The organism is Pseudomonas sp. ANT_J12, from assembly GCF_008370045.1.
Classification (GTDB): domain Bacteria; phylum Pseudomonadota; class Gammaproteobacteria; order Pseudomonadales; family Pseudomonadaceae; genus Aquipseudomonas.
This window is the reverse complement of the sequence record NZ_VOBN01000014.1, coordinates 1-115,343: the sequence shown is the minus strand read 5'-3', so window position 1 is coordinate 115,343 and position 115,343 is coordinate 1. Positions and strand designations below refer to the sequence as shown.

Below are 115,343 nucleotides of genomic sequence, written 5' to 3'. Positions count from 1 at the left end.
GCTAGGGCTGTAAATGTTCCTTGTCATGCTGCCTTCCCGATTTTTCTACCGGTAACTCTACCCTAATTCAGCGCTGAACCTTGCTGTTTGCTCCGAGAAAACGCAGGTGGTAGAGATTCTAGAAACCGTGCCAGCTGGAAGGTCGGGGATGCAATCAGGCTCATTCCAATATACGTCGTCCTGTCGATCAGGTCGCCAAAAGACGAGTCCATGAGTGGTCTTCCGGGCAACATAACTTCCTGATGGTCTCCTGAGGATATGGCTCGGGAACGTGTATTGGCCAGACGGTTACCGATGCCCAGCCCAACCTTAGCGATAACCTGCTGGTGAAGTTCCTGCGCAAACACATGCGGGTGACCGAGCAACTGCATGAAGGGCGCTTCTTTGTCCGTCAGGCGGACGCCAGCGGCAAGCCCGTGGTCTGGGCGACGCCGTTGTTCTTAGCCTTGGTGCTGATCGAGTCTGCCGACCTGGTGTTCGCCGTGGACAGTGTGCCGGCGATCTTCGCCATCACCCAAGACCCCTTCATCGTCTACACCTCGAACATCTTCGCCATCCTTGGCCTTCGTGCGTTGTATTTCGCCCTGGCGGCGATGATCCACCGCTTCGCCTATCTCAAGTACGCGCTGGCACTGGTGCTGGTGTTTATCGGTGGCAAGATTTTCCTGGTCGGCATCATCGGCAAGATTCCAGCAGTCATTTCCCTCAGCGTAACCCTAGCGCTTCTGCTGGGCGGTGTGCTGCTGTCGCTGTGGAAAACCCGCGACCAGGCCTCTGCTGGCTCGCATGAGTAAATCCCAAAAGGTGGCGGCTGGGGTTCGTTCCGTATTGCGCACCTGTCCACAGGTGATCGGATCGGCAGAGATCTTTGGGTTCGCAATGCCGAAAAGTCGCAGAACAACTTCGAGTATTGGAAGACCGGCATCTTCCGCTTCTGCGCCCAAGATCCAGATGTCGAAGGACTGGCCGCCAAAGTAGTTGCCGCTGGTGGCAAGCAGCGCATGCCCGTACGCGAGTATTTCCTGGCGAGAAGCCATACCGCATGGTCTATATGGAAGACCCTTTGGCCACATCCTGGAAATCTATAGCCACAACTACGAGCTGATCTATTCGGCTGGGACTTACAAGTTACGGTTAGCGGCCTGGGTTCAGAGGGCCTCAGTATCATCTCCTGTGCGACTCGATGAATTGCTACCGCAAAACTGGGCATCTATCAAAGAGGTGTGATTGCCGCTCGCTTACGCCGTAACCGTCCGCGAAACACACCTTCCCGACCTGGGCACTCAGGGCAATGATGCCAAATCAATCCAAAGCGGACACCTGAAATGCCCATACCGGCAAAGTCGCATTAGTTTTGGCTAAGGTCAGTGATCCCACCACGCGTCGCGGGGCGTGTTTGCCGGCGATAAAAGGCGTGAATAGCCCATGTCACCCCTACCAATAGCAACCCTGTCCCAAGCGCTTCCATAGGAGAGGGCCAGCGTTGGTTGATGAGCAGGCCCATCGTAGTTGCATAAATGGTTCCGCTGGCGATCAATTGCCCGCTGAGCGCCAGAGGTAGACGCCGAGTTGCAATTGACCATGCCCACGCACCTGCAAGGGTAGCCCCTAACCCCTGAATCAACCCACAGACTATTAGCGCCTGAGTACCTGCTAACCCGCTCGGATGGCTAGCGAAGTGGGACAGGTTTAAGTGCAGACCAACGGGGATGAAGGCCAGCATCTCGACGCTACACATGAAGATCAGCATGGCTGACCACAACATCGGGGACATGCTTGGGCGCTGAGCCAAAGCACTTTCATTTAACAATCCAAAACCAGTCCAAAATCCAATTGCCATTAACGATGCGAGCAGCCCAAGCAGTATCGAAGCTGTAGGGAGTACTGAAGTCGCACGGCTAAGATCAAACACGCTCAGATTGACCAAACCTATCCCCAAGGCCGCCACCACCAGCGGCCCGGCAATGGCGCGCCAGGGCACGCTGGAGCTTCGCATGTTGCCGGCAATCGCGAGCACAATCGGTACTGACCCCATCATCACAGGAGGGATCACCGGCCCAGCTGCCAAGACCGCAGTGGTGATCAGGAAGAAGTAGCCGATGTATCCCAAGAAGCCCAGCAGTGCGGCACAGGCCCAGTCACTCAGTCGCAATTGCCGCACTTCGCTACGGTAAACAAACAGCACAAGCAGGCTACCTAAACCGGCAAAGGCATAGCTCACCACAGCCAGATCAAAAAGGCTGTAATCGCCGACCAACCCCGGAAAGATGTAGAGCAGCGACCAGGAAAAAGTGGCGGCAATGGCCGCTAATAAGCCTAGGGTCATACGCTCTGCTCCTGCTGGCCCTGCTTCCGGATCCAGCAATGAGCTACGTGTCGGGCAGTGTCGAATACCCGCACGTCCTGGCCCATGGCGCCGCTTACAAAACTGCCCTCCAGTAAGATAAACAGCCCCTCAGCAACTACGTCAGGGTCACTTATACCGGCGCTCACGGCCAAGGCATTAAGATTGTCGCGTATCCCTTGCTTATGCCTGCTCACTGCTAAATGTACAGGGTGGCTAAAATGGGGGAATTCAGCCGCACTGTTGACGAACAGGCACCCGCGTTCGCTGTCTTGTAAAAGAAAGCGTTGATACAAATCGAAAAAAGCGAGCATGCCACTGACCGGGTCAGGATGCCCTGCCAAGGTGCGCGCTACCTCTTCACGCCAGCGTCGGTCACGCTCCTCAAGGCAAGCCACTATCAGCGCATCCTTGGAGGGGAAATGGCTGTAGAGCGTCATCTTGGTAACACCCGCCATCGCGGCGATGGCCATCACACCAGTTATGTATATACCTTGCGACAGAAACAGCTTCAGCGCTGAGTCAATCAAGCGTTCACGGGTATTGTCCAATTTAAGCACTCCGGCATAGGGACGGATCTAACTATACTGACCGGTAAGATTGAGGTGCATCCAAATACGACCTGAATCATGGCCGCTACGACACAGACCGCAGCATGCAAAAGCAGCAGTAAATCGCCGGATTTGGCCAGCCAGGACGTTCGTTACGCTAGCTAAACGCCCCCTGCACACGAGTGGTTAACGCATACGCTCTTGCCTCTGGTATGTGACGGGAATCGATCCACGGGTAAGGATGTGCATTTCTGGGGCTAGTTGTAGAGGTCGGCAAAGCGCCAATAACATCATCTTTGAAGCCGATTACGCTTGCAGCGACGTGTGAGGGCTTGCCTATTACACCGGATAAATTACCAAAGCTGGAACAAGCCCGTTTTCTGGCAATTTAGTACCACGATGCTATCTTTTAACGGCTTCCAACCGAAATGGAGTTCTATGAAATGGCTAGTCGTCTTCAAGAAACCGATCGCTTCGAAGCAATAGGTAAGTCTGGACGGCAGTACACGATTGTTGAATCAACGAGCCAGTCGTCACGAGACGCCATGATTGGCGATGAGTCAAAGTGGGTTAACGGATCATCATATTTGCGCGCGATAGATTTTGGGCCGGTCAGTCAAATCAGCGATTCCGAGTTTATAATTTTTCTCACCGGAGAAAAAGTTAAGAGGCTTAAATGAGCGCATTGCAATATTCCGATTACCAAGTCAAGTAAAACAAACCGAGCTTGTTAGTTCGCGGACTAAGTAGTAGCTAGAATTTTAAGGTCTACGGTAAGACCCAATTAATGCCACTGACGCTTTATTTCATGCCACTGCTCGTCTGACAGCCACTTATCTGCCAACGGAAAGAAAATATTTTCCTCCGAGTCCATATGATCGAAATATTTTTTGATAAAGTCATCGATAGTGTCAGCAATTACTCTCGTTTCCTGAGTTGTGTCCTCCAACATCTTCAGCTGTCCAGCAATGCGACCAAATGCTTGATGATCTCGCTCGATATCCTTGACCCGTTGGTGGATCGGTGCCTCAGTCCCTAGCAAAGCCAGCCGAATAAGTTCTTCATTTTCATGGTGGTGTCGTTCTGCATCACCATGCATGGCTTCCAGCATCTTGAACAAGAGCTTGCAGTCATCAGCACCATCGGATTCGGATTCATGCCTCATCTTCCTCAGCAACTCTTTGATCTGAGTGATTTTTATAGCCACCTCATGATGATATGACTGAAGTTCTTTCAACAAGACGTTCATATCAAAACCCCTTAACGACACCAAACCATCACGGCGAAATATTTCTTAACCCGCGACCTCCAAGGTAAACAAATTTTAAATCTCTATATTTATCAATACCTTGTTAACTGAGCTCACCAGCATGATTTAACATCGTTAGTATAGGCGAGCACAGAGCTCTCACCCCCTAAAATTTGCCGCCCTTTGAAAAAAAATTAAATATGAAATGAATAATCATATGTACCATTTTGATCTTTCGGATATTAGCCAGCGAATACGGAGGGAGAGAGCAGTGCCGCCCAAAAGGTAGATCCCGTGCCTTTTTTACGAAGCTTCCAATCGACTCATGTCCGGTCGTGCTCCCCATCGGAAACTGACAACGGTCGCTTGCGATGGAGGCTTATGGCCGCTAATGGTGAAGGGGGCTTTGAGAAGGCGTGAAGATGATATCGAGATTTGTTGTTGTCCCTGCAATTCGAACGTAAACGGGATCCATGCGGAACGGAACGCGTTTCTACTGCGAGCCCACGACTAGAGGTTTTAACCTCTATAACAATGGGGAGAAGCTGCGTCGGAAGACCACCTACCAGACTCGAGTTGAAGCTGATCTTGAGTGCGAGCGGCAGAACCTGTAGCAACTAAAGTCGTTTTTACAGTGGCAAGCTATGCCTTCTCACTAGGCATTTACCAATGCCTTATGATTATCCGGCGCTAAGCGTTGCGATAAAATCGTAGAACCTCGGGTGCTTTGAATCCCAGCAGGAGACGTACGCTTATCTGATTCACATTCTCAGCATTTAATGCTTCTGCGCCGTTGGCAACGCTCCGAGCAATAGCGCACCTCAGCCCAGCAGCGCGCCCATTTCTTGCGCCAGGCGAAAGGCAATCCGCAGACCGCAAAGGTTTTGACCAGGAGTTCACTCTTCTTCAAAACGACTCCCCGACATCCAGTTTGGCGAGCAGCTTCTGGCCACGATCCCACAGCGCCTGCTGCTTTGATTCAGTCATCTGATCGAGGTTTTTGTAGACCATGCCCATGCGCTGATTGCTGCGCAAAAGATCGCCGTGACGCATCACAAAATGCCAGTAAAGCGAATTGAAAGGGCAGGCGTCGTCCGTCGTGCTTTCAGTGACTTTGTACGCGCAGTTACGGCAGTAGTCGGACATGCGCTTTATATATTGGCCACTGGCGCAGTAAGGCTTGGAGCCCAGGTAACCGCCATCGGCGTGCATCACCATGCCCAATGTATTGGGCAGTTCGACCCAGTCGAACGCGTCCATGTAGATCGCCAGGTACCAGTCGCAAATCTGGCTTGGTGCGATGCCTGCCAGCAGCGCAAAGTTGCCGGTCACCATCAACCGTTGGATATGGTGGGCATAGGCATGTTTCAAACTTTGGCCGATTGCCTGGCCCATGCAGTTCATCTTGGTATCGCCTGTCCAATAGAACGGTGGAAGCGGTCTGCTGTTGCCAAACAGATTGCCGCCGGCGTAGTCGGGCATTTTCAGCCAGTAGACGCCGCGTACGTATTCACGCCAGCCAATGAGTTGGCGGATAAAGCCTTCGGCGGCGTTCAATGGAATCCTGTGCGACCAATACGCAGCCTCGACGTCGCTGCACAATTGACGCAGATCCAGCAGGCCAATATTCAGCGCGGCGCTGATCCGCGCATGGAACAGGAAAGGTTCATCACTGGCCATCGCATCCTGGTAGTCGCCGAAGGCTGCCAAACCCCAGTCGAGGAAGTAGTCCCACAGCGCTTGGGCATCGGCGTGGGTGACCGGGTAATCAAAAGTCTCGAGTGCGCCGTAGTGGCTGGAGAAGTTTTTTGCGATCAGCGCCAGCACGTCTTGGGTTATCGCATCGGCTGAAAAGCCCATGGGCGAGGGGGCTCTAAAGCCTTTGGGAAGTGCCTTTCGGTTTTCGGCATCAAAGTTCCAGGCGCCGCCGACCGGGCTGCCGTCGCCGTTGAGCAACAGGCCACTCTTGCGTCGCATCTCACGGTAGAAGAACTCCATGCGCAGCTGCTTTTTGCCTTCTGCCCAGGACGCAAATTCGAGTCGGGTGCAGAGAAAACGGCTATCGGTATGCCACTGGATCGCCAAGCCACAATTTTTCAGCGACTGCTCCAGGCGCCAGTCACCGCATTCTGTCAGGTGCAGCTCATCCGGTTGCAGCAGTGACTGCCAGCGCCGTAATTCGCCCGGCACCGATCCGCTATTTTGCGGGTCATCAAGCGTGACGTATTGCACGCGAATACCGCGCTGTTGCAATGCCTTGGCAAAATGGCGCATAGCACTGAAGATCAGCGTTATTTTTTGCGGGTGATGGGGCACATGGCTGGCTTCCTCCATCACTTCGACCAGTAATACCGTATCGCGCTCGCTATCCAGCTCCTTCAATGAGGCCAGTTCAAAAGATAACTGGTCACCCAAGACCAGGCATAGTCGGTGAGACTTGTTCATTCGACTGGATCCAACGGAATGAAACTCACCAGGGCGCAGTCAGTGAGAAAGGAATGCGTAACGACTCAATTGGCCCTTCACGTGAACCGCACATCTCGTCATGGACGCACTGCTGCACGAGCGCGCAGGGAAACGTAGGGACAAGCTGCAACAACTCACGTAGGTGATTGATGGAGCGAAGGTGCATAGGCTTCGCCGTATCGTCCAGCAGCGTGAACTGGCCATGATCCGTCCTGACTCGCGCTAGATAAAAACCGCCCTCCAGCGACAGCAACTCCAACTCGCAAACTTCGCCATTCGCGGCCCGTTCGGTCAACGCTTGCAGATTCAAAATTCACTCCCTGCCTACCAAGGTAGGCGTTCTCCGGTATAAGCAAAGAAATTGCCGCTGTCTGCAGGCGTCAAACGGTCAATCAGTGATAACAACTCATGGGCGGCAATACTTGCCGGCCTGGCTGCAGAGGCGCCACGAAAGGGTTGTGACAGGCCCGAAATGACGGTGCCGGGATGAAGAGTAAATAAGCGGGTCTGAGGGCGTGTCCGCGCTAGTTCGATCGCAGCCGTTTTAATCAACATGTTCAACGCTGCCTTGGAGGCGCGATAGGCATACCAGCCACCCAAAACGGTTGTCGCCGATACTGCCCACCTTGGCGGAGAGCACCGCCATCGCGCCACGAGGGTCAAGCAACGGTAGAAAGTGACGCAAAACCAGCGCAGGCCCGAGCGTATTGACTTGGAATATCGCCTGGAGCGCATCCGCTTCAATCGCGGAGTAACTTTTTTCAGGTTTGATGTCGTCGCGATGGAGCAGCCCGGCAGCATTCAAAATCAACTGGTATGGGGCCTCTTCAGCTAATTCGGCAGCCGCCCTGGGAATACTGTCGGGCTTTTCCAGATCCAGTCCTGGAACACTGTTGCGTCCCAGCTCACGAACAGCCGAGCATCGTGGATCTTCATTGAGCAACTCACAAAATGCCGTGCCGAGCGCTCCACTGGCGCCTATCACCAAGGCACGGTAGCCATCGCCAAGGGAGTTCATTTTGAAGGTTCTATTCATTTAGCCTCTCCCGCAGACAGTCGCGATTTTTGGCGCTAACCGAGTCGCCCTATCAATTGCAGGAACTCGTGACGCGTAGCGGACGAGTCGCGAAAGGCGCCTAGCATCACCGATGTGGTCATCACCGAGTTTTGCTTCTCCACGCCCCGCATCATCATGCACATGTGCTTTGCCTCAATAACCACAGCCACACCGGCGGCATCGGTCATGTGCTGAAGGGCGTCGGCAATTTGTTTGGTAAGGTTTTCCTGAATCTGTAAGCGACGGGCAAACATATCGACTACTCTTGCGACCTTGGACAGGCCTAATACCCTCCCTGTCGGGATGTACGCGACATGAGCTTTGCCGATGAAGGGCAGCAGGTGGTGCTCGCACAATGAATACAGTTCGATGTCGCGCACGATGACCATTTCGTCGTTTAGCGATTCGAACAGTGCGCCGTTGATAACTTCCTCCAGATTCATCGTGTAGCCGTTGCATAGGTACTGCATTGCTTTGGCTGCGCGTTCGGGCGTGTCCAGAAGACCTTCACGCTCTGGGTTCTCGCCTACGGCGACGAGAATTTCCCGGTAATGCTCGGCTATTGATGGGTTCATTTAGACTCCTCGCAGCCATGCTGCGCTTAATGTGGCGGCAATCCTTGGCAGTAGGGGAGTGCCTGCTGCTAACCAGAAAAAACGTTGTTCACCAGATCAGCTATGCCCCAGCTTCTTCGTCCGGCCATGACAAAGCCAAGCTTCCTAGGTCTGCTTTGTTTTCAAAGTGGGCCGCTCGTCAGGTGCAGGTTTTGACTCCGGCACCCCGCAACGGTCATCGACACAGCGACGACGACCATCAGGGTGTGGAAGCCAAGCCAAATGGGGGCGTAAGCGGCAGAAGAGGCGATAACCTAAAGCAAGCAGCGGTCGGATGGCACGCCATGTCAGTGGAGCTGCCCAAAATCCCAAGCCGGCGGCTCGCCAGCTCCACAAGGTGGCGTCCAGACCAGTTACCCAGCGGCCATCGGCGAAACGGGCGTGCAGCGAGGACTGCATTTGCTCGAATGTGAACCCCAGTGCCTTGGCGTCGAACTCACCGCTGCTGATGTCAATAAATAGCAGTCGACTCTCTGCCGCGTGTCGATTAAGGATCTTGATTTCGCGCGCACACAGCGGACATTGACCGTCAAAGTACAGCGTTAGTGGCCAATCCTTTTTATTGTACATTTCTAGCGGCCTTGTATAGGTTTTGTACAAGGTATGCTGAAAGAAAAGGACTGACAATAGGCCTGCCCTAAGCCACGCTGAAAAATGCGACCTTATGGGTAAGACGATCAGCAAGCTGCGCTAACTCCTGGCTGGCCGTTGCAACTTCACGAGAGCCAGTTGCCGATTGCACCGTTGAGCTATGGATGCGCGTGATATTTTGCGCAACGTCTTCGGCCACGGCGCTTTGTTGGATAGATGCGCTGGCGATTTGGGCATTCATGTGGTTTATGGCGCCGACTTGCTGGCTGATTTTAGCTAGCGCCGTCTGGGCGTTGCGGGTTTGCGCAACGGTGTGGCTTACCAGTTCGCAACTATTACGCATGGTTTGTGCAGCCGTTTCAGTACCGCTCTGCAGTGTGCCTATCATTTCTCGTATTTCCCGCGTCGACTCCTGGGTGCGATTAGCTAGAGAGCGCACTTCATCGGCCACAACCGCAAACCCTCTGCCATGCTCACCTGCTCGGGCCGCTTCGATGGCTGCGTTCAGCGCCAACAGGTTAGTTTGCGTGGCAATTGAATTGATTACCTCGATCACTATTTCAATCTCTTCGCTACGCTTGGACACCTGCTCTACCGTATTGGTGGTTTCAACCAGTGTGTTCGCTAACTGTTCTATAGCGAGTGTGGTGTCCGCAACGACGCAATTACCGCTTACAACTTCAGCATCGGCTAGACTCGTTGCGTCCGCTGCTTGAGATGCATAGCCCGAAACTTCATTGACCGTTGCCGCCATTTGCGTAATGGCAGTTGCCACCTGCTCGGCTTCGCGGGTCTGCAGGCTGATTTGATTGTTATTGGTGGACGATGTGGTCAACAGCAGCCTAGATGAATTGTTGACCTCTTGGGCCGCAATGCGTACTTCGCTAATGGTATCAGCCAAACGGCTGAGGGCAGTTTTCAGGACGCCCATAACGCTGTTCGGATAATCGGTAACAATCATTTGTTGCAAGTCACCTGCCGCCAACCGTTGGATCGCCTGGGCAACCTGAGTCGGCTCAGCACCCAGTGTTGACTTGACGAAGCGAATGATAGAGATAGCCAGGATGATGCTTAGCAGCAGCGCTATCCCGCTGGCCATGAGCATCAGGCCTCGAAACTCACTAGCGGTGGCTTGTACCGCACTGAGTTGGCTTTTGATCGAGGCTTCTTCGTAGTCAATCAGTGCATTCACGCGTTTCAACCACTCACTGTATTCACCGGAGGTTTGGCGCAGCAGCAAAGCCTGTGCACCTGAAATATCTCCGGCGCGACGCAAAGCAATTACCGACTTAGTGGAAACTAGAGTTTGCTTCTCAATGTCTTTAATCGCCAGTAACAGCTGTTGCTCCTGCGATGTTACCCCTGCAGTTGCGAATAGCTGATCCATTGGTATGGCTGAATCGGAGTAGGCCTGTTCTAGATTGATAACTTCATTGAGGTGGACGGTTAAGTCTTGATCACTATCCACCAACACTGCGTCCCGAATACTAATGGCTCGGTTGTGCACGCTTCCGCGAAAGTTAATAGCGTAGCGTTGAATTTTCGCCGCATTTTCGCTTACGTTTTCCAGGGTGGAGTCGATAAAACCCACACGTTGGATGCCCACGGCAGTGATTAGTATGAGCAACGACACAATTACGGCGAAGCCAAGGCCTATGCGCGAGGCTAGTGAGATTGAGTTTTTCATCGGCGGAGCTCTTAGATAGACCCTATACGGGCAAAACTTGCTGGTTACTTTTTGCTATCCATGCCAAGGGCTACTTGTGTGCCTCTACCACCCATTTGAAAGTGAAGACAGACTGGCGAGGCACGAGCGCGAGCAGCTGGTGATAGCTGACTGATGGCAGAATGGCACACATTGCATAAAACCTATACACGAATTTAATTTTGTATAGGTTTTATCGCTTTTCGCAAAGTCGAGCCACTGCTGGCAGTCGCAGTCTGGTTTCGCTGATGCACCAAGATGGCGAGCGGATCGGTTCGTAAAAGCTAGGTGGCCCGATGAGGGAACTGGGATTAGTCAGAGAGAGCCCGGGCTCGTATGCTTTGACGCGACGGTGAAACGACCAGACATTTCCGAAAATTTGTAGTCGTGACTTTCGTGTTCTAGCGCCTGATCATCTCAAGCAGCGTCATCAGTCACTTCGCGTCATGACTTACTGCAAGCAGTCTTCGACGACCAGGCAAAGCACAGCTGGCGCGGTTTTCCTATTAATTTTGGTTTCAAGAATCTGTTCATTGCATTGGAACGCTTTAAAAACCCGCTCACGAAGAACTAAAGGCTGGAAGGGTTCTAGGGTGCGGTCGGCTTGGTAAATACAGGCACTGAGCATGATCTCAAGGATGCGAAACTCCTCATATGCCGTCGCCTGCTTGCCCGAAAAGGAATGGGGCAATGACCTAATTCTACAAAGCGACTCATTACGCTGACCCCAGCTTCGGATCGCCATCAATATCTCGCCCAAGCGGGGCTTTTGGGCCTACAGTCTTGTAGTTTCGCTCACTGCAAGGAATACAAATGAACGTGTTGCCTTCAACCTCTCTGCCAAAGCACGTCAGCCTGCTGGGTTATGGCGGTCTGTTGCCGTTTATTTTTCTGGCGCTGCTGATCCCGTTCTCTCTCGACTATCGGCCGTTGTTTGCGATTGCGCTTGTTAACTATGGCGCAGTCATCCTGAGCTTCGTCGGCGCCTTACACTGGGGTTTCGCCATGACCGTGCAAGACATAAGCGCCGAGCAGGGCAGCGACCGGTTCCTCTGGAGTGTCATTCCTGCGCTTATTGCTTGGATTGCCACGTTACTGCCAATGCCATTGGGTTGCTTGCTGTTGGTCATCGGCTTAGTTGTCCACCTCCGGCAGGACAGGCAGCTGTTGCGGATTACTAGCTTGCCCGCCTGGTACCTGCCGATGCGATTACGGCTTACCCTAGTGGCGAGCGTCTGCTTGCTGCTTGCCGCGATCGTTGAGGCGCTTCATTCATGAAGCCTCGTGAGCCCGGCTCGTTGCCCGTGCCTGGCAGCCGCTTATCGCGGTTGATGCGTTTTGGCAGTTTGGCCTCGGGCGTCGCGGGCGGCATGCTAGCCGAAGGCGCTCGGCAGTGGGTTCAGGGCAAACGTCCGGCGCTCAGCGAACTGCTGTTGACGTCGGGCAATGTGCATCGGGTGGTCGAGCAACTGTCGCAACTGCGTGGCGCCGCCATGAAGGTTGGGCAGTTGTTATCGATGGATGCAGGTGATTTGTTGCCGCGCGAGTTCAGCGTAATCCTTTCTCGTCTGCGTTGCGACGCTCACCCTATGCCTATGAGCCAGTTGGTGGAAGTCCTCAACGAAAGCTGGGGCAAGGGGTGGGAAGGGCGCTTCGAACGGTTTTCCTTCACGCCATTGGCGGCAGCGTCCATCGGCCAGGTTCATGCTGCGAAAGATAAGGACGGCCAACGCCTGGCGATCAAGGTGCAATACCCTGGCGTGCGCGAGAGTATTTCCAGCGATGTGGATAACGTTGCTACCTTGCTGCGCATGTCCGGGATGCTGCCTAAGGGCATGGACATCGGCCCATTGCTCCAAGAGGCCAAGCGTCAGCTGCAGGATGAAGCGGACTACATGAAAGAAACCGAGCACTTACGACGCTTTGATCAACTGTTGGCCGACAGTCCTGACTTTCTGGTTCCTCGTGCGTATGCCCAGTTCAGCACGCCGAATATTTTGGTGATGTCCTTCGTTGACGGGGTAGCGGTGGAGTCACTAGAGCACGCCCCCCAAGCAGAGCGCGACCGGATCATCATGTTGCTATTCGGCCTGTTTCTGCGCGAGGTGTTCGAGTTCCAGTGCGTGCAGACCGATCCTAACTTTGCCAATTACCGTTATCAGCAAGGCTCCGGTCGGATGGTGTTGTTGGACTTCGGCGCCACGCGACTTTATGACCGCAACACTACCGAGGCTTATCGCCGCTTGCTGATTGCAGGCCTGCATGAAGACCGTGCCGCCATCACCAATGCCGCGCTGGACGTCGGCTACTTTCAGCCTGAAACGCTGCCCAAACACCGAGCGGTGCTCACTGATCTCATTACACAGGCCTGCGAGCCACTGAGGCATCAAGGTGCCTATGACTTTGCGACGTCTGACCTGGCCGTACGCCTACGTGATACCGGTTGGGAACTAGGTGCCGACCGCGACTTCTGGCACACGCCACCTGTGGATGTACTGTTTCTGCATCGCAAGGTGGCAGGTTTGTACCTGTTGGCCGCGAAGCTGAAGGCGCGGGTGAATGTCCGGAGGCTGTTCGAGCCTTTCGTGATTTGAGCACTTTATTGACGATAAATGCTCGCCTTGGTCACCGCTACCGCTTAATCAGGCCTTTACATAACGCCCGCTTGATCGAGGCAGCTCCCGCACCATGACTGACTGCTGGCGGCCTTCCGTGAGTGTGTCAAGGAAGCGCATAGCGCGCTGTCTCATTTCTCTTGGGCGTTACCAATCTGGTTGCTATCCCATGTTTCCGTGAGTTCCTTAGGGGCGCTAACTCTGCGAGTCGTGCGGTCATATTCGCGGTAGCCAATTACAGTGGCCTTGATGCAAAAATGCAAAGCCCCGAAGGTTCGCGTCTTCGGGGCTTCTATTTTCGCCTCCATCCCTTAATGATTGGCGAACGTGGTAGCGAGAATACCAGTGTTAAATTGGTGATTCACTACAGTGATGAGGTGATTTTTTTCAGTCGGCAGGACTCGGAAGGCCGAAGCCTTCTAACCTATATTGCTGACGAAAACTGGAGGACGATGCTTGGCTGAAGCCATGGAAGAGTGCGCACAAATATAATAATCCGGAAAATTGTAGGTACTTAAATGCCTGTAATTGACCAACAAACAATTTCTTCAAATACGCTCACTACCTTGTCGATCAGACAAGGTGAACCACACTGACCTGTATTTATTCATCTAAGTAGCATGACGAGCAATTGTCTCTCGTCATCTAGACAAAGACTACCTGCAATGTGGGCACCTGCTGCGGATTAACTGTGATTCTAGATAAGTTCCTATTTCGAAAATTTAGTTGACGCGATTAAAATTGTTTCTAAGCTTAAGGCTATAGTTTTTGGGGTTAGTAAGGCTAAATTCTGCGAGCCGGAAACGTTGAGCTAGAATTCGTCGTGTTGGGCTTTGTACTAGCTGAACTTAATAGGTCGCAAGTAAAATTCAAGAAATTCAAGTCTGCTAAGCTGCGAATGCTGAATTGAATCATGAGCACGTCAATGCTCTAAATTAACCACACATAGCGTTTCTTTAAAACTTAATGAGCTTTTAACAACTCGTTGAGGACACTTAAACTGAAATGCCGCTGCTGGGTGACGGCGAAAAATTGTTCAACTATCTCCGGGATTTCCAAATATAACTGTAGAGCACCAGTCCGCAGTTCATCCTGCACTACTACCGCTGGCAGTAGTGCTACGTCGCCGGAGTCGCGAGCAAGCAGGCGCAGCATGGCCATGTCGTCCACCTCTGCAAAGATGGTCGCGCGTACTTCGTGGCTATCGCAGTACAACTCAAATTGACTGCGAATGTCGCTGCTGCGGCCGGGCAAAATCAGGCGGACATGCTGAAGGTCACGGCGCAGGTCAAAAGGCGGCTGCCCTTCCCGGGGCGGGCCAACCAGGCAAACAGATTGGCGATCCAATAGTTGGCAACGCCAGGAGCGATGCGCATCCGAGCTGACCGGTGTGTTGGTGAGGACTACATCAAGCTTGTGTAACACCAGCCGCTCCAACAGCTCTCCCAAACTGCCCGACTCCAGGGTGATGTGAACATCGTTGCGGCCGAGGAATGGACGCAGTAGGTTCTCTTGAAAATTTCGGGAAAGGGTAGCAACTGCGCCGATGCGTAGCTGCTGATTGGCGCCTACGCATCAAAATCCGTCAACGGCCCTTGTCATCAGGGGTAAGTCCTTCGGTTGTCAGCAGGTCTTCCGCAGCGAGGCATTTACGGCAGGTCATTGCGACTGCCGCTTAGCGTCGGGTTAAAAATGGGGCAGCAACTCCGTGAAGCCGTCGACGTCCGCGAGGGGGGGCGGATTGATTTAGTTCAAGAGGAGACGGATGCGCCATTCCTCCTGATAGACAAAGCGATGGCCGTTGGAGAGGTGATTTCTGCCGGGTTCCAAAAATCTCAAGCTTTATAAAGGTGGTGCCATTTGGTTTTCAAATTTTTCCGCATCGAAGCCGGCAAGAACAAGATGGCAGGCCAGCTCATGCGCTTGCTCTGCCGATAGCACAATTTGGAAATCGCCCAGAGTGATCTCGACCCTTTTTTCAGATAGTTCGGCAACCATGACGTCATAGTATTTAGCCTTTACAGTTGACCTTCGCGAGTCTTTTGGCAGATTTTTGAAGCGCCCAACTGAAAATCGGAGATTATTGTCGTCTTTGAAAATTTCGAGCTCTTTCATATTTTTCCTAGCTTTTCTTTCCAGTGAAATAAATGGGATTTGACGGCGGCTCGCATGAGCTTCGCCGTTATTTACTAAACGGAAGGAAAGTCCGAAAGCTTTAGCGATTACTCAACTTTCTTTTGCCACCAATGATCTGACCTCTGAGCAGGCTAGCCAAGAGGCGGAAACGCCCGACTAGCTTTTGTTGGGCATTAGCCCGCGAGATTTCGAGTTTTTGATAGATTCAAAGACAGTGAAACTCAAACCATCTAACGAGTTCGCGGACTCCTCGAGCACCATGGACACTCCACTGCAATCACTGACTGAGTAAATGCCCTATTTTTTACTGGGTGCATGAAGGTGCGGGTAATGCCCAAACCGAGAGGTGACCCAGGTCATCGTGCAAGCGGAGCGCGCAGACCAGGACGGTCGAAGGGCATGAGGATGGAAGCCCGTAGGGCCAAGCCCTGTCGATAGACAGGGCTGGGTTTACGACAGCCATCCCCAAAGGGGCATGCCACAACAGCAAGGCTCAAAAGGTTATCGAGCCGCGCGCTGATCGTTAGTACGAGGAGCTACACCCATGGCGCAAAGATCATACGTTTTGCGCAACATCAGTTCGTCATCAGATGATACATGGGTGTGCGTAAAGACCGTCGACAAGAACCGCTTGCGTTCTCCGTTCCCTACTTCAGACCACCCCCTCGGCTGCCCTTGAACATCTGGTACAGCCAAGCGATCAAGGAAATACTCTTCAAGGCTACAGCCGTATCACTACCGGCAAATCATCCAATTTAACAGCGGCACAGCTCATCTCGAAAAAGTCACCGACGCCGGCAAGCGTAAGCTAATCGTGAGCCTCCGTTCGGGTTTCTCGCTGGCACCGAAGCGGAAGGATTTCAATGGGATCGATTTGGTAACGCTGGCGCTCATAGAGAGCGGTGGTACCTTCGATACCATGAAAGCGACCATGGCCGAGATTCTTCAACAAGACAACGCCGATCCAAGTCGCACTCTGATGATGCTCAATGCACAACCCCTCAGGAGTGTTGTCGATAACCGCGCTGGCTATCTATTGATGGATTCGCTGAAGCCAGACATCTTTGAACTGAACCTCCAGTCCCATGAGTTTCGTGCCGTCGTACGGCAAATGGGGACACAAAAGCGCCGCGTTTTGATGTTGGATGACAAGCTAAGAGAACGTCAGAACATCCGAGCCGCGGCTTTGGCTGAGCTACACAGCGAAGACGATCAGTTACAAAAGCTGAATAGAGACCGAATGGGTGACCTGAATGGTCAACGGGGTGTAGCGACTGCAGATGTGGCGGAGGAGGATACGCGAAATTCTCCCTTTCTCGAAGCATTGTCGATCGCAGACGAGGACGGGATCGCACTTCCTGAGCGAAAGACAAAAGGCATTTCCTACCTGATGTCCAAGGGGCTAATAGAAGAAGATGATGAGCTCTACTATCTCAGTGGCCTGCTTCTAGATGTAGGTGCACAGATTTCACTTCAGGGATTCGAGCGAGCAGCTCCTGACTTGCAGGAGTCTCTTATTGCCATTGAGCAACACTGTGAGGCATATCATGAAGCCAAGGCATCTGACTCTTCCAGTCATGCCGAACGGCACCTGAAGCGTTTAACCCACAGCTGCCGCCAAGTCACCAACCATCTGCGTAACGAGCAAGCCCAGACGCGCGCTTTTATTGAGGGCGGTTATGGCTTCTCACCCCGACTTAAAGACCGGTTACGAGACATCAACAATGCAATTGGCCGCCTCAAGCGCCTGCACGAGAAGCTAGGGTTGTTCACCCATGTTGGCTTATCCAGTTTGACCAATAGCGATCGAGCGTTGCGGCGCATACTCCTGGAGAACCTCCTCGGTGCCGTGTCGCGGATTCGTCTCGCTCTAGATGAAATGATAGGGCGCCTTGACCGGCTTAGTCTGACGGTGCGCAAGCGCAATCATATGCGCCAGGTTGCTCACGCCGTCGATGTGTTCCTCCAGGCAGGAAATCCTATCGACTTGGAGCCTCTTTTTGACAGGAAGGATGCCGCTTCCTGGGTTCCGTCAGCAAAGATTGACTTGGCTGGTAGCGTCTATTGTGATGTCGATGCAGGTGAGAGCTTGGAGGCGCTTGAGCTACTGATTGCATCGCTTCCTCCACCGAAAACCCGACGGGCGGAGGAGCCGCCGAAGCCACGTGAGTCGAAGTCCGTAGTTCCCAACGATGAGCCGCCCAAGGTACTGGAAAAACCATTTGCTCGTGATCACCTCAAGCACATGCTGCAGAGCTTGAACGAAACCAAAAAACCTCAATCAGCCGTGGCGTATTGGGAGGAGCTTGGGGATCCAGAGATTTCCATGAGCATATGGCTCTATGCTCTGGATGGCTACGTACGTCTACAGTCCGCGGTTAGCAAGGTACGGCACAAACCGCTTAATTATCGGCTGAGTTCGGTTTACGCGCCCTACCTCCGCGCGTCCGCAAACCGACGAGTCCTTGATTTGATTCTAGAGAGGGTGGGGCGGCTATGAGCATCTTTGGCAACATGAGAGCGATCAAGCCTGTGGTAATCGCGATCCGGCAAGACACCAGGAAAGTTCAGATCAACGCCACTTGGTTGCGGCTCAATAACGACTACAAAATTGGCAAGAAGCTTGGTAACAACTTTTTGTCACTGACGGAAGACGATCTCCAAACCGTCCGTATGATGCTTAAGAAAGAAGCAGGCGTGGATGCATTGCATGTCAGCCTTGAAGAGCTGGAAGGCGATCGCCTGGCTATCGCGAAAAAATCGCGCAATGAGAAGCTAGCTCGTTTGAAGACCGGAGACAGAATAGTGATGGTTGCCTCGGTCTCTGGCCAATTGCAGCTGGCTTCCGGGATGTACAACCACCCAGTTGGAGGGAGTCTCAGCGTCCCAGCAGAAGAATTCCATGGTCTTGATACCGTGCTCTTGGTGGAGAACCAGGCTGTCATGTACGCGGTTCAAGAGTACCGCTGGCCAAGCGAGGTGAAACACCTGCCCATGCTTTTCCGCGGAAGCCCACAAATCACTCCGGCGGCTGTCACTAAGGCCTTGTCCGGGGTTAACCAGGTCATAAGCTTCCCCGATTACGACCCTCAAGGCTGGATGAATAGCCTGACTGCTAAGGCCCGCGGAATTGTGGTGCCATCCATGCGAGCAATTGACACCATTGTTTTCGAGGAATGGGACAAGCCCATGGACTACGAAAAGCAGTGCGTTGCCCGAGAATGGTTGGGGAGGGTGGATCTACCCCGAGTGCAAGATATGCTGAGGAGGAAGCTGGCGCTTTCGCAGGAGTCCATGGCGGGGATGGAACTGGAGTTTCTCGCGCTTGAGTCACCAGGAGGCTTCAGCAGTTCAGTGGCACGCGGAAGGACATAAGGTTTGCTGCATCCTAGCGCTCAGTGCAACGTCCAGCTGCTAGGTTTGTGCGTTCGGTGACTGGGATGAGCCACTAAAGCTCACACCAATACATCCCTGCGACAAAGTCGCCCCGCATGTTGGTTAGACGTCAATCAGTGCGTGATCGATCACCGGAACTCCTTTTACTCTCAATGGAGGACGCTTGCCGGGCCCCGCGTAAAGCTAAGGCAACAGAACCCGTAATCGATACAACATCGACCCCACCAGCACCAAGCTCAGCCACCAGCCCGAAGAAAATTACTGGTTACCATACGTCTAAGCTACGTGTGACCTTACATGTATCGAAGGTGTATGACGGTGAAGTCGAAGTCTTTGTTCACGACTCGAGCAGCCTGAGCAAGCTGGTAGCCGAGCAGGAGGCAAAGGCCGCGGCGAAGAAGCAAAAATACAAATACTTGGAATTGGTATCTGTTGAGTCGACTTCAAAGTAACTCCCCAATCAGCAGGGAGCCTCATTTCCCGAGAACATAACGACAGCCACCTGCTGACAAGGGCTAGGTGAAGGGTGGTGCCTGTGGAGAGCACCTTGGAAATAGCTCACACAGAACTGAGTAAACTCTCACGCTGCGCAAGTTCGCACGTGCTTAGAAGCACCGCCGGGTCGGTACCGTATCGCTGAGATGAATCAAAGATATAGGCCCTGCCGTCAGGGCTACAGCAGCTGTCGCAGTAGTCGAGCGTATCGCAATCGTTGTAAAACGTGATCACCCACCCATCCGCCTCGACGGTCGTAAGCCCGCAGTAGATTTCAGGCCAGGATTGGTTGCCGAGTCGACGCATGATGCGTACTCCCAAAGCCATGTCACGTAGAACTTGGTAAGCCTCGCGGGCTGAAAGGGTTTTAGGGAGCAAAACGGGGTGCGCCTGTGCAGATCGGTCTCGAACTCATGGATATGAAACGTCGCATGGCAGGCTTGCCTCGGCACTGCCATCGCCGTCGCTTGATGACCTCGAGCTCTATTTGGAAGTCTCGCATGGCAGTCGATATCCAGGAGAATTTTATCCCTCATGCAGATCCTCTTAAAGCGTACGAAGCAAGCTGCCAGCAAACGTCCCACTTATCTCAGACGGTAAGCGGAGCGCGCAGGCCTTGGCCCGGAGTCGTGAGGTTGGAAGCCGAACGTGCCGAGACGTCGGCCAAAGCCGGTGGCTCGGTTTACGAAAGCCGTTCTTAAGGAGCACACACAAACTTTTGCCAAAATGGTGCCTTGATTTTGGCCGCAACCGACGAATCACACATGTTAAAAAGCGATAATAAACCATCCCGACAATAATTAAATCCTCACAATTAGGCGGGCAAACCTGACAATATTGCTATATTGTTTTAGTTCTCACAGCAAACATTCAAGTATCGACAAGCGGCAACATGGCAATTAATCAATAATTTAACAATCAAAACTAGCGACCATCTCACAAGCTAAACCCTTGATTTTGCTTTATTCGCCTCACTACCCTTAAAACAATTCAACAAAATTGCCAGCGAGTTGCTTTAAAAAAACAAAATACGACGTGATCACTCCGATTACAGGCCCACCCCATAATTCAGATTTTTAACACTCCCCCCTAAGTCATCAGAACATAGATCTTCACCTTGACTCCTCAAGCTGGAGTTCTAGGCTAGTGATCTGTACTGAAAAAACTTTCAAGTCGAACACTAGAGGCCATCCGAATGAATAAGGAAAATCAAGTCGCTCTACAGGACGCGGGCATACTGTTTCATGGTATCCCTTATACGCGCTCTAAGCTTCCTAATGAGCGACTTATCACACTTGAAGTAGATAAACTCACTCGAAGTATTTTGAGCTTCTCCATTTGTGATACACGTGCTAAGAAAAAACATCGAATTCATACTCGCCAATTGGAAACCATATTTTCTAGTTTGAATGGAATAAAATTCCATGTTACTGGCATTCCAGGTCGCCCCACTGTTGAAAATTCGCCCGAGCTCAGTAATGCGGGCTTTGTTAAGGCATTAAAAGAGCTTACAGCGCAATCAGAGTTGGCCTCAAAAAATAAAGAACATAGCCCGATCCAAATTGATCGCACTCCGGCAGACCTTTTTGTGATCCCATCATGCCCCCTCTACAAACAGCACCATCCTTCGCCTAAAAATCCTCTGTCTGGTGAGGCATGGCGTAAGCGCGGCCACCGCTTTCCGCGAAAATAGTATCGATGATACTCAATACGTTCATGTGCTCAGCACTACCAAAAAGTAGGAGTTGAGCACCTGAAACAAAACTCAATGGATAATCGCTATGAATAAGTTGCTGATCCGAGCCCAAATAGAGACGACGGTGATAGATTACCGGTTGCTTTATGGTAACCAGGTTTCCAGGCCAGAAGTAGTATTGTTGTTTGACAGTAATTCAATGTACGTACTTGAATATGCGGTGGTACAGTCACACAATATAAACAAGGCGGTAGTATCTGCATTGCAGAAGGGATATGAGACTTCACGTAAGCGCCCCGACACGTCTCTAAATTACTCGATTGACTGGGTAGTGATGAATGGATATCACCTTGAAAGCGATAGGATTAAGCAAGCCGCGATGAGACTTGGAATAAACTTAGCTTACACGCGGCCACGTTACAATGGCCGCATTGAAGCTCTAGTGCGTAATGTTTCAGTCGCGGTAAGACTTCACCAACCCGAAAACGGCTGCGATAATTCTTATCCAAAAAACGTTGAGACTTTCAAACAGGAGTTAGGCCGTGCGATCGCTGCACACAACGAAACTCCTATGAGGAATCAGCTCCGCAGCCCACGAGAGCTTTTTTATCAACAGCACACGGCTTGCACATAGAACCAACTTACTTGCTGTAGCAAGGGAGCAAGGGAGCCAAAAAACTCCCTTTCGGCCTGTGCCTTGCTCTACTTGCTTCCTTGTTTATGCCGAGCATAAAGAACGGGCGTTCCGTCTGCTGCATTTCGAGCATAGATTTCGAATGCCTGAGACTCTCCTTTGATCAGCGCACTAAGATTTTATACCCGTGTGTACGAGGAACAAGGTCTGATCAGAGTTTCGTGATGTTCGTCCAAGCACACTGAGATGAACCTACCCATCTACGCCAACGATGTCAGCCATGAATTTTGCAATAAACCCGACTTACATTTGGGCATCTTTCTGGGGGCGCCAGCCGCGGTAAACTTAGTGGTATCAGCGAGCATTGCTGATTCACTCTGTATCCCGGCGCTAGCTGTGGAGGAGGGGACATATGCCCTTTCTCCCAGCACTGTATCCCCTACGCGCTTCGGCTACGTAACCGAGGAACCTCGCAAGGTCGAGAATGTAAGATTTTGGTATTTTTAGACACACCCTCAAATCTGCAAATCTTGGGAATTAAAGGCAAGCTCTCTCAAAGCTGCCTGCTTTACCTAGCAAACTTTCCATCAAGGGACGTTTAAAATAGCCTGGTCGGCGGCAGGGGCATGCTCAGATTGAGCTTGAAATTCAGCCGGCGGACGCAATTCGCTAAGACGTAGCTCATGCCTTTGATGTACGGCGCGGTTACTAAATTCGGTTTCGCCGCCTTGAAACTGAATAGTATTCAGAAGAGCTACGTATAGATAAAAACGTCATACGCCTGAATTTATCTTCTGCGGCGGCTATCTTGGGATCTTCGCTTTGGCTGGCTATATCGGCCATCACGCGCGCAAATTCTTTCATGTGGCGCTGCATAGAGTCTAAGCCGTATGGGAATACTCCATCATTCGTGGGGAAACACGGTACTGTCGGCAGACTGTCGTTCGTGTCAATGCCACGCAGGATTAAGCTGTGCTCAAGATGGACGCAGAAATCTGCGGATAGCTCTATACTCACTGCCGCAACTCCGCCATTATTGAAATACCAAGCACCGTCACCGACTTTGAAAAACTGCGACAAATTTTGAGCGTGGCGGATGTGGATGACGCTGAAACGGGCCATTGCAAGATACAACAATATTTGTTCTGGCCTACGAACTACTGCTGAATTATTCAAAACCTGCTCGAAAGTCCAGTCCAACTCATAAGGCAGGTGGGCTAAGGATGGCGCGTTTGCGGGCATTCCATCGAGGATAAAATCTGGCACGTTCTCCGCGCAGTTATCTTTTCTAATACCCGTAGTAGAAATGTAATACGCGAAGAACTCTCGCACTATTTGTGCAGACCTCTGCAAATCTCTGCGGCTTTGGATTCTAACATTCGTGCCGTCAATAGAACGACAGAACAGTCGCCACTTTCCGTTGAATTTCCATTCTGAAAATGGGGCCAGGGGACTTGATACAAATTTACTGTGACGTGTTTGTGAACACCACGTGCCTGGCGGCTGCTTCAGAAAATTGATGAAATTACAAAACTCCGATTGATTCCAGTCCAGAAGTGAGATGCCATTCAGGTAGCTCCAGTTGAGCATTTTCTCCGCGACTCTGGTTACCAAATCGTAAAGTTCCCTCGCACGGGAAGGCGGCCAATTGTGAGCGGCCGCCTCCAAAAATCTTTTGCAGTACCACAGGCTGAGGAAAGGCAGCTTGACGGGGTCGAGCTCTTCTAGCCGATAACGAATGTTGTGATTCTCAGGAAAATCCTCAGGACTATCAGCGTGCCAATGTTTGTACGGTGGGAACAAAGGGATAGGGACAAACGGAGCAGTCATAAAATCTCTCCGCGAGCTAGACTCTAACCGCGTGGTTTTGTTGTCACCAATTGCTGACGAGTCGCACGCTATGATTTCTATCGACTCAACGTGATCAACGAAATCGGCTGAACACATGTTGATGAAACAATAGCTCAAATTCCAGATCAGGAAAGGCGGCTATATTCATGATTTTGCAGAGGTTCGGTGGTTTGCGAAATTCCGTTCGTAGGTAAGTGGAAACAGACAGTTACCGAGAGGGTCCGTTCAGACACATCATTTAACATAATATACATTATGCGTACCGTCCTATACGGACGTGGGAGCGTCTGGTTGTCGTGTTTTTTTAAAAACAAGAATTTTTACGTAAAAGAAATAATCTTAAAAATCAATAACGTACGTAGATTATGTCGATCCTTTCTTAAGTATTCTCCTTTTTAACTCCTACGACATCTTGGCGTGTCCTGTCTTTCGGCTTCACTAATAGTCCGCCGTACAAAGATCAGAATTTTTTGCCCCTAAAACACAGAAACTGTAGAGCTGTCGTTGTCACTTTAAAATCAGAAAAATCATCTTAAAAAATATTCTCGAAAATTCATAGGCCTAGAAAATCACGAAAATTATTCTTCGTGGTTTAGGCATATGAAGTAATCGGCGCTGTCCCACGCAATACAAAAATCGATGCCACGATCATCATCGGCCTCATACGACATTTTAGCTCTTCGCAGCCATACGGAAGCATGAGGTCCATCTACGAGCACGTCGCGGTGTGAAATCTGCAGCGTTCAGCGTGGAGTTTGTGCTCAGATTTCAAGGGCTGCCACATGTGAAAAAGACAAACGCCGGCTGAGTTTGGCATTGCACACCTTTCGCTAGAAGGCTGTGGAGCTTTCCTCCCACCAAATACCCTGGAAGCTCGCCAGAATCTGGCTAGATGAAAAGCTCAGTAAAATGCTTATCCTGTACTGTTGTTAACCACAATTTTGACTTGTAAGCCTTAGGAGAAACACATGACAAGAACTTTGGGGGGGTCGGTTTTCCATAACCCTCCCGCCTGAACGACTATCCAAGTACCGACCGGCCAGACGACTTGGACAACCATCAATACCGTAAAGCTGAGGAATGCTCGCAGAAGATATTCATGGGTCATTTTTATGCCGGTCACCTTCTGATTTGCGGATGGGAAATTAAGAAAGGCTGCCATCGCCAACGATTTTGCGAGAGCCACCTTGGGTTCTTCTTTTTTCCAGCAGGTGGCAATCTCTCCCGGTCCAACTTGAGTGAACCCTGCAACCTTTAAGGTGCTGAAAGCCCAACCTCCAGCCCTCAGTAAATATGCCACCGCCCAGGTGAAGACGAATAGTGAAGTCACACTCAACACCTTGCTCGCTTTATCGTTCCATAGGCTCGGCAATAGAGAGACCAATACGGGAATCAGGGCAGTAATCGCGGCCAGGTAGATCCCCGCCTTAGCATCTGCACTTTTGCGACGATCAGTTTCGGCGTCGAAAATTCGGCGAGCTTCATCGAGTGCGACTTCGCTGTCCTTCGCCCAATCGCCTTCCTTGACTGAGTCGCCGATCCCTTTCATCCAGGTGTCGTAATCGGCTTGGGCATCCGGTGGCAAGCGTTGAATGATCGGCCAGAACCACCGTAGCTTACCCAGCTTCTTTGCGCAGTAGAGGCGCACAGAGCTGCCCTCCTCAACCACGGGCAATCTTCAACAGATCGTCCACGATGGCCGACGCAATTGGATACCCTGTCAAGTTCTCAATCCATGCCCACTGACCATTGGGATTGATTTCAAGAAACCAGAGTTCGTCTTGCTGATCGCAGACTAGGTCAATAGCCCCATACCTCAGCCCCAATCCGCTGACGAGTGCAATGCACTGTTTCTGAATCTCGACAGGAAGCTCGATTTTCTCATGCCTCAAATCTGGTCGACTGCCCTGGCGCCAGTCGACCTCGGTCTCAACGTGATCCTGAGACCAGATGGCCGTGGCGAAAACATACTCCCCAACGACGGTGACCCTAACGTCATATTTCTTAACGATCTCTGACTGAACAATAAAGGGTGTCAAAGCGATTGACTGGGCTTGATCATCTTCAAGCTTGCCCAAGCGCGTGGTGAAGATCACTCGCTCGCGCTCCCCTGTAAGCACCGCCTGGCGCAGAGGCTTGCCGATGGCCTGGCCCATCTCAGCAACTTGGCGTGCTGACTCGATATCATTGGTAACGGTGACCGTGGGCACTTTGAATCCAAGCTCATGGGCCATCAGGAGTTGCAGTGGCTTATCTTCGGCTGCAAAGATATTGGACGGCGAATTTAGCCAGCGGCCTCCGAGGCGTGCATAAAAGCTTTTAAGAAAACTGCTCCACTCAGCGGCGATGTAGGCACGCTCGCCAGCATCAGTCACGCTTTCGGTCACATACGGTGCTCCAGGCCGGCGGAAATACGCCGCAGTTATCTGATCACCAGTGATCATGCGGCCATCGATCGAGATCGACCATGCCGAACGAGGGTGACTTGCCATAGCGCAAAGTGACTGAGGAAGGCGTTCGGTATTCAAGCGAAAGTAAGGTACATCGCGACGTCGGATTTCAGCTACGACATAATCCATCGTAATGTCCCGCTGATTCGTAACCAACAACAGCATAGCTCTCCCCCTCCTCAACCTTCGTAGTATCGGGTGTCGAGACCAAAGGTCGGGTCACCGTTGTCGTCATGCTCTAGCTCGACATTGGTTTTGGTGATGAGCTCAAGGATGTGATTGACGTCGCAACGATCGTCACGCTCCTGAGTCGTGTCAGTTTTTGTCACTAGTTGGAGAAGCTCATTACTTCCACCAGTGTGATTGTCGTCACTTTCCGTGTTGTGAAACGTCTTCGTGAGCAAGTCCAATTGCCAGGGCGCCTCGTCGTCCTGCTCCAAATTGACCTTGGTCTTGGTCATTAGCTCGCTTAAGGCACCTTCCGCAATGACGGGGGCGATTCCGTCAGTCGTGTTCACGACCCACATATCAAGTTCAGTGGAGTAATACCCCGGGATTTCATCGTCTCCTGTACGCGGAATCGCGGCCCTCGCTAAAAATGGCGACGAGGCCAATGCTCTTTCCATAACACCCATAAACTGAACTCCTGTATCCGTTTGACACTGCAGCATAGCGATGGGCGACAATACCATTGCGCCGTCAGCCGGGTAAACGTAGAAAGGCGCGAGCTCCTGGAGCGAAGTCAAATGAATCGGGAGCCAGTAGTCGGCATGGTCCCAGGCTCCCAACGGGCAGGTACGTACAGCTTTGTGACGGGTTCTGGCATCCTCAGTTTCATCTTTGGGTTGCAGCAAGCTCATGCAGAGTAGTTCTCAGATTTCCGGAATTCGCGTGCTCGCCGCTCGCGAATTTACTAGCCACCCTCCCCAGGCTTCAATTGCCTGATTCGGCCAGGTGACAGCGGAAAATCTACCATTCTGGATGCTATCGAGCTTTGTCTTGGCGCCAGGCGTAGTGCTCCCTTGGGGATACCGACTTTTACAACCTCAACGTCAATGTGCCCATCAGCATTTCAATTACGTTGGGCGACCTGCCGGACGACTGATCAATTCGGTGCAGGCCACCACGCGCGACGCATCAAAGCGGGCTAAGCTAGCTTCAAATGTCGCAACCGAAGTCAGCCAGATGGTTCCTCCTCCTACCCAAACAGCTAAATCGACACTGCCAGCCCGTACGCCTACGGAATACTTGACCCAAGTCAAAATCGAACAGCTAAGCCAGCTCAGTATTTTCTTGCTGGCCATGGAAGGTTTCGCCCTCAAAGATGTTCAGGCCATGCTCTCGATCTCTGAGCTTTACTCCTCATCGAGGGTCATCGGGCGGATCGTTGGCAAGTCCATCCGAACGAGCCAACGTCAGGGCGATGACTCGAAGACAGCTCGCCTTAACGTTCAGCAGGACGCGGTGGCCTTCCAATACGCGAAGGTACTAGAGCACGCGACGACTGTTTTTGGCGCACTGCGGCTTGCTGAAGAATGGCTCGATCGACCTTGTAAGCACCTTGCAGGCAGCGTCCCTCTTGACCTTATCGATAACTCTCTTGGGTTTCAGGCTGTCGAGGACTACCTGGAGCGGGTTGAGTTAGGGGTTTATCAATGACCTACCGGCCTCGGATGGTTGGGTAAGAAACATGGTCATACAGGCCAAAAAACTCCACAGGCTCTGTGGGCAACGCAGCGGTGTTGCAGGCGATCTCTGCTAAAGCGTTCTACGGCGGTGACGAGGCCATGGTTGTCACGAACTCCTACTGCACCTTGACGATTACAACCAGCAGCTGATTGAAGTGTTTCAGGTGCAGACTGAACGAGCGTAGGCCCGGATGCGGCAACCGCTACGGCTATGTGCAACACGCTGCAAGGCTGCCATTCTCGGCGCCCGGATAGGCTATGGTTGGCTCGGACTCTTTTGGTCATGTGCAAGTTAAACGGTGTCACTGGGTGAAAGCGAAGCTAATTCGGTTTCAATATTTTTGAGAAGATCGGATTCATTTTGCCGATTTTCTTTGTACATATATGCAACAACCATCATGGTCAGTGGATGGACGTTGAGCACTGAGGACAACTGTTCCAGCTTTTCCAGTGTGGGACTTTTCAGGCCTCGCTCCAAGGTGCTCAGATACGTCCGGCTGCTGATATTTGAAAAGTCCTCTTGGGTGAGCTGCTGTCGCTTACGGACCTGTTTGAGCGCAAGGCCAAACGCTGTGTTGAGTTCCAATTTGCCGATTCCGCAAAAGGAACGATGAAGCGCTCTCGAAACCTATAGAGCTACAATCTATAGTGTTCATTTTGAGGTGGCTATGTTCACTACTTACCGTCATACAGAAATCGGATTGGAGCTGCCCGATGAGCTGTGCTCCGCTCCCAACCAGCAATTATGGAGCTGCGTCGAGCAGGAGTTGATCTTGCCTTGGTTCTACCTGCAGGTGGTACGCCGCCATGGGCGGGAATTAAATGCCACCATGCTGATGCTATATCACGCCCAAGAGCTTAAGCAGTACGTCGATTACCAGTCGACCCGAACGTGGATCGAGCAGGTGCAGTTGGTAACCCCGCCATATATGAATGGTCAAGCCAGATGGTTAATGGAGCCGCTGCAACAGGTCTCGCTCGTAGAAGCTCCAACGGATGGCACCCATTTCCTAGTATTCAAGGTGACCAGCGGCTCTACCTATTCGTTGAGGGACGATCTCGATCTCACACTCCCTGCTATCCGTGTCTTGTTCTGTGCAGAGACCGATCTTCGTCACACCCGATAAAACAGAGCGCAGGCGAGAAAACGTTGCTTCAATCATCGCCTGGTAAGCTGAAAACGGGCCCGATGAGCTCTGTTAACAAAGCGGGTTGCTCCTCGAGTCGGGCTGCTAGCACCATGTCAGCTTTGCTCGGGTAATGTCGTAAAAGATATTTGGCATCGCGCCGAATTTTTTCGGGAAGAGATTTATCGCTGTATAGCTCAACTAAGAATTCTCGAGTCTGAATCACCGCGCGAGTGCGCTCTTCCGGCATGGTCATTTCGATCTCCCAGCAGCTTCAGCAAAAGTTCGGAGTGAAGGTTGATATAATATGCAAGCTCCACCGTACCCCCGCGCCTATGCACACCGATCAGCTTAATTCAAGCCTGGTCCTCATCCTTGCGAAAGCTCTAGGTCGCAACGGGCGAACGGTATGTGTGCGTTCATGTCAGTTTTTGAAAGCATAGCCACGATTGGGTGGCTAATGACGGGCGCAGCCGCTGACCAACGCAGCCATAATTCCTTGCCATCGCGCTAGCTCCAACTGATAGGTCATGAGGTAAGACAGGACCGCATCCATTTCGGCATTTTGCAATCTAAAAGCTTGCGAAATTCTTCATTGCTCAGCGTATCAGTAATTTTTGACAGAATCTCCTTGGACATCCCCCGCTTTCCCACGTAGTGGAGTGCCGTGAGTACTAATCCTAGATTCGTACCGGCATGCTGAAGGCGGTCTTTAGATACATGCTTGAGACGCACCAAGGCAACCCCGATTTTGATTTCGCGCGAAGAGCCGCTTGTATAATAAGTTGGTAGCACCTGCATTTGTGTGCTGAGGCCCAATCTGCGGACTGCCTCCGCTCCATGTACCTGTATCGTCTCACCGTTAGCGGTGGTGATTACCTTCATAACCGTGAGTGGGCTCGGACGTACTGGACCGATGTAGCTGTTTAACTTGGGGCGCATGTATACGCCTCGGGCCACGCGTTCTAGTAATCCTGCGAGTACCAGTTTGGAAAGTGCTTTATTGACCGCAGAGCGAGAGCCGACTGAGGCCAACTTCGTGCCGACGAAGGGCTGCCCTTTCTTCAGGCGTTTGACTCTCTGTGAGATGACGTACGCAACGGACACAAATGCCTCCCCTTCGGTGCACAAATACATGTCCAATAGATCTTACACTTCACTGCACGGGAGTTTACCATTCCAATGGGAAATGGCTTAAATCTAGACAGCGCTTAGAGCTGACCCTTCAGCACCGGCGCACTACACGCCCAGTATGCATTCACTAGCCCGGCCCACAGTGTGTGTCACTCGCTCAAATCGTCTGATAGTCCTCTGACAGCGCAGATTGCACCAGGTCGGCATAAACTAGTCACGTGTATCAGCCCATGCCATTTTCATTGATGCGTTTCATGAAATAAAACATTTCTGTCAGCTTAGCTGTACTATTGCAGAGCTGCCCTAGACCGTCCTCTCCCAGAAGCCTTGGCATGCTGGTGATGACGTTAGGTTGATCAACAAGCGCTTACTGCCATTGTGCTGCACGGCAACACCAAAAGGCTGGAATGCAATATCCGATAACTGTCAGCCCCGGATATTGCAGAATTCGCCTTAGAGGCGTTCAGGCTAACGCCATTCCAGTATTGCATGGTGCAGTCATGCCACATATACCTCAGCCGATATTCGATACCTTCGAATGTTTCCACGAACTCAACTTTCTCCAATTAAGCCACGAGCGGTCCAGTGTCCAGCGATATCTCAACAGATTCGACGTCAGCTTCCGTGCCGTTGACAGCTACTTGATTGTGCGGAGTTTCTTGAAGTCGTACGCCGGTAACCAGTCGACCTTCAACTCCTTCAGAACACACGTCGAACGCTTGCTGCTCTGGGCGCTGATTATCGCTCGCAAACCGCTCCTGGGCCTGCGTCGCTCCGATGCAGAGCAATTCATGGAATTCTGTCTTAACCCGCCCGCGTGGGTCGGCCCCATGATCAAATCTCGGTTCAAACGCATCGGTGGGCGAAAACGGCTTGAGTCAGATGAGTACGTCGTGAATCCTGACTGGCGCCCATTCAGTTGCACCGTTTCTAAACGTGAGCGCAAGCTGGCGTCTGAAGCGATGAGCGATCTCTCCACCCGTACTTACCATATGGCCCAGGGATCTGTGGCTCAGGTCTTCGCTGCCTGCGGTAGCTTCTTTCAGCACGCGATGGATGAAGGCCTTACGGAAGCGAATCCGTTCCGCGCCATCAAGCAGAAGTCGATCTACAAGCAGCGAAACACACTGGACGTGGCGTCTCGGTCCTTGACCGAGTTGCAATGGAGTTTCGTGATTGATACTGCGGAACAGATGGCTGACGATGATCCAGCCCATGAGCGCACGCTGTTTGTCGTGGCGACGCTCTTTGCTATGTACCTCCGAGTGTCTGATCTGGTCGGCCGTGACAACTGGCGGCCAACAATGGAAGATTTGCGGCGGGATACAACGGGCAACTGGTGGTTCCACGTCGTCGGTAAAGGCAACAAAGCTGCCAAGAGTCGCGGTGGCAAACGCTCTTCATCCAATGCCAGATTCACCAACGCGTCCCACAGCAAGGTGCGCCGACAGCTGAACCGGCCCCGCCCGTCTGTCATGCAGTAATCAAGAGCCCCCTGCTCAGACTGCTGAGGCGTCAGGTGTCTATGCGGCCGGATTTCAACATTCATCATTTGGTGCCAATTGCCGTCGCTACTTGAGTCCGCTGTCCGGGGCCCTACTGTTGGCGCCGACGCATTTTTCACCCACATGCCGGAATTTCATTGACCCAGTTTCGAACACCGGACTCGTTGTTGAATTTCGCTTTTAGACTTCTGGGTTGGGTCAGAATAGCGTCGGCACCTGGGTCAAAAATGCAGTGGCGGTTACATCAGGCGCTCATGCGCATGTTTCAGGCCAAGAGTACTTGCATCAGAACCGCTGCACGCCGCGTTAAATTTGTTCAATCTAACTCTCCTTGGGTTTTATTTAGTGGAGCTTTCATTTTCGATATCAGGGTGACCCGCGGCTTGTCGTAGCTGAGTGAGCTCCGCTGAATAGTGCAACGACAACCTCTTGGCTTCGGCCAATTGCGCGCTTGCCTGCGCCAGGCCGTCCTCCAGTCGCTTGGATTCGGCGCGTGACATACCAAGCTGTTCCTGAAGCGCTTCTTTCGCCCCGTCTGCCTTGGCAACTGCTGTCTTCATGGCAGCAATCTCACCGGTCAACCGAAGCGTCGCATCTTCATGTGTCGCCGCCGCTTTGGCCTGCTGCCGAGCCTCACTCAGCAGGCGCTCGTTATCTCTGTTGAGTCGAGTCAGTTCGTCCTGCTTGATCATCAACGTCTGCTGGAGTTGGCGCAGCTCAACCTGAACTTGCTGCACCTGCCCTTCGTGGCGCTGTTGTTCCTGCTCCCGCTGCTCCTTGACCGCGTTGCGGTAATGTTCCAGCGCATCGCGTGAATGCAGGTGCTTTTCTTCCAGGGAGCGGATCTGCTCATCCTTCTCCTGCACGCGCAGTTCGAGATCACTGCGATTTTGGCTCAGGCGCGCATTGCGGGTGATTTCAGTTTGAAGGCCGGTCTGGCAGATCAGCAACTCTTCCGTTTGAGCCTCAAATGCCGCCTTCTGGCTATCAAACTGGCGCTGCAAGAAGGTGAACTCTGCATTGAGAGCTTCGTACTTTTTTTCCAAGGCAACGCGCTGTTCGTCAAAAACGCCTTGGGCGTGTGCAATAGCTTCACCCCCCTCCTCCGTCATTCGCGCCAACAAGCCGGCCACAAGCTCAGTCAGCTCGTCACTTAATCGCTCCGTGGATGCCCGAGGCCGCGGATCAAAATCTTCAATCTCCTTCAAATAACGGTGAATGGTCGTCTTTGAGCCGGTATTACCCAGTTCAATGCGCACGGCGTCGATGCTCGGATTCTCGCCGCGGGCGAGCAGCGCTCTCCTAGCCTCCAGGACAGTCGCCTTGTTAATTCCGCCGCGTGCCATTTTCCTCTCCTACGATTTCGTACTGTTTTACATACCACGTATATACATAGCACTTTACAGCTATAAAAAGTACAGCATGAGAGCTTTTCTTTGATAAAATAATCGAGCGTTATCGCATCATATAACTGGTTTTGGCCTTTTTCGACGCCGGGAAAGGTACGTTTCGCGTAGAAGGGTCGAGATGAACAAAGTTGATCGTTATCTGCAGGCCGGCACCCGGGAAAACACCCGGCTAAGCTATCGTGCCGCGGTGGAGCACTTCGAAGTGACCTGGGGTGGGTTCCTGCCTGCCACTGGGGATGGCATCGTGCGTTACCTCGCCGAGTATGCGGATAAGCACGCCATCAACACGCTGAAGCAGCGCTTGGCCGCATTGGCTCAGTGGCACATCACGCAGGGATTCCCTGATCCCACAAAAACGCCGACTGTTAAGCAAATGATCAAGGGCATCCGGACATTGCATCCGACCCAAGAAAAACAGGCAGCCCCTCTCCTTCTATTCCACCTGGAGCAAGCGGTGAGCTGGCTTGAGCGAGAGGCAGCTCTCGCGGCTGAGCGCGGCCAATTTGTAAGTATGATCAGACATCGGCGAGACATTGCTTTGGTGCTGATCGGGTTCTGGAGGGGTTTCCGGGGTGATGAACTGGCACGTCTTCAGGTCGAACACACCCAAGCCGAGTCAGGGATAGGGATCACTTTCTACCTGCCGCATACGAAAGGCGATCGACAACACCTGGGGACGACATTCCACACCCCCGCGCTCAAGAAGCTCTGCCCCGTTCAGGCTTACATCAACTGGATCACCGTCGCCGGCATTTCGCGCGGGCCTGTATTCAGGAAGGTCGATCGTTGGGGAAACCTTGCTGACGGCGGTATCAACTCTAATAGCCTGATACCACTGCTTCGCCGCATCTTCGAGCAGGCTGGCGTCTCGGCTGATCTCTACAGCAGTCACTCCATGCGCCGCGGATTCGCGACCTGGGCATCGGCGAATGGCTGGGACATTAAGAGTTTGATGAGTTATGTGGGCTGGAAGGATGTGAAGTCGGCGATGCGATATGTAGATGCCAGCTCATCGTTTGGGGAGCTAGCTGTTCAGGTTGCAGCACCAAAACCAGAAGTGCTGAGGTAACCAGGATCGGACGAGGCTTACAGAAATTTTTAGTGGTTGCAGAGGTCTAGTTTCATTCGATTCACTTCGATTAGAAGAGTTGTAGCACGGGTTGTAACCAAAAATCATTGAAGATGACGATACTTTCTTATCAATGCATTGGTCGAACTGTCGTGCGCTAGCGCCACATGTTCGGATTCGGTCAGTTCGGCCAACACCAGCCCAGCCAGAACCTTGCCGAACTCGACGCCCCATTGGTCAAAAGAATCAATATCCCAAATCACACCTTGCGTGAAAACGCTGTGTTCGTACAACGCTACCAGTGCGCCCAGTGTGTGCGGGCTCAGTCGCATGGCCAACAGAGTATTGCTGGGCCGGTTGCCTCCCACTACACGGTGCGGCACTAGGGCCTCTTCTGTGCCCTCGGCGTAGAGTTCGCTCGCCGTCTTGCCAAAAGCCAGTGCCTCGGAAGCTGCGATCAGGTTGGCCATCAAAAGGTCATGCTGGTTGTCAAAAAACCTGTCGTCTCCCTGACACGGGATAAGGCTATGAGCGAAGCCAATGAAATCACAAGGCACCAATCGGGTGCCTTGATGCAGTAGCTGGTAGAACGAATGCTGGCCGTTTGTACCCGGTTCCCCCCACACAACGGGTGATGTGTCGCAACCGACAGCGGCTCCATCACAAGTGACATGTTTGCCGTTACTTTCCATGGTCAACTGCTGCAGGTAAGCAGGAAAGCGTGACAGGTACTGTTCATAGGGCAGAATCGCTTGCGTGCTGGCACCAAGGAAGTCGTTATTCCATATCGCCAGCAAGCCCATCATTACGGGCATGTTCCGTTCGATCGGTGCGTGCAGGAAATGCTCGTCCATGGCTCGCATGCCAGCAAGCATGTCGCGAAAACGAGCTGGTCCGATAGCTATCATGGTCGACAGGCCTATGGCCGATGCCATCGAATAACGACCTCCTACCCAATCCCACAAAGGAAACGTCTGTTCGGGCGCGATACCGAATGCAGCGGTCGCCTCGGTGTTGGTTGAGATGGCCACAAAATGGCGCACCACCGAAGCCTCGTCTCCCAGCTGGGACAGACTCCAGGCTCGCGCAGCAAGAGCGTTCGTCAGCGTCTCTTGCGTATGAAAACTCTTGGAGCAAATGATGAATAGCGTCTGCTCCGCCTTCAACCCATGGGTGGCCTCAGCCAGCGCAGTACCATCAACGTTGGAGACGAACTTCATATCCAGATTGCGCTGGCTGTAGTGTTTTAAGGCGTCGTACGCCATCACTGGGCCGAGATCGGAGCCACCGATACCAATATTGATGACATGACGTATGGGCTTGCCGGTATGACCGCACCAAGTGCCGCTGCGGATCTGCTCGCTGAAAATGGACATGCGATCCAGCACGCAGTGCACTTGAGCTACAACATCAACGCCGCCTACCCACAATTGCTCGCACGCCGGTGCTCGCAAGGCTGTATGCAGCACCGCCCGTTGTTCGGTGGTGTTGATCAGTTCGCCGCGAAACATTGCGGCGATACGCTCATAAAGATCGCAGTCGCGTGCCAGCGAGGCTAACAGACCGATGGTCTCGCCGCTGATGCGGTTTTTTGAATAATCAAGGTAAAGCCCGGCGGCCTCAAGCACAAAGCGTGTGCCACGCTCCGGGTCCGCAGCAAACAAATCACGCAGATGTGTGCTGCCTATTTGTGCGTAGTGTGTTGCCAGCGCTAACCATGCGGGCCGGGCGTTGAGCGCCTTCAACGCCTGAATCCCCGAGCGCCAAGTGCAAAACGGTTAAGCGTGCTGGCCCCCATTCGATGAGGACCGATACTTGAGATTTTCATTCTTATACTCCCGCTGTATTTCTTATGCGGCCGGTGTGTATCGGCGACGATGATCTCAACTCCTTATGCAGTAGTTGGCGGAAACCGAGGCCTGTAATCGACTGTACCTACGCATGCGGAATAGGTCTGTTCGCTACCACACGCAAGTGCCTAATGCGCTTTCTCTGGGTTGCCTGAAGGAGCGATACGACCCTTTCTGCGTTCCACTTTTCACACCAAGTTGACCGTAGCGTGCGCTGGCGCACAGAACGAAGCGCTGTCGGAGCGCATCGTCAAACCTTATCGAGGAGCCTTGCGGTTCGAACGGGAGAGCGAAGCAGCCTATGCAACCACTGATCGCCGGAAACTGGAAGATGAATGGCGTGGCATCCCAGCTCCATGAGATCGAAGCGGTGGCCGCCTCGGTGAAAGCGACACTACCATCGACCGAGGTTCTGATTTGCCTGCCCGCAACACTGATCACGCGCGCAGTGCAGACGGCTGCTGGACGCATCGCGATCGGTGGGGAGGATTGCAGTGCTGAGATCTCGGGCCCCTTCACTGGAGACTTCAGCTCAGAGATGCTCAAGGATGCCGGCGCCTGCGCAGTCATCGTCGGGCATTCGGACCGCCGCCAGCATCACGGGGAGACTGATGCAGTCGTGGCCGCCAAGGCCAAAGCGGCGCGACGTGCGGGTCTGTTGGCAATCATCTGCATCGGTGAGACGAACGCGCAGCGGCTTGCAGGGAATGCCCTGTCCATCTGCGGCGATCAGATCGCCGGGAGTGTGCCCAAGGAGATGACGGCGTCCGACGCAGTGATCGGATACGAGCCACTTTGGGCTATCGGGTCCGGCCAGATGCCAACGTCCGAACAAATCATTGAAATGCATGCGCACATCAGGGCATGCCTGACCCAGTGCTTCGGGGCTGAGGGTCAAAAGGTACGCATCCTGTATGGCGGTTCGGTCAAACCTTCCAATGCGCACTCGATTCTGGCGTTGCCGCAAGTCGATGGCGTCCTGGTTGGCGGCGCCAGTCTGAAGTCCGAGGATTTTCTGGCGATCTGCCGAGCGGCCCCGGCCCTGAATTCCCCTACCGTCAATTCACAAAAGGAACAGTGACCATGAACGACGCGCTCACCTTGACGCAAGAGAATCAAAACGTTGACGTCGCCGGGCAGCTTGCCGTCGATGTACCGACGTTAGCTGCAGATGAATTGTGGCGCATGAACGCTTACTGGCGAGCCGCCAATTACATTTCGGTCGGCCAGATGTACCTCTACGACAACCCGCTGTTGCTTGAGCCTTTGACCATGTCACACGTCAAGCCGCTCGTGGTCAGCCACTGGGGTACGACGCCGGGCCAGAACTTCATCTACGTGCATTTGAATCGAGTGATCAAAAATCACGATCTTGACATGATATACATTGCCGGTCCTGGACATGGAGGCCCGGCAATCGTCGGTAACGTCTATCTTGAAGGCACCTGGAGCGAGGTTTATCCGAATATCAGCCAGGATGAAGCAGGACTGAAGAAGCTGTTCAAGCAGTTCTCGTTTCCGGGCGGTATTTCCAGCCATGTCGCACCGACGACACCAGGCTCAATCCACGAGGGCGGCGAACTCGGCTATTCACTCAGCCACGCCTTCGGTGCCGCATTTGATAATCCGAATCTGATAGTGGCCTGCGTCATCGGCGACGGCGAGGCCGAGACCGGCCCGCTGGCCACGGCGTGGCAGTCCACCCGTTTTCTCGATCCGGTCACTGACGGTGCAGTGCTGCCGATCCTGCATCTGAACGGCTACAAGATCAGCAATCCGACGTTGCTTGCGCGCATCGCTCATGACGAACTGGAGCAGTTTCTGCGTGGCTGCGGCTGGGAGCCTTGCTTTGTCGAGGGCGACGACCCTGCGACGATGCACGAACTGATGGCCCGCGCGACAGACACCGTCATCGCGCAAATCAGGCAATTGCAGACAGTTGCCCGCTCCACTGAATCGGTCACACGGTCGCGCTGGCCGATGATCGTTCTCAGATCACCCAAAGGCTGGACCGGGCCGAAAAGTGTCGATGGGCTACAAATCGAGGGCACCTTCCGCTCGCATCAGGTGCCGCTGTTGGTCGATGCCCATCACTCCGAGCACTTGGCTCAACTTGAAAGCTGGATGAAGAGTTACAAGGCGCAGGAGCTATTCGACTCCAGCGGACGATTGATTGCGAAATTGGCCGAGATGGCACCGAAAGGCCTGCGGCGCATGGGCGCTAATCCAAACGCTAACGGCGGACTGTTGCTGCGCGATCTACATATGCCCGACTTCCGTGTACACGCGGTTCAGATCTCCTCCCCCGGCGCCGTTTTCGCCCAGGACACCCTGGTGCTCGGAGAGTTTTTCAAGGACATCATCAAGCTGAACCCCGACAACTTTCGAATCTTCGGGCCGGACGAGACATTGTCGAACCTGCTTGGCGCAGTCTTTGATGTCACCAACCGCCAATGGGATATGGCGACCGTTGCGAACGACGAGTTTCTCGCGCCCACCGGCCGCGTCCTCGATTCGATGCTGAGCGAGCACCAGTGCGAGGGCTGGCTGGAGGGCTACCTGCTGACCGGTCGGCATGGGCTTTTCAACAGCTACGAGGCCTTCATCCGCATCATTGATTCGATGTTCAGCCAGCATGCCAAGTGGCTCAAAGTCACCAAGGAGCTGGCGTGGCGACGGCCGATCGCCTCGTTGAACTACCTCCTTGCCTCGCACGTCTGGCAGCAGGACCATAACGGTTTCACGCATCAGGACCCAGGTTTCCTCGACCATGTGATCAACAAGAAAGCCGACATCGTTCGCGTTTATCTGCCGCCCGATGCGAACTGTCTGTTATCAACATTCGATCACTGCCTGCGCAGCCGTAATTACGTCAATGTGGTCGTCGCCGGGAAGCACGCGCTGCCGCAATGGTTGACCATGGATGAGGCGGTCGTGCACTGCACTCAGGGCGTTGGGATCTGGCACTGGGCGAGCAACGACCAGGACAGCGAACCGGACGTCGTGATGGCTTGCTGCGGCGATACTCCGACACTTGAGATTCTGGCGGCCGTGTCCATTCTGCGTGAACATTTACCCGACCTGCGGATTCGGGTAATCAATGTCGTTGACCTGATGAAACTGCAGTCAGCCAGTGAGCATCCGCACGGGTTGAGTGATGCGGACTATGACTCGCTGTTCACCAAGGACAAGCACATCATCTTCGGCTTCCACGGCTACCCTTGCCTGGTGCATCGGCTTACCTATCGTCGAAACAACCGCAACCTGCATGTGCGCGGCTACAAGGAAGAAGGGACGATTACCACGGCTTTTGACATACGGGTCCAGAACGACCTGGACCGTTTTCATTTGGTACAGGACGTTGTCGACCGCTTGCCTCATCTCGGCAGCAGGGGCGCTTACTTGAAGCAGATGGTTCAGGACAAGCTTGTCCAGCACAAGCTCTACATCAACCAGTATGGCGAGGACCTGCCCGAAATCCGCAACTGGAAATGGGGGGCGAGCATATGAATACCCACGAGCTTGTCGATACGGCACGCCAGATGCTGGCTAACGGCAAGGGGCTTCTTGCGATGGACGAGAGTACCCCTACTTGCAACGAACGCTTCGCAGCCGTTGGCATTGAACCGACTGAGGCGGCGCGACGCGGGTGGCGTGAGCTCATCATCACGACTCCGGGGCTGGCCGAGAGTATCGGCGGCGTAATTCTGTATGACGAGACCATCTACCAGCGGTGTACCGATGGCAGGCCGTTCGTGCAGGTGTTGACTGATGCCGGCATCGTCGTCGGGATTAAAGTCGACACCGGTGCGAAGGCTCTGGCCGGACACAACGGCGAGAAAATCACCGAAGGGCTGGATGGTTTGCGCGAACGGCTGCAATGCTATGCCGCCCTCGGTGCGCGCTTCGCGAAGTGGCGTGCGGTGATCTCGATGGGCGCCGGTCTGCCCAGCCCAGCATGCATCACGGCCAACGCTCATGCACTGGCGCGCTACGCGGCCCTCTGCCAGGAGGTTGGGCTCGTGCCCGTGGTTGAACCCGAAGTGCTGATGTCGGGCGATCACTCGCTGCAACGTTGTGCCGAAGTCAGCGCGCTAGTGCTGCACGAAGTCTTCGAGCAACTGCATGTGCAAGACGTGCTGCTGGAAGGCATGGTGTTGAAACCGAGCATGCTCCTGCCGGGCCTGAACTGCAGCCATCAGGACAACATCGACGAGGTGGCCGACACCACCGTGACGGCCCTCCTGCGCGCCGTGCCAGCCGCCGTGGCGGGCATCGCGTTTCTGTCGGGCGGCCAGAGTGCCGAACTGGCGACAGCGCGTTTGAACGCGATGAACCGTCGCTTCAAGTCCAGGCTACCTTGGGCATTGACGTTTTCGTTCGCACGCGCGATCCAGCAGGCGGCCCTCGATATCTGGCGCGGCGAGCCTGGCAAAGTAAAGCAAGCCCAGCGCGCGCTCCAGCACCGCGCCACCTGCAACCGTGCTGCGCGACTAGGTGACTATTCGGCCGCCATGGAGAATCTGGCAATTCCGATCAGCGGCGTATAGCCGGTGGATACAGGTACGAGAGATCACCCGCGGCGAGATCGCCGATGCATTCAATCGTAAAATCGGCCGCCGGCTCGGCGGCGATGATCTGCGGGTCCATGGCGTAATGACCCTGTCGCACAAAAAGGGTGGTTAACCGCTCTTGCCAGATATCCTTCATGGCCGCCAGGATGCCCAACTTGTCGTCAACCATCACATAGTGACGGCTGGGATAGTGGTGTTCTGCGGCCTGTAGCATCTTTTCCTTGTGCACATAGACCAATGCACGCCCTTCTACGGCCTGCCACAGCCCCGAGCGTTGCAGCTTGCGCGGCTGTAAAACCACATCGCCATCGGAAAGGATTACGGTCAGGCCGTATTGGCCCAGATGCCTTATGACTTGCAGTGCATGTGCGTAGAGTCGATCGGCAAACGGGTAGTCAATAAGGAAGGACGCCATCATCAACAATCTTTGTTCGTCTGCACTGCCCTGCCCGATCTCAAGCCGGTAGCGCTGCAAGGCACCCAGGTAGTCGACATAGCCGAGTTCTTTGCGCAATCTGGCGAAGATTGCCCAGTAGCGCCGGGCATGGTCGTCTCCCAAATGCGCTTTCAAGTGCTCGTGAAAGTCATCAACAACGCGGTCGCCGTCCAGCAACGTGTTGTCGACGTCGAGCAGAAAGACAACGTCAGCCATCATTGAGGACCTCGTCCGGCTTCACCGGGGTGAGTGTTTGTGGGGCTATACCTTAATGGCGCAAGGCGTGACGTTCCGTAGTTGTCTTGAGAAACGATTCCAACAGCGTGCGCGTGGTCGTTACGGCACGTCTGTGTGCTGACGCACAGACGGCGCTTTAACTTGAGACCATTTTGGCATCGAGCAAGCGCCCTCCCCCCGCAAACTCGCAAAGCTCTCAGCGGTTCATCACCGGACTGCACACGCCATGAATCGCCAAGGAAGAACCCGGTGCGCAGTAATTGGCCGTGGAGAATCTGCCCGCCAAGAGGATTGATGATGAATGACCTGACGTTACGTAGAAGTATTCTGGACGAGCTGGAGTTTTTACCGCACATCGATGCTGCCGCTATTGGTGTCACCATCGAAAACGGCGTTGTTGTACTTACCGGGCATGTGAGGACTTACGCTGAAAAAATCGCCGCCGAACACGCAGTTCAGAGCGTTAAAGGCGTCGTTGCCGTGGCAGAAGAGCTCGAGGTGCAGGTATCCGGCGCCCACGCTATTGATGATGGTGTGATCGCCTCCCGTTGTCTGGATCTGATTCACTGGGACACGGCGGTTTCCAAGGAGCCCATTCAGATCAAGGTTCAGCACGGATGGGTAACGATTGAGGGGCATGTGGAATGGCAATACCAGAAAGCCGCCGTAAAAGCCCTCATACAGCAATTGCAAGGGATCGTGGGGATCGACAACCGTATAACCATAAAGCCTAAAGACAGCATTCAAGATATCAAGACGCTTATAGAAGAAGCCCTGGCACGAAGTGCCGAGCTGGATCCCAGCAAGATCCGCGTCACTGTGCAGGGCAATCAAGTAACGCTCGAAGGCACAGTTCACCGATGGCTTGAACGTAAAGCAGTCGAACACACAGCCTGGGCGGTTCAAGGCGTAAAACTTGTAGAAAACCACCTACTCATCAGCTGACCCGGCAGACGCAAGGCCCATCGGTATGTTCGCCACCGAACAGACTGCAATGGCGTCAAGTCAGCACACTTCTAGTTTCTCGAATAGTGACGCTCACATGGCACACGCAGGCGCCTGCGCCGCGCTCAACTCATCGTTATCGGGTGTGCGAGCACGCGTGTCAGATCAGGGGGAATATGACAAGCATATGGACACGCATCAGACTGTTGTTACCTCGATTGGCTGCCTTTTGTCGAACCGGCAAGTTCGCCAGAATCAAGTTTGCCGATGAGCCGATTCTACGCGCCGAACTGTTCAACGCAGACCAAATGGCCAGTCACGGTATGGCCCTGGCCAACCAGCATCAGGTCAGTGCCTTGTCCTCCCACGATGCTCTACTGGGCAGACTGGACGACAATGAGGTTGTGCTCAACCGAAGCTGCACCGCGCTGACGCAGGCGCAGTCTTCCAGCCGTCGCGTCACCCCGGCCGCCGAGTGGTTACTGGACAACTACTTCCTCGTTGAAGATCACATTCGTACCGCCAGAAAGCATCTGCCCAAAGGCTACAGCCGGGAGTTGCCACGCTTGACCAACGGCCCTTCCGCAGGCCTTCCACGGGTCTATGACATTGCGCTGGAAACGATCTCCCATGGTGACGGCCGATTCGACGAACGGAGCCTCAGACGCTTCATCGTTGCCTATCAGACCGTAACACCACTGGCACTGGGGGAGCTATGGGCGATCCCGATCATGGTGCGCCTTGCGTTGATCGAAAACCTGCGCCGGGTGGCGTCACGGGTAATGGCAGACTCGGACGACCGAAACAGGGCGGATGACTGGGCCGAGCGCCTGATCGAGGTTTCCGGGCGTGATGTAAAAAATGTCGTGCTGACCGTCGCCGACATGGCCCATTCGGTGCCACGGTTGAGTGCTGCGTTCGTAGCTGAGTTTGCCCGCCGCTTGCAGGGCCAGAGTGTGGCCCTCGCCCTGCCCCTCAACTGGATCGAGCAAATACTGGGTGAAACGGGCTCCAGCACAGAGCGTCAGGTACACCTCGACGCGCAGCAACAGTCTGCCGACCAAGTGTCTATCAGCAATAGCATCGCAAGCCTGCGCCTGTTGACGGCCACCAATTGGCGCGAATTCGTCGAATCGATGAGTCATGTCGAACAGACTCTGAAGAAAGACCCCGCCGCCGTTTACCCTTTCATGGATTTCGCCACCCGCGACAGTTATCGACACATGATCGAACGGCTCGCCAGGCGCAGTCATCGGCCAGAGATTCAGGTGGCTCAGATCGTCGTTGATCTGTCGGGACAGCAGCACGCAGCGGCACTGGACAGCTCGCTGCACAGCCATATCGGCTATTACCTGATCGGCGCTGGCATTGGTGTTCTTGAACAAAGGCTTGTTGCCAACGTGCCTATGCATGAGCGCTGGAAGCGCCTTCTGCAATTTTCACCATTGATGTTTTACCTGACACCGGTAGGCGTTCTCACACTGATTTTTGCCTTGCCATTGCTCGCCTCTGCGAGTCGTGACGGTCTGCCCGACTTGGCCTTGCTGGCGCTGGCGGTGCCCTGCCTGATCATGACCAGTCGCCTGGCAATCAGTCTGATCAATTGGCTAGTGACCTTCAGCCTGTTGCCCACCATATTGCCGAAGATGGACTACGCCGGCGGTATTCCTGAGGAAGCTCGCACGCTGGTGGCCATTCCTTCACTCATCGCGACTAGTGCCGATATCGAGGAGCTGGTGGAAGGCCTGGAGGTCAGGTACCTGGCCAATCGCGACGATAATCTGTTTTTCGCCTTGCTCACTGATTTTCTTGATGCGCCAGAAGAGGTCGAGGTTCAGGACGCAGAATTGCTGACACTCGCCTCCCAGGCTATCAACCAACTCAATCGTAAATACGCTGAAGGCGTGGTCGACCGGTTTTTCCTGTTTCATCGATCGCGCTGCTGGAACCCCGGGCAACAGGTGTGGATGGGGCATGAACGCAAACGAGGAAAACTCAACGACCTAAATGCGTTGCTGCGCGGCACCGGCAAAACGCGTTTCACGACGATTGTCGGTGACATACGCCCCCTTCTATCGGTGCGTTACGTGCTGACCCTCGATACCGACACATTGCTGCCGCAGGATGTTGCTCGCCAATGTGTGGCAGCCATGATGCACCCGCTCAGCCGGCCCTTGTTCGACACTCGCAAGGAAAAAATCGTATCCGGTTACGCGTTGTTGCAGCCGCGCGTAGGCATCAGCCTTGCCAGCACACCACGCACCCTCTACTCCCGGTTGTTTGGTTGTGATGGTGGTGTCGACCCCTATACCCGTGCGGTGTCGGACATCTATCAGGATCTGTTCCAGCAAGGGTCCTTCATTGGCAAGGGCATCTATGATGTGGATGCCTTTAGCTGTGCGCTGGAAGGCTGTCTGCCAGATAACCAGATACTCAGCCACGACTTGATCGAGGGCTGCTACGCACGCTCGGGTTTGCTCAGCGATGTGCAGTTGTATGAGCAATACCCCTCCCGTTACAGCGCCGACATCAAACGCAGGCATCGTTGGATCCGCGGTGACTGGCAGTTAGTCCCATGGCTGCTCCCTTGGGCACGCAATACACGAGGTGAATGGACGCGCAACCGCTTGGGCGTCATGGCGCGCTGGAAGATCCTCGACAATCTGCGTCGAAGTCTTGAGCCAATGGCCTTGCTGTCAATGCTGGTCTGGGGCTGGTTTGCCAGCAGTGAACCCTTGGCCTGGACACTGGCGGTGGTCGGTTTGCTGGTTATCCAACCGTTGCTCAGAACCTTTACCGATGTCCTGCAACCACCACTGAACGTGCCTTATCGGGAGTACCTCAAAGCCCTTCTTAATGGGCTGGCACAAGACCTCGCGCAAGTCTGCGCCGCCATCGCCTGGCTACCGTTCGAGATGTACTACAGCGCTGGTGCCATTACGCGGTCGCTGTGGCGTATATTTTTCAGCCGGCGCTTGCTGTTGCAATGGCAGCCGTCCCGCGAGGTCGAGCGCAGTTCGTCGAATCGGGTATCCGGACTCTACCGCGAGATGTGGTTTGGACCACTGCTTGCGCTGAGCGCGCTGGCCGGGTTGTTGACTGATCCGGTCAGGCTGACCATTGCCGCTCCGCTGCTACTGGCTTGGCTGGCAGGTCCATGGATCGCCTGGCGTCTTAGTGCCAAGCCGGAGCACGCGGCGTTCGCCCCCTCGCCCGAGGCGTTGCATTTTTTGGGGGTGCTGGCCCGTCGAACATGGGCGTTTTTCGATGAATTCGTAGGCCCGCAGGACAACTGGTTACCGCCGGACAATATCCAAGAAGAACCTAAACCGACGATTGCCCATCGCACCTCCCCCACTAATATGGGCATGGCCCTGCTCGCCCATCTGGCCGCCCACGACTTTGGTTATTTGAGCACCGAACGCCTGTTGCTACGCCTGGCCGCCTCACTGGACAGCATGAACACACTGGAGCGTCACCATCAGCACTTTTATAACTGGTATGACACACAGACTCGCCTGCCACTCAGGCCTCAATACATCTCCACTGTTGACAGCGGCAACCTGGCAGGCCTGCTACTCACTTTGCGAGCGGGTTTGGTGCAAATGCCGGATAAACCCCTCTTCGGCCTTTCCGTCGTTAACGGCCTGCGTGATACGTTAAACACCCTGGGTGAAACGCAGAATACGAAAGACCTGTGTAATCAGTTACAGCCGATCCTTGAGCGAGCAGCGCAAACCCTCGAAACCCATGCATTGCTGGATCACCTGCAAACTGCTCGGGCCATCGTTGCGGCACCGCTGGCAAACGCCGAGGACGATTGCATCTACTGGCAGCATGCGTTCACTGCTCAATGCGACGACTGGATCGCGGCGCTTGCTCGCGATGAACTGCCTGCCCCTCTCCTCAACCACGAACCTCTCTGCCAAACGCTGAGGCAACTAACCCAACTCAACAGTGACGACTGGTCCACCGAACACCATGTTCGTCTTGAGGCGGTACGTACCCACGCCCGCGAGTCCATCAGCCTCCTGGATCGGCTGATCAAACTGACTGGCGGCCTTTCGCAGATGGATTTCGCGTTGCTCTACGACCGCAAACGCGATTTGTTTTCCATCGGCTACAACACTGAAGAACGTCGCCTGGACACCGGCTACTACGACCTGCTGGCCTCCGAGGTGCGCCTGACCAATTTTGTTGTGATTGCACAGGGCCAAATACCCCAGCGGGCCTGGTTTACCTTGGGCCGATTGTTGGGGGTTTATGCCGGCGTACCAACCTTGATGTCCTGGTCCGGGTCGATGTTCGAATACCTGATGCCGCTGCTGGTCATGCCCAACTATGACGGCAGCCTGCTAGATCAGACCTGCCGTGCCGCCGTGACCATACAAATCGAACAAGGCAAAAGCCTTGGCATACCTTGGGGGGTATCGGAGTCGGGCTACTACATGCTCGATACCCAGTTCAATTACCAATACCGAGCGTTTGGCGTGCAGGCGCTCGGCCTTAAGCGCGGCTTGAGCGATGACATCGTGATAGCACCCTACGCCAGTGCCCTGGCGCTGATGGTAAATGCCGAGGCCGCCTGCAAAAACCTGCAACGCCTCGCTCAACAGGGCGCGATGGGGCGTTACGGACTTTACGAAGCCGTCGATTACACCGAAGCACGATTACCGAGTGGCCAGCGTTTCGCCTTGGTGCAGTCGTTCATGGCTCACCATCAAGGCATGAGCCTGCTCGCCTTGACCAGCGTGCTGCTCAACCAGCCGATGCAACGTCGTTTCGAGTCAGACCCTGCGTTGCGATCTGCCCTGCTGTTGCTGCAGGAGCGCGTGCCCAAAGCAACAGAACCTTATCTGCAACCCTCCCAAACACCAGCCGTTGGTGACAACGGCCAGAGCCACGACACCAAGCTGAGGTTATTTGCCCAACCAGGGCGGAAGCGTACCGCCGTTCAATTGCTCTCCAACGGCAACTATCACGTAATGCTCAGCAGTGCAGGCGGCGGCTACAGTAGCCGAAATGATATGGCTGTAAGTCGCTGGCACGAGGACATCACTCAAGATAATTGGGGTACTTTCTGTTATTTGCGGGATATCGCGAGCGGCGAATTCTGGTCCGCTGCGTTTCAACCCACTCTGCGCCGCACAGAGGTTCAGGAGGCCATTTTCAGCGATGCCCGGGCAGAATTTCGGGCGCTGGAAATGGATTACGACTCACACATGGAAATCGTCGTTTCGCCAGAAGACGACATTGAACTACGCCGGTTGCACATCACTAATCGCGGGGCCTCTGCCAGAAAATTCGAGATCACCACCTACGCAGAAGTGGTGCTGGCCCCGGCTGACACCGATGCAATGCATCCAGCGTTCAGCAAGTTGTTCGTGCAGACCGAGTTGCTGTTACCGCTGCAAGCCATCATCTGCAGTCGCCGTCCTCGATCCAGTGTTGAACACACACCGTGGATGTGTCACTTGCTGGCGGCACACGGGGTTCATATCGACACGATCTCCTACGAAACGGACCGAGCACGCTTCATCGGTCGAGGGCTCAACTTGAGTGCGCCTGCCGCGATGGCGCCCGGGTGTGCGCAATTATCGGGAAGTCACGGCGCGGTGCTTGATCCGATCGTGGCGATCCGCTGCCGTATCACACTGCAAGCGGGACAGCAGGCCACCATCGATCTTGTGACGGGCGTGGCGGATAGCCGAGACGATTGCATTTCCCTGATCAATAAATACCGCGATCGCCACTTGGCAGACAGGGTCTTCGATCTGTCATGGACCCACAGCCAAGTGCTGTTGCGACAGCTTAACGCTTCACCCGCAGACGCCCGGTTGTTTGAACAGATGGCCTCTTCGTTGCTTTACGCCAACGCCGCATTACGCTCAGACAGCGCCATATTGATGAGTAATCGACGCAACCAGCAGGGGCTTTGGGGGCAGTCGATTTCCGGCGATCTGCCTATCGTGCTCTTGCGGGTAAAAAGCCTGGATAACTTCGAGCTGGTCCAGAAGATGATTCAGGCCCATGCGTACTGGCGCCAGAAAGGATTAGTGGTGGACCTGTTGATCTGGAATGAAGATCAGAGCGGTTACCGCCAGCAATTACAGGATGCGATCATGGGGCTTGTCAGTTCCGGCAGCGAAGCTTCGCTGGTGGATCGCCCCGGCGGAATTTTCGTGCGCAGCGCGCAACAAATGTCGAGAGAGGACCGCACGCTGTTCCTCTCTGTCGCACGGTTGGTGCTCAGCGAAGGGTTGGGCTCAATTGCCGAACAGGTAAACCGCCGACGCGTAGCCCCGGCATACGCTCCATTCGTGTCGACACGGCAGTACGTACCCACAGCAGCGGCAAAGCGGCTTGCACCAATCCCTCGTCAGTTATTACTGGACAACGCCTATGGCGGTTTCAGTGAGGATGGCTGCGAGTATGTGATCAACTCGACAGCCACCACGCCCACACCGGCCCCTTGGGCCAATGTCATCGCGAACGCACAACTTGGCACCGTCATATCCGAGTCCGGCAGCGCCTACACTTGGGCGGAAAATGCTCATGAATACCGACTCACCCCCTGGCACAACGACCCTGTTACCGATCCCAGCGGAGAAGTCATCTATTTGCGCGATGAGGAGACGGGGCATTTCTGGTCAGCCACACCCCAGCCCTGCCCCGGCGCCGGTCACTATCAGACGCGCCACGGTTTTGGATACAGCGTTTTCGAACGTGAAGGCGACGGAATCAAGACGGAATTGTGGGTTTATGTGGCGCTCGATGCCCCGGTCAAGTTCTCACGGATGGTTATGCGCAACATGTCCGAACGCAGACGAACACTCACCGTGACGGGTTATGTTGAATGGGTGTTGGGGGATTTGCGCAGCAAGTCAGCGATGCATGTGGTGACCCAATCCGATCCTGTCAGCGGTGCGTTGTTCGCCCGAAACGCTTATTCAGTCGAGTTCGGTGAGCGTGTGGCGTTCTTTGACACTGACACAATCGACCACACCATCACCGGCGATCGCAGCGAGTTCATCGGCCGCAATGGCAGCCTGCAATCGCCGGCGGCAATGCATCACGCAAGACTGTCCGGACGCATCGGCGGTGGGCTGGATCCTTGTGCGGCGATTCAAATAGCCGTCGCACTCGATCCAGGGGAAAGCACAGAAGTAGTTCTGCGCATGGGTGCAGAGAAGAATGCTCAAGCGGCGACTCAATTGGTGCAGAGCTACCGGGGCGTCCAGGTTGCCGCCATACAGTTACAGAAAGCTCGAGAGCACTGGCGCTCGCTGCTTTCGGTAATCCAAGTGAAGACGCCGGCAGCAGGGCTGGATGTGATGCTCAACGGCTGGTTGATGTATCAGGTCATTGCCTGCCGTTTCCTGGCCCGAAGTGGCTATTACCAATCGGGTGGAGCCATTGGATTTCGCGATCAGTTGCAAGACAGCATGGCCATGATTCATGCAGACCCTGCAGCGGTACGCGCCCATTTATTGTTGTGCGCAAATCACCAGTATCAGGAAGGTGATGTCCAGCACTGGTGGCACCCGCCGCTGAATCGCGGCGTGCGTACGGCCTGCTCGGACGATTTCCTGTGGCTGGTGGCTGCCACCAACCGCTATGTGGAGATAACCGATGATCTGACTGTGCTGGACGAGTCTGCTGGATTTCTGGAAGGCCGCGCATTGAACAGTGGCGAAGAGTCCTATTACGACTTGCCGGGTGTATCGGATTTGCGCGAGCCACTTTATCGCCATTGTGTCCGCGCTATCGAGCACAGCCTGCGCCGTGGCAAGCACGGGCTGCCGTTGATGGGTAGCGGCGACTGGAATGACGGGATGAACCGTGTCGGTTATCTCGGCCAAGGCGAAAGTGTGTGGCTGGGGTTCTTTACTTGCGACGTGCTCAAACGTTTCGCAGCTGTCGCGCAACGCTACGGTGATGATGACTTTGCACAACTCTGTAACGAACACGCCAGGCAGCTCAGTGACAATCTGGAAAAAGCTGCGTGGGACGGCGCCTGGTATCGTCGAGCATGGTTTGATGACGGCCAGCTACTGGGCTCATCAATCAACGATGATTGCCGCATAGACTCCATTGCCCAGAGCTGGTCAGTCCTGTCTGGTGTCGGCTCGGCAAAACATCAGCGCCTGGCAATGCGTGCGCTGGATCTGCATCTGGTAAAACCCGAGATTCGCGCCATCCTGCTGCTCGACCCTCCATTCGATAAAGGCGAACAAGACCCCGGTTATATCAAGGGTTATGTGCCAGGTGTCCGAGAGAACGGCGGACAGTACACCCACGCCGCCATCTGGGCAGCTATGGCGTTTGCTCAATTGGGCGATGCCCGGAAAGCCTGGGAGTTACTGAACTTGATCAACCCCGCCGGCCCTCTCAATATTGAGACGTACAAAGTTGAGCCCTATGTGATGGCCGCCGATGTTTACGCTAAACAGCCCCACGCAGGACGCGGCGGCTGGACTTGGTATACAGGCTCGGCAGGATGGATGTACCGACTGGGGGTGGAGTCACTATTAGGTCTGCAACGCAGCGGAAACACGCTCAAGATCGAGCCTTTGATCCCGCAGGACTGGCCCGGTTTTACCCTGACTTACCGATTCGGCTTGACCCACTACCATTTCGAAGTCACCCAAGGCGTTACCGGCTCCACCTCAATGACGCTGGACGACCGGCGCATCGAAGACGGTGCGCTGGTGCTGATCGATGACCACATCGAACACCGGGTTCACGTTCAGTGTCGTGCACGCTTGCCAGGGCTGCTGGAGCACGAATATGCGAAAGCGGGCGATGAGTAAAAACGCCAAGCTCAGTATCTCCAGAACACTGGCGTTACAAGCACCAGCACCGTCAGAATTTCCAGCCTTCCAAGGAGCATTCCAACGGTCAATAGCCATTTTGCGGAATCAGGTAATGATGAAAAATTACCTGCTGGCCCAATGATCGTGCCAAGCCCTGGCCCTACGTTACACACCGCCGTAGCGGCGCCGCTCAATGCTGTTGTCCAGTCAAGTCCAATCAGAGCCAGGCCCAGGGCAATAGCGGCAATCGTGATCGTGAAGAAAAACGAAAAGGTCAAAAGTGAGCGCACGATCTCCTCATCAATCGGATGGCCGTTGTACTTTTTCTGAATCACTGCCCGTGGATGAATCAGTTGTTTCAAGCTACTGACCAGTAACGCGGCAGCCACCTGAAAACGAAAAATCTTGAGACCACCGGCCGTGGAGCCTGAACATCCACCGACGAAGGTCAGATAGAAAAAGAGCAGGACGGCGAAGCTGCCCCATAAGGTGTAATCACCTACCGCAACACCGGTGGTCGTGACGACCGAGGTCACATTGACTGCCACGATACGAAACGCATCCCACCATCCGTAATCACTGTGAAAGCACAGCCAGGTCCCCACCGCCAGCCAGGTAACGATCAAGAACCCGATAAATCCGCGCACCTGATGATCTTTCAGTAGCGCACGTCGATGACCGCGCAATGTCGCGACATACAAGGTAAAGGGCAGACTGCCCAGAATCATGATCACCACCGCTACCCAATGAATAGCTGGCTGTGTCCAATGCCCAAGTGACGCGTCCGAGGTTGAGAATCCCCCGGTAGAGATCAACGACATGGCGTGGTTGACTGCTTCAAACGGCGTCATTCCGGCCATCCAGAGCGCCAGTGCTCCGGCGCCCGTTAGCCCCAGATAGAGGAAAAGGATGTACTTGGCTGCCACATGGGAGCGCGGGGTCACTTTCTCCGACCAGTCTGAAGACTCTGTCTGAAAAAGACGCATGCCGCCCACTCGCAATAGAGGAAGGATCGCCACGGCCATACCGATAAAGCCGATACCTCCCAACCAGTGCAACATCGAACGCCAGATCAACAATCCAGGAGAGGCTGTGTCCAAACCACTCAGTACCGTTGATCCGGTAGTAGTGATACCGGACATGGTTTCAAAAAAAGCGTCGGTGTAACTGATTTGGCTGATAAAGACCATCGGCAACGCAGCGAAGGTACACACCACCACCCAACTGCCGGTGGTCAGCAAGTACATATCTCGCGGACGAAGTTGCGCAGTATCGGGGCGCCCACGAGCGACCAATAACAGACCACAGATGAAGGTAATCAAACTGGACCAGAGAAAGGCTGACAGATCGTCGCGGCGCTCATAGACCACCAACGTGATCATGGGAATAGCCATACTGACGGCCAACGTAATAAGAAAAATACCTAAGATGAAGCCAATGAGCCGTATTGCTGCGATCGACATAGAAGTAACCTGACAAATTTGTGCCACGCGATATCGGAGGCTACGCCTCCTGGGTCCGCAACTTCCAAGTGCGATCAGCAGGATCGCAACGTGTCGACCTGATTCTCGCCTATTAAGGGGTACGTCCACCTCAAAACTTTATTCTCCCTCGGGTTTATTCGAAGATTGCGGCTAGGGTGACTGCTGAATGAACCATCCTTACTTATGAGAACCCAACCAAGGAAAGTCACCCCCCGTCTTTGCTGACCGAAACCTGAAACCACTGACTGATCACCCCACTATCAAAAGGTATGAAAAATGATCGCTCGCTGGCGCTGGCTGTTACAACAACTGACCAAACGGCTATGGTTCAGAGCCACGCTGTTTTCGCTGCTAGGCGTGGCAACAGCGTTGCTCGCCGTTGTCTTCAAAGACTACATACCCGAATCATTGCCCGCCCGTATCGGCGCCGACGCTGTCGACAAGATCCTGGGCATCATCGCCTCAAGCATGCTCGCAGTGACCACTTTTTCGTTAAGCACGATGGTAACCGCCTACGGTGCAGCCAGCAGTGGCGTGACGCCCCGAGCCACCACACTGGTGATGGAAGACACCACCACGCAAAATGCCCTTGCCACCTTTATCGGCTCGTTTCTGTTTAGCCTGGTGGGAATCATTGCACTGAGTACAGGGGCCTACGGAACACAAGGAAGGGTTCTGCTATTTGCAGTGACGATAGTCGTGGTGATTCTGATTGTTTACACACTTCTGCGCTGGATCGATCACCTGTCCAAGCTCGGACGGGTGGGTGAAACCATTGATCGTGTCGAACAGGCGACAATCGCCGCAATTAACAACAGGGTCCAATGGCCTCATTTGGGCGGTGCCGCTTACCCTGCCGAGTGGATGATTCCACCCTTGGCTCAAACAATCACAAGCCACCAAACCGGGTACGTCCAACACATCGACGTACACGCGTTAGGCGCCGTTGCAAAAGCAGACGAGATACAGGTTTTTCTGGACATCCTTCCGGGAACTTTTGTGCATCTGGGCATGCCGCTCGCCCGAACGGTGAGCTTGAACGCGGAGCGCGTAGACGAGTTGCACGCCAGCACCAAAAAAATCCTCGCCACGTTGACCATTGACGTACGCCGAACGTTTGAACACGATCCCAGGTTCGGGTTGTCGGTGCTGTCGGAAATCGCCTCTCGCGCCTTGTCGCCGGCAGTCAACGACCCAGGGACTGCCATTGACGTTATTGGCCGGGGGATCAGAAGCCTCTCCTGCTGGGGTAAACCACAAGACCCCGCAGCGAAAATCGATGAAGACTGCGAGCAGGTTTACCTCCGCGGCCTGACTGTAGATGATCTGTTCGATGACTTTTTTGCGCCGATTGCCAGAGATGGCGCGAGCTTGCTCGAAGTAGACCTTCGCATGATGAAGGCGCTTGTCAGCCTGGCGCAGATAAACCCCGAGATGTTCAAGGATGCTTGTGCCAGGCACGCAGGCCTTCTACTCAAACGCTCAGACCTGTCGCTGACATTGGAGGAAGACAAACAAACACTCAGGGCAGCGGCTCGACAACTGATCCGCTAGTTCAATCTGGTTTTCGCGGGGCTGCGCCACTGTCCGGGGCGTGCAAAAAACCACGGGCCAATTGCTGATACAACTCAGGCCCCATCCTGGCACTGACCGCTTTGGCTATCAGCGCTACAGCCAACAGACTGATCACCATACCGTGGCTGTCGATCATCTCCATCACGATAATCGCTGACGTGATCGGCGACTGCGTTACAGCAGACAGAAAACCGACCATACACAGAGCAATCATCGGCTGTGCAGCCAGACCGAAGAGTTCCGCGACGTTGGCTCCAATGGCCGCTCCTACCGCCAGGGAGGGGGCGAAAATGCCGCCGGGAATACCGGAAAAGTAAGTCACCACCGTCGCGAGAAAACGCGTAATGGGCGCATGCCATGGCAGGCCGATATCGGACGTGATGATCTGGGATGTGATCCCGTAACCACTGCCGAACGACATACCGCCACTGAGCCAACCGAGTATCGCCACGATCATTCCACATATACCGGCGAACCAGACGGGATGCACGCGGCGCCATTCCCAGACGACAAATCGATGATGGCGCTGCGGCCACAGCAGCATCCGGCTGAACAATCCACCCAGAAGACCACATCCAATGCCAATCGCCAGCACCGGGACAACGATGTCGAGCTGGATATCTTGAACGTCGAAGTGGCCGAAATAGTTGTAGTTGCCCTGCAAGACAATCGCGACCATCCCCGACAAGATAATCGTGCTGAGCAAGACCCCGCTGGTTCGGGTTTCCAGCTTGCGCCCGAGCTCCTCAACCGCAAAGGCCACACCGGCCAAAGGCGTGTTGAATGCTGCAGCAATGCCCGCTGCGCCGCCAGCGAGGATCAAGTCTTCGCTGCGAATGATTCGTGCGTTGGGCAAATAGCGGTTAAAAAAATGCATGATCGAGGCGGCGACCTGAACCGAAGGGCCTTCGCGTCCGGCCGAAAAACCACCGGTGAGTGCCAGGGTACCAAGACCGATCTTGGCTAATGCGATACGTAAAGACACTAGTTTATCGACCGGCTTACCTTGGTGCGCCAGTCGGGTAGCGGCGATAACCTGCGGGATCCCACTGCCCTGTGAGCCAACAAAAAAACGTGTGGTAAGCCACACCACCAGCATGCCCACCAGCGGTGTGTATACAAAGGGCAGCCAAGGCCGTTCGGCGGTCTGTTGGGCAAATTGCGTCAGTGCCAGGTCGGCCAGTCGGGCGAACATCACAACCAGCAGCCCCGCGAGGGTAGCGGCCACCCAGAGCGTGACTCGAGTACGCCAACGGATCGAGGCAAAACGGCGGCGAATCAGCAATAGCGGTTTGATCACCCGAGAGGATTCCAGTTGAGTTGCAGCACTGTTGTGAGCGCGAGATTAACCGGATAAATGATGAGCTCCAACCGGCACAGGCCAAATGATTGCAAAACAGTGACCGGCGCCCCCCCGTGCCAGTCAGCTTGCCAAAAGATTGCAATACAAGGATTCGCGGGGAGGAGGACTTCCCCGCTGTGCTTCTATAGCCAAGGCTCCTCGGTGAACCAGTGGGTCGGAGCGCCTACGCATAGTCAGTGCTCCCTACAGTGGGAATGCAATGCAGGTTGAATTTGATCGTCACACCGCACCATTGGCTTTCGCAAGGTAAACTCGGGTACCCGCGTTGCCAGCGAGCATTTCCTCGATCTGGTCGAGCGAACCGATCACTGCACGTTTGCCGGTAGCGAGTACAAAGTCTCGTGCGGCCTCGACCTTCGGTCCCATCGATCCTTCAGCGAAGTGGTATTTGGCGAGATCCTGCGGCGTCACTTCGCCGAGCGCGCGCTGCGTGGGTAAGCCCCAGTCGATGTAGACCGCCGGCACGTCAGTAGCGATGATTAGCAAGTCGGCTTGAAGCTCGCGCGCGAGCAAGCTGGTGCACAGATCCTTGTCGATCACAGCAGACACGCCGTGCAGCCTGCTATCACCACTCGCGCCCGTGCGTGCCACCGGAATGCCTCCGCCGCCGGCGGCGATGACGAGCGCGCCATGTTCCAGCAGCCAGCGGATCGCCTGAAGTCCAAGTACACGCAACGGCGCGGGCGATGCGACGACGCGCCGGAACGCTGCACCGTCCGCCGCCATGACCCAATTCTTTTCCGACGCAATACGCTCGGAGTCTGCCTTTGTGTACATCGGTCCAATTGGCTTACTGGGATGACTGAAAGCAGGGTCCTGCGGGTCGACCTCTACCCGCGTGATGAGCGTCGTCACCGTACGCGAAGCGGGCAGCGCGTTGGCGAGCTCCTGCTCCAGCAGGTAACCGAGCATGCCGTCAGTCTGCGCGCCCAACACATCCAGTGGGTAAGCTGCCACCTTCTCGTAGGCGGCAGCCTGAAGCGCCAACAAACCCACCTGAGGTCCATTGCCATGCGTCAACACCAGATCGTGCTGCTCGGCCACTCGTGCCAGTTGCAGAGCGGCGGCGCGGATGTTCTCTAGCTGATTTTCCGCTGTTGGAGGTTGGTCGCGTCGTAACAGCGCATTTCCACCCAATGCAACCACAACCTTCATGAGCGTACTCCGAAAAGGGTCATCCGAGCGTAGCCACCAGGACAGCCTTGATGGTGTGCATACGGTTCTCGGCCTGGGTGAAGACAATTGAGGTATCAGACTCGAACACCTCGTCGGTGACCTCGATCTCGGTCAGACCGTACTTCTCGTGCACCTGGCGACCGACTTCTGTATCCATCCCATGGAATGCAGGCAGGCAGTGCATGAACTTTGTGCGCGGCTTGCCGGTGGCCTGCATCAGTGCGGTCGTTACCTGATAGGGCAGCAGTTGATCAATACGCTGCTGCCACACCGCGTCGTCCTCGCCCATAGACACCCAAACATCGGTGTAAAGAAAGTCGGCGCCAACCACCGCTTTCAACGGGTCTGTCTCCAAGGTGATGCGTGCCCCGGTACTGCGAGCCAGTTCGCGCATTTGCGCGACCAGTTCGGGGGGCGGTTGTAAAGTGGCGGGGGCACAAATACGGACATCCATGCCCATCTTTGTGCCACCCACCAAAAGTGAACAGCCCATGTTGAAACTGGCATCACCCAGATAGCAAAAGCTCAACTCGTGCAGTGGTTTCTCTCCAAACTCCTGCATCGTCATCAAGTCGGCGAGTATTTGGGTGGGGTGTCTTTCATCGGTCAGACCATTCCAGACCGGCACGTTGGCGTAGCGTGCAAGTTCCTCGACCACGCTTTGGTGGAAGCCTCGGTACTCGATGCCGTCGTAATAGCGCCCGAGCACCCGGGCAGTGTCCTTTAGCGATTCCTTGTGCCCCAGTTGCGAGCTGCCTGCATCCAGATAAGTGACGTGTCCTCCCTGATCGTGCACCGCTACCTCAAAGGCGCAGCGGGTGCGCGTCGACGGCTTCTCGAAGATCAACACGATGTTCTTGCCCTTCAGGGATGGCCGTTCGTTGCCCACGGCTTTCGAACGTTTAAGCTCCGCTGCCAGGTCGAGCAGAAAGCGGATTGCATCCGGCTCGTAGTCCTCGAGTGCTAGCAAGCTACGATTTCGCAGGTTGAAACTCATGGTGACTCCCGCATTTGGTTGAATGTCAGAGCGCATCGCGCTCGATCGGGCACGACATGCAATGGCTGCCACCGCGTCCGCGGCCCAGTTCAGAACCGGAGACGGTGATCACCTCGACACCGGCTTTACGTAACAGGGTATTGGTGTGCGTGTTGCGCGCGTAGCCCATCACCACAACAGGCGCTAACGCCAGCAAGTTATTACCGTCATCCCATTGCTCGCGTTCGGCCTGCCAGACGTCACCGCCGGTGGCGACTGATCGCAATTTGGGCAGTCCCAGCGCAGCGGCCAGGACACTTAGGAAAGCACCGCTCTCGGTGCGCACGTCCAGGCTGCCCTCACGCTGGCCCGGTCGCAGACTGTGCACGCGGATCGCATCGACCATGTCCGGGAAACACGTCACCAAGTCCACGTCGCAAAAGGTAATGACGGTGTCCAGGTGCATCGCACCGCGCGATTTCGGAATCTGTGCGGCCAACACGAGGGTCGCCGCTCCTTGAGCAAACAGGGCTCGGGCGAGTTGGCTCACAGCCTGTGGCGACGTGCGCTCGCCCATACCGATCAGCACCACGCCCTGCCCCAGCGGCATCACGTCCCCGCCTTCCAGGCAGGCACTGCCGTGATCCTGGTCTGGATCACCCCACCATGTTGTCACCCGACCGGCGAACAGCGGATGGAAACGATAGACCGCGGCGGTCAGCAGCGTCTCTTGTCGGCGTGCAGGCCAGTGCATCGGGCACAGCACCACTCCCTTCCCGACCCAGCAACTACTGTCGCGGCTGAACAGCGTGTTGGGTAGCGGCGGCAGCAGGAAATCAGACGCGGCAGCAAAGCGTGCCAGCAGGCCTTCGGGTTCGAACGGCAGCTCGGAGCGCGCCAGCCCGCCAATCAAGTGCTCGGCCAGACGTAGCGGCGGTAGCGCCTCCAGCCATGGCCGCAGTTGTTGCGCAAGCTCAACATCGACGGTGCCAGGGCTGAGTTTGCGGTCAAGCAGCCAAGCACGGGCGATTGGGTCAGCCATGGTGGAGGCAAGTAAATCATGCAACTCCAGCACCTCCACCTCGCGCTCCACCATCGCATTGGTGAAGGCGTCGTGTTCATTGCGCGCCTGCGACACCCATAACACGTCGTCAAACAGCAAGTCGCGGCAGTTCGCGGGCGTCAAGCGCTGTTGCGCCAGCCCAGGTCGGCAAACCAGCACGCGACGCAGTCGGCCAACTTCAGAATTCACACCTTCGGTCATGACGTCGGTTTCCTATGCAAATACACGGGGGATGAACGAGAAGCGCTTTACACAGGCCAATCCGTCCCGAGGCAAGTCATCAAACTCAAACTAAACAGGCTCGTCCGCCGAGGCTTTCAAATGAAACAGCCCCTTGACCTTGGCTTGCAGCGTGCTCGCGATGGCCTGCGCTTCTTCAAGCGTGGTGCCCGCCGCGAGATGCATGGTTATCCTGCCATGTGCACTTGGACTGCCAGGCACTTTGACCGGCTCGCAGACGATGGAAACCGGTGCTTCATCCAACGCGTGCTCGGTGGGCGCGAGCTCCCTGACGATGTATTGGTAAACAGCAGATAACGGCTGGGTCATAGGAAGTACCTCAACAGGTTATTGCCTGCCACCGCTTCAATAGCGTGAGTTGGCAGACCATCTGTCCTCATTCTGTTAGCCGTACGTTGGCCTGTCTGTTCGACAGCACACACAGTGCGTTTAGCGTTAAGGGGTGGCATCGGCATTCGGCGACAAGGCGTCAAAACCAGAGATCACGTCAAAGAGCTCCTCGTCGATGCCGGCTTGGCGTAAACGATGGTAGGTAGCGTTGAGGTCCAGCAGAAGTTCGCCGATGTTTCGATCTGCGCGCTGCATCGCAGCTAGACGGCTGGCGTTTTCACTGGCCAACGACTCGGCACTGGCACGAAACAGTGAAACAAACAGGTGCTCGCGGATGAAGGCGCGCAGTGTCTGCGCGTTTGCGCTTAGGACTTCGGGCCGTTGAACGGTGGGCCAGGGCGGCTGTGCCAGTCCAAGCTGCCAATGCTCGTCCAGAGGTAACAGTCGCTGGCTGACCGGGTGATAACCGCTGCCAGCCGGCCGGTTATAGAAAAGAATCAGCGTTGCACTTTGCCGCCCACCCACGGCTCCGCTTTCCGGGATCTGGACCGTTTGCAGAATCTGTCCGACCAGTTGCGTGATTTGCTCTACCGATCCAGGCACGGCAAACAAGCCTTCGGGCGTCATGCCGGCATCGAGAAGTCGTTCATGCACACGTTCGCCAACCGCCCAAACCTTCACCGGGGAAGACGCGAGCTGCGCCATCGCGTAGTCGACGACTTCCTCGTTGAACCGTCCCACCAGCCCCTGATCGGAGCCGAATACAACGGCGTGTACCTCAATGTCATCGGCGTGCGACGAGGAGAACGGAGCGTACGCTGCCGTTGGATCGACCGAGCGAAGACACACGCCCAGACCGAGTTCAACCGTGTGCGCGTAGTCGGCGAGTGCGGCCACTGATCGCTCGTATTGTCCAATCGCCGAGGCCGCCGATGCTTTCATGACCCGAACCACTGACTTAAGGTCACCTGCGCTACTGATTTGGCGGCGCAGTGCGGTGATGGAGGCGGCCATCAGGTTTCCTTGGTGTCTGTCACGGGCGGCGCCAGAAACGCTGCAAGTGCCTGACGCGCAGCTTCGCTGACCTGCTTGCGATCAGTGTCAGTCAGCGGACCGACATCTGCCAGTCGCTTGCCGACGTCATCCGGGAGCCCATTGGCAGCCTCTTCCACGGCGTGCTGTGCAGCAGCCATGCGATCAAGCGGTACCGCGTCGAAGAGTGCCGCATTCAATGCCAGCAAGATGGCGATCTGAGCGGGCACCGTCACCGGCGAGAACTCGGGTTGGCCGAGGCAGGCGCGGATACGCTTTCCGTGGATGATGGACTGCCGCGTATCCTCGTCCAGCCGAGCGCCGAAGCGCGCAAAGGTCTCCAGCTCCTCGAATTGTGCATAGGCTAGTTTGAGGTCGCCCGCCACTGCCCGATAAGCCGCGCGCTGCGCCTTGCCACCCACGCGCGACACCGACTGGCCGACATCGATGGCCGGCAGTACACCGAGTTCGAACAGTGACGGCGACAGCACAATCTGCCCGTCGGTAATGGAGATCAGATTGGTTGGGATATAGGCCGATATGTTCTGTGCTTCGGTCTCGATGATGGGCAACGCAGTCATCGAGCCACCGCCGCGCTCCTTACTCAGATGAGTGGCGCGCTCCAGCATGCGCGAATGGATGTAGAAAATATCGCCCGGAAAGGCCTCGCGCCCTGGCGGTCGCCGCAGTAGCAGGGACAGTTCACGATAGGCACGCGCGTGGTGAGTCAGGTCGTCATAGACAATCAGCACGTCGCGCCCCGCTTCCATGAAGTACTCGGCGATGCTGGTGGCGGCGTACGGTGCGATGTAGGACAGTCCGGGCGCCTCGTTGCCTTCGGCTACCACCACCACGGTATAGGCCATCGCCCCCTTCTCGCGCAGGTTGGCCACCGCCTTGGCCACTGCCGACGCTCGTTGGCCGATGGCGCAGTAAACGCACAACACGTTCTTGTCACGTTGATTGAAGATGGTATCGATGGCGATCGCTGTCTTGCCGGTCTGGCGGTCGCCCAGGATCAGTTCGCGCTGGCCCCGGCCGATGGGGATCAGCGCGTCGATGACTTTCAGCCCGCTTTGCAGCGGCTCGGTCACGGGCGCGCGGTCCATGATGGGCGCCGCCGGCCGTTCGATGGGCAGGCGCTCTTGGGTCGCCACCTTTGCACCGCCGTCCAGTGGCCGGCCGAGTGGATCAATCACCCGGCCCAACAGCGCATCGCCCACGGCCACGTCCATCACCCGGCCAGTACGCCGCACCTCCTGACCGGCGCGCAGGTGAGCGTAGTCGCCCAGCAGCACCACATCGACACCCTCCTCGTCCAGATTGAACGCGATGCCCGACAAGCCACCGGAAAACAGCAGTAATTCCTCGAACCCCAGATGCGGCAACCCATGGACACGGGCAATGCCAGTGGCGACGCTAACGACCGTACCCACTTCGTGCAATGCCAGTTGCGGCTTGAAGGTCTGGAGTCGTTGGCTGATGCTGGCGAACGCATCTTCCAGTGTGCTTTGCAGCGTAGCGTCTAACGACTTGGTCATCGTCATGTGCGCTCCGTTGAGCGCAGTTGCTCGTTCATATCTGATGACAGGGCATCAAGGTAATCAGAAATGCTCCAGGCCAGTTTCAGCCCCTGGACGCTGAACTCAATACCGCTGACCAGCTCCGGTGCGGTCTCGAACTTGAGCGCAATTGCCTGCCCGAACAACTCATCCAGGCCAGCTTGGATCAAGGTACGTTGCGCTGTCGGCAACTCGAATGCGCTGCGCAATCGAGCCGGCTCGCCATCAGACGTGCCCTTCAGCGCGGCGGTCAACTCGTCCAGCGCGGTGCCGTTGAGAGCTCGCAGGCGTTGGATGAAGACTTCGCAAGTCCGCTGCTCAAGGCTGACAGATGCCAAGTCACCGAGCACCCGACGTGAAATGTCGTAGAACTGCTGTTGAGTGTGGTGGAAGAAATCTGCATGCAGATGTTGTCTTTCGGTCACCAGTGCCTTTGCTCTCACCGCGCTTGCAGCATCAGCCGTTTTGCGAGCCTCGGCCAGCAGCCGCACTCGCTGATCGTTTGCTTCATCGGTGGCCTTACTCAGCAAAGCGGCCCGCTGTTCGTCGAAGGACTGGTTTTTCTTCTCGAACTCGTCTTGCTGCTGATGGGCTTTAGCCTTGGTTTCGGCGGCGTCTTTGAGTTCGACTGCAATTTTCTCTTCCCGCGCCGCAATGGCGTTCAGTACGGGCTGATACAGAAAACGCTTCATCAACCACACCAGTATGATGAAATTCAGCACTTGGGCGGCGACGGTGAACCAGTCGATGAGCACGGTCTATTTACCTGCCGCCTGGGCGGCCGCTGTGACAGCGGCATTCCAGAACGGGTTGGCGAAGATCAGGATCATCGACACCACAAAGCAGTAGATGGCCGTCGATTCGATCATCGCCAGGCCGACAAATAGTGTACGGGTGATGGTTGCCGACGCATCGGGCTGCTGGGCCAGCGAACTGAGCGCCGTGGCTACAGCCCTTCCCTCGGCGAGCGCGGGGGCCATCGTACCGAAGCCGGTGGTCAGGCCGGCCATGACAATGGAGGCGATGGCGATCCAGGTGAGAGAGTCCATAAAGTGCCTATATATGAGTTGGGAGGAAGAGTAATAGCCGCTCAGTCCGTTGCCGCTGGCGAAGGCTTTTTGACCGTTTTGCTGCTACGCGTGGCCGCCGCGATGTACACCGCCGCCAGAATGGTAAAGATGTAGGCCTGTACCATACCGGTGAGCAAGCCCAGCACTGTCATAACGATGGGGAAGACGAACGGCGTGATCGATAACAGGATGGCGATGATCATCGCGCCGCTCATCATGTTGCCAAACAGACGCACAGCCAGCGCCAGCGTCCGCGACGCCTCACTGATGAGGTTGAAGGGCAACATGATCGGCGTCGGCTGCATGTACGACTTCAGGTATCCCGCCAACCCCTGACCGGAGATGCCGAACAGCGGCACTGCCACCAGCACGCACAGGGCCAGCGCTACGGTGGTCGACAGCGACGCGGTGGGAGGCTCGTAACCGGGGATCACCGTGGCCAACGCCGCCGCAGCGATGAACAGGAACAACGTGCCGAGAAAACTCAGGTAGCGTTGAGGCTGCTGCAGGCCGACGTCTTTGATCTGCCCGACGATCGCAGTCACTACGATCTCCAGCAGGTTCTGCCAGCGTGAGCGTTGGTGACCGGTGGCGAGGCGGCGCGTGATCATCGCTGCGCCCAACACCAGCACGGTCATCAGTGCCCAGGTGAAGACAATGGTGGCATTGAGCTTGAAGAAGCCATATTGCCAAAAGATCCAGGCATCAGGTGTCAGGCGCATGGTGGCGGTCCGGATGTTGGCGGCGCCAGTGCGGCCGCGGTCGGTTGTGTGGCACGCAAGACGATCATGCGAGCCAGCAGAAAACCCAGCATGCACAGAGCCAGCCGCAGCGGTTGACCGGCACCGACCAGGTAAAAGCCAAACAACACAGTGGCGGTTCGCAGTATCAGGCTGGCTAGAAACCAGCGTGCCGGTGTCGGCGACGAGGCGCCGCGGCGCACCGTCCACCACAGTCCGGCGAAAAAAATGAACCCCAGCGCGGCGCCTGCCAACAACGCGGCCACCCATACGAGCGCCCAACTACCATGGTCAATCATCGCCCTGTTCCTTATCATCGCGTTCGTCGTGCATGGCCTGGTCTTCCTTTGCCACCCAGTGCCAGGCGTTAAGGCAACCGATGGTGAGTCCCGCCACCAGCAGCGCCAGCGTCCAAGAGTGACCGCCGGGATGATGCTGATCGAGCCAAAGTCCGAGGGCCGCGCCGAGCAATGTCGGGACCACCACCGACCAGCCGATCAAGCCCATCATGCCCAAGCCGAACCACACCACTGGCGTGCCCCTTTGGCGCGCCTTGAGTTTGCGGGCCGCTTTGGCGCCGACCTGTTCAGCCAGCGTCTGGCCGGCAGGCGTGCGCTTGGGATCCGGTTTCATGACAAGTGATCGCGCAAAGAAACGAACCGGCGCATAAACCCGGTTTCCAGCCGAGCCATGGTCTGGCGCATGGCTTGTTCATGCGTGTCCAGCGTCAGGAATTCCTGCTCGACTGCCTCACGCAGCCGAGCCAGATCAGCGCCGCGCGACGCCCGCCGCGCCGAAATCACCACATCCGGCCCGGTCTTGACTAGCACGCCCTCGTCCAGCGCCAGGAACACTTCGCCTTGCGATTCGACCTCGAAACTGAGGATGCCCGGTACAAGTGCCGCCACGCAGTCCAGACGCCGGGGCAGCAAGCCGAATGACCCTTGTGCCGTCTCGACAACGATGCACGACACGTTCGTTTCGACGGCAAACACTTCGAAGGGCAGCAACACCTTAAATGTCATCAACAACATGACTTGGCTCCTTGGCAGCCTGGCTGGCCTGCTGCTCGGCCTCGGTTTTGGCTTTAACCTTGGTCTTGGCTTCATCGACCGCACCGATCATGTACAGCGCGCTCTCAGGAAAATCCTTGAACTCATCCGCCAGAATGCGCTCGCAGCCATCCAGTGAATCTTGCAGGCTGACGAGTTTGCCGCTCATGTTGGTGAACTGCTCGGTGGTGAAGAATGGCTGCGTGAGGAAGCGTTCCAGGCGCCGCGCACGGGCCACCACTTTGCGGTCGTCGGGCGACAACTGCTCCAGCCCGAGCATGGCGATGATGTCCTTGAGCTCGGCGTATTGGGCCAACGTGCGGCGGATGGCCTGCGCCAGTTGGTAGTGGCGCTCGCCGACGATGCCCGGCGTGAGCACTTTGGAGCTGGACTGAAGCGGGTCTATGGCTGGAAACAGTCCTTCGCTTGCGCGCTTGCGCGACAACACGATGGACGCCGAAAGGTGCGAGAAGGTGTGCACCGCCGCCGGGTCGGTGAAGTCGTCGGCCGGCACGTACACCGCCTGAATCGAGGTGATCGCGCCGCTGTCAGTGTTGGCGATACGCTCTTCCAGCGCCGCGAGTTCGGTGCCCATCGTCGGCTGGTAACCCAAGCGAGACGGCATCTGCCCCATCAAGCCCGAAACCTCCGAGCCGGCCTGGATGAAGCGAAAAATATTGTCGATGAGCAGCAGTACATCGCGGTGTTCGTCATCGCGGAAGTACTCTGCCATCGTCAGCGCGGCATGCCCCACCCGGAAGCGCGCCCCGGGCGGCTCGTTCATCTGCGCAAAAATCATCACCATGTTGGGCAGCACGCCGGCGGCCTCCATCTCTCGGTAAAGCTCCTCGCCTTCTCGAGAACGCTCCCCGACACCGCAAAAGATGCTTACACCTTCCTGGTGGCCGATCATGTTATGGATCATTTCGGTCAACAGCACCGTCTTGCCGACGCCGGCTCCGCCAAAAAGACCGGCCTTGCCGCCGCGCTCCAGTGGGGTGAGCACATCAATAGCCTTGATACCGGTCTCGAACACTTCTGATTTGGTTGAGCGGCGCACCAACGGCGGTGGCGTCTGGTGCACAGAGCGCCACTGCACACCGTCCAGCGCGGGTTGGCGATCGATGGTATTGCCAAAGACGTCGAACATGCGCGACAGGATCTGATTTCCAACCGGGGCCTTCAACGGCCCTCCGGTGTCGTGCACGAGCATCCCTCGCGCAAGGCCCTGCGTGGGAGTGAGCGCGATACCTCGTACGTGACGCTCGTCGCGTTGGGCCAACACCTCGATGGCCACACGGCCCGCATCTCCGGCCCGCAGAAGGGTGTGGATAGGCGGCAGCGCGACATCGAAACGAATGTCCACGACACTGCCGCGCACCGCAGCAACCACGCCGAAGTTCACCGAGTCCTTATCGGTCGTTACCTGGCATTCCTTCATCTCCTGGCCTCCCTTTGGGTTGTCGTGCCGAGCCTGCATCGATGCAACGCGGAGTCAGCCATGCATGCCTACTTTCATCATGCTGGCAACGGCACCCGGTCTCTGTGCGGTATCGAACACAAGGAACCGCCATAGAATCAATGAGCATGCGCTATGACGGCCCGGCATACGGGTATGTTCAAGGTTTTTGGGCGAGCGTAGGGGAGAAGTCGGTCGGTCTCATGTTTAACGACGGCGTAACACTCACAACTCAACTCTTCAAGCCGGGGTCGGTCGAGCACGGTGATCAGCCCACGGCAGTACTCGATCACGCCAAGCTTTTGCAACTTACGAGCGGCCTCGGTGATGCCTTCACGACGCACACCGAGCATGTTGGCAATGAGTTCTTGAGTCATGGCCAACTGGTTACCTGGCAGACGGTCCAGCGACAATAACAGCCAACGGCACAGTTGCTGGTCGATTGAGTGGTGGCGGTTGCAGACCGCCGTCTGGGCCATCTGCGTGATCAAGGCCTGGGTATAACGCAGCATCAGATGCAGCATTTCACCGTGGCGATTGAATTCGTCCTTGAGCAATTGCCCTCTCAGCCGAAAGGCGTGTCCGGCACTCTGGACGACGGCTCTACTCGAAGTGCTTTCGCCGCCCATGAACAAGGCCACGCCGATCAACCCCTCATTGCCCACCACCGAAATATCCGCCGCCGCTCCGTTTTCCATCACGTAAAGCAATGAAACGATCGAGTCAGTCGGAAAATAGACGTAACGCAGAACATCTCCGGGCTCATACATGACTTTGCCAAGGGGGAATGACACCCGCTCGAGTTGAGGGAACAAGCGATGCCGAACCTCGACCGGCAATGCGGCGAGTAGATGATTTTGCTGAGGGCTCGGTGTATAGGACATATCAGTAACCTTTGTCTGGAGCGAGAGAGCACGGTCTGCCTGATTGAATCGCCATGGCGGCTTCAGCCTGTCCATGCCAATCCCGCACATGCGGCAGAACTTCGCCGTGCTCACTGATGTAACGCTTATGCCTCTGGATCATCGTCCGATAGCGCTCTTGCGCCCGACCAACTTCATTACTCAGTTGAGGGACGCGTTCGACGGCGTCCAGAGCCAATTGAAAGTGGTCCGGACTGTTGAGCACTACCCTGTCGAATGGCGTTGTGGCCGTGCCCTCGTCACAGAAACCATTGGAAGGGTTGTCTTGCAGGTAAATCTGCCCGACTGACAGGTAATTGGCCGCCCGCAAATAAGCATTCATGCCCTGCAATTGTTGAGAAGTAAGTCCGTGGCGCATTGTGATCTCCTTAACGGTTAGCGTTTAGCTGTACAGCCGACGGAATACCGCTGGCAGCAGATCGGGCAGGTCTTCTGCCAGCAATCCGGGGCCGAATTCGGCGGCCGCGGCACTGTGTAGCCAAACACCCGCAGCAGCGCTGGCGAAGGCCGTCATCCCCTGTGCAAGCAAGCCCAGAATGATTCCACTCAAGACGTCGCCCGAGCCTGCGGTAGCCAAGGTTGAAGGTGCATTAGCATTAATGATTGCTCTGCCATCAGGGGCTGCAATGACGGTGTCGCTTCCCTTGAGGACGACCACCGCCCCGCTCCGTCTGGCAGCGGCCCGGGTGCGGGTCAGCTTGTCGCCAAAAGGATCAAATACGCGGCGGAACTCCCCTTCATGGGGCGTCAGCACGCAGGGCCCGTGAATCGCTCGATCCAAGGCCCCGGGATCATCCTGGAAAGCCGTGATCGCATCGGCGTCGATGACGGTTGGGCGTCCAGTAGCGAGCATGGCCAGCACGTGGCCGAACGTATCCTTATCAACGCCGGCGCCCGGGCCAATCAACCAGGCGGAGAAGCGACTGCCATTGAGCAAGTGACCAAAATCTTCCGGCGTCACCCATGGCCGCACCATGATGCTGTCCAGCGCTGTGGCGTAGATGGGCAGCGCTATTTCAGGCACCGCAATGGTCGTGAGACCCGCCCCGGCTCTTGCTGCGCCTCTGCCAGCCATTCGGGCCGCACCGGTCATCGGATACCCGCCAAATATCAGTGCGTGACCACGGCGGTGTTTATCGGTGTCAGCCTTCGCGCGCGGCAGGTTGGCCAGCCATAACTCGGGATCATTCTCGAACGCCTGGGGTGCGATGGCGTCGGCTACCGCTTTGGGAGTGCCGATATCCGCAACGATGACTTCACCACACAGGTCCCGCCCGGGTAACAGTAAATGACCTGGTTTTTTGCGAAAAAACGTCACGGTCAGTACGGCCCGCACCGCCCCCAGCGCTTCGCCGGTATCGCCCATGACCCCGCTGGGCGTGTCAATTGCGACAATGGGCACGGAGCCAAAGCTGACGGCAGCCAGCGTTTCCAGCGCCTGGCCTTCCAGCGGACGACTGAGACCGGCGCCAAACAACGCATCGACGATCAATTCCGCACCTTCGAGCACCGAGGGACTCAACGCTTCGACGTCCCCCTTCCAGCGCAATGAATGTTGCCTCGCCTCATCTTTAAGGCTGAATCGGCTGCCCAACATTGCAACCCTCACCGGCCAGCCCGCTTCGGCCAGCCAGTGTGCGGTGACGAACCCGTCACCTCCGTTGTTGCCTGGCCCACACAACACCACTACGGGACGGGGTGTCCAGTGATGCTGGATTTCGTGGGCCACTGCCGCACCGGCATTGGCCATCAATTCAAAAAGCGAGATACCGGCAGCGACCGATAGTCGATCCGCATCCGCCATCTGCCGAACGGTCAGCAGAGCGGTTTGGCGGCCTATCAGCACAGGCTCGGAACTGAACATGTTCATGCGTTGCCACTCTTTCAAACCGCACTGAAATCGATGACCACTCGCGATGGCACATCACCGTGTTCGAGTCGCTCGAAAATCTGGTTGATCGCCGATAGCGGCTGCAATTCAATGTCGGCCTTGACCTTGCCCTGAGCAGCAAAGGCCAACGCTTCGGCCATGTCCTGACGATTGCCTACAAAGGAGCCTCGTACGGTGATGCAATTGGCGACCACGTCGAACAACGGCACAGGAAACTCACCCGGCGGTAAACCCACCAGCACGCACGTCCCGTGCTTGCGTGTCATGGCAACGCCTTGTTTAAAGGCGCTGAGTGAAGGCGCCGTGATCAGCACACCATGGGCACCACCACCGGTGGCCTCCTTCACGGTTTCGACCGGATCGCCATTTTTTGCGTTAACCACGGCATCGGCGCCAAGCTTGGTGGCATGGGCAAGTTTGCGGTCATCAATATCCACGGCGCAGACTTGCAGCCCCATGGCTTTGGCGTACTGAACAGCCAGGTGGCCCAGTCCGCCGACCCCGGAAATCACAATCCACTGCCCGGGCCGGGCACCGGTCTCTTTAATCCCTTTGTAGGTCGTCACGCCGGCACAAATGATCGGCGCCGCTTCCCTTGGATCAAGGCCCGGTGGAATGTGAGCGACGTAGTTCGGGTCGGCCAGGATGTATTCGGCAAAGCCGCCGTTCTTCGTGTAGCCACCAAACTGTGCTTGAGCACATACGGTCTCCCAAGCGGTCAGACAGTACTCACAGTGCCCGCAGGCCGAGTAAAGCCATGGCACTCCGACTCGTTCGCCCACCTTTACGCTGGTGACACCCTCACCGATCGCCGTCACGACACCGATACCTTCATGGCCTGGAATAAAGGGCACCGTGGGCTTGAGCGGCCAGTCGCCGCGAGCGGCGTGAAGATCGGTATGGCAGACACCACAGGCTTCGGTTTTCACCAGAATCTGCCCTGGCCCGGCTACAGGGACGTCAAATTCTCTGATCACCAGCGGTTGGCCGAATTGCTCGACAACGGCTGCTCGCATTTTCAGACTCATCGGTTATTCCTCTCGGGTGCCTTGCACCGCGTAAAAGTCAGAAGATCTGTCCCTGTGGGCTCGACACCCACCTGCTCAATGCGACAGTGCGTTGGCTGCATCAATCAAGTTAGTCGCCTGAATCACTAGTGAGTAGCCTCGGAAACTACCTACGCTTGCGGTTGAAGCCATCACACAACGAGCCAACGGCAGTACAAATTCACACGTCGTCATGCCGAAACGCGTGCGTAGATATCAAGATTCAGGAGTGGGAACAGATCATCGCCAGAAATTCATTTTCGACACTGACCCCAGAAGGCGCCTTGTCATCCGAAACGATCAGTTCGCCGCTGTAATAGGCGAAGTACGCCGAATTTTCCGTTCCTCTCTGGCGAGCGAAACCACACACGGCCAGGTCACGACCATCGGTATTCACCGCCGTCGCGTATAGCGGGTCGAATACCCAGCCGCTGCCTTCCAGGCCGGCCAATGCTTTGGTCCTGGCAACGATGCCATCCCTGGCGGGGACCGGCACCTTGATCCGGGACTGATTGAGGTTTTCGATCGAGTCCGGCGTAATCACTGTTTTTTGAGTCGGCGTATGCCCACAGCCAGCAAGGCACGCACACAGCACACCAAGCAAAAAGATTATTTTCATCGCTGTGCCATTCCATTGAGTTGAAATGCGCCTTTGATTAATTGGCACGACCGGCTTTTTTGAGCATCAGCTGCGCCCGTTCATTGGCTTCGTCCGCCGATTTTTTTGCCTCTAGGGCTGCCCGCAACGCCTGATCCGCCTTTATCGCTGACTCGTCCGCATGCACTCTGGCCGCTGTCGCCATGTCTTCGGCGCTGCTCAGCCACGCATCCATCTCCTGTTGGTGATGGCTGCAACCGGCGGTCATCCCCAAAGCCACGATTAAAGACGTGTTTAGAATGAGTTTTTTCATGGTGTCACTCCTTCATGCCTGAATAGGTAAGCACGCTCTGCCGATGCAGAATAATCAGCCTATTCGGTTGTGAGATAAGGCAGAAGGCTCGGAAACTACTCAGTGGCCTTTGCGAATGAGGCGCCCAGCGATGACCGCTGGTCTGAGAACTGCCGCGAAACCCATCGCGATAAGCGCGCTCGCCAAGCAACAAAGGCGGGATATTTTTAGAGGTTCGCCGCGTATGCAATTTACAAAGTCGTCAATCCACACGGCTTCGCCAAGGTGGACGTTGCGTCGCCCCTGAAGGAGAGTAGGATTTAAAGACGTGTTCCTTCGGAATGCATTGCTGCGGAACATCACAATGCCCGTTCGCCTTCCACTCGACGCTGGAACGGCCAAGCCCAAGGTGATAGCGCCATCCCCTTCAGCCGACGCTTCAACGCTGAACTCAGACAAACAATCGGACTCTCGCGACGCGACTGAATCCCTTGACCAAATGCGCTCGCTGAACAATGAGCTTATAGAGATGAACGAACAACTTCGTTCCTCACTCGAACAGCAACGAGCAGCCGCCATGGTGTCTCTGAACGTGCTGTACAGCATCAACATTGCAGCGATTCTGTTAGACGAAGATTTGAATATTCGCCTGTTCACCCCGGCGAGTCAGTCCTTGTTCAACATTCTTGCCCAGGACATTGGACGACCGTTGGCTGACTTGCGCCCACTGGCCAGTGATTCCAACCTTTTGGAAGATGCCAGAGCCGTCATGAGTGATAAGACGCCACTGGAGCGGGAAATCGAATCACGCAGTGGCGTGAGTTTTACCCGTCGAATTTCACCCTGCAGCCAACAGGATAGTTTTGGTGATGGGGTGGTTATCACCTTCACCGACATCTGCGACAAAAAACAGATCACACAAGCGCTTGAAAAAGCGACGCAGAAAGCGGAACTGGAGACAGCCACTCGCTCACGTTTTCTCGCTTGCGCCAGTCATGATCTGCGCCAGCCTCTGCAAACTCTCAAGTTGTTGCAAGGGCTGCTGCTGGACATTCTGAACGATGAGCAACCCCGCAAGCTGACGGTCAGGATCGGCGAAACCGTGGGCGCGATGTCCGGAATGTTAAATGCCCTTCTGGATATCAACCACATCGAAACCGGCACGGTTCAGGCAACTCCCGTGAGTTTCCGAGTGAGTGACCTGCTGGATCGACTCGCTGACGAATTCAGCTACAAGGCAGGTGCTAAAGGCCTGAAACTGAAGGTAGTCCCCTGTCATCTCTCAGTGGAAAGTGATCCGCGCCTGCTGGAGCAAATATTGCGCAACTTGCTTTCCAACGCGCTGAAGTACACCCACGAAGGTCGGATACTGTTGGGCTGCCGTCGCCACGGCGGGTGGCTCAGTATTGAAGTCTGGGATACCGGCATAGGCATGGAGTCGTCGGTGCTCGATTCACTGATCGAGGAGCAAGACCCTACCGACAATCCAGGCCAGGAAAGTGGCGCCGCTTTACTTATCGTTAAGCGTTTGTGTGCTGTGTTGGGGCATCGATTGCGTGCGCAATCGAGTTTCGCAAAAGGATCGACGTTTTCCATTGATGTCGCGTTATCCCGTGAATGCGCAACCCTGCCAATTGCCATTCAGGATGGCAAACCACAAGAACCAGGCTCCGTGACTAAAAATGGAATGATACTGATAGTCGAGGATGACGCCGAATTGCTCGAATTGCTGGGCAACCTGCTCAAGTCGGAAGGTTATCAGGTGGCAATGGCCATCGACGGTGCAACCGCCTTGGATAGCGTCACGCACGGTGGTGTGCAGCCGGACTTGATACTGGCGGACTTCAATTTGCCTGGTTCGAGCAATGGCTTACAAATGATCACTCAGTTGCGAAAAAAACTGCATCGCCGCATTCCAGCGATCGTTCTGACCGGTGATATTTCAAGACAGACTTCCCGTGACGTAGCGTTTGAACACTGTACTCAGCTCAACAAACCGGCAAAGCTCAAAGAGATCATTTTCGTTATTGCTTCGCTGCTCGCCCAGCAATGTTTAACCACTGTTAATGATGAGCTACTCGAAGACAGCGAGTCCTGCAATCCTGGGCCATCAACCATATTCGTGGTCGACGCCGACGATCTTTTTCGAGACACGATCCGCGGCGTACTTGAATCAAGCGACTACCACGTACAGGACTATGCGTCATGCGAGGCCTTCCTTGCGGATTACTCGCCTGGTCTCCATACATGTTTGCTGGTTGATGCTCACTTACCAGGAATGGAGAGTCTTGAACTCTTGCATCGTTTGAGGCGCAACGGTGACGACTTGCCTGCGGTCATGATCAGCGGTAGCAGTGACGTTTCAATCGCCGTGGATGCCATGAAAGCTGGCGCGTCGGATTTTATCGAAAAGCCATTTGGTCGTATCGAGGTACTTCAAAGCATTGCGAGAGCGTTGGAACACTCACACGATGCAAATAAAAAATTGGCCTGGACTCAGGAAGCGGCTCATTACATAGACAGCCTAACCTTACGGCAGCGGCAAATCATGGACATGGTGTTAGCAGGCCATCCGAGCAAAAACATCGCGGTCGAACTCGGGATCAGTCAACGCACTGTTGAAAATCACCGTGCCTCGATCATGACCCGAACTCATTCCAAATCCATTCCTGCATTGGCGCGCATTGCACTGGCAGCCAACGTTCAGGCTTCTGCACCGCCCCCCTCTGACGTAAACGCGCCAAGGAAAAGCTAAGTCTCCCGTGAATCAATCTTCAGCAAAATGCCTTCCATTTTCGGTCTTTCGATTCTTACAGCTGAACCATCATGACTTTGCAGTTTCGGTTCGGCAGCGTGCGTCACCGAACAGACGCTAAGTGGTGTAACGCGCACAGTGTCCTTGGCCAAGTCGAATACTCGACCTGCAGCGTTTCCATGTGCCGAGGACATTGATCGGTGCTCCACAAAGGACAGTCCTATGTTACGAAGCATGCATGACCTGGAGGATTACACCATTGCCGCCACCGATGGTGACATCGGCGAAGTCAAAGACTTCTATTTCGATAATGACGCGTGGGTGATCCGTTACTTCGTCGTCGAGACCGGTGACTGGCTCGCCAGCCGCAAGGTACTGATTACTCCTTTAGCCATTCAACGTCCCGAGTGGGCGCTGCGGCGTTTGCACGTCGCGATTACCAAGGAACAAGTCAAATGCAGTCCCGATATCGATACCGATAAACCGATCTCTCGACAGCACGAAATGAAATACCTCGGCTACTACAGTTATCCATATTACTGGGCCGGGATATACCCAGGAGGCTTTGGACTTCCGGGTAGCCAAGTCCAAGAGGAAAACGCTCGCGAACAAAGTGCAAAAGCTGAACGTGCGCGCCATGCCGATGACGACCCGAATTTACGCAGTTGCAAAGCCGTTATCGGCTATCACATCAAAGCCACTGATGGCGAAGTGGGACACGTGGAGAGTCTGCTGATCGATGAAGAGACCTGGGCGATTCAATACCTTGTGATCAACACCAGCAACTGGTGGCTCGGACACAAGGTTTTGATTGCTCCCGAGTGGATCGATGGGATCCGTTGGCTGGACAAATCCGTCACTGTCGACCTCGACTGTGCGTCGATCAAGGCATCGCCTCCTTATGATTCGTCACACCAGTTGAACCGAGAACGAGAGTCGAATCTGTACAACCACTATGGGCGTACTGGCTATTGGCTGATTGAAACCGTCATAGAGCGAGAGAAATAAGTGCAAGACAAATCGGAGGTTGTTGAAACCCAGCCAAGGTTGCTCGTCCGGTCAGCGTATTGAACGGGCGAGCGACGCCCCTTGTTGTGCAATCCAAGGTAGAACCTCATCGACGTAACCGCAACGCATTGGTTACCACCGACAATGAGCTTAGACTCATGGCAAACGCGGCGACCATCGGTGATAACAACCAACCGGTGATCGGGAACAACAGACCGGCGGCCAAAGGTATCCCAAGCGCATTGTAGACAAGCGCGAACCCCAGGTTCTGCTTCATGTTGGTGACCGTCTGCTCCGAAATCATACGTGCCTGGGCGATGCCGCGCAGGTCGCCTTTGACCAGGGTAATCTGGGCGCTGTTCATGGCCACGTCCGTGCCTGTTCCCATTGCTACGCCTACGTCGGCCTTGGCCAATGCCGGGGCATCGTTGATGCCGTCTCCGGCCATTGCGACGACGCACCCTTCGCGTTGCAGCTTTTCCACCAGCGCGAGTTTGTCAGCCGGCGTGACTCCTCCGTGCACTTCATCAATTCCCAATCGCGCGGCAACCGCCTTGGCGGTGGTCAGGCCATCACCCGTGGCCATGATGACGCGAATGCCGGCGACTTTGAGCCCCTCCAGTGCCGCGGCGGAACTGGCCTTCACAGGGTCTGAAACTGCCAACAGGCCCGCGGCCTCGCCGTCCACCGCCAGCAGCATGACACTGGCACCTTCGGCTCTGAGTGCCTCGGCCTGCTCTCTTAAACTGTCCACCGAGATCTTCAGTTGCGTCATCAGCGCAGCGTTACCCAAGGCCAGGGTCTTGCCCCCAACCCGGCCGCGCACGCCGATGCCGGTGCTCGACTCGAAGTCTTCTGCTTTGTCCAAGGCGATACCCTGCTCGCGCGCAGCATTTACGATGGCCGTCGCGAGTGGATGCTCGCTGCCTTGATCGAGGCTGGCGGCCAGTTTTAGCACTTCCTCCTCCGTAGTGCCCTCGGCGGCGACAACACGGTCAAATCGCGGTCTGCCCTCTGTCAGGGTTCCGGTTTTGTCGACGATCAACGTATTGACCTTGCAGAAGTTCTCGATAGCCGCGGCGTCTCTGAACAGCACGCCCTGCGTCGCAGCCCTGCCACTGGCGACCATGATCGACATCGGCGTAGCCAAACCCAGGGCGCAGGGGCATGCAACGATCAGAACCGCCACGGCATTGATCAGCCCGTAGACCCAGCTCGATTCCCCGGCCGAAGTGGGCCCGAACAGCCCCCATATAAAAAGGGTCAGTATCGAGATGCCGATGACCGTGATAACGAAATAGCGGGCCACGGTGTCAGCCATGCTCTGCATCGGAGCCCGCGAACGCTGTGCTTGCGAGACCATCTGCACAATGCTGGCAAGCACGGAGTCCGCGCCGATCTTCTCAGCGCGCATCACCAGTGCGCCGCTTGTGTTGAGGGTGGCGCCAATCAGTTTGTCGCCGACACCTTTGCTCACCGGCATAGGTTCGCCGGTGAGCATTGATTCATCGACTGCGCTGGCGCCTTCGACCACTTCGCCGTCCACCGGCACTTTCTCGCCAGGGCGAACACGCAACTGGTCGCCCTGGCGTACGCTGGCCAGCGCCACATCCGCTTCGCTACCGTCGGCAGCAATACGGCGCGCGGTCTTGGGTGCCAGGCCGAGTAAGGACTTGATGGCCGCGCCGGTTTTCGATCGAGCTTTGAGCTCAAGCACCTGGCCCAACAACGTGAGCGAAATGATCATGGCTGCAGCGTCGAAGTACACCGAGACACGCCCCATCGCCACGAACGATGCCGGAAATACCCCAGGCACTGCAGTCGCGACTACGCTGTAGACGAACGCCGCCGACGTGCCGAGGCCAATCAATGTCCACATGTTCGGGCTGGCGTGCAGAACCGATTGCACTGCCCTTCTGAAGAACGGCAGGCCTGCCCATAGCACCACTGGCAAAGTCAGCGCCAGCTCTATCCAGCTCTGCAAGGCCATATCGAACCACTGCAGGTGGGGGCCGATCATCGCGAGTACTGCAACCATTATGCTCAGCGGCAAGGTCCAGTAGAAACGGCGGCTGAAGTCTTCTAACTCCGGATTTTCGGACTCCTCAACGGCAGGGGTGGTTGGCTCCAGCGTCATTCCGCATTTGGGGCAGGCGCCAGGACCGTTCTGTCGTACTTCCGGGTGCATCGGGCAGGTGTAGATCGTTGTGCCAGGGGCGACCGGTTTGGTTTGACGGTCTAATTGGGGCGCGTGCGTGTCTTGCGTGTTCATGTCCATCATATTTTCCCTTCCGGCGAGAAACCCGAGGGCTGCGATGTGTGGAGGGCCTGCTTGCGCAGCCGGTAACACAACGCAGATCGGCTTGCCCTGCTATTTCTGTGCTTGCAAATAATGCTGAATGGCGTCGACTTCTTCTTTGGTGGGCGCAGTTCCATGGTCGGATCTGAAGCTCGACGAGCCCCAATGAGGCATGACTTTGTTCAGTGGCTGGCCTTCATCATCGATCCCTTGAAGCACCGCGCGTTCGAATAGTTCAGGCTCCCAGGCGCTGGCATCACCGACAAGCTTCGGTGCTTTGAGCCCCATCATTTGCGAGCCGCCTTTGCCGGACGTGCCGTTCATCATGCCCTTCCCAGCCATTGTCCCGCTCGCGCCTGGCGTCATGTTGCCCATGCCAACGGTCCCACCCATTCCACGCTCGCCGTGGCATTGGGCGCAGTTATTTTGGTAGAGGGCGGCGCCATCGAGTGGAGCCGCCAAGCAAAATGTCGAGGTAAAAAGCGCTACAAACGCAAGATATGAACTTTTCATTGAAAGCTCCCGCTTGTGAGTTAGCCACCCTCTCTGAAGGCTGATCTGTTCGGCCCATGCCTCTTGCAAGGGCGACGTGTCAGTTGCCGTTTTTCGAATGGGTGTACGGTGCGACCTTACTCAAGGCGAATAGACCTGCGTCAGATGCCCGCTGAACAGCATCCACATCGCCAACACGCCAAGGACCACAAGCACCGCGGCAACAATCATCTCGACCTTTTTGAACACCGGCTCAGTCGGCGCGTGCTCTTTGCGAGCCCAGATGAAAACGAGGTTGCCAATGGCGAAGAACACTGCACCGGCAATCATGTATTCGAGGCCCGCCGCGTACACCAGCCAGAATCCGTAGACCGTGCCCAGCACGCTACTGACCAGCGCTGTGGTTCTGCCAATTTTTGCGGTTGGCGGGTAACTGCCATTGACCATGATTTTCCACAAGAAGCCGGTGGCACCAATGTAAGCCGGCAAAATCATCACGCCAGTGATGGAAAGCATCACGTTCCAGGCGTTGTTCGAGAAGAACATCAGAATCATCACGGCTTGCATAACGACGGTGGAAACCCACAGCGAAACAGAGGCCGAACCCTTTTTGTTGGTCACGGCGAACGCTTGGGGAAATGTCCCGTCCTTCGCCGCGGCCCAGGGCAGTTCTGCGACGAGCATCGTCCAAACCAGCCAGCAGGCAAGAACCGATATCAAGACCCCACCATTAACGAAATACTCGCCCCATTTGCCGACAATCGAGCCGAGAATCGCCGCCATGGACGGTGGCGAGATAACCGACAACTGAGCCTGGGTCATGATCCCAAAGGGCAGCACGGAAATAAGGACGTACAGTAGCAACGTAACGAAGAACCCCATCAACGTTGCTCGGCTCACGGTCTTGGCATCCGACTCGTCGGACATCACCACTGCGCCTTCTATGCCGATGAAGACCCACAGCGTCACGAGCATGGTGCTCTTGACCTGCTCCAGCAGGTTACCCAGCGGCTTACCACCCGACACGTTATCGCTTACATTGCCCCAGAAGTCGGTCGTGAACAGGCCTGCTTTCATCGATATCACGACAACGCCGAGGAAGACTGCGATCGGGACGAACTTGGCAATCGTGCCGATCACGTTAAGGGCCGACGCACTTTTGACGCCGCGTAATACGAGCCAGTTCAGTATCCAGAAGACGCTGGATCCGATCAAAATCGCCAACCACGTATTCCCGCCCTCAAAATAAGGAGGAAAGAAGTAGTTGAGTGTGTCCATCAGCAGTACCGCGAAGCCAACATTGCCGAAGGCGGACGAGAGCCAGTAACCCCAAGCGACCTGAAATCCGGCGAACTTGCCGAAGCCCTTACGCGAGTACATGTAGATGCCGGCGGTAATCTCAGGCTTGATGTCGGCAAGCACCTGGAAAGTTCGGGCCAGAAAGAAAATCCCGAGCCCGGAAACCAGCCAGGCGATAAGTACCGCGCCCAACCCGGCATGTTGTGCCATGTTCTGTGGCAGGTTGAAGGCCCCTCCCCCCACCATTGCGCCGATCACCAACAGGGTCATGGAGAGCATACCCAGCTTGTTCTTGGCGGGTACGTTCGTCGAAGCGGTTGAGGCGCCAGAATCCGGAATAACGCCCGCTGCTGTGGCTGCTTTCATGGGATCAATCCTCAGTAATACACAAAATCTGATAGCGGCCGCCGACGACTTCAACGCCATGCGTGTCATGGGAAAAGCCCGGCATTTCAGCATCAAATGCCTCGAGGGCTTTCAGGTAGCCGAGCATTGGGCCTGTTGCTATACCCATATTTTCTCCGGGCATCAGCAACGGTATTCCTGGGGGATACGGCACCACGCCGGTTGCAACGGTGCGACCCGCAATCTGGTCCAGTGGCAGCGACTCCACACGGTTGTTAACGAGGAGTTCGTACGCGCTGACCGGTGACAGGACGGGCACCGGCAATACCCCAAATGCCGCTGACATCAACTCGGTTGTCTTGTGCTTTTTCACCGCAGCAAACATCGCCTCAGCGAGGTCGCCGAGACCCAGCAGGCCGTACTGCTGAGGATGAGCGGCGACCAACGCCGGGATTGATAGCTCCAGTGGTGTGTTGGCGAGGACGTCTCGATGAAAACCCAGGAGCGCGTTAATCAGGGTTCCCCACTTGCCACGCGTCACCCCCATCGAAAAAAGGAAAAGACTGGTGAAGTCGGTGGTCTTTTCCACCACGATCCCTTGCGCGTCCAGGCACGCAGCGAGGAGTGATGCCGGAATGCCCGTTGCACTCAGCTTGCCGTCCCGGCCCATGCCAGGAGTGACCACCGATACTTTGATCGGATCGAGCATGCAGTAACCGTCCTCGAGATCGTCGAAACCGTGCCACGCTTCGCCCGGATGCAGCACCCAGGCCGCTGGATCGCATGCTAGACGTTTAGGGTCCGCCAAATGAAATGGCGTTCTCTTGTGCCCCGTGCCTTCATTGACGGTCTCCGGTTGCCAGGCATTGAAAAACCAATCGCCCTTCGCTGTGAATTCAGCGTTCAATCGCGCCAGCGTCTGACGAAAGGCAATCGCCTCAGCAATCGTTTCATCCGTGAGAGCCTTGCCGCCGGGACCGTCCATCATCGCCGCCGCTACGTCGTTTGAGGCAATGATGGCGTACTGCGGGGATGTCGAGGCGTGCATCATGAATGCTTCGTTAAAGCGTCCATGCGCAATTGGCCGGCGGCCGTCACGCACATGGATATAAGAGGCTTGGGAGAGCCCGGCAAGCAACTTGTGAGTCGACTGGGTCGAAAAAATCGTTGGCCCATCGGGACGGGGTGTCTTGGGGTCGCCACGCATCGCGTAACGCCCTGAATACAGTGGATTGAAACGTGCGTAGCCATACCAGGCTTCGTCAAAATGCAGCCGATCGACTGACTTGCCAAGCAACGTCTCGACCCGCTCGACGTCGTAGCACAAACCGTCGTAGGTTGAGTTCGTGATGATTGCGTGAACGGCTGAGGGGGATATCAGTTCGGTAACCAGAGGGTTGGCCGCAATGCTCTTGGCGACCGACGTGGCCGTAAGTCGTGATGCCGGGATGGGACCGATCAACCCCAGATAATTACGCACCGGCATCAGGTAGGTCGGTATCGCCCCAGACAACGTCATCGCGTGCTCGACAGACTTGTGGCAATTGCGATCACACAGTGCGATCTGGTCACGCGTCACGCTCGACATCAGAATCACGCGATTGGACGTCGAGGAGCCGTTGGTGACGAAGTAAGTTCGATCGGCGCCAAACACCCGCGCAGCGTTATGCTCTGCCTCCCCGATGGCGCCCGAGTGATCAAGCAAGGAGCCAACCTCTGCAACCGAAATCGACAAATCCGAGCGAAACAACTCCTCGCCAAAAAATTCCACAAAGGCGCGACCTGTCGGGTGCTTCATAAATGCGGTGCCACCCGCATGCCCGGGAGTGTGCCATGAGTATTCGTACTGGCCGGCGAAGCTGGCGAGCGCTTTGAACATCGGCGGCAGCAGCGTTGCGCGGTAGCGATCGATCGCTGCGACAATTCTGCCGCCAAGGAAACTCTTCGTATCCTCGAACAGCCAAACATAATCGTTGACCTGCGAGAGCACATCGGCAGACATTTCGCTCACCGAGCCGTTGGCGGCCAGTAGAAAGATCGGCAGGCGCTCTGAACGTGCACGCACCGCAGCAATAACGTGCCGGGCACTTTTGTGATCTTTTGAACCAGCAAGGTCCCAATCGACCAGTACTGCCTGTAATAGCGAATGCATACTGAGTTGGGCTATCGCGTCGCTTTCCGAAGTGGCGTCAATGACATCGATATCGCGATCTTTCAACGCGTCGATCAGCGCCGCTGTCGCGTGACGACCGGCACTCTCGGCGCCAGTACCGTTATGCACTACAAGCACCCGACGTCGATAGAGAATCCCGGGCACGTTCGGTGAGAAGCCGCTCATGTTGACTCCTGCACGACATAGGTGTGGAAAACAACGCGGCCGTCGACATCATCGGCATAAACGCCCTGTACCTCGAACTCGAAGCCAGGGAACCGATTGAACGCCTCTTCGAACACGAGAAAGTAGTCGAGCATCGGCTGCGCCCGATCGTCATACCGTTCGCCGGGTACAACAATGCCGATCCCAGGTGGATAAATGAGTGCCAGCGTTGCCGAAATACGCCCCTTGCACTCGGACAGCGGCAGGTAGTCGACGCGGTTGCCGACGAACGCCTCGGTGGCGTCGGCGACCGACATAGCCTGCTCTGGAAAGTGCTCGCCGCGAAAGCACAGCCTTTGCAGGGACGCGATGTCGTGCTTGCGGTAGAAACCATGCATCTCGTCGCACAGGCGCCGCAGCGTGTAACCGGCGTAACGCTGCGGATAGCGCGCAAGCGTTGTCGGCAGCACCGCTTCGAGCACCGCGTCTGTGTCGTACAGGTGCTTAAACGCCACCAGCCTGGAAATCAATGACCCGCACTTGCCGGCCTCAACGGCGGGAGTCAGCAGGAAGAGAATGCTATTGAGGTCGCATTTTTCCGGCACGATATTGTTCTCGCGCAGGTAGGCGGCCAACAGCGTCGCCGGGATGCCGGTATCGCTGTACTCCCCGGTCTTACGGTCGAAGCCAGGCGTGATCAGCGTCAGCTTGTTCGGATCAGTCATCGCCCAGTCCGGCGCCGCGTGCCGGAAACCATGCCAGCGAGCATCCGGGACCAGAGCCCAGCACGCGGGCTCGCGCGCAAGCACGTCGGTGGGGATATCCTCCCAGCGCACGCCATCAAGTAGCGGGCTGAACCTGGAATCTGTGATCGTCACCACATCGGGCACGAACGGATCGAAGAACCAATCACTGGCATCGCCCTTGGCAGTCTCCGCAAATTGGTGTTTTAACGTGCGTAGCTTTTTACGCGTTTCAATACCGATGCGGATCGCGTCGTCCCAAAGCACCAAGCCGTTGCGCCCCTTATGCATCTGAGCATCGACATCAAGGCTGGCAAACAGTGGATAGAACGGCGAGGTCGAGCAGTGCAGCATGAACATCTCGTTGAACCGTCGATGTCCGGTGCGTCGCGCTTGCCCCTTGATATGCTCGTCGCGCACATGAATTTGCGAGGCCTGCGAGAAGCCGGCCAGTTGCTTGTGAGTTGACTGGGTAGCGACGATGCCGGGACTATCGGCGTCGAGGTTCTCCAGCCCCATCGCAAAATGCCCGGCAAATAACGGGTGAAACTTCATGAAACCCGCCCACGCTTCGTCGAAGTGGACGTACTCACACAGGTGGCCGATTCGTTCGATCAGGCTACCAGTGTTATAGATCGTGCCGTCATAACTGCATTGCTCGACGATGGCCAGGCGGAACGGCCGCTCACGTTTCCATGCCTCTGGGTCGGTGACCAGTGGATGGTTGCGGATTTGCTCACGCAACTTCGTTTCGTCCAGTGCGTCGTAATCGATTGGGCCGATGAGGCCCTGTGGGTTGCGGTCCGTTTCGAGGTAAATCGGGATCGCACCGGCCAGTTGCAGCGCCCCTTGATGATTCGATTTATGGTTGTTGCGATCGAATAACACAAGGTCGCCACGCTTTAGCAGCGCCGCGGTCACGACCTTGTTCGACGTCGAGGTTCCGTTGAGGATGAAGTAAGTGCGATCGGCGCCAAAGACCTTTGCCGCCGCCATCTGCGCGGCAAGCGCCGGACCGACGTGTGTCAGCAGATCGCCCATTTCGGGCACCGAGTTGTCGATGTCGTTACGAAACACTGCTTCGCCCAGATGCTCGACAAAGAGACGTCCAGCCGGGCTGCGCCGGTAGAAAGCACCGCCCTGGTGACCCGGACAGGTCCACATCTGGTTGCCTTCGTAGTCGTAGTCCATCAGGGCACCGAAGAACGGTGGCTTTAACCCGGTGGCATAGCGCTCCAGCGCGAAAATCGTTTCCTTTGCCGAAAAGGCTGGCGTTTCATGGTCGAGATAGACGTATCCGGTGACCTCGCCCAACGGAACGAGTGATAGCGACTCCAGACCTTTCAATTCGCTCATCAGGTAGATGGGCGTATCAAGCCCGCGCTCATGTCTGATGGTGTTGATGAGCGCCTGAATCGCAGACTCTTCCGGGCCGTCGATAGACAGCAGAAAGCAACCGATCCCCATATCCGTCTCTGCCGCGACCTTGGCACCGGTCGGCGTGGGCACGACATCGGTTCGATAGTCATATTCGCCAATTGCGTCAATCAGGCGCTGGACGAGCCGCGCTTCGTTGCTTTCAGGTGCGTGAACGAACACGGGGCTGTATAGCAGGAAATGAAATAGCCTGTGGTAGGGAACCGACATGTCGATACCTCTAATCAAGTGGTAGTACTGCGACTCATGCCGTAGTCCTCGTACCTCACCTTTGACTATTCCCCACGTTCAAAATCAGGTCTGTACGCCACCCCACATACCTTGCTGTTAATTTTCATCAGCGGGCTGGCCTGCACGATTTCCAACTAATACTTACGTGCCTTATCACACAGACAACTCAACCGCCGGCTCAGTTAATCCTCGCTAGTAGTCTGTGCGGCCCATGTCGCGTAGGTACACACCAAGCCGAACGTCAGTAAAAAGAAAGCCAGATAAGGGGTCACATCTTTCATCCTTTCAGTGCGATTGATCCGTTGTTGTGGCGAATATATCCGTGCTTTAACTGGCGACGGGGTTAAGGTGGGTTAAGAAATATTTAATGTTCGGCGGGATCGTTGGTCACTAGGGTACGCCTGCATTGGCTGTCGACATTGCGCCGCAATTGCCCGAAAACAGGTACTAATGGAGGAAGTTATGAGTTGCGCACTGGTCATAGAGGACGACAAGGTGACGGCGGAAGTCATCATTGCTGAACTCCAACGCCATGGGTTCAGTTCAAGATGGGCCGCTACCGGTCGAGACGGCCTGGCCCTGGCGATTGCAGGAGGTTACGACGCCATTACCCTGGATCGGATGCTTCCCGACTTTGATGGACTGACGATTGTCAGTACGTTGCGTAGTCTGGGGATTAATACGCCCGTCTTGATGATCAGTGCGCTTTCGGATGTAGATGAGCGCGTCCAAGGGCTTCGCGCGGGCGGCGATGACTATCTGACCAAACCCTTTTCTGCTATCGAGATGGTTGCGCGTCTTGACGCATTGCTTCGGCGTACCAGTACCGATGCAAGCCATCCGCAACTCACTTACGGAAACCTGCGACTGGAACTGGTCGAGCACAAACTGTCTCGAAATGACGAACATATCCTGCTGCTGCCAACCGAATTCAAACTGCTCAATTACCTGATGCGCAGTGCTGGCCAACTGGTCACCCGCACCATGCTTTTTGAAGAAGTCTGGGGTTATCGATTCGACCCGGGGACTAACATCATTGATGTCCACATCGGTCGGCTGCGCAAAAAGCTGGAAGGCGCCGAAGGCACTCCCGCCATCCATACAATACGCGGTGCCGGTTATGTCCTTGCTGTCAAAGACTGAGAAATGGCGCTCGTCCGGTAGTCGACTGATCGGTTTCTACGCGCTGTTTTTTGTAGCGTGGGGTGCACTTTTTACCGGCGTGTTGTACTGGGAAATCTCCCACTATCTGGGAACCGTTGCAGAGCGAACATTACTGCAGCGTGCCCATTACTATCAAAAGATCGATGATGAAAAACTGGTGAAGGAACTGGCTGTCAGTGAAGCCTATTCAACGCCCGGTATCGATGCTTACGGATTGTTCACTTCCGATGGACAACACGTTGCCGGAGACCTGCTCAAACTTCGCTCCAGTCTGCCCGATGATGGCAAGGTTCATTATCTTGAGCGCGGACTGAGTATCGCACTACCCAACAAAGAAACCAGAAGCAGTTATGCGCTGTTAGCACGCCGCCCCGACGGGCATATTCTTATTCTGGCGCGTGACGGCGGCTCGATTTCTGCCGTGGGCGGGATTATTGAGCAGGCCTTGATGTGGGGTTTTTCGTTAACACTGATTCCCGGGTTAATTGGCTGGCGTTTGTTGCGACGCCGACCGTTGCGTCGTGTCAAACGCTTGCAGCTTTGTACGGAAAGTATCGTTTCAGGCAACTTGGCGGAGCGTTTACCCTTGTCAGCCCGCCGTGATGAACTGGATATGCTGGCAAGCGCCGTGAATACAATGCTCGACCATATCGAGCAACTGATGCATGAGGTCAAGAGTGTCTGCGATGGCGTTGCCCATGATTTGCGAACGCCACTGACACGGTTGCGTGCAAGGCTTTATCAACTCCAACAGTTGCCTCTGGACAGTGATCACCAGCACACATTGAATCAGGCCCTTGAGGAAAGCGAATCAATCATGGTGCGCTTTCAAGGACTGCTTCGAGTCGCCGAGCTCGACGATATCCGTCGCTGCTCGGCCTTTGCTCCTTTTCCGATCATGGCGCTGTTGCAACAGGCACATGAGTTTTATGAACCTCTGGCGCTGGATCGTTCTCAGACTCTTTCCCTGGAAATTACCGATGACTTGCCCAGATTGTATGGCGACTCATCGTTGCTGTTCGAAGCGCTGGTCAACTTACTGGATAACGCCATCAAGTTTGCGCCAGTGGGCGGGCATATCACATTGCGCGGTAGCATCAAGGATTCAACAGTCATCATCGAGGTTGCCGATGATGGGGCCGGGATTCCCGAGGCGGACCGTACACATGTCATTCGCAGGCTTTATCGAGGGGAAGCTAGCAGCATGCAGCCCGGCCACGGCCTCGGATTATCGTTGGTCGCTGCCATTGTGAAACTGCATGGCTACTCGCTGGATATCCAGCCCGCCGCCTTCGGTCTTGGCACCCGTGTTTTGATTCATTGCCCGATGGTTTCCGACTGATCTACGTCCTTATCGGAGACCGAACATTAAATTTAACTTAATCCAGCTTAATTTGAGCCCCCCTGCCCTGGGGGCTAGCTTGGCGGCACTTTCTGCTGCCCCAAGGTCTTTTGCTTGTGAAATACCTGTTGTTCCTGCTCATGCTCACTGCTCTCTGTGTAACAGCGCCGCTCGCCTGGGCTAGCCCTGCTCTGGCTGACAATAACACTCAAGGGGCCATGATCCCTGCCGCGCCGAAGCTTGGCGCCAAAGCCTGGATACTGGTCGATGCTGAAACGGGTACCGTCATTACCAGCCACAACAGTGATATGCATCTACCGCCAGCCAGCCTGACGAAAATGATGACCGCATTTGTCACCAGTCGTGAGATCAAGGCCGGGCGTATGAGCGCTGATGCCATGGTCACGGTCAGCGAAAATGCCTGGCGTACCGGCGGCTCACGCATGTTTCTTGATCCCGGCAGTTCGGTCTCGGTTCACGACTTGCTTAGTGGGGTGATCATCGACTCGGGGAATGACGCAAGCGTTGCGCTCGCCGAACATGTGGCCGGAACGGAAGGCGTCTTCGTTGGGATGATGAACTCGACCGCGACTACTCTGGGGATGGCCAACACACACTTCATGAATTCCACAGGGTTGCCTGAGCCAGAGCATTATTCATCTGCCCGGGACATGGCAACATTGGCTCGCGCGATCATCAGTGAAGGTAGTGATTACTACGGGCTATACGCCAAAAAACACTTCACCTGGAATGGAATACGCCAAGCCAACCGCAACCTACTGTTATGGCGCGACGCAAGCTTCGACGGTTTGAAAACCGGCCATACCGAGGCGGCTGGCTATTGCCTGGTGGCTTCGTCCCACCGAAGCGGGCGACGTTTGATCAGTGTGATTTTCGGCGCTAGCAGTACCCTAAAGCGCACAGCAGAAACAGAAAAACTGATGGGTTACGGCTTTCGCTTCTACGACACTCAAACCTACAAAAAAGCCGGGGAAATTCTCACGTGGTCTGCGCTCTGGAAAGGTAAAAATCGATCGCTCGCTCTGGGATTACTTGACGACATGACCCTCACCTTGCCCAAGAATAAAAATCGGGATTTAGAGACACGCATAGAGATTGATGGACCGCTCGAAGCACCTATCGCTATGGGCACCGTCCTTGGAAAACTGGAACTGTACGATGCTGGAAAAAAACTGGGGAGCCGGCCCTTGATAGCACTTGAGGACGGTGAGCCAGGCAGTTGGTGGACACGCTGGTGGGATACGGTGCATTTGTTTTTTACTCAAATGATTCTCGGTTGGTTCGAGGAGACTGAAACTGCCTGACGATGGTCGATCGTCATACCACGCCAAGGCAAAAATCCTGGACGTCTCACAAGACTGGAAGAACTGATGAATTCAGATGATTTACGAAGAGAATTAGCGCTCTCCAAATTTTTCAACGGCGACTCATCGCTCAATGATGCTGTCCAGGGACTGAGTCAAGACGAAAAAAAAATGTGTATTGAGTCAGCCTTTGAACAAGAGGCTATACGTCTGGGAATAGAGGTGTGGGAGTTGACGCTTACACTGATATCTGAATCTCCCGAAGAACTGAAATGCCTGACCATGGAGTTCCATCGTGAAGTCGCAGAAATGGTAGAAATGGACTGGAACGATTATTGCCACCTGAATGGGATAAACGATTAATCGCGCTTATCCCTGCCGCTTTGATGCAATGCCGAACTCGCGGTCACGAAAGATCCTTATAAGCGCTTGGTGACTTGGCCGGCGGCGACGTGTCCCACAGGCGAAACCCGCCCACAAAGGCCGCCGCGTTATTGCCCAATCGGCTTCGGGGTGGAAGTGTCTTGAGCCGGTCGGCCTGTCCGCCGCCGATGACGATTTCGTCGGGCATCAGTGCCGCGCAAAAGCCTTCGACGACGGCATGTACCTTGCGCCGCCATTTCTTCTTACCTAGGCGCTTGTAGCCGCGTTTGCCGAGCAGATCTTCATAATCATGCCGCTTACTACGCCGCAAGTGACCAAGCTCCATCGCCACGATATGCCCGTCCAAAATCAGCGCGGACCCCAGGCCGGTGCCCAGGCCCAGGAACAGCATTTTACCGCCCCGATAGCTGCCGAGGGCCTGCATTGCCGCATCGTTGACGATACGTACCGGCAGGCCGAACGCCTCCTCGAAATCGAAGCCGACCCACCCTGGCGCCAAGTGGTGCGGCTCCAGCGCCGGGGCGCCCTGAGTGACGACACCGGGGTAGCCGATCGACAGCGCATCGAAACGCCAGTCGGCGGTAATCTTGAGTATCCCGGCGACCATCTGCTGCGGTGTGAGTTTTGGCCCGGATTTGAACTTGCGCCGAGTCGTCTCGCCACTGAGCAGGCATTTGATGTGTGAACCGCCGACATCGACGACGAGGATCTTCGGTTGAACTGACTTTCGCGGAGTGCTCATGGCACTTCCTTAGCGGTAACCGGACGCTCGCCTTTGCGGCTCGATTCATCGATCTGATCCGGCGCCAGCGAAAGCAGGTGTGCGGTGTTTACCAGCGCCATGTGGCTAAGCGCCTGCGGGAAATTGCCTTGCATGTGACCACTCCGGGGATCGAATTCCTCGGCCAGCAGGCCAACGTCGTTGCGCAACGCAAGTAGGCGTTCGAACAGCGCTTCAGCCTCGACGCGACGGCCGATGACAGCGAGGCAATCGGCTAGCCAAAAACTGCAGGGCAAAAAGACACCTTCGCCAGGAGGAAGGCCATCGACACTCGTCGCGGTATCGACTCGGTAGCGCAACACCAGGCCATCAACGACCAGTTCCCGTTCGATCGCGGCGATCGTGCTCTTCACACGGGGATCGTCCGGCGGCAAAAAGCCCACCAGTGGAATCAGCAGCAGGCTGGCATCGAGCGCCGTGCTGCCGTAGTACTGAACGAAGCAGTTGCGCTTCACATCGAACCCCGCTTCGCACACCTGCGCGTGGATCTGGTCACGGGTACGACGCCAGGCCTCAACCGGACCTTCCAGGCCGTAGCGTTCGACGGCCTTGACCCCGCGGTCGAAGGCGACCCAAGCCATCACCTTGGAGTGGGTGAAGTGGCGCCTCGGCCCACGGACCTCCCAGATGCCTTCATCAGGCTCTTGCCAATGACTGTCGAGGAAGTCCAGCAAGGCTCGCTGGATGTCCCAGGCATGCGGGAGCTGCACCTGCCCTGCCGCGCGCGCCAGGTGCAGGGTGTCCATCACCTCACCATAAACGTCGAGCTGGAACTGTTCAGCCGCTGCGTTGCCGATGCGAACCGGCGCAGCCTGCAGATAGCCGGGCAGCCAAGAGAGTTCTCTCTCTTCCAGCCGGCGCTCGCCGGTCACACTGTACAGAATCTGCATGTCGGCCGGGCTGCCTGCCACGGCGCGCAGAAGCCAGCCGCACCAAGCCTCCGCCTCGCCGGTGTAGCCGGCGAGCAGCAAGGCGTTCAACGTGAAGGTCGCGTCGCGCAGCCAGCAATAGCGGTAGTCCCAGTTGCGCACACCCCCGGGGTGCTCCGGCAGTGAGGTGGTTGGCGCCGCCACGATGCCGCCCGTGGGCTGGAAGATGAGCGCTTTGAGCGTTAGCAAGGAACGCAGCACCGCTTCCTGCCAACGGCTCTCGAAACGACAGTGCCGTGACCAGTACTGCCAGTGGTGCTCGGTCTGCACAAGCGTGCTTTCAGCGTCGATGACCTGTTGAACGGGCTCGTGTGACGGCCGGTAGTTGAGCACGAAAGGTACACGTTCACCGGCGCCAACCTCGAAATCGGCCCGCGTAGTCATTTGCACACCGCGCGTGTGCACCGGTGTATGCAACTCGATCGTGTCTGGCCCGGCAGTCGCGAACAGCGTACCGTCGCTCCGACTCACCCAGGGAACAATGGAGCCATAGTCGAAACGAATGATGAGTTCCATGTTCATGGCGACGCGTCCCCGCAGGCCCACGACGATGCGTAACACGTCCCACCGCTCGTCTGACAGCGGCATGCAGTCGATCACGCGCACGGCACCCGACGCTGTCTCAAAGTCTGTTTCCAGGATCAGCGTGCCTTCGCGGTAGCGACGACTCACTTTCGTGGCTTCATCGCGTGTCGAGATCAACCAGCGACCGTTCTCTGGGCCACCTAAAAGGGCGGCGAAGCAGGCGCCCGAGTCGAAACGAGGCAAGCATAGCCAATCAATCGAACCATCGCGGCCCACCAGCGCAGCGGTGTGGCAGTCACCGATCATCGCGTAATCTTCAATGCGCAAGGGCACGATTCAGCTCGCCTTTTCGGGGTTGTGCCAGCCGCCATCAGCGGACATGAAAAGGTCCGCAGCTGGCGGGCCCCAGGAGCCCGCGACGTAGAGGTGGACCGGGGGGGGATCGACCAGCGCAGGGGCGACAACCGCCCAGGAGGATTCGATGGTGTCTTCATGGGCAAACAGCGCGCCGTCGCCGCTTATCGCGTCGCTCAACAGACGTTCATATGGGGACTGCTCGCCGGACTCCTCTTGAAGTAGCAAGAACTCTCGCTGCACGCCGACAAACTCCTTGCCGGTCCGTTTGACGCGAGCGGCGAGCGCGATTGTCGAATGTGGTGACAAATGGAAGCGTAAATAGTTGGCACCCTCGCCCATCGAGGCGTCGCAAAAAAGGTTCTGCGGCGGCGGCTTGAAGCGCACCACCACTTCACAGGCGGAGATCGGCAGGCACTTGCCTGAGCGGAGGTACCAGGGAACCCCGCCCCAGCGCCAGGAATCGATATAAAGGCGCAGGGCGCAGAAAGTTTCGACATCAGAGTCGCTTGCGACCTGCGGCTCGTCGCGGTAGCCCTGGTACTGCCCACGGAGGATGTCGTCGGCGCCCAGTGGCCGCATCGCAGAGAAAACATCGGTTTTATGACGGTGCACGGCCTCGAAATTGCGGCTTGCTGGCGGTTCCATCGCCAACAGCGCGACAATCTGGAACAGATGGTTTTGCATCACATCACGCAGGCACCCCGCGCTTTCATAGAATGCGCCGCGGCCGTCGACACCAAAATGCTCGGCCAGTGTTATCTGCACACTCGCGATGTGGTTGCGATTCCAGATTGGTTCAAATAAGGCGTTGGCGAAACGCAAGTAAAGGATGTTCATGATCGCTTCCTTGCCCAGGAAGTGATCAATGCGAAAGATCGCGTTTTCGGGGAACGCATCCCGTGCAATCTGGTTGAGGTCACGCGCCGAAGCAAGATCGCGGCCGAACGGTTTTTCGACGATGACTCGCCCACCATCGGCCAATCCGGCGGCCTCGAGGCCGCGGATGACCGTGGGAAAAAGTGCGGGAGGGATTGCGAGGTAGAACGCTGGGTGCCGCGCGCCTAGCAGGGCGAGGCGCAGCGCATCGAAGGTGGTCGCGTCTTCGTAGTCGCCGCAGACATATTGCAGCGCCGACAAGAGGCTGGTCAGCACAGTCGGATCGACTTCGCCGCAAATGTGCTCGATGCTTTCGCGGGCTCGCGTACGCAGTTGCTCGACACTCCATTTTGACGAGGCAACGCCGATTACCGGCATCTTGAGTGCACCGCGTTGGCACATCGCGTAAAGCGCAGGGAAGATCTTTTTATGCGCCAGGTCGCCGGTGGCACCGAAAACGACCAATACATCGGCGGACGGCATGTGCGAATCGGTGAGGTCGGAGTTCATTTCAGGTCTCCGCCGGCGGGATCCTGAAGGGACTTCTCGACATGGCCGCCGAACTCATGACGCATGGCTGACTGCACGCGGTTGGCGAAATCGGCATCGCCGCGCGAGCCGAAGCGGGCATACAAAGCCGCGCTCAAAACCGGTGCAGGCACGGCTTCGTCGATGGCCGCTTGCACCGTCCAGCGTCCTTCACCGGAATCCGATATACGGCCTTCATAACCGCCTAGCGTGGGGTCAGCCGCTAGAGCCGCGGCGGTGAGATCCAGTAGCCATGAACCGATCACACTGCCGCGCCGCCAGACTTCCGCAATCTTCGGCAGGTCCATCTCGTATTGATAGTGAGTGGGGCAACGCAACGGCGTCGTCTCCGCATCGACGGTGTGCTCGCGCGAGCCGACATTCGCGTGGCGCAGGATATTCAGCCCTTCGGCATAGGCGGCCATTACGCCGTACTCGATCCCGTTGTGCACCATCTTGACGAAGTGACCTGCACCATGCGGCCCACAGTGCAGCCAACCCTGATCAGCGCTGCTATGGCACGCGTCGCGGCCAGGTGTCGCCGCCGCGGTGCCGGCCCCAGGAGCCAGCGTGGCGAAAACCGGTGCGAGATGCTGCACCGGCTCCTTGCCGCCACCGATCATCAAGCAATAACCGCGATCAAGGCCTGCCACTCCTCCGCTGGTACCGACGTCCACATGGGCAATATTCAACGCCGCCAGAGCCTCAGCACGGCGCAGGTCGTCGTGGTAGTGCGAGTTGCCGCCATCAATGATGATGTCGCCCGGTTGCAGCAGAGGCGTCAGTTGTTCGAGCAGTGTATCGACGGCCGCAGCCGGCACCATAAGCCAGACCGCACGCGGCGGCGTCAATAATTCGACAAACTGTTGCAACGACGTGGAGCCCGTGCTGCCGAGCGCTACGAGGCGTGCGATGCCTTCCGGGGCTTGGTCGTGGACCACGCAGTCATGGCCGCCGCGAAGCAGGCGGGTCACCATGCTGGCGCCCATACGACCGAGTCCTATCATGCCGATTTGCATCTTCATGCTCCTCTGCGTTGCAGCTGCGCGATCACTGCGTATTCGCGGCGATGAGTGGCCATGGGGACGGCAGAGAAGCGACACGCCACATCATCCAGCGTCCATTCCGTACCGCGAGGTCTGTGGTATATGGATGTACCTCAATGCGGTTGAGTTGGCGACGCACGCAATAGTTCAAATCGAACGGAAACCAATCCCGAGAGCCTCCATGGGGATTACGGGTTGACCTTCATCCTTTGCCGCATGGATTCACTCGCTTGACCAATATACCTATGGACATACCTTGGATCAGTATGGAAAACACCACGACAAGATAAGTTAGGGAAACCACCAAATCGCGAGCTTCGCCGCGCGGCAACGACAACGCCAGTGCCACCGATATGCCGCCGCGAAGGCCACCCCAGGTCAGCACACTCCAGGACTTTTGGGTAACCGAGCGCGCCGCCCGATGACCACAATCGGAACCCCACCCGTCAGCAAACGCGTCAACAACGTCACCAATATGACCAGTCAGGCTAAAAACGACGTGGCAGGACGCGGTTTGCCTACGCTTCATAGGCAGAGGATCTATCTGTCCGCTGGCAATTTCTTTCGGACGAAATAATTGCCCTTTGAAATGGAGTCATCAGGCCATGCTGGACACTATTGCGGCTTTCTTCTGCATCACAGCTGTGCTTGCCTTCCTCAACCGTCGTTATGTGGGGCTACCCTCCGCCATCGGCGTAATGGCTATTGCCTTGAGCTTGTCATTGATAAACATGGCATCCGACGCGCTGGGTTTCCACGCCTTGCACACATTGGAGCAATCGCTGGTCGAGTCCATCGATTTTTCCGAGTTGTTAATGCAAGGCATGTTGTCGCTGCTGCTATTTGCTGGTGCACTGCATATCGACTTGTCTGAGCTGCGTGCCTACAAATGGCAGATTGCATCTTTAGCAGTGATCGGGACCACACTATCGACCCTGCTCATAGGCTTCGGGCTCTGGGGATTGTTATCCCTGACCAGCTTGGAGTTGCCGCTTTCCTACTGTTTGGTGTTCGGTGCATTGATTTCCCCCACCGATCCAATTGCTGTAATGGGCATTCTCAAGTCAGCGGGCGCACCAAATAGTGTTGAATTGGTGATCTCGGGAGAGTCTCTGTTCAATGACGGCGTCAGCGTCGTCCTGTTTTCGCTAATTCTGGCGATCATCGCAAGCGGGGACATACCGTCAATCAGCAACGCATCGCAACTCTTATTGACAGAGGCGGGGGGAGGCATCCTTTTAGGCGCCGCCTTCGGTTACATCACTTATCGCATGCTCAAGAGCATCGACAGCTATCAGGAAGAAGTCCTCATTACCTTGGCTGCTGTGCTCGGCGGTTATGCCTTGGCGACGCACCTACATGTATCCGGACCGCTGGCGATGGTGGTAATGGGACTGATCATAGGTAATCAAGGGCGATCCCACGCGATGTCCGAACAGACCGAAAAAAATCTCGACATGTTCTGGGAGTTGATCGACGAAATCCTGAACGCCGTGTTGTTTGTGCTCATCGGCTTGGAGGTGGTTCTGATTCAGTTTTCCAGTCCACTGCTCGCTACGGGCATGATGGTCATAGCGTTGACTCTACTGTCTCGATTGCTGACAGTCGGGGCTCCGATTGCAGTATTAGGTCAACGCTTCAGGCTTCCCAAAGGCGCCTGGAGTGTAATGACCTGGGGAGGGCTGCGCGGCGGAATATCAGTGGCACTAGCATTGTCGCTGCCGCGAGGCGAAGCTCGCGATGTTGTGGTGGCCCTGACGTACCAGGTTGTGGCTTTTTCGATTCTGGTCCAGGGAATATCGGTTGGAAAATTGGTAGAGAAGGTGATTCCCTGCGATGTCGCAGAACGCTGATCGAATGATCAGCTCAATAAAACATGATGGTTCCCCACTCTACCAAATTGGTTGGCATCGCTCGCGACATGTTATTTGAACCGATGGTCTGACATCGCAGGAATGAAATATAAACTCGAAACACATCTGATCTATCTAAGACAAGACACATCGTTCGGTCAGCACCGAACCTCACGCAACCTTAGTGTTGTCGCTGTATAACGCATCTCCACGGCGCTCACGTCCTCCGGATCCGGCACTGCTTCTCGCGCCCCTTTGACGATCATGTTGACGTGACGCTGGAGACAGTCCGCGTCTTGCGAACAATGCACATGGTCAGCAATCTGGGCGATGGCATCGAGCATGCGGATAGCCACCGCCGGGTTCGACCGCCCGCTTTGCCTGATCTGGTTGAACGCAGTGTCCACGATGCCTGTAAACGTGGATCCTGGCGCGATCACCCGCAGTCGCCCTTCGCTGTCGAATCGTAGGGGGGACGGGATGTCCCGTCGGGCTAATCGACAGAGGGCCGATCCTAGTCGATCCACGCAGGCGACAGCTGTGAATGGGTCATTGATGCCCGGAGACAGCGCTCTCAAAGCAATCTCGACCAACTGCTGGAAGGAGAACTCCACATCCTGTGCAGCAGTTCGCTGGTTACCCAGTACGAAGGCGGCTTGCAGTTTGGCCGCCAAGGTTTCATTAACACGCTCAGCAGGCCAGACAATTAGCATCGCCCTGCTTTTAATGAGGTAATGCCCAGGCCGGCGCTCAAGCCGAATTAATAGATCTTCCTTGATGGCCAACGCCATCAGGACGTCAGCATCGATCAGTTGGAGATAGCCGTCATCAAGGGCTCTCACCACAGCAGCGTCGCCAGCGAACACTGCTGGCAGGTTAGCTTCGATTACGGGGTTTGAGGCTTCAGAACCGGGACTTCCAAAGTCGTCGGGAAACAAACTGTCGATCCCTCCGTTGAGTTCGCGGCCGACTCGCGCAACGACCTGATCTGCCTGGATCGAAACCGATATGTGGTGGATAAAATAGATCAGCACTCCAACACTGATAATCGCCAGCAGCACACCAATGCTGACGGAGAGATGAGGTACGAATGCCACCTCGTCCGCACGACGGATGGTTCGCAGGACGAGCAGACAGTACACAAACGTCGCAACAAAGGTGCCAAGCACCACTTGGTTAGCGGTGTCGCGCATGAAGTTGCGCATCAAAAGTGGGCCCAACTGTGACGAAGCAAGCGACAGCGCCACCAATGTCATCGAGAACACAGTCCCGGCAATGGCTATCATCGACCCCGCAACAGTGCTTAGCACCAAGCTCGCACCCTCGGCCCCACCTGAATAGCTCCAGCCAACTAGCTGCAACCAATCGTCAGTAACGGTTTTGTCGAGCGCCACGCAGGAGAAAGCCAAAGCTACGGCCAAGCATGCCATGGTTGTTGGTACAAACCAGAAACTAGACCGAAGACGATACCAATACTTCAGCAGCAAAGTTCTCAAGGTGTTTCTCCAATTCGCCAACCTCAAATGAGTGATGCTGCATCCAACAAAGTTCTCCCTACTTGATCGAGCGAAGAGCCTGTTTTATATCCATGAGCTTGGCATTGTTCGGCTTGCCCTCGACGCGGGCAAGAATGCTCCCTTGAGTGTTCAAAACAAATACGAATGCTTTGGCGCTACTGCTCGGGATGTTCAAAGCGGTCTCAAGGTTTGACTTACTCAAAATCCAGGTTTGGTCCTGATAGCGCGCCGGGATTTTTTCTTTCGCCCGGCCGATGGCATCTTCCTCGCTCATGAAAAACGGAAGGTCGATCGCAAGCACGTCAATGATACGAACCTCACTCTGGTTAACATTTTTACGCAGCGCCTCGGCCCATAGGCGGGTGTCCGTCGCAGCCTCTTTGCTTGGCGTAACTATCAGTATCGTCGGTTGGCCGATCAATTGGGCTGAACTGACTTTTTCGCCTGTCAGCACAGTCGCCGTAAAGTTTGGAATTGGGCTACTGGAGAGCTGGGACCAGGCGTAAACCGGGGCCAATAGCACAAGCGCAAATAAAATTGTGAAGGGCGTTTTCATTCTGAGTAATCCCAGAGATGGCTTATGGAGTTTCGATGTGTGCCTGTTGATGTTAGACGTGCTTGTGCGTTGGGGGGGCCACTGGCTGTACCGATTTGCATCGGGGGAGCATTTCACATCCAAGCGATAAATTCGTTGCAAACGCCTCCGTAGCTATAGGGTAGTAATCAAGTGAAAAGCCCTTACTGATCAACAGAAGCTAGACCTCCGGCTATCCTGACCGCAATCTACGTCACGCGCCCGTGATCTACAGCCATCAGGAGGGCCTTAAGATGGGCACGAAACGTCTCGTCCCTATAGACTGGTCAACCATCATATAGCCGGTGGTCGATCCACAGGTTGCCTCTTTCCCAGATAGGAAGCGCGGTAATGCCCTTTACCATCACCAATCCGTATCGTTTGCGGATAGAGTGCTTACGTAATGTGTCACCTGGTTGCGCTGATTTGGCGGGACGTATCACGGTGGCATTGCGAACAGAAATTTTGAACATCCCAACCGCCACTCTGATGCAGAGCCTATTCGATCACTTGGACGCGATTGCCGCGCAGCACAGCGGCAGTGTCACACGCCTTGGAATATGGATGTGTTCACTGGTCCATGCCCGAGTATTGCTGATCCACGAGGTAGAAATATTCCTATCTGATGCGACCGCTATTGGCGGTGCGTCCAGCTCTGAGTCGATATAAAAATAGCGTCCGCGTGTTTACGCCGGGCTCAAGGCTGGGGGATGGGGCACGACAAAAGCGCAGCGATCACTAACGCCGCTGCCAATGCGCGCAACGGTCACAGCGGTAAAACCCTGAAGGGCGACTTCGGTGAGCTGCCGCTGGACATCTCTCGCGACCGATAAGCGTCTTTCGAGCCGCAGTTGGTTGTCAAGCATCACACCCGCTGGACGGGCTTCGATGACAAAGTCATTTCGCTATACGCTCGCGGTTTGAGTGTCAGAGAAATTAACGCGCATTTGCAGGAAATATACGGCACCGACGTCTCTCCCAGCCTGATCTCGGCGATTACTGACGCGGTGAGTGACGAGGTCAGGCTCTGGCAGGCCCGCCCTTTGGACGCGCTGTACTCGATCCTCTACCTGGACTGCATTCACATCAAAGTCCGCGATGCCGGCGCCGTGCGCAACAAGGCGGTTTACCTGGCGATCGGCGTCAACATGGCCGGTCACAAAGACGTGCTGGGCTTGTGGGTCGCTCAAAATGAAGGCGCCAAATTCTGGCTGCAAGTGGTGACCGAACTCAAGAGTCGGGGCGTGCAGGACACCTTCATCGCCTGCGTGGACGGCCTAAAACTCTTCCCTGAGGCGATTGAAACGGTTTACCCGAAAGCCGTCGTTCAGCTGTGCATCGTTCACATGGTGCGCAACAGCTTGAACTTTGTGTCGTGGAGAACGTAGCGGGAAGTGGCGGCTGATCTAAAGCTGATTTATACCTCGACCCCGCTGACATGGCTGAACAACGGCTCTGCGAATTTGAAGCCAAATAGAACGCCGAGTACCAATCGATCAGCCTGTCGTGGCGTGGAAACTGGGCTCGGGTGATCCCGTTTTTTGACTATCCAGCCGAGATCCGCAAGGTGATCTACACCACCAATGCCATCGAATCGATCAACATGAGCCTGCGCAAAGTGATTAAAAACCGTGCGTCATTTCCGACCGATGAGGCGGTAATGAAGCTGTTTTATCTGGAGATTAACAACATCAGCAAGAAGTAGACAAAGCCGATCCGGGACTGGAAAGCGTCGTTGAATCGCTTCAGTATCCAGTTTAAAGATCGGCTATTAACGGTTTAATGGAAATCCCGTTTACACAAAATCTGGGACACCCTCTCGGCCGGCGCAATCACGCTTCAGCTGGCCAAGGCATTGCGAGCATAATGAATCGTTCATACCAAACCCAAATTGTGGATAACGTCATGATCGAAGTTCAGCGCTGGAACGTGAAATGCCAAGACCCTAAAGATGGAAGCGGCGACGTCATCGTTGACTTGCCTTCTGACCTACTCGTGAGCATGGGACTGATCATCGGTGACGAATTAACCATTGAGGTGGTCGACGGAGCAATTGTTTTGACCGCTAAGGCGAAAGATCAAACTACCCCCTGAATCACTACAATATCGATTTAAAAATTCGGTGAACAAGCAAAAACTGCGCCTATCAACGGTGAAGAAAGCTCGGTTGGGTTCGAGGAAAACCTATTGCGCCAGGCTTATTTGGGATATCCGCCGTTTTCTGTCTGTTGCCACCATCCAGCCGTGGATCGAATAATGCCCGACACCCGAAAGCGCTCGGTAATCTTTCGTCAATGGACCATCAAGTATCTGCGCCGCAAAGCGCCAACCAGTACTTACCTTCATGTGCGGCTCAATTACATTATTATACTGGCGCAATAACATCATCACCTATCAGGAATCACTCATCGGCACCTTATGTTTTGTTGCCCTCACTTTACGCTTGACGACAGGCGCCTGGCGCACCTGCACCAGTTGCTGATCCAATGTGTCGGCACGAGCTTGCTGCGCCACTGCCCGTTGCAGGCTTTGACTGGGTTCGACTTGGATCTATTCCAGCCGTCGTTGCAACTGCTCAAAGTGCCGAACTGTCTCTTTGAATTAGGTCGAAATCGCCTTAACCTCCTCCCTTGCGCGGTCGACATCTCGGTGCGCACGATCTTCGACTCCGCGAATGTAGCTCTCCTGGTCGACGCGCTCCTGCTCGGCCTTGAGCCACAGCGACTGTAGATACTACTGCAATATCTGGTTATTCATCTGAGCTTCGCGGCGCTCGTGCGCCAGATTTACACGCTGTTGTTGCAGGACCTCGATCTGCGTCTGGCGTTGGGACAACAGCGGCTCCAGATCTGCCATACGCAACTCCGCTACCTGATGCCCGGCCAAGGCCTGCCCCGCCTGCTGGCGAATCAACGCCGCATCTTGACGCTCCTGATCCTCTACCGCCGCAAGCCGTTCGCGTCGGTGTCCAGCACCTGGTGTTGCTTAACGATTGCCTGCTCGGCAACATCTGCGCCAAAAGAACTGCCTGCTGCCACACCCGAACAAAGGCCTGTGAGACGTCTCCCGGTAGTGCCGGCAGGCGGGTCTCGCCACTCAGGCGTTCGGAAAGGCGCGCCCACCATTGATCGAGCAAACCCCCAACCCGCGCCGGGCTGCCACGCCCCAACTCCAAGCGCACCCGTTCGACTGTCGGCCGTTCGCCGTTCGCCGTTCGCCGTTCGCCGTTCGCCGCGGGCCAATACCGGATCCGCCGCAGCAAACACCTCGATTTCCGGCACCCCTACTGCCATAGCCTAGCTCCGCGTATATTAGGTCTGATAATAGAATGTTATCCGACGTTATTTTCTTCGATGTGGATTAATAATACGTTGAGCGTACTAAATATTACAGATCAGCTGGCTCTGGTCGACGAAATGCCGCTTAACCCGCAATCCTTGGCGCTGCACGCCCAGGAAGCCGCGGCGGCGTTTATTGCCGCCGGCACTGCGGCCAATACCGTACGCAGCTATCGCAGCGCCCTCGCCTACTGGTCAGCCTGGTTGCAGCTGCGGTATGGGCACACGCAGGGCAGCACGCCGTTGCCTGCCGCGGTGGCGCTTCAGTTTGTACTGGATCACCTGGCGCGGCCGCTGGACGATGGCGGGTGGATGCACTTGTTACCGCCGACGATTGACGCCGCGCTGGTTGACGCGGGCATTAAGGCAAAGCCCGGCCCGCTGGCATTTAGCACTGTGAGCCACCGACTGGCGGTGCTCGGTAAATGGCACCGGATCAATGAGTGGGACAGCCCATGCGAGGCGCCAGCGCTGAAGACACTGCTGCGCGAGGCACGCAAAGCCCAGTCGCGACAAGGCGTGTCGGTGCGCAAGAAAAGCGCGATGGTGCTCGAGCCATTGCAGGCGTTGCTGGCTACCTGCGACGACGGCGTGCGCGGCGTTCGTGACCGCGCCCTGCTCTTGCTGGCTTGGAGCGGTGGCGGTCGACGGCGTTCGGAAGTGGTGGGCCTGCAAATGGGTGATGTGCGCCCATTGGATGCCGACACCTGGCTGTATGCCTTGGGCGTCACTAAGACCGACACCGGCGGCACGCGCCGCGAGAAACCCCTACGCTGCCCGGCGGCGCACGCCCTCGCCGCCTGGCTGGCCGCGGCGCCAGCCACAGAGGGCCCACTGTTTCGCCGCCTGTATAAAGGCGGCAAGGTTGGTACCGGCGTGTTGTCGGGCGACCAGGTAGCGCGCATCGTGCAGCGCCGTGCGAAACTCGCCGGACTTGAAGGAAATTGGGCGGCACACAGCTTGCGTTCAGGCTTTGTGACTGAGGCTGGGCGGCAGGGCGTGCCGCTGGGAGAGGTCATGGCCATGACCGAACATCGAAGTGTGACCTCGGTGATGGGTTACTTTGAAGCTGACGCACTGCTAGGCACTGTACGAAAAGTACTGTCTCAAACACCGCATGGCGCAAGCCAGTGAGACCATCGCCGCATAACTTTTCGCGAGCTTGTCGAAGCGCGTAACGATGCGGCGGTTCTCCTTCAGCCAGCCGAACATGCGCTCAATGATGTTGCGCTGTCGGTATTTGGGGCGATCAAACAGTCTCGGTAATCCCGGCTTGGGTTTGCGCTTCATCGTGCGCAGCGGGATGACCGGTTGCATCCGATAGCGGTCGCAGTAGCGCCGCGCCGCAACGCTTCGGCGTCATAGCCTTTGTCGGCCAGCAACCATCGGCAGCGTTTGCGAGGGCGTCCTCGCAAACTTGGGATATAAGCGTTATCCAGCAGCGGCTGTGCATAGGCAATGTCGCTGGCTTGCCCACCGGACAGTAGAAAGTTCAGCGGTACGCCATTGGCATCGCACAGCATGTGAATCTTCGTCGTCAGGCCGCCCCGGCTTCGTCCGAGGGCATGGTCTTGCGGTTCTTCAGGCCCCCTTTTTTCCCAGCACCAGAAGAGGCCCGGGTTGCGCGTACCGCCGTGGAATCGATCATCCAGGTCTCCAGATCAACTAACCCTTGCTCGTTCAATCTAATGTGAAGCCGCTTAAGCATCTGGTCGAATGTCCCGCGATTGCGCCAGTCACGAAAGCGCTGATACACCGTCGACCATGGGCCGAAGCGCTCGGGCATGTCGCGCCAGGCAGCGCCGAGCAGAGCACCCAGAGCACGCCGTTGAGCATCAGCCGATCATCTGCTCGTGGGCGTCCGTTTCGGCGGGGTTCACTGAAAATGTCTGCAACCAAATCCCAGGCTGCGTCGGGAAGTTCGTACCGTTTGGCCATCGTGGGCTCCTGCCTTTGATGGACGCGGACTTTACTGAGTCCCGACGATTGCTGGGTTCAAATGAGTTTCAGCTGATTTCGTACAGAGCCTAAACAGCCAAGCAACAAGGCTCCTTCCGTAAGGGCATCAGCACCACCATCAGTTCCACTGAAGGATGAATACAGCACGGACTACCCTCATGGCAACTTAGGCAAATACTGACATGACCTGAGCGCGCATCCGAGGTGAGTCCGTACCGTGCTCCCCCCCGCTCAAACTCGTCGAGTTTGACATGCACTTGATAGTGGCTACGATTTAAGAGAAATCTTGGATGAGCTAACAAGTATGAACGGCGATAGAGGTGATAAATCAAGCTCTGAACAGACCTTCATAAACGAGGTATTTCTTAATGAGCGCCAAGGGCCCAAGGGCAAACCTTCTCACTCGGCATATTCCAGCCTCAATACGGTCAGATCCTACAAAAATGCCATAGATCACTATCGCTTCACCTATGGGAAGCAGCTGCCTACCTCCGCAGCGTCAATCATAGAATACTTGTCGGTATCGAGAGATTCGTTCTCGCCTGGCACGCTTCAAATCCACTTGTCTGCTCTCTCTGACTGGCATAGCAACCAAGGCTTCGCGGACCCCACCAAGGATGAGGCCGTCCGTGAGTTCATGGACCACATCAAAAGAACCAGCGATCACGTTCCCTGTCGCCGCCAGGCGGTGACGTTTAATGACCTAACAATAATGGACGATTGTCTTGATGAGGATGCACACGATGAGCATAGCGAATTGTTCCTCCCTTCCACCGGCGAACAATTACGGTCAATACGTGACCGAGTGATCCTGCTCCTGGGTTATTGGTGCTCGCTTTCAGCCAAGCAGATCGTCGGCTTGGAGATAAACGACCTGGAGATCTCAAAAGCCCGAGGTATGCTGATCAATCTTTCACCCTCCACTAATCATCGAGCTAAAATGTTGGTTCCCTATCTGAAGCATCATTGCCCAGTGAAAGCGACCGAAGAGTGGATAGCCGCGATATTTTCTAATGGGGGTCCTCTATTGCGTCCAATAAATAGGTGGGGAGAGATCAAGAATGAGAAACTTCATTCGCAATCAATTAATCTTATTCTTGATACGGTTGCGAATAACGCAGGAGTGATCGCTCGGATCACTAGTACAGGTTTAAGTAATGGATTAACTGCTAACGAAGAGGCTGGAAGCTGGGACCGAGAATCGATTCTCGCGCATGTAGGGTGGCAGGGTTACCCAAGCCGGCATGTAATGTCTATACGTTAGAGCGCTGAGCTCGCCGCAAGCATCATGAATCGAGGGAAAATTTTCGGCATAGCATACGAAGCTCAATCGGGTATCTTGATATACGCTTGAAAAACCAGCTTTTAATTCCCAGTTCGGGGACGCCAGCGAGTGCTGCATATAACAGCCCTTTATCCCCAGGAACTAACATACCCATTTCGGCAAATAACTGACTTGCACGCAACCAGCGTGCTTGTGATCCAGGCAGCTCTAGTAAAAAAGCGCTCAAAGCCATCGCTAACAAACGTGGGTAAGGCTCGACCACCTGTGCAATCCCAGACAAGGCCACCGAAGCATCGCCAGATAGCTGGCGAGGAATTGAGAAATTTCGTCCTGTGATTTTTTTTACTAACTGATAGCAAAAGGGGGCGGCCTCTATCCTTCGCACATGACTTCGCAGCATTACGCTCATCAAATCATAGATGAGAGCCAATTCAGCGCTCGCTATAGATGGCTTGTACATGGTTAGCTGTTGAATTCTCAACTGCATTATAAAAGCAAGACCATCGATTTCATTAGCTAATACTTTAACTGTCCTGTCGATAGGTAACACTGATGAAAGAGGATACTCGTTGGACTGGCGGCTGTGCGGATTTAGATACGCATTCTCAATCAAAAACTTGCAAGCTTTTTCGGCCCGGTATTTCGTGCTGTCAACACGATGCTCTGTACCCAACGAACACAATGTACACCGGTGCTTGACACAAATTACATACCATCCCAATGACCATTGTTCTCGCCAAACGGCAGTTTTCTTCGTTTTAAGGTCATCTTTCACACAAGCAGGGCAGAAATTAATCCGTTCCAATGATGGAATAAGCATAAAGGAAGTCGCGGGCATCTTATGTAAGCTTAGATCTGGAGGGATATAAGGCAACATCGAAACTAAACAACCGAAATCTTGATCGGAATAATAGTCTGCGTCGCTATTGGCCCGAGCGTCCAAGTACTCTCGTATGCCGCAAGAAAATTGGCTTTCCCCTCCAAGAGACGCGTAAAATAACCGTCTTTCTAACCAAGAGGATATAGTTTCATCGCCGAGCATCTCATTCACTGCCTAGTCCTTCCTCGCTACCGGCATCTCCCGCCCTTTTTTTATTAAGTCCAGATCAATTTCCTCGCGCCCTTCAAGCACTGCCCACGAGGCCGCGTTACAAAGCATCTTCACAATGGTATCAAGTACCCCATCTGATTCGCTCACTAAGTATTTGACGATCGCTGGCTTACCCACATCAGAGGGCGACTTCAGAGGAAATGTCATGGTGTAGGTCGCTATGAAAGATCTTAGTACTTGCTCATCCCGCCAAGGCGTCAATTCAATTCTAGAAAATCGTCTTGCAAATTGTCGATCTGAATTGATTGCCTCATTGCATTCATGAGTACCAATCGCAATGACTATAAGGTAGTAAGGAGCACCCGATAGCTCCTTAATAAGCTTCATATTTCGGCCTAGATCAGATCGATTGGCGTGCAGCATATCGTTGACTTCATCCAATGCAACGCCCCTAATATCCCTGGAAACGATCGCCGCGGAAAGTTTCTCATCGTCTATTCGACTATTCCTATACATGTTGCCCGTAACCGCACCAATAAGGTCATCACTAAAAATTCGATGGCCTGCGGCATGCTTCGCCCTGATAGTCATGGACGCCAGCGTAGCGCCAGAGTTACGTCCGAAACCATACAAACTCAATATTCTTTGATAAAGAGCACTTTTGCCCATCCCTCCCCCAGAATGGACCAACAAGCAAGGTGATTGGTGCTTTACAGGTAGCTGCAACATGTATTTCACATGCCCTAAGATTTTTGCAGCGAGTGGGTATTCAACCCAAATATCTTCGTTAATTGCCCGGATGCGCACAGCTTCCTCAGCATCGACAATACTCCGACGACTTGGGATGACATGCGAATAGTGCTCCAACTCGCTCATTTAACACCTCATGTGTCCACCGGAAATATGCGGGGTGGGGAGTCGTACTCATCATCGTCAATGTTCACGGTAGCAGTAGGCATTTCGACTGCCCCAGCGACACGGTCAAAACCAATTGCATTTTCTCGATGCTCTCTTATTTTTTTTGCTTGCTTGGTTAACGCCTTTGAATTTTCGACCAGTGCTCTATTTTTTTGTATCATTAAAAAAACCTCATCAGAGGTTACCTTGGCCATACCCGGCCTATCTCTTTTAACTTCCCTTTTTGCCGCTCGATACTCTTCAATACTCACGTCAGGGCGGGTAATGTCGCTGTACGGTACTTGTATATAGCGCTCCCCCGTAGGGTTAACCCATATATGTCGCAGTGAATTGGGATTATATTTGACCGAGTATTTTTTACTCGATATGCACGAGGCTAATGAGGGCGACCAATACGTGATATTCCAAAGTTCGATGCCTTGGCGCGATATCACTCGCTTTTCCTCCGGTAGAAAGTCAATAAAGAAGTCTTGCGGATTCGCGAGCAAGGCCGGATGAGACAGCTTTCCACTCTCTGCTGTCCAGTCTTCAATCCATTTTTCATGGGGCGTCATGCCGCCCAACATGCGATGCTCACTGTGGTGGTACGACTGAATCGCTCGCGCGAACCATAATCTGAACTCGGAAAATGTAAGACAGGCTTGCCCTTCACTGTCATAGTCCCCCTTTAACACCACATTGGAAAGTGTTGTTCCAGGAAGAAAGTGAATATAGCTCATGGCTAAAGTGCCATTCAAGCGCTCAATATGCCCTCCCCACCAAGGTTTACCAATTGGCCGCCAAACTAAATGTATATTATTTTTTTTTGCGGCAATCCTAAAAAACTGCGACTTAAACTCCTTGGCATTATCCATGGCAATTTCTTCTGGCTTTCCGTAATACGGATACTTAATATCTTCATCCCCAAGCGCTTCAATCCACTTTCCTTTAGGAAATACGGCGTGACTGATTGCCATTGCAACATTATAAGATCCCGGAGCATTTAGTGATAAATAGTAACCAGGCACGACTCGGTTATGCACATCAATAATCAACGTGGCCCAAGGGCGACATAATGGCTTGCGGGTTTTTTCATCCACGATGATGCAATCTATAACACAGTGATCCATCTGCCACTTTGCGAGTGGCCTTGGTGAATTGTTATGCTTGGGCCGAGCTGAGTACTTATCATTCGCTCGCTTGACTCCTATACGCAACTTCGCCAACGTTGATTCGGGGCGCTCTTTCAATCTTTTTTGAACGGTTCCGTAGGAGGGGGGAGACACACCAGCCGCCCGACACATTTCTTCGGCCCTTAGATGAACTCCCTTTATTGTACTGCCGGGGCCGTTCCATTCGTGCTCGATAGCGGAATTTATGATACCCTCTATATTGTGAGCGATAAATTTCGAACCTGCCTTCCTCCCTTTTTTGGATCTTAAAAGGCTACTTGGCCCCTCCTCCTCGTTATAATTTTGTACGAGTACATACACACGAGACTCGCTCAACGATAGAGTTGCTTGCAGTTTCGCGAATGTTTCATGCTTTTCAGCATGCTGCAAATATTCTTTAATCGCACGATACCGAAACTCAGCTAATTCCCACTCGACCCATGATGCTCCCGACAAATCTTTTGTTGGCTCCTCAATTGATGGAGAACTTAAAGAAATCAGCTCAATCTTCGATAGGTCAGCCTCAGCAAAAAGATGTTCCGCCTCGCAGTACAGCTGAACTGAGGTTTCCGTAAGGGACGCTACGTAGCTCCACACCTTCCCCTCATAGAGAAACCTGTCGTTTTGTTGAATTTTCATGGCGGATTCGAATATTATCTAAATACAATAATTCAAGCAGAATGCCATTTAAATGCAAAAAAAAGATCATTTTTCGGATAGACGTCACATGCGCGCAAAAAGATAATTCTAAAAATCAACGAGATACAAATTCTTGACATTAAGTGTTTACGACATGACCACGCCAGGTCCTTCACGTGTAAATACTTCTGACCGACTTGAAGCACTCGATCTCGATCACCTGCACCGCATTACCCCTGCGTCATTTTCTCGATCAGCGCCGTATGCTCGGGAAACTGCGCCGTGAGTTTCTGGCGGTCGCTCATTTCCATATCCGCGTAATCGAATCCAGGCGAAACCGCTTCACTGATCAGACCGTAACCCGCAGGTCCGTCGATAATCCGCGAAGCCTTCCAGATACCGCCGGGTACGTGCAACTGCAAACACTGACCCGCAACAACGTCGCCGCCCATCACCACAGTTTGCAATGTGCCGTCCGGGAAAATCAGGCTGTACTGGATTGCATCGCCCAGATGGTAGTAATGCACGATGTCGGATTGGTTGAAGTGAAAATAGCCAATGGGCGAATTCCGAGTCAGCAAGTAATAGATGGAGGTCATCAAATAGCGCTGGCCGCGCTCGGTCTCGACCATGGGGTGGCGATCCGATTGAAAGGTTCTGCGGTAATAACCGCCTTCAACGTGTTCTTCCAATTCGAGAGCGTTGATCAGTTCCTTGGCATTGGGTTGGCTGTGCATCTTCCTGTGTCCTTCTTCCATAATGGTGCTGATATAAAAGTATTTTTTATAACTAAACTAAACGGTCATTTAGCATAGTTATTATTTTATAGCATATATGCGCGAACACCCTACTCTACACAGCGCCAATTAAAGTGCGGTCAATCCGTAGGATAAACCGCACGTCTGTATCAATGAATCATGATGCTGTTGTAGTCAGTGCTTAACGTCGCTAGATGAGATTTGTATCGATTCAGGAATCTCGACAACTCAGCCTGGGTGTAATCCATCCGTTTCAGATTATCCAGATTCAGCGAAAACCCCAACCATACACCCGCCACAGTAATGATTTCCTCACCGACTGTTCTGCGTTGACGGCTTACTTCCACGATGGCGTTGATGTCGGATAAGGCATCCTCGGCCGTCTGAAGCTCTCTGTTCAATCCATCCTTCAACTGAGAGAGGCTCTGAATCTCCTTGTCCAGATTGTTCCGTGAGGTCGCCAGTTCACTGTACTTGATGCTGTCAGACACAACGCCCAGCACCTTTCTGACCAGTTCAATCCCCTGCTTCACCGCTTCTTTTTTCGGATTCTCCATGTCCAGGCCGTCAAGCGCTTCACCGTCTGGGATGTAGTTTTTATACATGTCCGCCAGGTTGAACTCGCGAATCACGTCCTGCGCCTTGATCAGCGTGTCTCGCTGGTGCTCGGCTTTCGCTTTGCTCAGGCTGTGATCATTCAACTCCTCCAGGATTCTGGCTTTGCGCGCCCTGGCCACTTTCAGCGGTTCATCCGCACGCTCATCTATTTCAACCCTGTAAAGGCTGCGTACTTCGTTCTCGAGAAACCGGGAGCGGTCGGTAAACTTGGCTTCAACGCCTTCCAGCATCGCCTCGATGTTGCGTTTGATGTTCACGACTTCCTCGCCGACCATTTCTCGATCTTGCGCCGTCAGATCATTCCTGGCCAAAGCGTCGTTCAACTCGGCGAGGGCATCAAAGTAGCTCTGGCCGGTGGCGCCATTCAGCGCGGTCAGCAATACCGGGAAAGATTCACGCATGGTTTTATCGATGTTGTTCAGATACGCGGAAACCCGCAGCGCCCTCTCCTGCAATACGTCGGACCGGTTCTGTCGGAAGCTGGCCAGCCTCGAAATATCGCGAATGGTTTGAATGATTTTTTTAACGTCGATGTCGGGAATACGCGGATTATCGATCGGTGTCACATTAGTCATGGCAGTCATCCTTTGGTCGCCGGGCAATCAATTAAAGTTCTTTTTGTATTCTTCCAGGGCTTCATTAAATACAGCCACCAACTCACCTGCGGTGTTTTTCACATCGCGCCACGGGTCGATGACCATCGCGAATTCCGCGACAAATGAGGTCAGGCGCAAGGCATCGTTGATCCGTGCGAATTGTTCGGCGGATGCATCGATCTTGCTCAGAATGGTTTGCCACATCGTGTTGAGGATATTGAGTGCCGCTTCAGCGCCGGCCATGCGGATGCCGATATCGCCAAAGTTCGACAGGGAGCTCTCCATGGCGCTTTGCAATCCTTCCTTGCCACTGACGGACAGTTCCAACTCATCAACTTCGCTCTTCAGCGCATTGCGCTCTTTGCGGGCGGCTTCGGCTTTCGGACCAAAGATCGAGCCGGAAATCGGCCAGAAAATCGGCAAGCCACCGGAAAACGACATACCGACGTAATAGTCGTAGTCCTTATCCAACTGGGTGATCCGGTCTTTTTTGGTCCGGATGGCTTCTTTGGAACTGGCGATGGATTCGAGCAGACTGTTGCGTTCCATCAGGTCGTACTTGGCCTTGACCTCGGACTGCAAGCCAAAGGCTCGCTTGCCGGTGGACAATTCGCCACCGGCCAGTTCGATCTTGAAGTTGGATATACGGTCTTTCAGCTCTTTGGTTGCGCCCTGCTGGCGCTTGATGTCGGCCTTCATCAACTCGATGATTTCAGTCACCGCTGACGCGACTTCACCGTCATCCGAGGTATATCGGATACCTTCCAGTTCATCTTTGCTCCGTTGACCCAAGGTGGTCCGGACCCGGTCCATGATCGGCATTTCCTTGATCACGGAAATGATCTCGCCACCACTGCTGACAATGTTTTTAGCCGCCGAACTCAAGTCGATGCTTTGCTGGATGATCTTGTTTTCGACCGCATCCCAACTGGCGGCGTGTATGCGGATTTTCTTGAATAGCACCTGGATATCACTGGGTTCCAGCCCGGGGATATCGAGCCTGGTGTATTTCAGGTACGACTCGACTTCCGGCAGTTCGCTCGGCAGTGACAAACCTTTCTTCACATACTGTTTTATTTTGATGACATCTTCTTTGGTAAATACCCCGGCACTGCGAGCCACACCCGGATATTCACCCGAGATCAGATGCAGTACAGCTTTGGGAAGATCATTACTGCTTTCTGAATCTTTCAACACAACAGACATACGTTTGCCTCGGTTCATTGATGTCGATAGCGACGAACAGAAGCTAGATGACCGTGGTGCCTCGTCAAATAAAAGGAATGCTTGGCGGAAGCTCTAACTACTTGATGCGCAAAGAAATAGATTCGAAAGTCGATCGGCCCCGAAACATCGAGCTACATATGCAGGATGCGTCCTACAGGCAATTACTAGTTGCCGGCTTAGTTACACTCGACTGCCACGCTTGAGCGTCTCACTCGGCAACTCTTTGAACAGCGCGTAATAACTGCTGGAAAACCTCCCCAAATGCCAGAACGACCAATGCATCGCCACTTCGGCGACCGTGGTCTGCATCGCTGTGCGGCTGAGTAATTCGCGATGCGCACTATTGAGCCGGCGCAAGCGCAACCAATGGGTCGGTGTCATCCCGGTAAAGGCCTTGAACGCATGCTGTAACTGACGCAGCGAAACCCCCGCGACCTGGGAAAGCTCGAGCAAGTTGAGGGTTTCTTCCGGCGCATCGGCGGCCCATTCGCCGACGCGCTTCATGATCGTTCGCTCCTCGGTCCGCCGCTGCAACCCGCCCTGATCCAGGCGCACGCAGGCGTTGTCGAGGATGTACAGGCAGTCTTCCAGCAGTTGCAGGGTCAAGGCTTCGCGACTGGGCGGGTCCAGGGTTTGTGCCAATCGGGTCAAGGTCCCGCTTAACCAGCGGCTGAACAGCGCGTTCTGCTGGCAATTGAGCGGCGACATGAACAGCCCTTCCAGCCGTGTCACATTCAAGCCATGGCGCTGCACGAACTCAGGACCGAACACCACGGCGATCTCCTGATAGTTCTCCGGGGTGATCCAGATGTTGCGACTTTCGCCATTCAGCACGTACAGCGAGTTGTCACTGCGATCAAAACAGAACGCCAGTGACCCCTGCGGCGCACTGAAATTCTGCTCGACCCGGGTGTTCATGTGTTCTTCGTAAATCTCTACGCCTTGCAGGTCCAGATAACGCACCAGCCCGGCGAAATGCCCCGGCGACATCTGCTGGTAATGCTGCACCCAACCCGGTGTGGCGCGGATTTGCTCGGCGACATCGGCGGTATTGAACGCTTGGACTTGTAACGGATTGCACACTGTCATGGGTGACCTTACGCACTCGTTTGGTGCGTTTTGGTGCTGCTTAAAGTGGATAGATGGAACCGCAAGGCTCGCCCAAGATAGTCGTCAACGCGCTTCAGGGGAAGTGTCTGTCGGATGCGACCGCCCTCCCCGGCGTTACCAAAACCAATAACGAGGTCTTTATGAATGTCCCTTTCGATCAGCTGTTCACGTGGCTGAAAGATCACAAGATTACTGAGGTCGAGTGTGTGGTCAGCGACTTGACCGGCATCGCTCGCGGCAAGATTGCACCCACCAACAAGTTCCTGCATGAGCGAGGCATGCGCCTGCCGGAAAGTGTGCTTCTGCAAACAGTAACCGGGGATTTTGTCGACGACGACATCTACTACGACCTGCTCGACCCGGCCGATATCGACATGGTCTGTAAACCCGTGGCCGACGCGGTGTATGTGATTCCATGGGCCATCGAGCCGACCGCCATCGTGATCCACGACACCTTCGACAAGTTCGGCAACCCGATCGAACTGTCGCCGCGCAACGTGCTGAAGAAAGTCTTGCAGCTGTACACCGACAAGGGCTGGAAGCCAATTGTCGCGCCGGAAATGGAGTTCTACCTGACCCAGCGCTGTGAAGATCCGGACTTGCCGCTCAAGGCACCCCTGGGCCGTTCCGGCCGAGCGGAAAGTGGCCGGCAGTCGTTCTCCATCGATGCCGCCAACGAATTCGATCCGTTGTTCGAAGACGTCTACGACTGGTGCGAACTCCAGGGCCTGGACCTCGACACGCTGATCCACGAAGACGGCCCGGCGCAGATGGAAATCAACTTCCGCCACGGCGATGCCCTCGACCTGGCCGACCAGATCACCGTGTTCAAACGCACCCTGCGCGAAGCGGCGCTCAAGCACAACGTGACCGCGACCTTCATGGCCAAGCCGATTGGCGACGAGCCGGGCAGCGCCATGCATTTGCACCAGAGCGTGGTCGACATCGTCACCGGTCAGCCGATCTTCGCTGATGCCGACGGCAAGATGAGCGAGTTGTTCCTGCACCACATCGGCGGCCTGCAAAAGTACATCCCGAAAGTGCTGCCGATGTTCGCGCCCAACGTGAACTCGTTCCGCCGCTTTCTGCCGGACACCTCGGCACCGGTGAACGTTGAATGGGGCGAAGAAAACCGCACCGTCGGCCTGCGTGTGCCGACCTCCACCCCGGACGCCATGCGCGTGGAAAACCGTTTGCCGGGCGCCGATGCCAACCCGTACCTGGCGATTGCCGCGAGCCTGTTGTGCGGTTACCTCGGCATGGTCGAGAAGATCGAGCCGAGCGCTGCGGTGCAGGGGCGTGCCTATGAACGTCGCAACCTGCGCCTGCCGATCACCATCGAAGACGCCCTGAGCCAGATGGAAGAATGCGAAACCGTCGGGCGTTACCTGGGCAGCAAATTCGTGCGCGGGTATGTCGCCGTGAAACGCGCCGAACATGAAAACTTCAAGCGCGTGATCAGTTCCTGGGAGCGGGAGTTTCTGCTGCTGAGCGTCTAATCCGGCAAAGGGACGCAGAGCGTTCCGGGCTGCATTCCCACGCAGAGCGTGGGAACGATCATCCAACAACAAAAAGAGGTGTCGAATGCGTCTATTGAAATCCGTGGTTCCGGTCGCGCTGGCGATCCTGTTCAGTGCCGGTGCCCCGGCTCAGCCACAGGTCAGCGTCTACAACTGGACCGATTACATCGGCGAAACCACCCTCGCCGACTTCCAGGGCAAAACCGGGATCAAGGTGATCTACGACGTATTCGATTCCAACGAAACCCTGGAAGGCAAATTGCTCGCCGGCCGCACCGGGTATGACGTAGTGGTGCCGTCCAACCACTTTCTCGCGCGCCAGGTGAAGGCCGGGGCGTTCCTCAAACTGGACCGCTCGCAACTGCCCAACTTCAAGAACCTCGACCCGAAACTGCTGACGCTGTTGGAGAAAAACGATCCCGAGAACGCGCATTCGGTGCCGTACCTGTGGGGCACCAACGGCATCGGCTACAACGTCGACAAGGTCAAGCAAGTGCTGGGCATCGACCATATCGATTCCTGGGCCGTGCTGTTCGAGCCGGAGAACATCAAGAAACTCAGCCAGTGCGGCGTATCGATGATGGACTCGGCGGATGAAGTGTTCCCGGCGGTGCTCAACTACATGGGCATGGACCCACGCAGCGAAAACCCCGAGGACTTCAAAAAAGCTGAAGCCAAGCTCATGAGCATTCGGCCGTACATCACCTATTTCCATTCGTCGAAATACGTTTCCGACCTGGCCAACGGCGACATCTGCGTGGCGTTCGGTTACTCCGGCGACGTGTTCCAGGCCGCCAATCGGGCCAAGGAAGCGAAGAACGGCGTGAACATCGCCTATGCCATTCCAAAGGAAGGCAGCAACTTGTGGTTTGACCTGCTGGCGATTCCCGCCGACGCCGCCAACACCAAAGAAGCCCTCGCCTTCATCAATTACCTGCTGGACCCGCAAGTGATCGCCAAGGTCAGCGCCTCGGTGGGTTACGCCAACCCGAACCCGGCCGCCAAGCAGTACATGGACGAGGCGTTGGTGAACAACCCTGAGGTCTATCCTTCCCAGGCGGTGCTCGACAAGCTCTACATTTCTACCACCCCGCCCCAGGCGATCATGCGTTTGATGACCCGTTCCTGGAGCAAAGTGAAGTCCAACAAATGAATCAGTACAGCCACGAACACGCCCATTCCTATTACGCCGCCACGGCGAAGCGCCTGGCGCCCTACCCCACGTTGGCCTCGGACCTTGACGCCGATGTCTGCGTGATCGGCGGCGGGTTCACGGGTGTCAACACCGCCATCGAACTGGCGCAACGCGGGCTGTCGGTGATCCTGCTGGAGGCCCGGCGCATTGGCTGGGGCGCCAGCGGGCGCAACGGCGGGCAGTTGATTCGCGGCATCGGCCATGATGTCAGCGGGTTTGCCCGCTATGTCGGTGCAGAAGGCGTGCGTTACATGGAGCAGGCCGGGGTTGAATCCGTGGCGCTGGTGGGCAACCGCATCCGCGAACACGGGATCGACTGCGACCTGCGCTGGGGCTTCTGTGAACTGGCGAACACGGCGGCGCAGTTTGCGGCGTTCAAGGTTGAGCAAGAAGGTCTCATCGAACAGGGTTACGCCCATGAGACCCGACTGATCGGGCCGGAACAGATTCGCCAGCAAGTGGTGAATTCCGGGGTGTATGCCGGTGGCTTGATCGACATGGGCTCCGGGCATCTGCACCCGCTCAACCTGGTATTGGGCGAAGCGAGTCTGGCCGTGTCCCTCGGCGTGCGGATCTTCGAGCAAAGTCCGGTGCTGGAGTTGATCCATGGCAGCACCGTGCAGGTTCGTTGTGCCGGCGGCACGATCCGCGCCGGCAGCGTGGTGCTCGGTTGCAATGCGCACCTCGAAGAACTCGAACCGAAACTCAGCGGCAAGGTGCTGCCGGCGGGCAGCTACATCATCGCCACCGAACCGTTGTCAGAAGAGGTCGCCGCGCAGTTGATCCCGCAGAACCTGGCGCTGTGCGACCAGAAAGTCGGCCTGGATTACTACCGGCTCTCGGCGGACCGGCGCTTGCTGTTCGGCGGCGCCTGTCACTACTCCGGGCGCGATCCTTCGGACATCGCCGCTTACATGCGCCCGGCCATGCTCAAGGTGTTCCCGCAACTGGCCAGCGTGCGCATTGACTATCAATGGGGCGGCAAGATCGGCATCTCGGCCAACCGTTTTCCCCAGGTCGGCCGCTTGAGCCATTACCCGAACGTGTTCTACGCCCAGGGTTATTCCGGCCATGGCCTGAACGTGACCCACTGGTGCGCCAAGCTGCTGGGTGAAGCGATCCACGCCGGCCACAGCAAAGGCTTCGATGTGTTCGGCGCCGTGCCGCACATGACCTTCCCCGGCGGCCGCGCCTTGCGCTCACCGCTGCTGGCGCTGGGCATGTTCTGGTATCGCTTGCGCGAGATGCTTGGCTGACACCTTCTTCTTGGTGAAAACCCGATCTTGTAGGAGCGAGGCTTGCCCGCGAAGGCGATCTTACGGACGCCTTCGCGGGCAAG

The 115,343-nt window shown here is 55.4% G+C and carries 91 protein-coding genes and 10 pseudogenes (1 of these 101 running past the window's edge); 35 read left to right on the top strand and 66 right to left on the bottom strand.

From position 1 onward, the window contains the following. A protein-coding gene (locus FQ192_RS24280; protein WP_149660814.1) for a hypothetical protein crosses the window boundary here: on the bottom strand, positions 1-27 show its beginning. It extends 480 nt beyond the left edge of the window; 27 of the gene's 507 nt are visible here — the first part of the coding sequence; its start codon is at positions 25-27; its stop codon lies beyond the left edge, outside the window. 299 nt (positions 28-326) lie between these two features. On the opposite strand from FQ192_RS24280, the pseudogene FQ192_RS24275 reads away from it, so the two are divergent. Next, positions 327-794, top strand: a pseudogene (locus tag FQ192_RS24275) (TerC family protein); the annotation flags it as partial. A gap of 554 nt (positions 795-1,348) precedes the next feature. Here FQ192_RS24275 and FQ192_RS24265 read toward each other — a convergent pair. Together FQ192_RS24265 and FQ192_RS24260 are read right to left on the bottom strand one after the other, a co-directional pair. Further along, positions 1,349-2,326 (bottom strand): DMT family transporter, encoded by a 978-nt coding sequence (locus tag FQ192_RS24265; RefSeq protein WP_149660813.1) that lies wholly within the window; start codon positions 2,324-2,326, stop codon positions 1,349-1,351. Then, positions 2,323-2,895 (bottom strand): TetR/AcrR family transcriptional regulator, encoded by a 573-nt coding sequence (locus tag FQ192_RS24260; RefSeq protein ID WP_149660812.1) that lies wholly within the window; start codon positions 2,893-2,895, stop codon positions 2,323-2,325. Before FQ192_RS24260 ends, FQ192_RS24265 begins: the two co-directional genes overlap by 4 nt. Positions 2,896-3,338: 443 nt before the next feature. On the opposite strand from FQ192_RS24260, the gene FQ192_RS24255 reads away from it, so the two are divergent. Further along, positions 3,339-3,575, top strand: coding sequence for a hypothetical protein (locus FQ192_RS24255; protein ID WP_149660811.1), 237 nt, complete (start codon positions 3,339-3,341; stop codon positions 3,573-3,575). Between the two features lie 104 nt (positions 3,576-3,679). On the opposite strand, the gene FQ192_RS24250 is transcribed toward FQ192_RS24255, so the two are convergent. From FQ192_RS24250 to FQ192_RS35125, 8 genes and pseudogenes are all read right to left on the bottom strand, one after another. Continuing rightward, positions 3,680-4,144, bottom strand: coding sequence for a hemerythrin domain-containing protein (locus FQ192_RS24250; RefSeq protein ID WP_149660810.1), 465 nt, complete (start codon positions 4,142-4,144; stop codon positions 3,680-3,682). A 769-nt stretch (positions 4,145-4,913) separates the two neighbouring features. Then, on the bottom strand, positions 4,914-5,054 hold the full coding sequence (locus tag FQ192_RS24245; protein ID WP_149660809.1) for a DUF2256 domain-containing protein: 141 nt from the start codon (positions 5,052-5,054) through the stop codon (positions 4,914-4,916). Then, entirely contained in the window at positions 5,051-6,589 is a 1,539-nt protein-coding gene (locus FQ192_RS24240; protein ID WP_149660808.1) for a cryptochrome/photolyase family protein, read from the bottom strand. The genes FQ192_RS24245 and FQ192_RS24240 overlap by 4 nt, the downstream gene beginning before the upstream one ends. A 25-nt stretch (positions 6,590-6,614) precedes the next feature. Further along, positions 6,615-6,920 (bottom strand): DUF6482 family protein, encoded by a 306-nt coding sequence (locus FQ192_RS24235; RefSeq protein ID WP_149660807.1) that lies wholly within the window; start codon positions 6,918-6,920, stop codon positions 6,615-6,617. Between the two features lie 14 nt (positions 6,921-6,934). After that, positions 6,935-7,646, bottom strand: a pseudogene (locus FQ192_RS24230) (SDR family NAD(P)-dependent oxidoreductase). 35 nt (positions 7,647-7,681) lie between these two features. Further along, positions 7,682-8,242: a GTP cyclohydrolase I FolE gene (gene folE / locus FQ192_RS24225; RefSeq protein WP_149660806.1), complete on the bottom strand. Its 561-nt coding sequence runs from the start codon at positions 8,240-8,242 to the stop codon at positions 7,682-7,684. A gap of 144 nt (positions 8,243-8,386) precedes the next feature. After that, positions 8,387-8,851, bottom strand: coding sequence for a thiol-disulfide oxidoreductase DCC family protein (locus FQ192_RS24220; RefSeq protein WP_149660805.1), 465 nt, complete (start codon positions 8,849-8,851; stop codon positions 8,387-8,389). Between the two features lie 67 nt (positions 8,852-8,918). Further along, positions 8,919-9,446, bottom strand: a pseudogene (locus FQ192_RS35125) (methyl-accepting chemotaxis protein); the annotation flags it as partial. 1,944 nt (positions 9,447-11,390) lie between these two features. On the opposite strand from FQ192_RS35125, the gene FQ192_RS24210 reads away from it, so the two are divergent. Continuing rightward, complete coding sequence (locus FQ192_RS24210; RefSeq protein WP_149660803.1) at positions 11,391-11,855, top strand: DUF3429 domain-containing protein; 465 nt, start codon at positions 11,391-11,393, stop codon at positions 11,853-11,855. Then, positions 11,852-13,171, top strand: coding sequence for an AarF/ABC1/UbiB kinase family protein (locus tag FQ192_RS24205; RefSeq protein WP_149660802.1), 1,320 nt, complete (start codon positions 11,852-11,854; stop codon positions 13,169-13,171). The genes FQ192_RS24210 and FQ192_RS24205 overlap by 4 nt, the downstream gene beginning before the upstream one ends. A 984-nt stretch (positions 13,172-14,155) precedes the next feature. On the opposite strand, the pseudogene FQ192_RS24200 reads toward FQ192_RS24205, so the two are convergent. Beyond that, a pseudogene (locus FQ192_RS24200) lies at positions 14,156-14,758 on the bottom strand (substrate-binding domain-containing protein); the annotation flags it as partial. Between the two features lie 276 nt (positions 14,759-15,034). Continuing rightward, positions 15,035-15,307, bottom strand: a complete 273-nt coding sequence (locus FQ192_RS24195; protein WP_149660801.1) for a hypothetical protein — start codon at positions 15,305-15,307, stop codon at positions 15,035-15,037. Positions 15,308-16,142: 835 nt separating this feature from the next. Here FQ192_RS24195 and FQ192_RS34105 point away from each other — a divergent pair. Both FQ192_RS34105 and FQ192_RS24180 read left to right on the top strand, forming a co-directional pair. Then, complete coding sequence (locus FQ192_RS34105) at positions 16,143-17,828, top strand: hypothetical protein (RefSeq protein ID WP_256672360.1); 1,686 nt, start codon at positions 16,143-16,145, stop codon at positions 17,826-17,828. Then, positions 17,825-18,703 carry a hypothetical protein gene (locus FQ192_RS24180; protein WP_149660800.1) on the top strand — a complete coding sequence of 293 codons (879 nt, stop codon included), beginning with the start codon at positions 17,825-17,827 and terminating at the stop codon, positions 18,701-18,703. The genes FQ192_RS34105 and FQ192_RS24180 overlap by 4 nt, the downstream gene beginning before the upstream one ends. A gap of 579 nt (positions 18,704-19,282) precedes the next feature. On the opposite strand, the gene FQ192_RS34575 is transcribed toward FQ192_RS24180, so the two are convergent. Beyond that, a complete protein-coding gene (locus FQ192_RS34575; RefSeq protein ID WP_372242361.1) occupies positions 19,283-19,546 on the bottom strand; it encodes a hypothetical protein in 264 nt (87 codons plus the stop codon). Between the two features lie 868 nt (positions 19,547-20,414). Here FQ192_RS34575 and FQ192_RS24165 point away from each other — a divergent pair. Both FQ192_RS24165 and FQ192_RS24160 read left to right on the top strand, forming a co-directional pair. After that, complete coding sequence (locus tag FQ192_RS24165; RefSeq protein WP_149660798.1) at positions 20,415-20,912, top strand: hypothetical protein; 498 nt, start codon at positions 20,415-20,417, stop codon at positions 20,910-20,912. Positions 20,913-21,000: 88 nt separating this feature from the next. Continuing rightward, a complete protein-coding gene (locus FQ192_RS24160) occupies positions 21,001-21,549 on the top strand; it encodes a hypothetical protein (RefSeq protein ID WP_149660797.1) in 549 nt (182 codons plus the stop codon). Positions 21,550-22,257: 708 nt separating this feature from the next. Here FQ192_RS24160 and FQ192_RS24155 read toward each other — a convergent pair. The 4 genes from FQ192_RS24155 to FQ192_RS34570 form a co-directional block, all read right to left on the bottom strand. Next, the gene (locus FQ192_RS24155) at positions 22,258-23,379 is read right to left on the bottom strand and encodes a hypothetical protein (RefSeq protein WP_149660796.1); all 1,122 of its coding nucleotides are present in this window, start codon (positions 23,377-23,379) and stop codon (positions 22,258-22,260) included. A 976-nt stretch (positions 23,380-24,355) separates the two neighbouring features. Next, positions 24,356-25,048 (bottom strand): hypothetical protein, encoded by a 693-nt coding sequence (locus FQ192_RS24150; RefSeq protein WP_149660795.1) that lies wholly within the window; start codon positions 25,046-25,048, stop codon positions 24,356-24,358. 13 nt (positions 25,049-25,061) lie between these two features. Continuing rightward, the gene (locus FQ192_RS24145; protein ID WP_149660794.1) at positions 25,062-26,015 is read right to left on the bottom strand and encodes an MvdC/MvdD family ATP grasp protein; all 954 of its coding nucleotides are present in this window, start codon (positions 26,013-26,015) and stop codon (positions 25,062-25,064) included. Between the two features lie 14 nt (positions 26,016-26,029). Continuing rightward, positions 26,030-26,710 carry a hypothetical protein gene (locus FQ192_RS34570; RefSeq protein ID WP_256672359.1) on the bottom strand — a complete coding sequence of 227 codons (681 nt, stop codon included), beginning with the start codon at positions 26,708-26,710 and terminating at the stop codon, positions 26,030-26,032. Positions 26,711-26,770: 60 nt separating this feature from the next. On the opposite strand from FQ192_RS34570, the pseudogene FQ192_RS35120 reads away from it, so the two are divergent. The 3 genes and pseudogenes from FQ192_RS35120 to FQ192_RS35115 all read left to right on the top strand — a co-directional run. Next, positions 26,771-26,946, top strand: a pseudogene (locus tag FQ192_RS35120) (ATP-dependent endonuclease); the annotation flags it as partial. Between the two features lie 89 nt (positions 26,947-27,035). Next, the gene (locus tag FQ192_RS24135) at positions 27,036-27,509 is read left to right on the top strand and encodes an MbcA/ParS/Xre antitoxin family protein (RefSeq protein WP_149660854.1); all 474 of its coding nucleotides are present in this window, start codon (positions 27,036-27,038) and stop codon (positions 27,507-27,509) included. Positions 27,510-27,534: 25 nt separating this feature from the next. Next, positions 27,535-27,658 (top strand): annotated as a pseudogene (locus tag FQ192_RS35115) (restriction endonuclease); the annotation flags it as partial. Between the two features lie 172 nt (positions 27,659-27,830). Here the strand turns inward: FQ192_RS35115 and FQ192_RS24125 are convergent. Continuing rightward, complete coding sequence (locus FQ192_RS24125) at positions 27,831-28,124, bottom strand: helix-turn-helix domain-containing protein (protein ID WP_149660793.1); 294 nt, start codon at positions 28,122-28,124, stop codon at positions 27,831-27,833. Between the two features lie 82 nt (positions 28,125-28,206). On the opposite strand from FQ192_RS24125, the gene FQ192_RS34560 reads away from it, so the two are divergent. Beyond that, entirely contained in the window at positions 28,207-28,665 is a 459-nt protein-coding gene (locus FQ192_RS34560; protein WP_149660792.1) for a hypothetical protein, read from the top strand. A 28-nt stretch (positions 28,666-28,693) separates the two neighbouring features. On the opposite strand, the gene FQ192_RS24115 is transcribed toward FQ192_RS34560, so the two are convergent. Together FQ192_RS24115 and FQ192_RS34555 are read right to left on the bottom strand one after the other, a co-directional pair. Beyond that, the gene (locus tag FQ192_RS24115) at positions 28,694-28,921 is read right to left on the bottom strand and encodes a BPSL0761 family protein (protein WP_149660791.1); all 228 of its coding nucleotides are present in this window, start codon (positions 28,919-28,921) and stop codon (positions 28,694-28,696) included. Positions 28,922-29,193: 272 nt separating this feature from the next. Next, on the bottom strand, positions 29,194-29,772 hold the full coding sequence (locus tag FQ192_RS34555; RefSeq protein ID WP_149660790.1) for a DUF6088 family protein: 579 nt from the start codon (positions 29,770-29,772) through the stop codon (positions 29,194-29,196). A 527-nt stretch (positions 29,773-30,299) separates the two neighbouring features. On the opposite strand from FQ192_RS34555, the pseudogene FQ192_RS24105 reads away from it, so the two are divergent. Further along, positions 30,300-31,178: pseudogene (locus tag FQ192_RS24105) on the top strand (site-specific integrase); the annotation flags it as partial. 464 nt (positions 31,179-31,642) lie between these two features. Here the strand turns inward: FQ192_RS24105 and FQ192_RS24100 are convergent. Then, positions 31,643-32,650, bottom strand: coding sequence for a DNA-binding protein (locus FQ192_RS24100; protein WP_149660789.1), 1,008 nt, complete (start codon positions 32,648-32,650; stop codon positions 31,643-31,645). 181 nt (positions 32,651-32,831) lie between these two features. Here FQ192_RS24100 and FQ192_RS24095 point away from each other — a divergent pair, with 181 nt between their 5' ends. Further along, complete coding sequence (locus tag FQ192_RS24095; protein WP_149660788.1) at positions 32,832-33,782, top strand: site-specific integrase; 951 nt, start codon at positions 32,832-32,834, stop codon at positions 33,780-33,782. Between the two features lie 104 nt (positions 33,783-33,886). Here FQ192_RS24095 and pgi read toward each other — a convergent pair whose 3' ends face one another. Beyond that, a complete protein-coding gene (gene pgi / locus FQ192_RS24090; RefSeq protein WP_149660787.1) occupies positions 33,887-35,527 on the bottom strand; it encodes a glucose-6-phosphate isomerase in 1,641 nt (546 codons plus the stop codon). 406 nt (positions 35,528-35,933) lie between these two features. Between pgi and tpiA the strand changes: the two genes are divergently transcribed. Genes tpiA through FQ192_RS24075 form a run of 3 tightly spaced genes read left to right on the top strand, consistent with a single transcriptional unit; the run spans position 35,934 to position 40,182 of the window. After that, positions 35,934-36,713, top strand: a complete 780-nt coding sequence (gene tpiA / locus FQ192_RS24085) for a triose-phosphate isomerase (protein ID WP_149660786.1) — start codon at positions 35,934-35,936, stop codon at positions 36,711-36,713. 2 nt (positions 36,714-36,715) lie between these two features. Beyond that, positions 36,716-39,142, top strand: coding sequence for a phosphoketolase (locus tag FQ192_RS24080; protein WP_149660785.1), 2,427 nt, complete (start codon positions 36,716-36,718; stop codon positions 39,140-39,142). Beyond that, on the top strand, positions 39,139-40,182 hold the full coding sequence (locus tag FQ192_RS24075) for a class I fructose-bisphosphate aldolase (protein ID WP_149660784.1): 1,044 nt from the start codon (positions 39,139-39,141) through the stop codon (positions 40,180-40,182). The genes FQ192_RS24080 and FQ192_RS24075 overlap by 4 nt, the downstream gene beginning before the upstream one ends. Here the strand turns inward: FQ192_RS24075 and FQ192_RS24070 are convergent. After that, positions 40,169-40,861 (bottom strand): HAD family hydrolase, encoded by a 693-nt coding sequence (locus FQ192_RS24070; RefSeq protein WP_149660783.1) that lies wholly within the window; start codon positions 40,859-40,861, stop codon positions 40,169-40,171. The genes FQ192_RS24075 and FQ192_RS24070 overlap by 14 nt on opposite strands. 315 nt (positions 40,862-41,176) lie before the next feature. On the opposite strand from FQ192_RS24070, the gene FQ192_RS24065 reads away from it, so the two are divergent. Beyond that, on the top strand, positions 41,177-41,824 hold the full coding sequence (locus FQ192_RS24065) for a BON domain-containing protein (RefSeq protein ID WP_149660782.1): 648 nt from the start codon (positions 41,177-41,179) through the stop codon (positions 41,822-41,824). A 176-nt stretch (positions 41,825-42,000) separates the two neighbouring features. After that, the gene (locus FQ192_RS24060; RefSeq protein WP_149660781.1) at positions 42,001-50,637 is read left to right on the top strand and encodes a GH36-type glycosyl hydrolase domain-containing protein; all 8,637 of its coding nucleotides are present in this window, start codon (positions 42,001-42,003) and stop codon (positions 50,635-50,637) included. Between the two features lie 11 nt (positions 50,638-50,648). Here FQ192_RS24060 and FQ192_RS24055 read toward each other — a convergent pair whose 3' ends face one another. After that, positions 50,649-52,103, bottom strand: a complete 1,455-nt coding sequence (locus tag FQ192_RS24055) for a TrkH family potassium uptake protein (protein WP_149660780.1) — start codon at positions 52,101-52,103, stop codon at positions 50,649-50,651. Positions 52,104-52,400: 297 nt separating this feature from the next. Here FQ192_RS24055 and FQ192_RS24050 point away from each other — a divergent pair, with 297 nt between their 5' ends. Then, positions 52,401-53,678, top strand: a complete 1,278-nt coding sequence (locus FQ192_RS24050) for a DUF2254 domain-containing protein (protein WP_149660779.1) — start codon at positions 52,401-52,403, stop codon at positions 53,676-53,678. A 1-nt stretch (position 53,679) separates the two neighbouring features. Here FQ192_RS24050 and FQ192_RS24045 read toward each other — a convergent pair whose 3' ends face one another. From FQ192_RS24045 to FQ192_RS23950, 20 genes are all read right to left on the bottom strand, one after another. Beyond that, positions 53,680-54,999: a chloride channel protein gene (locus tag FQ192_RS24045; protein ID WP_149660778.1), complete on the bottom strand. Its 1,320-nt coding sequence runs from the start codon at positions 54,997-54,999 to the stop codon at positions 53,680-53,682. 282 nt (positions 55,000-55,281) lie between these two features. Beyond that, positions 55,282-56,217, bottom strand: a complete 936-nt coding sequence (gene arcC, locus FQ192_RS24040) for a carbamate kinase (protein WP_149660777.1) — start codon at positions 56,215-56,217, stop codon at positions 55,282-55,284. A gap of 19 nt (positions 56,218-56,236) precedes the next feature. After that, complete coding sequence (argF, locus tag FQ192_RS24035; RefSeq protein WP_149660776.1) at positions 56,237-57,235, bottom strand: ornithine carbamoyltransferase; 999 nt, start codon at positions 57,233-57,235, stop codon at positions 56,237-56,239. Positions 57,236-57,260: 25 nt separating this feature from the next. Further along, on the bottom strand, positions 57,261-58,478 hold the full coding sequence (locus FQ192_RS24030) for an arginine deiminase (protein WP_149660775.1): 1,218 nt from the start codon (positions 58,476-58,478) through the stop codon (positions 57,261-57,263). 90 nt (positions 58,479-58,568) lie between these two features. Next, entirely contained in the window at positions 58,569-58,826 is a 258-nt protein-coding gene (locus FQ192_RS24025) for a hypothetical protein (RefSeq protein WP_149660774.1), read from the bottom strand. Between the two features lie 126 nt (positions 58,827-58,952). Continuing rightward, entirely contained in the window at positions 58,953-59,861 is a 909-nt protein-coding gene (locus FQ192_RS24020) for a F0F1 ATP synthase subunit gamma (RefSeq protein WP_149660773.1), read from the bottom strand. After that, positions 59,861-61,426 carry an alternate F1F0 ATPase, F1 subunit alpha gene (locus FQ192_RS24015; protein ID WP_306108899.1) on the bottom strand — a complete coding sequence of 522 codons (1,566 nt, stop codon included), beginning with the start codon at positions 61,424-61,426 and terminating at the stop codon, positions 59,861-59,863. The genes FQ192_RS24020 and FQ192_RS24015 overlap by 1 nt, the downstream gene beginning before the upstream one ends. Next, positions 61,423-62,196 carry a F0F1 ATP synthase subunit B gene (locus tag FQ192_RS24010; RefSeq protein ID WP_149660772.1) on the bottom strand — a complete coding sequence of 258 codons (774 nt, stop codon included), beginning with the start codon at positions 62,194-62,196 and terminating at the stop codon, positions 61,423-61,425. Before FQ192_RS24010 ends, FQ192_RS24015 begins: the two co-directional genes overlap by 4 nt. 3 nt (positions 62,197-62,199) lie before the next feature. Then, the gene (locus FQ192_RS24005; protein ID WP_101206739.1) at positions 62,200-62,490 is read right to left on the bottom strand and encodes a F0F1 ATP synthase subunit C; all 291 of its coding nucleotides are present in this window, start codon (positions 62,488-62,490) and stop codon (positions 62,200-62,202) included. 41 nt (positions 62,491-62,531) lie between these two features. Beyond that, positions 62,532-63,233, bottom strand: a complete 702-nt coding sequence (locus tag FQ192_RS24000) for a F0F1 ATP synthase subunit A (RefSeq protein ID WP_101206738.1) — start codon at positions 63,231-63,233, stop codon at positions 62,532-62,534. Then, positions 63,224-63,550, bottom strand: coding sequence for an ATP synthase subunit I (locus tag FQ192_RS23995; RefSeq protein ID WP_101206737.1), 327 nt, complete (start codon positions 63,548-63,550; stop codon positions 63,224-63,226). The genes FQ192_RS24000 and FQ192_RS23995 overlap by 10 nt, the downstream gene beginning before the upstream one ends. Further along, a complete protein-coding gene (locus FQ192_RS23990; RefSeq protein ID WP_149660771.1) occupies positions 63,543-63,884 on the bottom strand; it encodes an AtpZ/AtpI family protein in 342 nt (113 codons plus the stop codon). The genes FQ192_RS23995 and FQ192_RS23990 overlap by 8 nt, the downstream gene beginning before the upstream one ends. Next, positions 63,881-64,285: a F0F1 ATP synthase subunit epsilon gene (locus FQ192_RS23985; protein ID WP_149660770.1), complete on the bottom strand. Its 405-nt coding sequence runs from the start codon at positions 64,283-64,285 to the stop codon at positions 63,881-63,883. Before FQ192_RS23985 ends, FQ192_RS23990 begins: the two co-directional genes overlap by 4 nt. After that, a complete protein-coding gene (atpD, locus tag FQ192_RS23980) occupies positions 64,266-65,744 on the bottom strand; it encodes a F0F1 ATP synthase subunit beta (protein ID WP_149660769.1) in 1,479 nt (492 codons plus the stop codon). Before atpD ends, FQ192_RS23985 begins: the two co-directional genes overlap by 20 nt. 137 nt (positions 65,745-65,881) lie before the next feature. Beyond that, complete coding sequence (locus FQ192_RS23975; RefSeq protein ID WP_101206733.1) at positions 65,882-66,646, bottom strand: Crp/Fnr family transcriptional regulator; 765 nt, start codon at positions 66,644-66,646, stop codon at positions 65,882-65,884. A gap of 1 nt (position 66,647) precedes the next feature. After that, positions 66,648-67,043 carry a hypothetical protein gene (locus tag FQ192_RS23970; protein WP_149660852.1) on the bottom strand — a complete coding sequence of 132 codons (396 nt, stop codon included), beginning with the start codon at positions 67,041-67,043 and terminating at the stop codon, positions 66,648-66,650. 24 nt (positions 67,044-67,067) lie between these two features. Then, positions 67,068-68,555, bottom strand: coding sequence for an NAD(P)H-hydrate dehydratase (locus FQ192_RS23965; RefSeq protein WP_256672358.1), 1,488 nt, complete (start codon positions 68,553-68,555; stop codon positions 67,068-67,070). A gap of 14 nt (positions 68,556-68,569) precedes the next feature. Then, complete coding sequence (adhP, locus tag FQ192_RS23960) at positions 68,570-69,604, bottom strand: alcohol dehydrogenase AdhP (protein ID WP_149660768.1); 1,035 nt, start codon at positions 69,602-69,604, stop codon at positions 68,570-68,572. Positions 69,605-69,845: 241 nt separating this feature from the next. Beyond that, positions 69,846-70,289: a hypothetical protein gene (locus FQ192_RS23955; RefSeq protein WP_256672357.1), complete on the bottom strand. Its 444-nt coding sequence runs from the start codon at positions 70,287-70,289 to the stop codon at positions 69,846-69,848. Next, positions 70,279-70,533: an Lpp/OprI family alanine-zipper lipoprotein gene (locus FQ192_RS23950; RefSeq protein WP_149660767.1), complete on the bottom strand. Its 255-nt coding sequence runs from the start codon at positions 70,531-70,533 to the stop codon at positions 70,279-70,281. Before FQ192_RS23950 ends, FQ192_RS23955 begins: the two co-directional genes overlap by 11 nt. Before the next feature lie 508 nt (positions 70,534-71,041). Here FQ192_RS23950 and FQ192_RS23945 point away from each other — a divergent pair. Both FQ192_RS23945 and FQ192_RS23940 read left to right on the top strand, forming a co-directional pair. Continuing rightward, positions 71,042-73,267, top strand: coding sequence for a response regulator (locus FQ192_RS23945; protein WP_256672356.1), 2,226 nt, complete (start codon positions 71,042-71,044; stop codon positions 73,265-73,267). Positions 73,268-73,489: 222 nt separating this feature from the next. Beyond that, the gene (locus FQ192_RS23940) at positions 73,490-74,275 is read left to right on the top strand and encodes a PRC-barrel domain-containing protein (protein WP_149660765.1); all 786 of its coding nucleotides are present in this window, start codon (positions 73,490-73,492) and stop codon (positions 74,273-74,275) included. A gap of 106 nt (positions 74,276-74,381) precedes the next feature. Here the strand turns inward: FQ192_RS23940 and FQ192_RS23935 are convergent, their stop codons facing one another. From FQ192_RS23935 to speC, 5 genes are all read right to left on the bottom strand, one after another. Next, complete coding sequence (locus FQ192_RS23935) at positions 74,382-76,463, bottom strand: copper-translocating P-type ATPase (RefSeq protein ID WP_218585798.1); 2,082 nt, start codon at positions 76,461-76,463, stop codon at positions 74,382-74,384. Between the two features lie 183 nt (positions 76,464-76,646). Beyond that, positions 76,647-77,087: a cytochrome c gene (locus FQ192_RS23930; protein ID WP_149660763.1), complete on the bottom strand. Its 441-nt coding sequence runs from the start codon at positions 77,085-77,087 to the stop codon at positions 76,647-76,649. Positions 77,088-77,207: 120 nt separating this feature from the next. Further along, positions 77,208-78,731, bottom strand: a complete 1,524-nt coding sequence (locus FQ192_RS23925) for a basic amino acid/polyamine antiporter (RefSeq protein WP_149660762.1) — start codon at positions 78,729-78,731, stop codon at positions 77,208-77,210. Between the two features lie 4 nt (positions 78,732-78,735). Continuing rightward, positions 78,736-81,048 carry an Orn/Lys/Arg decarboxylase N-terminal domain-containing protein gene (locus FQ192_RS23920; RefSeq protein ID WP_149660761.1) on the bottom strand — a complete coding sequence of 771 codons (2,313 nt, stop codon included), beginning with the start codon at positions 81,046-81,048 and terminating at the stop codon, positions 78,736-78,738. Then, positions 81,045-83,417: an ornithine decarboxylase gene (gene speC, locus FQ192_RS23915; protein ID WP_149660760.1), complete on the bottom strand. Its 2,373-nt coding sequence runs from the start codon at positions 83,415-83,417 to the stop codon at positions 81,045-81,047. The genes FQ192_RS23920 and speC overlap by 4 nt, the downstream gene beginning before the upstream one ends. Positions 83,418-83,900: 483 nt before the next feature. Here speC and FQ192_RS23910 point away from each other — a divergent pair, with 483 nt between their 5' ends. The 4 genes from FQ192_RS23910 to FQ192_RS23895 all read left to right on the top strand — a co-directional run bounded on the left by FQ192_RS23910 (position 83,901) and on the right by FQ192_RS23895 (position 87,632). Further along, entirely contained in the window at positions 83,901-84,581 is a 681-nt protein-coding gene (locus FQ192_RS23910) for a response regulator transcription factor (RefSeq protein WP_149660759.1), read from the top strand. Next, on the top strand, positions 84,559-85,944 hold the full coding sequence (locus FQ192_RS23905; protein WP_149660758.1) for a HAMP domain-containing sensor histidine kinase: 1,386 nt from the start codon (positions 84,559-84,561) through the stop codon (positions 85,942-85,944). Before FQ192_RS23910 ends, FQ192_RS23905 begins: the two co-directional genes overlap by 23 nt. 140 nt (positions 85,945-86,084) lie before the next feature. Beyond that, entirely contained in the window at positions 86,085-87,269 is a 1,185-nt protein-coding gene (locus FQ192_RS23900; RefSeq protein WP_149660849.1) for a D-alanyl-D-alanine carboxypeptidase family protein, read from the top strand. 66 nt (positions 87,270-87,335) lie between these two features. Next, positions 87,336-87,632: a DUF6388 family protein gene (locus tag FQ192_RS23895; protein ID WP_149660757.1), complete on the top strand. Its 297-nt coding sequence runs from the start codon at positions 87,336-87,338 to the stop codon at positions 87,630-87,632. A gap of 43 nt (positions 87,633-87,675) precedes the next feature. Here the strand turns inward: FQ192_RS23895 and FQ192_RS23890 are convergent, their stop codons facing one another. The 5 genes from FQ192_RS23890 to FQ192_RS23870 form a co-directional block, all read right to left on the bottom strand. Then, positions 87,676-88,395, bottom strand: a complete 720-nt coding sequence (locus FQ192_RS23890; RefSeq protein ID WP_149660756.1) for an ROK family protein — start codon at positions 88,393-88,395, stop codon at positions 87,676-87,678. Further along, positions 88,392-90,221 carry a glycoside hydrolase family 15 protein gene (locus tag FQ192_RS23885; protein ID WP_149660755.1) on the bottom strand — a complete coding sequence of 610 codons (1,830 nt, stop codon included), beginning with the start codon at positions 90,219-90,221 and terminating at the stop codon, positions 88,392-88,394. Before FQ192_RS23885 ends, FQ192_RS23890 begins: the two co-directional genes overlap by 4 nt. Before the next feature lie 3 nt (positions 90,222-90,224). Continuing rightward, positions 90,225-91,631: a glucose-6-phosphate dehydrogenase gene (gene zwf / locus FQ192_RS23880; RefSeq protein WP_149660754.1), complete on the bottom strand. Its 1,407-nt coding sequence runs from the start codon at positions 91,629-91,631 to the stop codon at positions 90,225-90,227. Then, positions 91,628-92,668, bottom strand: coding sequence for a phosphogluconate dehydrogenase (NAD(+)-dependent, decarboxylating) (gene gnd, locus FQ192_RS23875; RefSeq protein WP_149660753.1), 1,041 nt, complete (start codon positions 92,666-92,668; stop codon positions 91,628-91,630). The genes zwf and gnd overlap by 4 nt, the downstream gene beginning before the upstream one ends. A gap of 229 nt (positions 92,669-92,897) precedes the next feature. Continuing rightward, positions 92,898-93,224: a cation:proton antiporter gene (locus FQ192_RS23870; protein ID WP_256672353.1), complete on the bottom strand. Its 327-nt coding sequence runs from the start codon at positions 93,222-93,224 to the stop codon at positions 92,898-92,900. Positions 93,225-93,300: 76 nt separating this feature from the next. On the opposite strand from FQ192_RS23870, the gene FQ192_RS23865 reads away from it, so the two are divergent. Continuing rightward, positions 93,301-94,548, top strand: coding sequence for a sodium:proton antiporter (locus FQ192_RS23865; protein ID WP_101206713.1), 1,248 nt, complete (start codon positions 93,301-93,303; stop codon positions 94,546-94,548). A 158-nt stretch (positions 94,549-94,706) separates the two neighbouring features. Here the strand turns inward: FQ192_RS23865 and FQ192_RS23860 are convergent, their stop codons facing one another. Further along, entirely contained in the window at positions 94,707-96,044 is a 1,338-nt protein-coding gene (locus FQ192_RS23860) for a DUF2254 domain-containing protein (protein WP_149660752.1), read from the bottom strand. A 58-nt stretch (positions 96,045-96,102) separates the two neighbouring features. Continuing rightward, positions 96,103-96,621: a peroxiredoxin gene (locus FQ192_RS23855; RefSeq protein WP_149660751.1), complete on the bottom strand. Its 519-nt coding sequence runs from the start codon at positions 96,619-96,621 to the stop codon at positions 96,103-96,105. A 369-nt stretch (positions 96,622-96,990) separates the two neighbouring features. Here FQ192_RS23855 and FQ192_RS23850 point away from each other — a divergent pair, with 369 nt between their 5' ends. From FQ192_RS23850 to FQ192_RS23840, 3 genes and pseudogenes are all read left to right on the top strand, one after another. After that, on the top strand, positions 96,991-97,308 hold the full coding sequence (locus tag FQ192_RS23850; protein WP_101206710.1) for a hypothetical protein: 318 nt from the start codon (positions 96,991-96,993) through the stop codon (positions 97,306-97,308). A gap of 41 nt (positions 97,309-97,349) precedes the next feature. Continuing rightward, positions 97,350-98,422: pseudogene (locus FQ192_RS23845) on the top strand (IS256 family transposase); the annotation flags it as partial. 122 nt (positions 98,423-98,544) lie between these two features. Then, positions 98,545-98,733: an AbrB/MazE/SpoVT family DNA-binding domain-containing protein gene (locus tag FQ192_RS23840; RefSeq protein ID WP_149660750.1), complete on the top strand. Its 189-nt coding sequence runs from the start codon at positions 98,545-98,547 to the stop codon at positions 98,731-98,733. 300 nt (positions 98,734-99,033) lie between these two features. On the opposite strand, the pseudogene FQ192_RS23835 reads toward FQ192_RS23840, so the two are convergent. Further along, positions 99,034-99,932 (bottom strand): annotated as a pseudogene (locus FQ192_RS23835) (DNA-binding protein). Between the two features lie 78 nt (positions 99,933-100,010). On the opposite strand from FQ192_RS23835, the gene FQ192_RS23830 reads away from it, so the two are divergent. Further along, positions 100,011-101,111, top strand: coding sequence for a tyrosine-type recombinase/integrase (locus tag FQ192_RS23830; RefSeq protein WP_256672352.1), 1,101 nt, complete (start codon positions 100,011-100,013; stop codon positions 101,109-101,111). Here the strand turns inward: FQ192_RS23830 and FQ192_RS23825 are convergent. After that, positions 101,058-101,915, bottom strand: a pseudogene (locus FQ192_RS23825) (IS5 family transposase). The gene FQ192_RS23830 and the pseudogene FQ192_RS23825 sit on opposite strands and share 54 nt — an antisense overlap. 307 nt (positions 101,916-102,222) lie before the next feature. Here FQ192_RS23825 and FQ192_RS23820 point away from each other — a divergent pair. Then, a complete protein-coding gene (locus FQ192_RS23820; RefSeq protein WP_149660749.1) occupies positions 102,223-103,200 on the top strand; it encodes a hypothetical protein in 978 nt (325 codons plus the stop codon). A 22-nt stretch (positions 103,201-103,222) separates the two neighbouring features. Here the strand turns inward: FQ192_RS23820 and FQ192_RS23815 are convergent, their stop codons facing one another. From FQ192_RS23815 to FQ192_RS23785, 7 genes are all read right to left on the bottom strand, one after another. Further along, positions 103,223-104,263, bottom strand: a complete 1,041-nt coding sequence (locus FQ192_RS23815; RefSeq protein WP_256672363.1) for a TniQ family protein — start codon at positions 104,261-104,263, stop codon at positions 103,223-103,225. Positions 104,264-104,275: 12 nt separating this feature from the next. Then, a complete protein-coding gene (locus tag FQ192_RS23810) occupies positions 104,276-105,148 on the bottom strand; it encodes a TniB family NTP-binding protein (protein ID WP_149660747.1) in 873 nt (290 codons plus the stop codon). Between the two features lie 8 nt (positions 105,149-105,156). Next, entirely contained in the window at positions 105,157-106,980 is a 1,824-nt protein-coding gene (locus FQ192_RS23805; protein ID WP_149660746.1) for a Mu transposase C-terminal domain-containing protein, read from the bottom strand. A 230-nt stretch (positions 106,981-107,210) separates the two neighbouring features. Next, positions 107,211-107,717 (bottom strand): cupin domain-containing protein, encoded by a 507-nt coding sequence (locus FQ192_RS23800; RefSeq protein ID WP_178129209.1) that lies wholly within the window; start codon positions 107,715-107,717, stop codon positions 107,211-107,213. Between the two features lie 170 nt (positions 107,718-107,887). Next, complete coding sequence (locus FQ192_RS23795) at positions 107,888-108,931, bottom strand: alpha-xenorhabdolysin family binary toxin subunit B (RefSeq protein ID WP_178129208.1); 1,044 nt, start codon at positions 108,929-108,931, stop codon at positions 107,888-107,890. Positions 108,932-108,958: 27 nt separating this feature from the next. After that, the gene (locus FQ192_RS23790) at positions 108,959-110,158 is read right to left on the bottom strand and encodes an alpha-xenorhabdolysin family binary toxin subunit A (protein ID WP_149660743.1); all 1,200 of its coding nucleotides are present in this window, start codon (positions 110,156-110,158) and stop codon (positions 108,959-108,961) included. A gap of 201 nt (positions 110,159-110,359) precedes the next feature. Further along, positions 110,360-111,268 carry a helix-turn-helix domain-containing protein gene (locus FQ192_RS23785; protein ID WP_149660742.1) on the bottom strand — a complete coding sequence of 303 codons (909 nt, stop codon included), beginning with the start codon at positions 111,266-111,268 and terminating at the stop codon, positions 110,360-110,362. Positions 111,269-111,429: 161 nt separating this feature from the next. Between FQ192_RS23785 and FQ192_RS23780 the strand changes: the two genes are divergently transcribed. The 3 genes from FQ192_RS23780 (at position 111,430) to FQ192_RS23770 (ending at position 115,260) form a co-directional block, all read left to right on the top strand. Continuing rightward, a complete protein-coding gene (locus tag FQ192_RS23780; protein ID WP_149660741.1) occupies positions 111,430-112,788 on the top strand; it encodes a glutamine synthetase family protein in 1,359 nt (452 codons plus the stop codon). A gap of 85 nt (positions 112,789-112,873) precedes the next feature. Then, positions 112,874-113,962 (top strand): polyamine ABC transporter substrate-binding protein, encoded by a 1,089-nt coding sequence (locus tag FQ192_RS23775; RefSeq protein ID WP_149660740.1) that lies wholly within the window; start codon positions 112,874-112,876, stop codon positions 113,960-113,962. Beyond that, the gene (locus tag FQ192_RS23770; protein WP_149660739.1) at positions 113,959-115,260 is read left to right on the top strand and encodes an FAD-binding oxidoreductase; all 1,302 of its coding nucleotides are present in this window, start codon (positions 113,959-113,961) and stop codon (positions 115,258-115,260) included. Before FQ192_RS23775 ends, FQ192_RS23770 begins: the two co-directional genes overlap by 4 nt. Positions 115,261-115,343: the final 83 nt, after the last annotated feature.

Bases quoted from the DNA above. Each gene is read 5' to 3' on its own strand.
- FQ192_RS23985 (WP_149660770.1), bottom strand. From the start codon at position 64,285: ATGTTGTTGATGACATTTAAGGTGTTGCTGCCCTTCGAAGTGTTTGCC.
- atpD (WP_149660769.1), bottom strand. From the start codon at position 65,744: ATGAAGGAATGCCAGGTAACGACCGATAAGGACTCGGTGAACTTCGGC.
- FQ192_RS24015 (WP_306108899.1), bottom strand. From the start codon at position 61,426: ATGACGATGACCAAGTCGTTAGACGCTACGCTGCAAAGCACACTGGAA.
- FQ192_RS23965 (WP_256672358.1), bottom strand. From the start codon at position 68,555: ATGAACATGTTCAGTTCCGAGCCTGTGCTGATAGGCCGCCAAACCGCT.
- FQ192_RS24135 (WP_149660854.1), top strand. From the start codon at position 27,036: ATGGTTCCTCCTCCTACCCAAACAGCTAAATCGACACTGCCAGCCCGT.
- FQ192_RS24115 (WP_149660791.1), bottom strand. From the start codon at position 28,921: ATGACCATGCCGGAAGAGCGCACTCGCGCGGTGATTCAGACTCGAGAA.
- FQ192_RS23795 (WP_178129208.1), bottom strand. From the start codon at position 108,931: ATGACTAATGTGACACCGATCGATAATCCGCGTATTCCCGACATCGAC.
- FQ192_RS23945 (WP_256672356.1), top strand. From the start codon at position 71,042: ATGAACGAACAACTTCGTTCCTCACTCGAACAGCAACGAGCAGCCGCC.
- FQ192_RS23785 (WP_149660742.1), bottom strand. From the start codon at position 111,268: ATGACAGTGTGCAATCCGTTACAAGTCCAAGCGTTCAATACCGCCGAT.
- FQ192_RS23805 (WP_149660746.1), bottom strand. From the start codon at position 106,980: ATGAAAATTCAACAAAACGACAGGTTTCTCTATGAGGGGAAGGTGTGG.
- FQ192_RS23900 (WP_149660849.1), top strand. From the start codon at position 86,085: ATGCTCACTGCTCTCTGTGTAACAGCGCCGCTCGCCTGGGCTAGCCCT.
- FQ192_RS24050 (WP_149660779.1), top strand. From the start codon at position 52,401: ATGATCGCTCGCTGGCGCTGGCTGTTACAACAACTGACCAAACGGCTA.
- FQ192_RS24100 (WP_149660789.1), bottom strand. From the start codon at position 32,650: ATGGCACGCGGCGGAATTAACAAGGCGACTGTCCTGGAGGCTAGGAGA.
- FQ192_RS23870 (WP_256672353.1), bottom strand. From the start codon at position 93,224: ATGAAGCGTAGGCAAACCGCGTCCTGCCACGTCGTTTTTAGCCTGACT.
- FQ192_RS23840 (WP_149660750.1), top strand. From the start codon at position 98,545: ATGATCGAAGTTCAGCGCTGGAACGTGAAATGCCAAGACCCTAAAGAT.
- FQ192_RS24005 (WP_101206739.1), bottom strand. From the start codon at position 62,490: ATGGACTCTCTCACCTGGATCGCCATCGCCTCCATTGTCATGGCCGGC.
- FQ192_RS24070 (WP_149660783.1), bottom strand. From the start codon at position 40,861: ATGATGGCTGACGTTGTCTTTCTGCTCGACGTCGACAACACGTTGCTG.
- FQ192_RS23810 (WP_149660747.1), bottom strand. From the start codon at position 105,148: ATGAGCGAGTTGGAGCACTATTCGCATGTCATCCCAAGTCGTCGGAGT.
- FQ192_RS24000 (WP_101206738.1), bottom strand. From the start codon at position 63,233: ATGCGCCTGACACCTGATGCCTGGATCTTTTGGCAATATGGCTTCTTC.
- FQ192_RS24205 (WP_149660802.1), top strand. From the start codon at position 11,852: ATGAAGCCTCGTGAGCCCGGCTCGTTGCCCGTGCCTGGCAGCCGCTTA.
- FQ192_RS34570 (WP_256672359.1), bottom strand. From the start codon at position 26,710: ATGAGCTTGCTGCAACCCAAAGATGAAACTGAGGATGCCAGAACCCGT.
- FQ192_RS23855 (WP_149660751.1), bottom strand. From the start codon at position 96,621: ATGAAAACGCCCTTCACAATTTTATTTGCGCTTGTGCTATTGGCCCCG.
- argF (WP_149660776.1), bottom strand. From the start codon at position 57,235: ATGAGTTTCAACCTGCGAAATCGTAGCTTGCTAGCACTCGAGGACTAC.
- FQ192_RS23935 (WP_218585798.1), bottom strand. From the start codon at position 76,463: ATGCACCCGGAAGTACGACAGAACGGTCCTGGCGCCTGCCCCAAATGC.
- FQ192_RS23950 (WP_149660767.1), bottom strand. From the start codon at position 70,533: ATGAAAAAACTCATTCTAAACACGTCTTTAATCGTGGCTTTGGGGATG.
- zwf (WP_149660754.1), bottom strand. From the start codon at position 91,631: ATGAACTCCGACCTCACCGATTCGCACATGCCGTCCGCCGATGTATTG.
- FQ192_RS23770 (WP_149660739.1), top strand. From the start codon at position 113,959: ATGAATCAGTACAGCCACGAACACGCCCATTCCTATTACGCCGCCACG.
- FQ192_RS23930 (WP_149660763.1), bottom strand. From the start codon at position 77,087: ATGAAAAGTTCATATCTTGCGTTTGTAGCGCTTTTTACCTCGACATTT.
- FQ192_RS23925 (WP_149660762.1), bottom strand. From the start codon at position 78,731: ATGAAAGCAGCCACAGCAGCGGGCGTTATTCCGGATTCTGGCGCCTCA.
- FQ192_RS24155 (WP_149660796.1), bottom strand. From the start codon at position 23,379: ATGACTGCTCCGTTTGTCCCTATCCCTTTGTTCCCACCGTACAAACAT.
- FQ192_RS24095 (WP_149660788.1), top strand. From the start codon at position 32,832: ATGAACAAAGTTGATCGTTATCTGCAGGCCGGCACCCGGGAAAACACC.
- FQ192_RS24020 (WP_149660773.1), bottom strand. From the start codon at position 59,861: ATGGCCGCCTCCATCACCGCACTGCGCCGCCAAATCAGTAGCGCAGGT.
- FQ192_RS23800 (WP_178129209.1), bottom strand. From the start codon at position 107,717: ATGCACAGCCAACCCAATGCCAAGGAACTGATCAACGCTCTCGAATTG.
- FQ192_RS24065 (WP_149660782.1), top strand. From the start codon at position 41,177: ATGAATGACCTGACGTTACGTAGAAGTATTCTGGACGAGCTGGAGTTT.
- FQ192_RS24220 (WP_149660805.1), bottom strand. From the start codon at position 8,851: ATGTACAATAAAAAGGATTGGCCACTAACGCTGTACTTTGACGGTCAA.
- FQ192_RS23790 (WP_149660743.1), bottom strand. From the start codon at position 110,158: ATGTCTGTTGTGTTGAAAGATTCAGAAAGCAGTAATGATCTTCCCAAA.
- FQ192_RS24060 (WP_149660781.1), top strand. From the start codon at position 42,001: ATGACAAGCATATGGACACGCATCAGACTGTTGTTACCTCGATTGGCT.
- FQ192_RS24255 (WP_149660811.1), top strand. From the start codon at position 3,339: ATGGCTAGTCGTCTTCAAGAAACCGATCGCTTCGAAGCAATAGGTAAG.
- FQ192_RS23775 (WP_149660740.1), top strand. From the start codon at position 112,874: ATGCGTCTATTGAAATCCGTGGTTCCGGTCGCGCTGGCGATCCTGTTC.
- FQ192_RS24080 (WP_149660785.1), top strand. From the start codon at position 36,716: ATGAACGACGCGCTCACCTTGACGCAAGAGAATCAAAACGTTGACGTC.
- FQ192_RS24165 (WP_149660798.1), top strand. From the start codon at position 20,415: ATGAATAAGGAAAATCAAGTCGCTCTACAGGACGCGGGCATACTGTTT.
- FQ192_RS23970 (WP_149660852.1), bottom strand. From the start codon at position 67,043: ATGCGCCACGGACTTACTTCTCAACAATTGCAGGGCATGAATGCTTAT.
- FQ192_RS24240 (WP_149660808.1), bottom strand. From the start codon at position 6,589: ATGAACAAGTCTCACCGACTATGCCTGGTCTTGGGTGACCAGTTATCT.
- folE (WP_149660806.1), bottom strand. From the start codon at position 8,242: ATGAACCCATCAATAGCCGAGCATTACCGGGAAATTCTCGTCGCCGTA.
- FQ192_RS24250 (WP_149660810.1), bottom strand. From the start codon at position 4,144: ATGAACGTCTTGTTGAAAGAACTTCAGTCATATCATCATGAGGTGGCT.
- speC (WP_149660760.1), bottom strand. From the start codon at position 83,417: ATGTCGGTTCCCTACCACAGGCTATTTCATTTCCTGCTATACAGCCCC.
- FQ192_RS34560 (WP_149660792.1), top strand. From the start codon at position 28,207: ATGTTCACTACTTACCGTCATACAGAAATCGGATTGGAGCTGCCCGAT.
- FQ192_RS23780 (WP_149660741.1), top strand. From the start codon at position 111,430: ATGAATGTCCCTTTCGATCAGCTGTTCACGTGGCTGAAAGATCACAAG.
- arcC (WP_149660777.1), bottom strand. From the start codon at position 56,217: ATGAAGGTTGTGGTTGCATTGGGTGGAAATGCGCTGTTACGACGCGAC.
- FQ192_RS23990 (WP_149660771.1), bottom strand. From the start codon at position 63,884: ATGAAACCGGATCCCAAGCGCACGCCTGCCGGCCAGACGCTGGCTGAA.
- FQ192_RS24210 (WP_149660803.1), top strand. From the start codon at position 11,391: ATGAACGTGTTGCCTTCAACCTCTCTGCCAAAGCACGTCAGCCTGCTG.
- FQ192_RS23940 (WP_149660765.1), top strand. From the start codon at position 73,490: ATGTTACGAAGCATGCATGACCTGGAGGATTACACCATTGCCGCCACC.
- adhP (WP_149660768.1), bottom strand. From the start codon at position 69,604: ATGAGTCTGAAAATGCGAGCAGCCGTTGTCGAGCAATTCGGCCAACCG.
- FQ192_RS24075 (WP_149660784.1), top strand. From the start codon at position 39,139: ATGAATACCCACGAGCTTGTCGATACGGCACGCCAGATGCTGGCTAAC.
- FQ192_RS24195 (WP_149660801.1), bottom strand. From the start codon at position 15,307: ATGAAAGAGCTCGAAATTTTCAAAGACGACAATAATCTCCGATTTTCA.
- FQ192_RS23890 (WP_149660756.1), bottom strand. From the start codon at position 88,395: ATGAGCACTCCGCGAAAGTCAGTTCAACCGAAGATCCTCGTCGTCGAT.
- FQ192_RS23895 (WP_149660757.1), top strand. From the start codon at position 87,336: ATGAATTCAGATGATTTACGAAGAGAATTAGCGCTCTCCAAATTTTTC.
- tpiA (WP_149660786.1), top strand. From the start codon at position 35,934: ATGCAACCACTGATCGCCGGAAACTGGAAGATGAATGGCGTGGCATCC.
- FQ192_RS24145 (WP_149660794.1), bottom strand. From the start codon at position 26,015: ATGCTGTTGTTGGTTACGAATCAGCGGGACATTACGATGGATTATGTC.
- FQ192_RS24265 (WP_149660813.1), bottom strand. From the start codon at position 2,326: ATGACCCTAGGCTTATTAGCGGCCATTGCCGCCACTTTTTCCTGGTCG.
- FQ192_RS23865 (WP_101206713.1), top strand. From the start codon at position 93,301: ATGCTGGACACTATTGCGGCTTTCTTCTGCATCACAGCTGTGCTTGCC.
- gnd (WP_149660753.1), bottom strand. From the start codon at position 92,668: ATGCAAATCGGCATGATAGGACTCGGTCGTATGGGCGCCAGCATGGTG.
- FQ192_RS24160 (WP_149660797.1), top strand. From the start codon at position 21,001: ATGAATAAGTTGCTGATCCGAGCCCAAATAGAGACGACGGTGATAGAT.
- FQ192_RS23975 (WP_101206733.1), bottom strand. From the start codon at position 66,646: ATGTCCTATACACCGAGCCCTCAGCAAAATCATCTACTCGCCGCATTG.
- FQ192_RS24180 (WP_149660800.1), top strand. From the start codon at position 17,825: ATGAGCATCTTTGGCAACATGAGAGCGATCAAGCCTGTGGTAATCGCG.
- FQ192_RS34575 (WP_372242361.1), bottom strand. From the start codon at position 19,546: ATGGCTTTGGGAGTACGCATCATGCGTCGACTCGGCAACCAATCCTGG.
- FQ192_RS23910 (WP_149660759.1), top strand. From the start codon at position 83,901: ATGAGTTGCGCACTGGTCATAGAGGACGACAAGGTGACGGCGGAAGTC.
- FQ192_RS23905 (WP_149660758.1), top strand. From the start codon at position 84,559: ATGTCCTTGCTGTCAAAGACTGAGAAATGGCGCTCGTCCGGTAGTCGA.
- FQ192_RS23850 (WP_101206710.1), top strand. From the start codon at position 96,991: ATGCCCTTTACCATCACCAATCCGTATCGTTTGCGGATAGAGTGCTTA.
- FQ192_RS23920 (WP_149660761.1), bottom strand. From the start codon at position 81,048: ATGAGCGGCTTCTCACCGAACGTGCCCGGGATTCTCTATCGACGTCGG.
- FQ192_RS24025 (WP_149660774.1), bottom strand. From the start codon at position 58,826: ATGACCCAGCCGTTATCTGCTGTTTACCAATACATCGTCAGGGAGCTC.
- FQ192_RS24055 (WP_149660780.1), bottom strand. From the start codon at position 52,103: ATGTCGATCGCAGCAATACGGCTCATTGGCTTCATCTTAGGTATTTTT.
- FQ192_RS24030 (WP_149660775.1), bottom strand. From the start codon at position 58,478: ATGACCGAAGGTGTGAATTCTGAAGTTGGCCGACTGCGTCGCGTGCTG.
- FQ192_RS23815 (WP_256672363.1), bottom strand. From the start codon at position 104,263: ATGCTCGGCGATGAAACTATATCCTCTTGGTTAGAAAGACGGTTATTT.
- FQ192_RS23995 (WP_101206737.1), bottom strand. From the start codon at position 63,550: ATGATTGACCATGGTAGTTGGGCGCTCGTATGGGTGGCCGCGTTGTTG.